A 111,864-nucleotide genomic window follows, 5' to 3' on the forward strand; every position below is an offset into this window, starting at 1 on the left:
CTGCCTGTGCAAGGTCACCAACATCACCAAGGGCGGCACTGTCCACGCCGGCCCGCTGACCAACAGCGAGCGCAAGACCCTGAAGGAACTCGGCAAGCTGTCCGCCGAGGAGGAAGCCAAGATGGACGTGGACGACTTCCCGACCCCGTGGCGCCTGGCCTGCCAGATGATCGTCCGCGACGAGGACGTCACCATCGAGTATCCCAGCGCCTGAACGTCGGCGGCCGATGATGCAGCGCTCCATGTCCGACTCGCATGCTGTAATGGAGCCATCGGCCGCTGACGTCGCCGCCGCCCGGGCCGAGGCCGCCTATCTGGGCCTCGCCTTGGGCGACGCATTGGGCGCCACCGTGGAGTTCATGACGCCACGGGAGATCCAGGCTCAGCATGGCTGCCACCGCACGATCCGCGGCGGCGGCTGGCTGAAGCTCAAGCCCGGCGCGGTCACCGACGACACCACCATGGCGCTGGCCCTCGGCGACGCGATCCTGGCCGCCAACGGCATCGACGCCCGCGCCATCGGCGAGTCCTTCGACGCGTGGATGCGCGCCAAGCCGGTGGACATCGGCAACACCGTTCGGCGTGGCATCATCGAATTCCGCCGCACCGGCCGCCTTGCAGCCCCGCCCAGCGAGCACGACGCAGGCAACGGCGCCTGCATGCGCGTGCTGCCAGTCGCTCTAGCCACCCTCGGTCAGCCGGAAAACGCGGTGCGCACCGCCTGCCGCGTACAGGCCCACCTGACCCACAACAATCCCCTCTCCGATGCCGGCACCGAGACCATCGTGCTGATGGTCCAGGACGCGCTGCACGGCGCCGACCGGGACGTGCTGATCCGCCACCGCCTGCAGCCGCTGGTCGCTGCCTTCCCGCTCTTCGACCCGGCCGGCAAGCGCGAGGAAAACCCCTCCGGTTTCATCAAGGACACGCTGCGTGCGGTCTTCCAGGCCCTGCTCGACACCGACAGCTTCGAGACCTGCCTGATCAACGTAGTCAACCGCGGTGGCGATGCCGACACCACCGGCGCCATCGCCGGCATGCTGGCCGGCGCCCTGTACGGCCCCAGCAGCCTGCCCGAACCCTGGCTGGCCGCCCTCGATCCCGACGCCCGCCGGGCCTGCGCGGTCCAGTCCCACGCTCTTCTCGCACAAGCTTGCAGCAACACCACCGGTCAACTGTAAAATCGCGGCCCGAAAGCCATCTGCGGGACCAACTACCCCGCCATGACCGCCATGCTGCGCATCTCCGAACTCCGCCTGCCCCTCGACCACCCGGAAGAGGCCCTGCCCGCCGCCATCGTCCAGCGCCTCGGCATTTCCGCCGACCAGCTCATCAGCTTCAAGGTCTTCAAGCGCAGCTACGACGCGCGTAAGAACGTGCGCCTGTGCTTCATCTACATCGTCGACCTGGAAGCGACGAACGAGCCCGCACTGCTGCAGAAGTTTGCCGACGACATCCACGTCAAACCGACGCCGGACACCGAATACCACTTCATCGGCAAGGCCCCGCCCAACTTCACGCACCGCCCGATCGTCATCGGCTTCGGCCCCTGCGGCATCTTCGCGGCACTGATCCTGGCCCAGATGGGCTTCAAGCCGATCGTGCTCGAACGCGGCAAAGCGGTGCGCGAGCGTACCCAGGACACCTGGGGCCTGTGGCGCAAGAACACCCTCAACCCGGAGTCGAACGTGCAGTTCGGCGAAGGCGGTGCCGGCACCTTCTCGGACGGCAAGCTGTACAGCCAGATCAAGGACCCCAAGCACTACGGCCGCAAGGTCCTCACTGAGTTCGTCAAGGCCGGCGCACCGGAGGAGATCCTCTACGTCTCCAAGCCCCACATCGGCACCTTCAGGCTGGTCGGTATGGTCGAAACCATGCGCGCCGAGATCACCGAGCTCGGCGGCGAGATCCGCTTCCAGCAGCGCGTCACCGATCTGATCGTCGAGGACGGCCAGGTGCGCGGCGTGCGCACCTCCACCGGCGACGAGCTGCGCAGCGACCACGTGGTGCTGGCCCTCGGCCACAGCGCCCGCGACACCTTCGAGATGCTGCACGCCAAGGGCGTCTTCATGGAAGCCAAGCCCTTCTCGGTGGGCTTCCGCATCGAGCATCCGCAATCACTGATCGACAAGGCCCGCCTCGGACCCCACGCCGGCCATCCGCTGCTCGGCGCCGCCGACTACAAGCTGGTGCATCACGCCTCCAACGGCCGCGCGGTATACAGCTTCTGTATGTGCCCGGGCGGCACGGTGGTGGCCGCCACGTCGGAACCGAACCGCGTCGTCACCAACGGCATGAGCCAGTATTCGCGCAACGAGCGCAACGCCAACGCGGGCATCGTGGTCAGCATCGATCCCGAGAAGGATTACCCCGGCGGCCCGCTGGCCGGCATCGAGTTCCAGCGCAAGCTGGAGAGCCATGCCTTCGTGCTCGGCGGCGGCACCTACGAAGCCCCAGCTCAGCTGGTCGGCGACTTCCTGCGCGGCAAGGCCTCCACCGCGCTGGGCGGCGTCGAGCCGTCCTACAAGCCGGGCGTGCTGCTCGGCGATCTGGCCACGGCGCTGCCCGACTACGCGATCACCGCGATGCGCGAGGCTATCCCGGCCTTCGACCGCCAGATCCGCGGCTTCAACATGTACGACGCGGTGCTCACCGGCGTCGAGACGCGCACCTCGTCACCGCTACGCATCACCCGCGGCGAGGATCTGCAGAGCCTTAACACCAAGGGCCTCTACCCGGCCGGCGAAGGTGCCGGCTACGCGGGCGGCATCCTGTCGGCCGGCGTGGACGGCATCCGGGTCGCGGAAGCCGTCGCCGCCAGCCTGCTCCAGCAGGGCTGAACCCGAACGTAGCGGCGGCCAACCGCTACTGCTGCGCGCGATGATCTCCAACCTGGTGGACAACGCCTTGCGCTACACGCCTGCCGGTGGCGTCATGACGGTGCAGGTGAATGTTCAGGCAGACGATGCCGGCGCGCCGCCGATGGCCCCGCCTGCGCGTGGAGGATGACAGCCCGGGTGCAGCCGACCGGCCGGGGCTGGCCGTCACCGTGCGCCTGCCCCTCACCGCCTCGGCGGACTCAGCGCACGACGAATGAACGGAAGCTGTTTTCCTTGCCGAGGACGAGCCGACCGAACTCGTCCAGCAGCTCAGGGCCGATGGCGTCCGCCGGCACGCGACAGGAGGCAAAGCCGAAGCGCTCCAGGTTGCGCGACTCGATGACTACCTGGCGGTTCTCGAAGTCGGCCCGCCACACCACCTGCACGCTGATCTCGTCGCTCACCGTGAAAGTGCCGAGCTCCAGCTCACGCTGGCGATTGCGCCGCTCGACGCATTCGAAACGCAACCCGAGGTCGAACAGCATCTGGCGCAGGCGTTCGACCGCATGGCCGGCACGCTCGATGATGCGCACACCGCCGCCCTTCAGCGTGTAGCCGAAGGTCACCCTCTCGATGCGGCCGCCATCGCTCTCGGCCTGAGTACGGAAATCTGCGAAACCCTCCAGCCAAGCCAGGTTGCGAAACGCATCGTCGGCATTCAGGAAAATGTAATTGCGCGCCACCTGGGGCTTGAGATAGTTGAGCTGGGTGCTCAGGTCGTGGAAATATTCGAAAGCCGCGCGCAAGCGCCGGTCCAGGCTGGTCTTGGCAGCGTCGACCCGTTCGAACGCATCTTCGACGGCCCGCTGGCGGGTCTCCACCTCACCGCGCAACTGGTCCAGCAGACCGCCGCTCCGCACCGTAGGCAGCGGCTCCTCGTCCTTTTGAACGGCAGCTGCCTGGCCCGCCAGGCGCACCGGCGGGAAGTCGTTGCCCGGGACCTCGTGATAGGTCTCCCTCGAACGGGGCAGGCCGGTGTAGCGGGAGTCGATCTCCTGCACGCGTTTGCGCGCTGCCTCAAGGTCAAAGGAATTGATGTCGGCGAGCAGGGCCTCGGCCTCCGCATCCAGGGCGTCGGCATTCGTGTCCTCGCATCGACTCCGGTCCCTGTCAGAACAAGCGTCAGGAAGAGAAGACGAGGCCATGCCGCGGCCGGGCGGGAAAAAGGGATCGGGTTGCACGGCAGTCAAGACACCACGGGATATTGATCCGCTGGAGGGACCGGGGTTATTACAGATGCAAGTATTCCGCTGCCTGCGGGCTGGGTCAATCCCGGAATGGTGCGGGATTACCCTCCAATCCCTGTGAAAAATTCCCAGTCCCGGAAATTCTATCCCCGAAACGGGCAAAACCCAGCATCGATCCCTGCCTGCCGCCAGGGAAGCTTGCGCGCGTAAAGAACATACAGTTAGACTCCGCGCCGTTACGGGTGCCGACCCCGCGTCTGCGGGAAAGGTGAAACGGGAAGTCCGGTGACGTCGGGAGCATGCTCTCCCCGACCATTCCGGCGCAGCCCCCGCTGCTGTAAGCCTGACGAATCTGCTCTACGCCACTGGGTTTTTCCCGGGAAGGTTGGCAGACGAGAATGAAGGCGAGCCAGAAGACCGGCCTGTGACGATTGGGTGTGGTACCGGCCCCGGGGTGTGGGCAGATCCGACCGATGGGCTTGCCCAGACCCGTTGCCGTCCTGTTCCCTCCGCTGTTTCCCGGAACCGTCGCCGCCACAGGTCCGCACCCGCCTGGTCTGTATGCGTTTGTTCTGCACATCCCCGTTGCCCTGCCGCACTTCGTTCAATCGACACGAAGGAAAGCAAACATGCACATCGAACCGGGGTACGTCGCCAGTGCCAAGATCGTCGCCGCCAACGCCGCCGCCGTGGCGCTGCTCGGCAGCCAGTCCGTCCACCTCCTCAAGCAACCGCAGCTGATCGTCCGCACGCTCATCGCCGGCGTCTTCTTCACGCTGTTCATGCAGGCCTTCCACCTGAAGGTTGGCCCGTCCGAGCTGCACTTCCTCGGCGCCATGCCGATCTACCTGTCCCTCGGCTTCGTACCGGCCTTGTTCGGCTTCGCCATTGGCCTGCTGGCCCAAGGGCTGATCTTCGAGCCGACCGACCTGGTGCACCTGGGCGTCAATACCCTGTCCCTCGCCGTGCCGCTGATGGTCGTGCATGCCACCTTCGGCCAGCGCCTCGCCAAGCTGGATGTACGCAGCATCCTCAAGCTCGACGCCGCCTTCTACAGCGGCGTGACGCTGATGGTCGGCTTCTGGCTCGCCATCGGTGAAGTCGCCACGCCCTTCTCCGCCTGGCTCGCCTTCGCTTCGTCCTACGCCGCCATCGTGATGGTCGAGCCGATCTTCACGCTGCTGGCCCTGCAGGCCATCGGCCGCCGCCAGGACAACCCGGTGGTGCGCTTCTGCTTCGCCGCGAAGGCTGCCTGATGGCCGGCAAGGTCTGGTTCGTGGGCGCCGGTCCGGGCGACCCGGAGCTGCTCACCGTGAAGGGCCGCCGCCTGCTCGAAGAAGCCGGCGCGATCCTCTTCGCCGGCTCGCTGGTCGATCAGGCGGCGACGCTGTTCGCGCCGCCCGGCTGCGAGATCCGCGACTCCAAGGACATGACGCTGGAAGAGATGAGCGCCTGGCTCCTCGACCAGACCGCCCGCCACGCCACCGTGGTGCGCCTGCAGACCGGCGACCCCGGCCTGTACGGAGCGCTGGTGGAGATGACCCGCCCGCTCACCGCCGCCGGTATCGAATGGTCGGTGGTCCCGGGCGTCTCGTCGGCCTTCGCCTCGGCGGCGGCGGCCGGCGAAACCCTCACGTTGCCGGAAGTGACGCAGACGGTGATCCTGACCCGCGTCGCCGGGCGTACGCCGATGCCGGCGGGCGAGGAACTGGAAGCCCTGGCCGCCCACAGGACGACCCTGTGCATTTTCCTGTCGATCACCCTGCTGCATGAGGTGCAGCGCGCGCTGCGCGCCGCCGGCTGGGCCGAGGACGCGCCGATCCTGGTGGTGCAGAAGGCCAGCTGGCCGGGCGAGGAAAAGATCGTCCGCGGCACCCTCGCCGACATCAAGAAACGCTGCCAGGCCGAGAAGATCGCCAGCCAGGCGATGATCATCGCCAGCCCCACGCTGGGCGCCGCCGACTGGCCGACCCTGGCCCGCTCCAAGCTCTACGACCCCGCCTTCGGCCACCGCTTCCGCAAGGCTTCGGCCGCTTCTGAAGAGACTTCCGCATGAACGACACCACCCTGCTCCTCGTCGGCCACGGCTCCCGCAACCGGGACGGCAACAAGGAAATCCTGCATTTCGCCGCCCAGTGGCGCGAACGCCACCCGGCCTGGCGCATCGAGGTGTGCTTCATCGAGCACGCCGACGTGCTGCTCGCCGAAGGCCTCGACCGCGCCGCCCGCGACAGCCGCCGCGTCGTGGTGCTGCCCTTCATCCTCAACGCCGCCGGCCACGTGAAGATGGAGCTGCCGGCCGCCATCGAGGAGGCCCGCGCCCGCCACACCGGCGTGGACTTCGGCTGCACCCGCCACCTGGGCATGGGCCGCGAGATCCTCGCCGTGCTGCAGGGCCAACTCGACCGCCTGATGAAATCCCTGGCGATGCCCGACCCGCAGACCACCGGCGTGGTCCTGCTCGGCCGCGGTTCGTCGGACGCCGGCGCCAACGGCGAACTGGCCCGCATGGCGCGCTGGCTCTTCGAAGACAACGACCACGAGATGGTGGACCTGGCCTTCACCGGCGTCACCTGGCCGCGCCTCGAGACCATCGTCCAGCGCCAGGTTCGCCTGGGCATGACTCAGATCTGCGTGGTGCCGGTGTACCTGTTCACCGGCGTGTTGATCGAGCGCATCCAGGCCCAGCTGGAACGCCTGCGCCAGCAGTACCCGCAGGTTGCCTTCGCGCTGGGCACCCACTTCGGTTTCGACAAGGGCATCTTCGATCTGCTCGACGCCCGCGTGGCCGGCGCCGAACTGCCGGAGGGTGGCCTGCTCGAATGCGACGGCTGCAAGTACCGCCAGGCGGCCGAGGCCGAACACCTGCACGACCACAGCCATACCCACACCGGCCACGCCGGCTGCGGTCATGACCACGGCCACGAGCACGGCCATGGCCACGACCACCCCCATGAACACGCCCACGCCTGAGCCCGCCATGAGCGCCAACACCGTCACCGAACAGCTCACCGCCGCCGGCCGCGCCATCGAGCACGACTCCTTTGCGATCATCGACCGGGAAGCCGGCCCCCACGCCTACAGCACCGAGCAATGGCCGCTGGTGCGGCGGATGATCCACGCCAACGCCGACTTCGAGTTCAACGGCCTCACCGCCTTCCACCCGCAGGCCATGCAGGCCGGGCTGGAGCGCATCCTGGCCGGCAACACGCCGGTCGTGGCCGACGTGGAGATGATCTGCGTCGGCTTGTCGAAACCGCGCCTCGCGCACTTCGGCATGACGACCCACCAGTTCATCTCCGACCCGGACGTGATCACCGCCGCCCAGGCCGAGGACACCACCCGCGCCGTGCAGGCCATGCGCAAGGCCCACCGGCTGGGCTTCCTCGACAGCGCCATCATCGGCATCGGCAACGCGCCCACCGCGCTAATCGAGATCGTCCGCCTGATCCGCGAGGAAGGCGTCCGCCCGGCGCTGGTCGTCGGCATGCCAGTCGGCTTCGTGTCGGCAGCCGAATCCAAGGACCTGCTGATGGAGCTGGGCGACGTGCCGTGGGTCGCCATTCGCGGCCGCAAGGGCGGCTCGACGCTGGTCGTCGCCGCCATCCACGCCATCCTGGGTCTGGCCGAAGAGCGCCAGCGCCAGGCCGCCTGAGGACGCCGATGGCTGCAGGTCACACGCTCTCCGAGAAGGTCCGCAAGGGCGATCCGAAACGGGATCGCGGCAACCGTACGGGCTTCTCCACCGGCGCCAACTCCGCCGCCGCCGCCGCCGCCGCGACCCTCGGGCTGGTGCAGGGCCGCGTACCCGAGGCGATTGAATGCGTGCTGCCCAACACCCAGCGGGTACGCTTTTCCATCACCGACGGCTGGACCGACGGCCTGCACGCGCGCGCGGTCAGCGTCAAGGACGCCGGCGACGATCCGGACGCCACCAATGGCGCCCACCTCACCGCCGAGGTCGAGCGCCTGCCCGGCGCCGCCGGCCAGATCGTGCTGCGCGGTGGGCCCGGCGTGGGCACCGTCACCAAACCCGGCCTCGGCCTCGACGTCGGCGGACCGGCGATCAACCCGGTGCCGCGGCGCAACATCACCGACAACGTGCGCGCCGCCGGCGCCCCGATCCTCGAAGCCGGCGACGGCATCGCGGTGACCATCTCGGTGCCCGGCGGCGAGGAGATGGCCAAGAAGACCCTCAATGCCCGCCTCGGCATCCTCGGCGGCATCTCCATCCTCGGCACCACCGGCATCGTGCGCCCCTACTCCACCGCGGCCTTCCGGGCCAGCGTGGTACAGGCGGTGGACGTGGCCGCCAACCAGGGCCAGACCAGCGTGGTGTTCACCACCGGCGGGCGCACCGAGAAATGCGCGATGCGCAGCTTTCCGGAGCTGGACGAAGCCTGCTTCGTCCAGATGGGCGACTTCGTCAAGGCGGCCTTCCAGACCGCCGTCAAGCAGGGCATGCAGCACATCATCGTCGGCGCGATGGTCGGCAAGCTCACCAAGATCGCCCAGGGCCTGTCCGTTACCCACGCCTGGCGCGAGGAGGTGGACCGGGAACTGATCGCCTCGGCCGCCGCAGAAGTCGGCGCCCCGCCCGATCTGGTCGAGGAAATCCGTGCCGCCGAAACGGCCCGCTTCGCCGCCGAGCGGCTGGCCGAGCTGAACCTCACCGTGGCCTTCCACCGGGCCCTCGCCGAGCGCGCCATCCGCAGCCTGCGCGAGCGCTACCCCGGCCCCCATCGCCTCACCGTGCTCGCCTGCAATTTCGAAGGCGTGCCCATCGTCACCGTCGAAGAACATGAACTCGCCTGAAGTCTGCCGCATCGTCGGCATCCTCGATGACGGCTGGTTCGGCCTGGGCGACCCGGCCCGCACCGTCCTCATCGAATCCGATCTCCTCATCGGCGCCCGCCGCACGCTGGATCTCGTGGCCCCCTACCTCCCTCCCAGGGTGGAACTGCGAGACATGGACGGCCAACTCGGCCGTGTCCCTGAATGGGTCCGTGCGGCGCGCGGCGCCGGCCACACCAGTGCCGTGCTGGCCACCGGCGACCCCCTGTGCCACGGCATCGCCAGCTTCCTGGCCAGCAAGCTCGGCAGCGAGGCCATTGCGGTGCACCCCGCCGTGTCCACGCTGCAGCTGGCCTTCGCCCGTTTCAAGAAGTGCTGGCAGGCCGCCGCCATCTCCTCGGTACATAGCCGCGACGCCGGCGAATGGCAGGTCGGCGCAACACCCGAGCACGGCCTCTACCCCCTCGTCCGCGCCGCCGCCCGGCACGCGCTGATCGGCGCCTTCACCGGCCCGGACAACAACCCGGCGCGCATCGCCCGGGCACTGATCGCCGCCGGCCACAAGGACGATTTCCGCCTGTCGGTCGCCGCCCGCCTGTGCCTGCCGGACGAAACGCTGTTTGCCGATCTGCCGCTGTCCGACGCCGCCGGCATGGACTTCCCCGATCCCAACATCGTCGTGCTGGAGCGCATCACGCCGCCCGACGGCCGCGCCACCTTCGGTTTCGACGACACCGACTTCGTGCAGCGCGCCCCCGAGAAAGGCCTCATCACCAAGCAGGAAGCCCGCGCCCTGTCCCTCGCCAAGCTGGGCCTGCGGCCCGACAGCCGGGTGTGGGACATCGGCGCCGGTTCCGGCTCGGTGGGCCTGGAGGCGGCCCGCCTGGCCCCCGACGGCCACGTGTGGGCCATCGAAAAGAACCCCGGCGATGCCGACAACGCCCGCGAGAACGCCCGCCGCCTGAAGGCCAGCAACTACACGCTGGCCGAGGGCAAGGCGCCGGCCGGGCTGGACCAATGGCCGGACCCGGATGCCGTCTTCATCGGCGGCTCCGGCGGCGAACTGGCCGAGCTGATCCGCCTGGTCCTCGCCCGCCTACGCCCCAATGGGCGCCTGGTGATGAACTTCGTGACGCTGGAAAACCTGGCCACCGCCACCGCCGCGCTCAGCGCCGCCGGTGCGACGTGGGACGTGGTCCAGCTGCAGGCCGCCCGCAGCCAGCCCATCCTCGACATGCACCGCCTCGCCGCGCAGAACCCGGTGTGGATCGTCTCGGCCACCCCGGCCGTGCCCCAACAGCAAGGAACCCCGCAATGACCGCTCCCCGCCTCGGGCGCCTGATCGGCGCCTCCCTCGGCCCCGGCGATCCCGAACTCATCACCCGCCGCGCCTGGGCCGCGCTGCAGTCCGGTGCGCGCTGGCTGTACCCGGTGAAGAAGGCCGAGGAATCCTCCTACGCGCTGGGCATCGTCGAGCGCGGCGGCCTGGCCGTGCCAGAAGATGCCGAAGCCCTGGTCTTCCCGATGACCCGCGATCCGGTGGCCCTCGCCAAGGCCTGGTCCCGTGCCGCCGTCCGCACCGTCGAGCTGCTGCGCGAGGGCCGCGACCTGGTCTTCCTCGTCGAGGGCGACGCCTCCACCTTCGCCACCTTCGGCCACCTGGCCCGCGTCGTGCGCGAGCTGGCGCCGGAGGTCGAGGTCGACACGATCCCCGGCGTCAGCTCCTTCGCCGCTGCCGCGGCCGGCACCGGCCTGTCCCTCGCCGAAGAGGACGAGACCTTCGCGGTGATCCCCGCCGCCTACGGCGTGCCGGTGGTCGAGCGGCTGCTCGACGAGTTCGACACGCTGGTGCTGCTGAAGGTCAAGCCGCTGCTCGACGAGATCCTCGACCTGCTGAGCCGCCGCGGCCTGCTCGCCACCAGCTGCTTCATCGAGAAGGTCGGCTCGCCGGACGAACGCATCGTCCACGACGTGGCCAGCCTGGCCGGGCAGAAGGTCAATTACCTGTCCCTGATGCTGGTGCAGAACCCCAAGCGGGTCCGCGGCGAACTGCGCCGCGGCTGCCGCAAGCACGCGCCGGCCGTGACGGCCTGAACGAGGCCCGGAAAACCAGGGCCAGCTGTTGGGGCAAATTCCTACGCCCCAACAGCTGGCCCATCCAAGCCCTCATCCCCAACACGCCCCCCGACGGAACCCCGAGCATGTCCCAGCACCTGCCCTTCCCCACCAACCGCATCGCGGTCGTCTCCATCACCCGCCACGGCATTGCGCTGGCCGGCCGCGTGGTCGCCGCGCTGCCCGGCGCGCGCCTGTTCGCCCCCGAGAAATTCGCCGCCGAGGCCGAAGCCGCCGCACCGGGCGCCGCCGCCTGCTACGCCGGCAAGACCGGCGAGCAGATCCCCATCCTGTTCTCCAATTTCGACGGCATCGTCGCCATCGTGTCCCTCGGCGCGATGGTGCGGCTGGTCGCGCCCTACCTGGTCAAGAAGGAATCCGACCCCGGCGTGGTGGTCATCGACGAAGCCGGCCGCTTCGTGATCCCGATGCTGTCCGGCCATCTGGGTGGCGCCAACGCGCTGGCCGGCACCATCGCCACCGCCCTCGACGCCACGCCGGTGCTCACCACCGCCTCCGACGCACGCCAGACCCTGGCCGTCGATCTGCTCGGCCGCGAACTGGGCTGGACCTTTGAAGCCAGTCACGACGAAGTCGTGCGGGCCAGCGCCGCGGTGGTCAACGACGAGCTGGTCGCCGTCGTGCAGGAAGCCGGCAGCCCCGACTGGTGGCGCAAGCACGCCAACGGCCGCAGCGGCCCGCTGCCCGGCAACCTCGTTCCCTTCTCGCGCCTGGAGGACGTGGAGCCCGAGCGCTTCGGCGCCGTGCTGTGGATCAGCCATCGGGACGAGCCGGCCGAACTGGCCCCGCGCCTCGCCGGCAAGCGGGTCATCTACCGTCCGCCGGTCGCGCCGTGAACCCGCGCCAGCCCGTCGCCCTCGGCATCGGCTGCGACCGCGGGACGCCGGCGGCAAGCCTGGCCTGGGTCGTCGTCGAGGCGCTGGCCCTGTGCGGCGCCACGCTGCAGGACGTGGCCGCCGTCGCCAGCATCGACCTGAAAGCCGACGAACCCGGACTACAGGCATTTGCCCACTGGCAGGGCTGGCACATCACCTTCTACCCGGCCGCCGCGCTGGCCGGCATCGAAGTCCCCAACCCGTCGGAAACCGTCCGCAAATACACCGGCACGCCGTCCGTCTCGGAGGCCGCCGCGCTGCTGGCGGCCGGTACCGACATGAGCCAGCTGCTCGTCGAAAAACACAAATACCGCGGCCCCGACGGCCGTAACGCCACCGTCTCCATCGCGAGGATTCCCCAATGAACGACATCGCCTCCGCCGCACGCCGCGGCAAGATCATGCTGGTCGGCCTCGGCCCGGGCAGCCACGAGCACCTCACCGCCCGCGCCCGCGCCGCCATCGCCGAAGCCGACACGGTGATCGGCTACGTCACCTACATCCGCCTGGTAGCCGACCTCGTCGAGGGCAAGGAAGTCATCAAGAAGTCGATGACCGAGGAGCTCGACCGGGCCATCGAGGCCCTCGACCGCGCCCGCCAGGGCAAGAAGGTGGCGCTGATCTCGTCCGGCGACGCCGGCGTGTACGGCATGGCCGGGCCGACCTTCGAGGTACTGTTCCAGGCCGGATGGACGCCGGATTCCGACATCGACGTGGAGATCATCCCCGGCGCATCGGCCATCAACACCTGCGCAGCGCTGGTCGGCGCGCCGCTGACCCACGACTTCTGCGCGATCTCCCTGTCCGACCTGCTGACCCCATGGCCGACCATCGCCCGCCGCCTGGAGGCAGTCGCCGCCTCCGACTTCGTGGTGGCACTCTACAACCCCAAGAGTGGACGCCGCACCCGCCAGATCGTCGAAGCCCGCCGCCTGTTCCTGCGCCACCGCCGGCCGGATACGCCGGTGGCCATCGTCAAGTCGGCCTACCGCCCCAAGCAACGCATCGAATTCACCACCCTCGAGAACATGACCGACTGCGACATCGGCATGCTGTCTACCGTGCTGATCGGCAATTCCAACACCTTCGTCAAGCACGGCCTGATGGTCACGCCGCGCGGCTACGCCAACAAGTACGACGTGGACAGCGGCAGCACCCGCGACGGCGAGAAGGCCGGCCGCTCCCTGTCCACCGGCCTCGACGGCTGGCTGGCGGCGATCCACGCCAGCGGCCTGTCCGCCGCCGAACTGGCACAGGAATACAGCCTGCCCGAGGACTACATCGCCGAGCTGCTGGCCGAACCTTTCGAGGCCGCCAGCGCTGCCCCCGCCGAGGAGGCCGAGGCGTGAGCGAACCCATCAAGCCGAAGATCGGCGGCTACCGCCGCCACCTGCTGGTATGCACCGGCCCGCGATGCACCGCCGACGGCCAGTCGCAGGCCCTGTTCGACAGCCTCGGCGCCAAGTTCAAGGCCGTCGGGCTGGACGGCGGCGAGCTGCGCGTCAAGCGCACCCGGGCGGCGTGCTTCGCCGCCTGCAAGGGCGGCCCGATCCTGTGCGTGCAGCCGGACGGCACCTGGTACTACGGCGTCACCGACGCGGTGATGGACCGCATCGTCAGCGAGCACCTGGTCGGCGGCGAGCCGGTGGCCGAGCACGTCTTCCACCAGGCCGGCGAGCCGGACTGACCGTTACGCAACGATGTCCGCGCGCCTCTCCCGCTACCTGCATCTTTTCCACCGCTGGCTCGGCATCAGTGCCGGCCTGCTGGTGCTGGGCTGGTTCGTCTCTGGCCTGGTGATGCTGTATTCGCCCTTTCCGCGCCTGACCACGGAAGAGCGGGTGCAGCAGCTGGAAACCCTGCACGGCGAGGCGCTGCGGATCAGCCCCGCCGAGGCGGCCGCCCAATGCCCCGGCACGCCGCGCGGCGCGCGTCTGGCCATGCTCGCCGGGCGTCCGGTCTACCACTTCAGCGGCGGCAAGACGGCCTGCAGCGTGTGGGCCGACGACGGCCGCTGGGTCGGCCCGGTATCGGCGGAGATGGCCCTTGAGACCGCCCGGCGCTTCCTGCCCAACGTACCGCTGGCGGAACCGGAATCCATCGAGCGCGACCAGTGGAGCGTCTACACGAGCTACAACGCCCACCGCCCGCTGTTCCGCATCGCCGCCGACGACGATGCCGGCACCGTGCTCTACGTATCGTCGAAGAACGGCGAGGTGCTGGCCGACACCCACCGCCGCGAGCGCCTGCTCGGCTGGCTCGGCAGCGTGCCTCACTGGATCTACTTCACCCCGCTGCGCGGCGACGACCTGAGCACCTGGCGCGTGCTGGTGCTGTGGCTGCCGCCAGTTGCGCTGCTGACCGCCGTCGCCGGCCTGGTGCTGGGCATCCAGCGCCTGCGGGTACGGCGACGCTACCCGCGCGGCCAGATCACGCCCTACCACGGCTGGAAACGCTGGCACCATCTGGCCGGGCTGGCCGTCGGCGGCTTCGCCGTCACCTGGCTGCTGTCCGGCTGGCTGTCCAACCATCCCTTCGGTCTGCTGGAGATGAGCAGCCCGCCACCGGGCAGCGCCCAGCGTCTGGCCGGCGGCCCCTTCCGCCCATCCTCCGACGTGGATCTGCTGCGCCGCCAGTTGGCCCAGGTGGCGGATGCCCGCGAGGCCGAGTGGTACCGCTTCGGCGGGCGGGAATACCTCGAAGTACGCACGCCGGCCGGCCCCCAGCGCTTCGACGACCAGGCCCGCGCCGCCGCGCCCGTCGCCGTGGCCACCCTCGCCGCCGCCGTCGCCGCCATCGAGGAGAAGTCGGTGGCCCGTGCCGAACTGATCGACCGCGAAGACCTCTACCACTACGGCCGCAACAGCCCCACGGTGCTGCCAGCAGTGCGCATCCGCCTGGCCGACGCCCAGGACACCACCTGGTACCTGGACCCGGCCACCGGCCGCATCCTGCAGCGCATCGACGATGCCAACCGCTGGCACCGCTGGGTCTTCAACGCCCTGCACCGCCTCGACTTCCCGCCCCTCGCCAGCCTGCCCGGGCTGCGCGAGGGGCTGATCACCTTGCTCTGCCTGCTCGGCGCCAGCCTGGCCGGCAGCGGCTGTGTCATCGGCTGGCGCCGGCTGTTCCGCCGGCGCCGCCGCTCCGCCTAGCCGCCTAGCCGCCTCGAAAGAGCCTCCATGAAAAGACGTTTCGCCCGCCCCTCTGGGGGGCGGCGTCTGCGCCGGCCCGCACATCGGCTTCCGAACCGGCGCAATTCATATGGCGCATCGCGAACCAACTTCCGGCATGGCATAACGGCTTTCATGGCATACCGAATCAAGTTCGCACATGCAAGATAAGACTTCGGCCCACTCCGAATCGTCTTACCCACAGGCCGATATTGAATCCGGGATTTCCGAATTCGACATTGCCAAGTGAAAATTCGATGTGATCGCGTCCACATTGAATGTTTCCCCCGATATGCCGATAAAGCTGGCATGTACAAGCATGCCGCCGTCGCGACATCGTCATCGCACCCTGTTCGTGACGCAACAGACTTGAACGCTTCAAGGCGATGGAGGATCCTTGATCTGTCGCCCGCCAATGGACGGCACATAACAACAACAGCACTACATGAGCTTTCGAGGAGCCGCGATGGGCACTGCCCTGGAGACGCTTCTCCACTACTTCGGACGCTTCGTCCTGCCCTGTCTGATCGCATTCGGCTCAGCCGGCCTGGCCCACGGCGAGGACGCACAGCAAGTCTTCCGCGTCGGCATCACTTCCTTCCGTGACAAGTCGGTCACGCTGCGGGAATGGGGGCCGACGATGGATTACCTGGCGGAGAAGATTCCCGGCAGCCGCTTCGTCGTCGTGCCGATGGGCCTGCAGGAATTCGAGGCCGCCCTCAGCCGCAACGAGATCGACTTCGTCATCACCAACCCTGAGCACTACATCGTGATGGAGGCGCGCCATGGCGTGTCCCGCGTCGCGACGCTGGTGAAGCGCGAGAATGGCCGCCTGGTCAACCAGTTCGGCGGCGTGGTGTTTGCGCGTAGCGACCGCCATGACATCCACGGTCTGGAGAACCTGAAGGGGAAACGGATCGCTTCGGTGGACCGCACGTCCTTCGCCGCCTACCTGCTGCAGTACGATCTGCTGAAGGAGCACGATGTGGACATCGACCGCGACTGCCAGGTGGATTTCCTCGGTTTTCCCCAGGACCTGAGCGTCACCGCGGTGCTGGAAGGACGCGCCGACGTCGGCTTCGTCCGCACCGGTGTGCTGGAGGCGATGGCCCGCGAAGGGCGGATCGACCTGGCACAGATCCAGATCCTGCATGCCGTGCCGAAAGACAACTTCCCCTTCCTGATCTCGACCGGGCTTTACCCTGAATGGCCTTTTGCTGCCGTGCCGCGGGTGCCGATCGACATCCGCAACCAGGTTGCCGCAGCGCTGCTGCTGATGCCGCCAGACACGCCGATGGCGCAGAGCGCACGCTATTACCGCTGGTCCACGCCGGTGGAGTATCTCAGCGTACAAAGCCTGATGCGGCGGCATCACATCTACCCCTTCGACAAGGTCGAGGCGATCACGCCGGCGCAGATCTTCCGGCGCTATACGCCCCATATCCTGCTGGTCGCACTGGCCGTTGTACTGCTGATGGCCACGCTGTACTTGCGCGCGCGCCGTCTGAACCGTGCATTGGTCCAATCCCGCCGGCAGCTCGACCACCTTGCCCATTACGACGCCCTCACCGGCCTGCCCAACCGCAATCTGCTCGACTACGATCTCGAAAGGGCCCTTAGCCAGGCACATCGTGGCGGACAGGAGTTTGCGCTATGCCTGATGGACCTGGACGGGTTCAAGCCGATCAATGACCGCTGGGGCCACAAGGTCGGCGACGAAGTGCTGCGGGAGATCGCCCAGCGCCTGCAGGGCAGCCTGCGTACCGGCGACCGGGTGGCCCGCTGGGGCGGCGATGAATTCGTTCTGCTGCTCAACGGGGTTGCCACCCGGCAGCAGCTGGCTGAGATCATCGAGCGCATCCTGCACGTGGTGGCCAGGCCGCTCGACAGTTGCAGCGGTGCCCACGTCTGCGCCAGCATCGGCGTCAGCCTGTACCCGCGAACGGCGAAGGACGCCGACGGCCTGCTGAAGGCCGCCGACGAGGCCATGTACAAGGCCAAGGGCGCCGGCGGTAACCGCTGGGCCGCCCAGGCATAGGCATGGGCGGCCCAGCGGCACTCAGACGCTGAACTGCTCGACCGAGGCCTTGAGCTGCTGGGCCAGGCTGGCCAGATCCTCGGCGGCAGCCGACACGTCCCGCACGATACCGGAGGTTTCCTCGGACATCTCCACCGTGCGCTGGACGTTGCCCGCAATCAGGTTGCTCGTCGCACTCTGCTCGTGCAACGCGGTCGAGATTTCCGCCACCGACGCCAGCACCTGTTCGATGCTGCCCTGGATCTGTCCCATCGCCGTATCGGCCTGGCCGGCCATCTGGACGCCTTCCTCGACACAGGCTAGACCGCCGTTCATGCCTTCGACGGCGGCCTGGGTGTCGCTCCAGATACGCTCGATCATCCCGGCGATTTCCTGGGTGGACAGCGCCGTCCGTTCGGACAGCTTGCGCACCTCGTCGGCCACCACCGCAAAGCCGCGCCCGTGCTCCCCGGCGCGGGCGGCTTCGATGGCGGCATTCAGCGCGAGCAGATTGGTCTGATCGGCAATCTCCTTGATGACGCTGACGATGCGCGAAATCTGGTTGGAGCTTTCACCGAGGGACGTGACGCGTTCCGACGAGCGCACCACCGCCCCGGAAATCTTCTGCATCTCCCCAACCATCTCCTGCACCGCCTGGGTCCCGCTGCGGGCCAGGGAGCCCGTCTCCGACGCATGGCGGTCCACCTCCGACGCATTGTCGGCGATGTTGCCGATACAGGCCGTCAGTTGCTCTACCGATGCCGCCGATGCGGCGGACGCGTCGTTCTGGCGTTCCGTCGCCTGCAGCATCGCGCTCGACGAGGCGGACAGGCGCTGGGCCGAGGTGGCGAGTTCAGCGGCGCTCCGCACGATGCGCCCGACGATCTCCCGCAGTCCGGCCTGCATCTGCCGGGTCGCAAAGAGCAGGCTGGAGTCATCCCCCGGCCGCGTGACGATCTCCTCCGACAGCTTGCCTTGGGCAATGTGCCGCACGACGTCTATGACGTAGCGTGGCTCACCGCCCAGTTGCCGGAGCAGGCGGCTGACAATCAGCCCGATGAGCAGGAACAGCACGAACTGCAGCAACGCCTGGCCGATCCACAGGCCGCGGTTGAGCGTTCGCAGGGCCGCCATGTCACTTTCGATATCGATGGTCACGCTGGCCCCGCCCAGCACGAAGCCCTCCTCCACACCGTGGCACTTGAGGCATTCGATGCTGCGGAAATTCTTCATCGCCACATAGGGAACGACGACACGCAACTGAGTGCCCCCCGACGGCGGGTGGAACAGACGGATTTCCTCTTTGCCGGATTGCAGTATCCGCTGGTCCAGTTCGTCCACCGGCAACTCCTGCGGTAGCGCCGGCGGAAACTCCTCGTCCAGTTGCTTGGCACGGAAGACACGCAGTTCGCGGATGAATTCAGACTTGCCGATCTTCTCGATATACAGCGTGCGACTCTTCTGATCGCTGATGACCTCGCTGTCACCAGCCTTGGTGATCATCAGCGTATTGAGGCCGTTGATGGCACCATCGGCAACCATCCGCGCCCGGTCGGCGGCGGCGGCCAGGGTCTGCCGCTCGAGGTGCTGCATGAGCCACAACTGCATCAGGACGAAAACCAGCACCAGCGCCCCCTGGATCAGAAGCTGGAGTCTGGCCCGAAGCCCGAGTTGCTGCCACCACGATGAAAGCCAATCCAAAATATCCCCCTGCAAGGCATTGCCCATTATGTCTATAAGGGGATTAGATCACATGGCATCCATCACAGCCATTTGCAGGCACCTGTCCGCCCTGCGAACAAAAGCAAAAACGCCCCGAAAGGGGCGTTTTTACTGGGTATCTGGCGGAAGCGGTGTCCGTCGCACTTTCATTCAATGCTCCTTTAAACTCCCTTACGCTCCCTTAAATTACAACTCAAGTAGTTGTTTTTCATTGATTTATCCATTCACCCTGTACACATACGTTCCCATACGCTACCATCCGTTCGTACTTTTTTTGTTGGGTTACATGTGGGGATGAGGGGTTATGCCAAAGATCGCTAAGGAACTGTCAGCCCTGGAGGTGTCACGCCTCAGAACCCCAGGAATGCACGCCGTTGGCGGCGTTCCGGGCTTACACATTCAAGTCAGCGACGGGGGAACACGCTCATGGATTCTTCGCCTCAGTGTTGGCGGAAAGCGGCGGGATGTGGGGTTGGGTGCGTTTCCAGCCGTCACCTTGGCCGATGCCCGCCGCAAAGCACGCGAGGCACGCGAACAGGCTGCTGTGGGGGTAGATCCTATTCGAGAGCGCCAGGCCGCAAAGGCAGCTCTGATTGCTTCACAAAAAGCTGAAATCACATTTAACCAAGCTGTCGAGCGGTTCCTACAGGCGAAAGAGGCTGATTGGAAAAACCCTAAACATCGCCAACAGTGGAGAAACACCCTCAAGGCATACGCATCCCCTGTTATCGGGGAACTGGCGGTTCAAGACGTGGAACTACAGCACGTAATGGCGATCCTCAGTCCGATTTGGAAAACTAAGGCGGAGACCGCTAGCCGATTGAGAGGGCGTCTTGAGGCCATACTGGACTGGGCGATTGCATCTCAATTCCGAAAAGGCGAAAACCCTGCACGCTGGCAAGGCCTCCTAGACAAACTGCTATCAGCATCTGGGAAAAGAGCAAGAACTAAGCACCATCCCGCAATCAAAATCAATGAGCTGCATGATTTTATTTTGCAGCTCCGAGATCGTCAGGGAACTGCTGCTGAGGCATTAGAATTCCTCATCTTAACCGCCGCGAGGTCTGGCGAGGTCCGTGGAGCCACATGGTCAGAAATTGATCTGAAAAACCGGATCTGGACAATTCCAGCCGACCGCATGAAAGCAGGACGGCAACACCGCGTTCCTTTATCAACCCGATCTGTTGAAATTCTGCAAAACCAACCGCAAGGGGAAGCTACTGAAGCGGTATTCAAACCGCCACGAGCTAAATTCTTCTGTGACATGAGCTTGCTTTCTGTAATGCGTCGCATGGGTCGAAAGGAAGTTCCCCACGGCTTTAGAAGCACATTTCGAGATTGGGCGGCAGAACGGACAAACTACCCCAGGGATGTTTGTGAAATGGCACTAGCCCACACCATTGAAAGTTCGGTTGAAGCGGCTTACAGGCGAGGGGATCTATTAGATAAACGATTTCCGCTCATGGATGACTGGGCTAGGTTTTGCGACACCAAGCCACAGGTGGGGGGATCGGTGGTGCCGATTGGGGTTAAGCGTAGCAATGTTGGTTAATCATTTGAACGGAGAGTTTATGTCTTGCAACACCTTGTTTGATTATGTTTCCTACATGACTGCCCTGGATGTGGTTGAAGTCTCGAAGGCGCTATGCATTCCCCCGGCCATGATTCAGGCTGTGATGTGGCGTGAGGAACAGGGGCTTCCTCCGATAGCGGGTCGGGCGGACTACGTTAGGGGGCTTCTCGAAGAAGCGGCTTTCGGGGTGTTCATGAATCAAAACCTCGATGTGTGGTTCAACGGCACCAATCACAAACGCAGACTCAAGCTTCGTGAAATTCATATCGACATGGCGGACGGGGGATGGGTACAGGCACTGGAAAACGATCTTGACGAGGAATTCAACCGGATCATGAAGGAATATGGGGGAGCCTCAAAGTATTTGACGGCCCTAATTGAAGAGGCGTGCGCCTTGGAAATCGACGAACAGAATGGAGGTATGGCGTGGTTCTGCGGCGGCGCAGAGCTGAATGGAACCGCGTGGTCTTGCCAATAGGCGGCAGCGCTTTTACTCTCGGGGCCGACAGATAACTCTGTCGGCCCTTTTTATTTTCAGGAGGCAAAGAATGTTGAATCTTAACGTCGGTCACTTGTTGCCGCGCCGTGCAGTAGAGGAACTAACGAGCCTAAGCAAGACTTCTATTTACCGATTAATGAAAACAGGGGAATTCCCGCCGAACGTAAAAGTCTCAGAAAATCGAGTTGCTTGGCGCGAGGGGGACGTCAAGCTGTGGATTGAAGCACGCCAACCCAATTGAATCACTTCCCTTCAATTTCGATTTATCAACCCGCAGTTACCACTTTATCAACCGGAGTTTAAAGCATGAAACGATTTACTAAACCGTGGGGATTCCCACACTCAAACGAAAGGAGTGCTTATGAAAAGCACGTTTGTAGCTCTATCGCCGGAGCTGTTGCTGTGCAGTGCGACGGGCAAAGACAACCTTGCTGACATTACCGGGGAGGATTTTGTTCGATTGCTTTCTGGCCCACGTATCGGACCAGACAAACCTCAACCCGTTACGGCAGAACTCTTGATAGCCGGAAAGATAATAGAGGGTTTGCGCAACTCAAGGGGAATAGAAAAAGCTTTGGAAATTGCACCTAATGAGGCGCACTTCCTACTAGGCGTAGCTTACCCGATGCGTATGGACTTGGAGGCTATAGAAGAAAAACTGCGGACGGCGCGTAGCGGCACCGTCCAGCGGAAAAAATCGACTTCGTAAGTAACAGGGAGCCCCGCCGTAGCGGGCGGGGCTCAGAAAGAGGATAGGACGGTTGTGGCAGATTTTCAACAAAAAAGTTCGATAGCGCCAGACATGGCGGCAATCCGGGCGGCTGGGCTGGATGGACTCGCAGAGCGGTGGTGCGTGTGGCGGTTTCAAGCTCGCAAGGGTGGCGGCAAACCCGGCAAAGTTCCCGTGAATGCGGACGGACGCACTCTTCGTGTGAATGAGCCTGAAAGCTGGCTCTCATTCGATGAAGCCTCTGCCGCGGAAGGGTTCGAGGGTGTGGGACTTCTCATGTCATCCGCCCGCGGAGTCGTCGGGCTGGACCTTGATGCTTGCCTAGAGGGCGGCGAGGTCATCCCCGAAAAGTCGGAAATTGTCGCGGAGTTCATGGCGCTCGACGGGTACATCGAAGTCAGCCCCAGCGGGTCGGGCTTGCGTCAGTTTTTGAAGGGGGCGCGCCTGGAGGATTTTGGAAACCGTGGCCGGGCGGGCACGGGACTAGAGATTTACGACTACGACGACGGGCGGTTTCTAACTATCACGGGACACCCCTACCCGCACGGTAGCGAACCAAGGCCGGTACGCCAGAATCAAGAGCCGCTGGAGGCGTTCATCACGCGGTGGTGCGACTCCCGCCAGGCCACAGTGGGGGCTGGGGGTCCGGGGGGCGAGGATCAGGGCCAGGGCCAGCCCCACACCTCAACTCGAACCGCTGACGAGGTGTTGAGGCTTCTTAGAACGCACAATCGGCGCGGACGTGTCATGCGACTGTTGAAGGGGGATCTTTCGGACCATGACGGCGATCACTCGGCGGCGGACTTGGATCTGATGCAGGAGGCCGCCTACTTCTGCCCCCGTCCCGAGGTCTTGGACGCAGTTATGCGCGGGTCGGGGCTGATGCGCGAAAAATGGGATGAAAAGCGCGGCAAGGCGACATACGGGGAGCGGACGATTCAAGCCGCTCTCAAAAAGCAAACGCGTAATTTTGATGACGATCAGGCCGCGAAGGCTCAAGACGCCCAGCGCACGGCAACAGAAGCGGGCCACCTCGAAGGCGGCGGCGACGATCTGCGGACCCGGCGCGGTTGGCGGTCGGATCTGCACTCACTGACTCAGCTACTCGTCCGGGACAAGCGGCTCAAAGACGCGATTTTTTTCGATGACTTCAGCGGCTGGCCGGTTGTGTCGCGTAACTTGCGTGAAGTGCTCGATGATCGTTCGGCGCCGACCACAGCGGGGCGCATTCAAGATGCCCACCTCGCGGCGGTATGCCGATGGTTTGGCAAGTCTTGGGAGCTGCGCGTGCAGGTCAAGGACATTGCGGCGGCGGTTGAGGGCTGGGCGCGTGCTCATCATCGGAACCCGGCAGTGGAGCGCCTCAACGAGCTGGGCGCGGGCTGGGATGGGGTCCGGCGCCTGGACGATTGGTTGATTCACTACTGCAATGCGCACGTGGAAACCGACGATGGGCTTGACGTTCGGAGGTATGTGGAAGCGGTCGGGTCGAGGTGGTTGATTAGCGTCGTCGCGCGGGCCATGCAGCCGGGGGCAAAGGTCGATTCAATGCTGATCCTCGAAGGTCGTCAGGGGGCGCGCAAGTCATCGGCGGCGCGGGTTTTAACGGAGGCTATCGGGCAAGACTACTTCCGCGAGGGTTTCAGTCTCGGCGGTGGAGGTAAAGACGACCTTATCGCACTCCGTGGGCGTCTGGTGATTGAGTGGGGCGAATTGTCTGGCATGGGAAAACGCGACCGGGAACACCTCAAAAACTTTCTGTCGCAACAAACCGATTCATACCGGGCAATTTACGGTGTTACCGAAACGGACTGGCCTAGAACGGCGGTTTTCGTTGGAACAACAAATGAGTCAAGTTATCTGGCCGACTCCACTGGAAACCGCCGGTTTTGGCCCGTCCGGGTCGGGCGGATTGATCTAGAGCGGCTGCACAAGGATGCGCCGCAGCTTTGGGCCGAAGCCGTCCGCCGGCACCAAGAGGGTGATCGGTGGTGGTTCGATGACGCGGACCCCGCTGACGTGGATCTGTTGAGGCTGGCGCAGGGCGAACAATCGCGCCGGGTCGGTGGCACGCTCTGGACCGAAGCCGCTCAGGATCTGGCCGACCAGTTGCTTATGGGTGCGCTGGACGAACGCGACGGCGGGAAGGCAGATGCGGTCGGATCGTTCGGCGTGCCGCAGGTGCGGGACTGGCTAGCGAGAGCGGCCGGGGTCGAGGTTACGGACTCCGTTTGGACTCGTGTGGCGGAGGGGTTGAAGTCTGCGGGCTGGGAATCCGTCAAATCCGGTGGGCGCATGCGCTGGAGGCTGTCATCGGAACGACGGGAACAGGGCGCGGCTGTTCTGGCGTGAGTTTGGGGAGGGGGTGGGGAGGGTTTAAACCCCTACCCTCCCCACGCCGCAAAGCCAAGCGGGGCGCGGGTTTCAGAGGTTTTTACCTCTCATTTCGTGGGGAGGGTCTGAAGGTGGCCCAAAAACCTTTGAAACCCAGTAGTGGCGCGGCTTTCGGGCGGGTGGGGAGGCCCCCCCCGTGGTTAGCTTCAAGAGAGATTGGTAGGGTTGGAGGCGTAGATAGCCGATACCACCCTACCAAACACCTTATAAAGAAAATTGGGTTTTGACCCTCCAGACCCTCCCCACCTGCCCGCAAACCCAGTAACGGCGCGGGTTTGCGGGATTGAAGGTACTTTTCTGGACCCTCCCCACCTTTTTCGCACGAAAACCGCCGCAAACCCAAGCGTGGCGCGGGTTTCAGGGTGGGGAGGGTATGTTCTGGAACCCTCCCCCCTACCCTCCCCAGACTGCACCATCCGAAAACACCCGGCAAACTGCAATGCACGCCGCTATGTCGTTGAAAGTCCAAGACCATTCAACGATGGCGGGGGAACTCAAGCGGAAGTTAGATGATAACAATTCTCATCTACCAAAGTTTCAAAAGTCTGGCGCGATGAAAACGTGGGCAGGTGTGGGCTAGGGCTTGCTCCCGGCCAGAAATGACTACCCCGTCAATGATAATGATTCTCATTTACATCAAGCATGGGCTAGGCTGTCGCCCTCCCCCTGATGCCAACCACTTTCGGGTTTGTGGGGCTGGATGTGGGGTAGAAAGCAAAAACGCCCCGAAAGGGGCGTCTTTACTGGGTATCTGGCGGAAGCGGTGAGATTCGAACTCACGATGGGTTTCCCCACGCCGGTTTTCAAGACCGGTGCATTCAACCACTCTGCCACGCTTCCAATGCATTGCCTGTGCGCATATGCAGGGCGCGCATTCTAACATGAGAGCCCGATTCGCCAAGCCGCATGAAATCGGGCCACGGTTGAAACTTCCTGGAGCCTTCGCTACTCTCAATCCGTGCAGGCTATCCTGCTAATGTCATTCGGAGGATTTACATGCAACTCGACACTTACGGTCAGCAAACGCAGGTCTTGTCGCAAGGCGCCAACCGCGTGCTGCGCAACACCTATCTGCTGCTCGCACTTTCCATGGTGCCGACCGTTGCCGGTGCGCTGATCGGCGTACAGATGCAGTTCTCGTTCCTGGCGGGCAGTCCACTGATGAGCTTCCTGCTCTTCATGGGCATCTCGTTCGCATTCTTCTACGGGATCGAGAAGAACAAGAACAGCGGTCTCGGCGTGGCCCTGCTGCTCGGCTTCACCTTCTTCATGGGCCTGATGCTGTCGCGCATCCTGCAGGTGGCGCTCGGCTTCTCCAACGGCGGCTCGATGATCGCTCTGGCCGGTGGCGGCACCGCGGCCATCTTCGCGACGATGGCCGGCATCGCCAGCGTCTCCAAGCGTGATTTCAGCAGCATGGGCAAGTTCCTGACCGTCGGTCTGGTGGTCGTGCTGATCGCGATGGTGGCCAACATCTTCCTGCAGATGCCGGTGCTGCATCTGGTCATTTCTGCGGTCGTGGTACTGCTGTTCTCGGGCTACATCCTGTACGACATCAGCGCCATCGTGCAGGGCGGCGAGACCAACTACGTGACGGCCACGCTGGCTGTGTATCTGGACATTTACAACGTATTCGTCAGCCTGCTGAACCTGATCATGTCCTTCACCGGCGAACGCGACTGAACGTCGTCGGTCCCGCAGGAATCAGCAAAAACCCCGCTTCGGCGGTAATGCCGTTCAGTTAACACTGAACGGCATTTTCTTTTCTTGCCAAGTTGTTGTACACAATAAACAAGGCTATGAACCTCGGACTGAATGCTATCGAGTCCGCTTCATGGTTTGTCAGAAGTTCTGCCGCTGGCCGGGATAGACCGGTTGACGGAGCATTTGCCGCAAACGTGGATCGAGGAGGCACTTGAAGCCACGGGCAGCGCGAGCATCCGCCGAAGACGCTTGCCCGCAGAGCAGGTGGTCTGGCTGGTGATCGCACTAGCGCTGTATCGACACCAAATCGATGCCCGAGGTGTTGGCGACGCTGGATCTGGCGCAGCCAGCTGCCTCAAGGAGTCGAGCAAGAAATCTGGGGCGCACTGATCGCTTGCAACCTGATGCGCCTGGAGATGGCCAAAGCGGCAATCGTGGCAAAGGTCGAGCCGACCGATCTGAGCTTCGTGCGCGCGCTGCATACTCTGTAACACGAGATGATTTGGGCCGTCGGCATGGCCCCGAGAAAGCTGCCTGCCCACCTGATACGACTGCGCACCCAGATGCAGTTTGCGGTCGTCGAAAAACGACAGGGGCGTCAAAGCCCCCGTGTCGTCAAAGCACGCCCGGCTCGTTACACCGTCCGGCTTCTGAAGAAAAGACCCTAACTGAACGGTATTACCGGCTTGCCGGGGGTTTTTGTTTGCAGTCTGGTCCTGAACGCTCAGTCCCGCTCGAACAATGCGATGGACTCCACGTGGGAAGTCTGCGGGAACATGTTGGCAATGCCCGCGCCCTTCAGCTTGTAGCCCTTCTCCTTGGTGAGCACCGCGGTGTCGCGGGCCAGCGTGGCCGGGTTGCAGGACACATAGACGATGCGTTTCGGCGCCCGTTCGCCGAGAGCCTTGACCACCGCGATGGCGCCCTCCCGCGGCGGGTCGATGAGCATCTTGTCCAGATGACCAAGGGCCGCGAGGCTGTCCTCGGTGGCCTCGAAGAGGTTGGCGGCGTAAAACTCGCAACGCTCCGCGAGGCCGTTCGCTGCGGCGTTCTCGCCGGCACGGCGGACCAGCGCCTCGCTGCCCTCCACACCAACCACGTGGGCGCCCAGCGCGGCGATCGGCAGGCTGAAGTTGCCGAGGCCGCAGAACAGATCGGCAATGCGTTCACCGGGCTGCGGATCGAGCAATTGCATCGAGCGCCGCATCAGCACGCGGTTGATCCACATATTGACCTGTGTGAAGTCAGTCGGCCGGAATGCCATCGACACGCCGAACTCCGGCAGCGTATAGGCCAGACCGGGTGCCTCGGCAGGATGCAGGCGATGGGCGGAGTCCGGCCCGCCGGGCTGCAGCCACACCTGCACCTGCTCGGCGTCGGAAAAGGCCTTCAGGCGTGCGGTATCGGCCTTGCTGAGCGGCACGATGTGGCGGAACACCAGCACCGTGAGCCCTTCGCCGACGGCGATCTCGATCTGCGGCAGCCGATCGGGCGCAGACAGGCCGGCCACCAGCTCACGCAGGCGCGGCACCATGTCCGAGACATGCGGCGGCAAAATCGCGCAGCTCTCCATCGGCGCCACATAGCTGCTGCGCCGCTCGTGGAAGCCGATCAGTACGCCGCCTTTGCTGGGCACATCGCGTACGGTGAGACGGGCGCGATAACGGTAGCCCCAATCCGGCCCGACGATGGGCGGGTATAGCACGTCGGGCTTGGCGCGGCCGATGTGCCACAGGGCATTCTCCAGCACGCGCTGCTTGGCGGCCACCTGGGCACCCGATTCCAGGTGCTGCATGCTGCAGCCACCGCAGACACCGAAATGCGGGCAGAGCGGTTCGACGCGCTGGGAGCTGGATTTCAGGACACGGTCCGCATCCGCCAGTTCGTAGTTAGGCTTGACCTTGTGGGATGTGAACGTCACCCGCTCCCCAGGCAGGGCACCTTCGATGAAGATCGTCTTTCCATCGAGATGGGTGACGCCGCGCCCCTCGTGGTCGAGGGATTCGATGACCGCTTCGCGCATGGCCGGGAGTCCAGAAATGAAGGGCGCCATTTTAGCGGCGGGGCCGGTCTTTGCAAGGCGAACGGCTATAATCGCGCGATGACGAATACACTTCTGGGCGGCCTGACGGCGGAGGAATTCCTCGCCGAATACTGGCAAAAAAAACCACTGCTGATCCGCCAGGCAGTTCCCGGCTTCACCGGTGTCGCGACCAAGGACGAACTCTTTGAACTGGCCCGCGACCCTGACGTGGAATCCCGCTACGTCACCCATGACAACAAATCCTGGGAGGTCATCCGCGGCCCACAGAAGGCCTCTGACCTGCGCCGCAAGAAGCACCCGTGGACGGTGCTGGTGCAGGGCCTCAATCTGTTCTGCCCGGATGGCGACGACCTGCTGCATCGTTTCGACTTCATTCCCCAGGCACGCCTGGACGACCTGATGGTCAGCTACGCGATCGATGGTGGCGGCGTCGGCCCGCATTTCGACAACTACGACGTGTTCCTGCTGCAGGGCATCGGCCAGCGCCGCTGGCTGATCAGCAACCAGGACGACCGCAGCCTCGTCGAGGATGCGCCGCTGAAGATCCTGCAGAACTTCCAGCCCGTCCACGACTGGGTGCTGGAATCCGGCGACATGCTCTATCTGCCGCCGCACTGGGCTCACAACGGCATTGCGATCGGGGAATGCACAACCTATTCGATCGGCTTCCGTTCACCCACATCCCAGGAACTCGCCCAGCAGTTCATGGGCCATCTGCAGGAAACGATTCAAATCGACGGTATCTACGCCGACCCGGATCTGAAGCTCCAAGCCCATTCGGCCGAGATCAGTGATGCGATGATCGACCGCGTGGCTGACACCCTCAAGCGCATCACCTGGACCCGCGAGGACGTACGTGACTTCCTCGGCGCCTATCTCACCGAGCCCAAACCCCACGTCTTCTTCGACTGTCCCGACGAGCCGCTGGAACATGAAGAATTCACCGCCGCTTGTCTGGCCGACGGCTATCGGCTTGATGCGCGCAGCCTGTTGCTGTTCTCCGACGGCCGCTTCTTCATGAACGGCGAACCGGTTCCCGTCGAAAAGGAAGACCTCGCAGTCCTGCAGAACCTAGCCGATCAGCGCCGGCTCGACTCCGTCGTCGGCTTGTCCGAGGAAGGCTTGGCACTGCTCTATGACTGGTACTGCTGCGGCTTCGCACACCCATCAAAATCGCTGATGGAATGAGGCAGACGTTTGATCAAAGCGCTTGACAATTGCTTATCCCTGTTGCGGCAACGCAACAATGTCTTTATTCAAGCACTTCGTCCGTGATAGCATTCGAAGCAGATCGGGTCCCCCACCTGATTGCTCCTACATTTAGGTTGTTGTACTTCATTTATCGATAAGGGAAATCAACAATGAAACAATCTCTCCTGGTTGCTGCTCTCGTTGCACTCGCTGTTTCCGCTTGCGGCAAGAAGGAAGAGCCGAAGCCCGTTGAAGCTCCGGCCCCCGCTCCCGCTGCTGCTCCCGCTCCGGAAGCCAAGCCCGCTGAAGCTGCTCCCGCCGCTGCTCCGGCTGCTGACGCTGCCAAGCCCGCTGATGCCGCCGCTGCTCCGGCTGCTGACGCTGCCAAGCCGGCTGACGCCGCTGCCGCTCCCGCCGAGAAGAAGTAATCAGGTTTTCTCCGGAAGCAAAAAAAGCCAACCTGCGGGTTGGCTTTTTTGTTGCCGTTTGCTGACCGTGTGCTGCTCAGGCGTTCCGTCATTGCAGATGTCACGCAAAAAAAAATGCCGGGGCATGCCCGGCATTTTTGTAACAACAAGCAACAAACAGTCTTACTTGAGCTGGTCGAACAACAGCCCCAGGATCTTTCGAGCTGAGTCGGACGTGTCCGTGCCGCCCTCGCGGGTCAGCACCTGCACCGACGAACCACCGTCGCTGTTCTTCACGTAGATGCGATACTGGTTGCCGGTCTGAATCGACTGTTTGGAATCGCTGCTGCGCCAGAAAGCCAGCTTGGACAGCAGGCCTTCGTCGCCCTTCTTCTTGACGTCGACTTCCGGATCCACGTAACGCACGTAGTAGATGCCCTGGGAGCGATCCCGGTCTTCCACAGTAAAGCCAACGCGGTCAAGGGCCAGCCCCACACGCCGCCATGCACGATCGAAGCCTTCCTGCACCTGCAGCACGGAAGCACCACCAGACGCGCTCTGCAATTTGGCCTTGTCGGCGACCGGCGCCGCAGCGATCTGCGCCTTGGCGCGCGTCTCGTCAGCGCCGAGACGGATCATCAGACGTTGCAGGAACTCAGCTTCCAGTTCGGGATCCGCCGGGCGCGGTTGCCAGATCGTGCGGTCCTTGGCTTCGTTCGGATAGATCTCCACCATGCCGCGATGGCTGATGTAGATCTCGACCGAGCCAGACTCGTTCCCGGTTTCGAGGCGGGTACGGAACTTGTCGCGCTCGGGCGTCGAGTACAGACCATCGATCACCTTGCCGAGTGTACGGCGAATGATGTCGCTATCGATCTTGGCACGATTCTCGGCCCAGTCGGTCTCCATCACGCCGATCTCGGGACGATCAACATTCAACAGAAAACCGTTTTCCTGCCAGAACTCACGGACTTGCGGCCACAGCTTCTCAGCCGTACCCGGCACAACCAACCAGCGCTGGCTGCCAGCGCGCTCAATGCGCATCTTGTCGATGGCTTGGGGAGCAACGACGTTCGCGGCCGGCTTGGCTGCCGTGGCCGCACTGCCGACCTGCTGCCCGCTACGTTCCGCGTTGTAGGCGGAGAACGTGGCAGAACCCTTGGGGTTCAAGTCCGGGACGGCATAGCGATCATCCGCAGCAGGCGTGGTGAGATCGGGCGGAACCTCCAGCGAAGGCAGCGTAGCGGCAGTCGCCGCACTCTTGTAATCGATTTTCTTCGATTCCAGCAAGGAACCGGAGCAACCGGTCAACGCAATCGTCGCTACAACGATTGCTGAACCGGAAGCCAGCTTTCGGCTTTGCATGCGTAACCCTCGGGATGGGAAATACAAACTCAAACTTCGAGGCCGGCCTGACGCATCGCGTCACGCACGCGCTCGTGAAACCCCTCGGACAAGCGCGTCAGTGGCAGGCGGATGCCGGACCCGATGAGACCCATCTGTTCGACAGCCCACTTGACCGGGATGGGGTTGGCTTCGCAGAACAGGTGGCGGTGCAGACCGACCAGCTTGGCGTTGATCTCACGGGCCTTCACGCCATCACCGGCAGAAGCGGCGACGCACAGCTCATGCATCAGGCGCGGCGCCACGTTGGCGGTGACCGAGATGGTGCCATGGCCGCCGAGCAGGATGAAGGCCAGTGCGGTCATATCGTCGCCCGTGTACAGCGCGAAATCCTTGGGGGCACGGGCGATCAGGTCGCAGGCGCGATCGATGTTGCCGGTGGCGTCCTTGATGCCGATGATGTTGGGGATCTCTGCCAGGCGCAGCGCGGTGTCGTTGGACATGTCCGCCACCGTGCGCCCAGGCACGTTGTAGAGAATCGTCGGCAGCGGGCTCGCCTCGGCGATGGCACGGAAGTGCTGGTACAGGCCTTCCTGCGTCGGGCGGTTGTAGTAGGGCACGACCGACAGACCGGCGATCGCACCGGCCTCACGCGCGAACTCGCTCAGCTCGATGGCTTCGCGGGTGGAGTTTGCGCCCGTGCCGGCGATGATGGGAATACGTCCAGCGGCGTGCTCGACGGCAACGCGGATCAGTTCGCAGTGCTCCTCGACGTCCACCGTGGGCGATTCGCCAGTAGTGCCGACGACGACGATGCCATCGGTGCCTTCCTTGACGTGGAAGTCGATGAGGCTGCGAAAACGGGAAATATCCAGGCTGCCATCTTCGAGCATCGGGGTAACGATGGCGACAATCGAACCGGTAATCATGAGCTAGTGCTGGAGAGGGAAAGTTGGGTATTGTACCCAATCACTTCGAGAAGCATAGACGGGTGCAAACAGCGGTTACCAAAAGGCAGCTACGACCGTGACGAAGTCACGCCAGCCATGAAACGAAAAACCCGCCGAAGCGGGTCTGCAATGAGCGACAGCGATCGGCTTACAGGTCTGCCAGACTCTTAACGTGGGCAACCACGCTGCGGGCCAGCGAGGACAGGGAGTATCCACCCTCCAGCAGGGACACGATGCGGCGCCCCGCGCATTCGGCCGCAACGGTCTTGAGTTGTTCGGTGACCCACACGTAGTCGGCCTCGACCAAGCCCATGGACCCCATGTCGTCCTCGTAATGCGCATCAAAGCCCGCCGAGATGAAGATCATCTCGGGTGCGTGGTTGCGCAGGGCCGGCATCCAGATGTTGGTGACGACTTCGCGGAACACGTCCCCCCGACTGCCCGCCTTCATCGGCACATTGACCATGTTCGGGGCCGGGTTGTCGGCACCGCTGTATGGGTAGAACGGGTGCTGAAAGATGCTGACCATCAGCACGCGGGGATCGTCCTTGAAAATGTCTTCCGTCCCGTTGCCGTGGTGCACATCGAAGTCCACGATTGCAACTCGCTTCAGGCCGTGCTCCTCAAGCGCATGCCGGGCAGCCACCGCCACGTTGTTGAAGAAGCAGAAGCCCATCGCCTTGCCGGCCTCGGCATGGTGGCCGGGTGGGCGGATTGCACAGAAGGCATTCTCTGCCTGGCCGGACAACACCAGATCGGTGGCGTAAACACCTGCGCCCGCAGACCTCAGCGCAGCCTTCATGGTGTTGGGGCACAGGGCGGTATCCGGATCCAGGTGACGGATGCCGTGCTCGGGCACGCTGGCGAGCAATTCCTCGACGTGCTCGCGGGGGTGCGCGCGGGAAAGCTGCTCTATCGTGGCCTGCGGCGCATCGTGGAAGGCCAGGTACATGTCGAGCCCCGCTGCGATCAGACGGTCGTTGATCGCACCGAGACGCTCCGGGGATTCCGGGTGATGTTCACCCATGTTATGCAACCAGCAATCCCGGTGCGTGATGAATGCGGTACTCGTCATAAACTCTCCCCTGCCTCTCACAGTGTTTTGTTATACGTCGCGAATGCTGGCACTCTCCGGCGCACGCCTTGTCCGGCGCGAACTCCACGACTTTGCGCCGGTCTGTGGAGCACGGCGCCGAGAGCGCTGTTGTGGAATCATTATCCCCTTAACTCCAGCCTGAAAAAAGCCCGCCCCATGCCGCATCAGATTGCCAATCGACTTGCCGAAGCCACATGCCGGGTCATTCTTGGCAAGGAACATGCCGTCCGTCTCGCCCTTGCCTGCCTCTTGGCCCGCGGCCACCTGTTGATCGAGGACATCCCGGGCGTCGGCAAGACGACCTTGGCCCATGTCCTCGCCCGCGTGCTGGGTCTGCAGTTCCAGCGCATCCAATTCACCAGCGACATGCTGCCTGCCGACATCGTCGGCGTGTCGGTCTTCGACCAGCGGGAAGGCGCCTTCCGCTTCCATCCGGGCCCAGTGTTCTCCCAATTGGTGCTGGCCGACGAGATCAACCGCGCAACACCAAAGGCCCAGAGCGCCCTGCTCGAAGCCATGGAGGAACGCCAGATCAGCGCTGAAGGCCGCACCTGGCCGCTGCCCGAGCCCTTCTTCGTCATCGCCACGCAGAATCCGGCCGAACAGATCGGTACCTTTCCGTTGCCGGAGAGCCAGCTCGATCGCTTCCTGATGCGCATCTCCATGGGCTATCCGGACCCCGTCGCGGAACGCGCGCTGCTTGCCGGGGAAGATCGTCGGGATATGCTGGCGCGCCTGCAACCCGAACTCCAGGCCGACGAACTGGCCGGCCTGTTTGCCGCCGTACGCCAGGTTCACGCCGCCCCCCGTCTGCTCGATTACGTGCAGGTGCTCCTTGCCCACAGCCGCCAGGGCTCGGGCTTTGCCATCGGATTGTCGCCCCGGGCCGGCCTGGCCCTGCTGGCGGCCGCCCGGGCGTGGGCCCTGCTGGCCGGACGTGATCATGTACAGCCCGAAGATGTGCAGGCCGTCCTGCCAGCTGTTGCCGGCCACCGCCTGCGCGCAGCCGACGATGCTCCGCTGATGCCGGACCAACTGGCACGTCGCCTGATCGAAGCGGTGCCGCTGCCCGGATGAAGCTCGCCCCCCTGTACACAGCCTTCCAGCGCTGGCTGTTCCGCGTCAGCACCCCGGAGGCACCGCCTATATTGTTGGGCCAACGGCGCATCTTCGTGCTGCCCACACGCTTCGGACTCGCTCTCGGCGGCACCCTCGCGGTGATGCTGCTGACGTCGATCAACTATTCCCTGAGCCTGGGCTATGCCCTGACTTTCCTGATCGGCGGCGTCGCCTGGATGAGCATCCACCACGCCTTCCGCAATCTGGTCGATCTGAGCGTTACCTCCGGCCGCGTCGAACCGGTTTTTTGCGGCGCCCCTGCACACTTCGGCGTCCTGCTGAACAACCCGACAACACGTCCCCGTGTAAGTCTGCAACTGAGACCAACACGCATCAAGCCTGCCACGACACCAGAACACTTCGATTTGCCAGCAGCCGGCCAGGCCCTGCAGCACGTCGCGATCGCCACTACGCGTCGCGGGTGGCTCCAACTCCCCCGCCTGACCCTGGAAACCCAGCATCCACTCGGCCTGATCCGCGCCTGGAGCCTATTCCAGCCCGACCTGCGCGGACTGGTCTATCCCACACCGGCCCCCCATGCCCCCGGCCTTCCTTACGGCCTGGACGACCTCCCCGGCGACAGCCCCCGCAGCCACGGACAGGACGACTTCGCCGGTCTGCGCCACCACCAGCTGGCCGACTCGCCACGCCACGTGGCCTGGAAAGCCGTGGCCCGGGGCGGCCCGTGGCGCACCAAGACTTTCGATGGCGGCGGACGCAGCACGATCTGGCTCGACTGGCAGGCCCTGCCCGCCGGCCTGGACATCGAGGCCCGCCTGTCCCGCCTGACTCGCTGGGTGATCGACGCCGAGCAGGCCGGCCTCGAATATGGTCTGCGGATTCCCGGTACGACGCTTCGTCCGGCCCACGGCGCGCCCCACAGGCACGCCTGCCTTGTCGCTCTGGCGCTATTTGGCCCAAACCATGACTGAAACCCGCCTGCGCCCCGACCAGGCCGGCTGGCTGATCGCCAGTGCAGCCATCAGCCTGGCACCCCATGTCGAGCACCTGCCACCCGCCCTGGCGAGCATCTGCTCGCTGCTGCTGGCATGGCGCGGCGTCATCGCTGCCGGCAAGGGCCGCTTGCCACACCGTTTCGTATTGCTGAGTCTGGGTACTGTGGTTGTGGGCCTGGTCTTGCTGGAGTACCGGCATCTGTTCGGCAAAGACCCCGGCATTACCTTCCTCGCGGGGCTACTGAGCCTCAAACTACTCGAAACCAACAGCCGTCGTGACGGCCGGGTCGTTCTACTGCTGTGCTTCTTCATGCAGACCGGCCAGTTCCTTTACCAACAGGGCATGCTCATCGCCGCCCTTGCCCTGCTCGGGACTACGACGGCCATCGGTAGTCTGCTGGCGCTGGAGGGGCCGCCCCTCGCACCACGGGTACGCCTCGCCGCCGCCGCGCGGCTGGCGCTGCAGGGCGTTCCGCTGATGCTGGTGCTGTTCGTCCTGTTTCCCCGCGTACAAGGCCCCCTATGGGGATTGCCGGCAGACGCCTACAACCGGGTCAGCGGACTGTCGGACAACATGACACCGGGTGACGTGGCACGCTTGAGCGAATCCAGCGAGATCGCCTTCAGAGCGTCTTTCGCCGGCGAACTGCCGCCACCCTCGGAACGCTACTGGCGTGGCCCTGTTCTCAGCCTCTTCGACGGCCACAGCTGGCGCGCCGGCCGAAACGACATGGCCTTGCGCCCGAGCTATGCTCCCCAGGGCGTCGCCTACCCTTACACACTGACGCTGGAAGCCCACAACCAACGCTGGCTGCTAGCCCTCGATTTCCCGGGCGATGCCGCCGGACTGCGCTACGGCACCGACTTCCAGCTGATGTCAACCGAACCTGTGCGCAGCCGGATCCGGCTCTCACTGGTGTCCTATCCCCACACTCCCGTTGGTCTCAACGCCACGCCTCGCGAACTGCGCGAAGCCATGGTACTGCCCGCCGGCAGCAACCCGCGCACCCAGGCGCTCGGCGCCCGCATCAGGCAGGAGGCCCGGGATGCCGGAGATATCCTCCAGCGGGTCATAACCGATTTCCGTCGGCGCAGCCTGAGCTACACCCTCGACCCACAACCGCTGGGCCGCGACGACGCGGACAACTTCCTGTTCGACACGAAACAGGGTTTCTGCGAACACTTTGCCTCCGCCTTCGTCATCACCATGCGCGCGGCGGGCATCCCGGCTCGGGTCGTCACCGGCTACCAGGGCGGTGAGATCAACCCGGTGGACGGTACGCTGGTGATCCGCCAATCCGACGCCCATGCCTGGGCTGAAGTCTGGCTGGCGGGACAGGGCTGGAAACGTATCGATCCGACCGCGGCCAGTGCCCCTCGCCGAATCGACGGCGGCCTTGCCGCAGCCCTGCCCGACGACGGCCACTTGCCGCTCCTGGCTCGCAGCGATCTCGCGTGGCTGCGGACACTGCGCAATCAGTTGGATGCCCTGGACAACCGCTGGAACCAATGGGTTCTCGGGTACAATCCGGCCCGCCAGAAAGCGCTGCTCTCCGGAATAGGCGTGGCCGATGCCGACTGGCAGACGATCACCGCGCTGATGGGGGGCGCCTGCGCCGTCGTCATGGCTCTGCTGACGGCATGGGCGCTGCGTCACCGCAACGCAGCGGATGCCCTGGACCGCAGCTGGTCGATGTTCTGCAAACGCCTCGCCGCTGTGGGCCTCCCGCGGGCCACTTGGGAAGGTCCGCAGGATTACGCCAGCAGGATCGCCGGCTTGCGGCCGGATCTCGCCGACACAGTGAATCGCATCGCAACTGAATACGCCCACCTGCGTTATGGCCGCACCGGTATCGGCCCCGCCGCCTTCCAACGCCTGCAGCACGTCATCAAGAATTTCCACCCCCGATGAAAAACGCTCTCCTCCACCGGCACCTACTGCTATCCATCCTGGCCGGCCTCCTCATGTCCTCCGTCCAGGCTTCGGAACGCTATGCCGACCGCCCTGAAGCCCAGCAATTCATCGCCGAGATGCAGCAACGCCATGGTTTCGATAAAGACGCGCTGACTTACATTTTCCGCCGTGCCCAGTATCTGCCGTCAGTGATCAAGGCCATCTCGCCGCCGAAGGATCCCGGCGTACGTTCCTGGCAGCGCTACCGGAGCCGTTTCATCGAGCCGGTGCGCATCAAGGCTGGCGTGGTCTTCTGGGATCGTTACCAGGACGCCATCAAGGCGGCGAGCGAAAAGTACGGCGTGCCGGAAGAGATCATCGTCGGCATCATCGGCGTGGAGACCATCTACGGCCGCAACACCGGCAACTATCAAGCGGTGTCGGCCCTGTCCACGCTGGCCTTCGACTACCCTCGGCGGGCCGAGCTGTTCCGCGGCGAACTGGAAAACCTGCTGCTGATGGCGCGCGAACAGCACCGCGACCCGCTCGACTACCAAGGCTCCTACGCCGGAGCGATTGGCCTGCCCCAGTTCCTGCCAAGCAGCGTGCGCAACTATGCGGTGGACTTCGACGGCGACGGCCAGATCGACCTGCTCAACAGCCCCAAGGACGCCATCGGCAGCGTCGCCCGCTACATGCAGATGCACGGCTGGGAGAGCGGCGCGCCGATCGCCATTCGCGCCAGCGTTGCGCCGGGCGCCGACCTCGCTGAACTGATCGCCAACGACGTGGATCCGACCTTTGGTCCGACCACTCTGGCCAGCCATGGCGTCAAGGCAGCCAGCGGCGAAATGCCCGCCAATAGGGCAGCCTTCGTCGAACTCGTCACTCCTGGCGAAAGCAGTGAATACTGGCTCGGCTACCAGAACTTCTACGTGATCACCCGCTACAATCGCAGCAGCTTCTACGCGATGTCAGTCTTCCAGCTCGGCGAAGCGGTCAAGGCAGCCCGCGACACAGCGCTCGCGAACAAGCGCTGACGCCCGGGACGACCATGGGGGCGAATGAGTGCGCCGCGCCCCCAGCTTTCATACTAGAGGAGTTCCAGCACCTTCTCCGGCGGCCGGCCGACCACGGCCCGCTCGCCGCGCACGACGATCGGCCGTTCGATGAGGATAGGATGCGCCGCCAGCGCATCCAGCCATTCGTCCTCGCTGAGCGAACGCCCCTTGTAGTCGGACTTGTAGATGTCCTCTCCAGTACGCACGATGCTCTCGGCCGGCACACCCAGCTTCCTGACCACTTCGGCCAACTCGGCCCGGCTCGGTGGGGTCTTGAGGTATTCGACGATTTCCAGCGCGACACCCTTTTCCTGCAGCAGGGAGCAGGCGGAACGGCTCTTGGAACAACGGGTGTTGTGATAGACGCGAACGGTTTCGCTCATGGGTTCAATCCTGACGGGAGATGGGTTAACAGAACGCCGCGGCGGCTGGCCGGCATTCCGCCCACCGCTCCGGACTAGAGAAGCACATCCTTCGAGACGCCCCGCCGCTTGATGATGCGGCGCAACTGGCCAAGCGCCTCAAGCTGGATCTGGCGCACCCGCTCGCGGGTCAACTCCAGGCTGTCGGCCAGTTCCTCCAGCGTCTGCACCTCACACTCGTCGATGCCGTAGCGGTGGCGAATCACCATGCGCTGCTTTTCGCTGAGCTGGCCGATCCATTCCCGCACGAGGGTCTCGACTTCGAGATCCTGGATCTGCACGTCCGGCGTCTCGGCATCGTCGTCCGCCAGCGATTCGCCGATGGACAGAGTCGGATCGATGTCCAGCGGCGCATCCAGCGAGGCTGTGTGCTCGTTGAGGGCCAGGATCGCCCGCACATCCTCCACCGGTCGCCCCAACTGCCGGGCAACGTCTTCGATCGTGGTATCGCCGTTGCTGGCCGCCTCAAGCTGACGTTGGCAACGCAACACCTGGTTGAGCTCCTTCACAACGTGCACCGGCAAGCGGATCGTGCGCGACTGGTTCATGATCGCCCGCTCGATGTTCTGGCGGATCCACCACGTCGCATAGGTGGAGAAGCGGAAGCCCCGCTCGGGATCGAACTTCTCGAGGGCGTGGATGAGGCCCAGATTGCCCTCCTCCACCAGATCGAGCAACGGGATGCCCCGGTTGAGATAATGCTTGGCGATATTGACGACCAGGCGCAGGTTGCGCTCGATCATCGTCTGCCGGGCGAGGAAGTCGCCCTGGCGGACCCGGCGCGACAGGGACAGCTCCTCGTCCGCGGTCAGCAGCGGATTGGCGCCGATTTCGTTGAGATACAGCTGGGTGACATCACCCAGGAATTCTGTGTCGGGGGACTGCGCCGGGACTTCGAGGAAGGCCTCAACCTCCGGGGGCAGGTCCTGCTCGGGACTTTCGAGTTCCTCAGGAACGGCCGGATCGTACATGGAGTCCTCTCTGAACCGTGGGGAGACACTCGGGGAGACAACATTTCATGCAGCGCCTCCTGCCAGTACTCACCCAAAGTTCGGCAAGGGTGATGCCCGGCGACTATAGTCATTCATATCAGCGCACCGTTCGACCCAGCCATCCCCTTGCGGTACTCAGCGAGAGGGCAGGAATTTGCCTGGATCGACCGGCTTGCCCTGCTTCCGGATCTCGAAGTGCAGTTTCGGGCGATCACTGTCGGTGTCACCCAGTTCAGCAATCTTCTGTCCTTTACTCACCGCCTGCCCTTCCTTGACCAGCAGATTCTGGTTGTGGGCGTATGCGCTCAGGAAGTTATTGTCATGCTTAACGATAACGAGTTTGCCGTAACCGCGCAAACCCGTGCCCGCATAAACGACGCGGCCGTTGGCTGCCGCAAGGACGGGGTCACCGGTCTTGCCGGCCAGATCAACCCCCTTGCTCGAGGTTTCGTTGAAACCGGCGATGACCTTGCCCGCGGTGGGCCAAGCCCAGTCTATTTTGCCATCGTCACTGCCTGTAGCCGGCGCCGGCGGCTTGGCCTGCTCAGGTTTTTTCTCTTCCTTGGGCTCGGGCTTGTGTTCCGACTTGACCACTGCCTCCGACTTCGCGGCTTCAGGCTTACCCACATCCGGTCGCGGTTCGATCTTGGCCACAACGATCGGCGCTTCCGGCTTCTGGGCCTGGGCCCAGGCCTGCTCGGAATACGGGACCTTGCCACCCTTTGGTTCCCGGCGCACGCCATCGCTGCTCACTGCAGCCACGGAGGCTCCTGCCCCGTTGGTGCCAACCGGACGCACGTCGACACCGGACAACGTCACCGGACGCGTCACGGCGCCGGACTCTGGCGGACGCACACGCAGTTCCTGCCCGACCTCAATGAGGTTGGCGTTCTCGAGCCCGTTCCAGGCAGCAATGTCCCGGTAGTTCTGGCCATTGTCGAGGGCGATGCGGATCAGAGTGTCACCCGGCTTGACGATGTAGTACCCCGGCCGTGCCACCCTGGGTTGCGGAGGCGCTGCCGGGGTTTCGGTCTTTTCCGGCAATGAGCCCGCTGGACGCGTGGTGCGTTCCGCAACCGGTGCAGGCGACTTGGTGGCGCACCCGGTCAGCAGCAGGGTGAGCAGGAGGCTACTGGTACAAACGCGGGACAACATCATTCGTTAAGCATCAATCATTCTGTGCCGGGCAGCAGGGGTACAAAGCGCACCGCGCTGAGGCGTGTTTCTCGGATGCCGCGAGCGCTACGCTCAATCAGCACCAGGACCTGCTCCGCCGCACCGACCGGAAGAATCAGGCGACCACCGTCGGCGAGTTGCTCGACGAGCGCTGGCGGCACCTTCGGCGCAGCCGCCGCAACGATGATCGTGTCGTAGGGTGCAGCTTCCTTCAGGCCCACGCTACCATCGGCATGTTTCAGGCGCAGGTTGGGTCGACGCAGGTGGCGCAGGTTGTTGCGTGCCCGGTCGAGCAGCGGCAGCAGGCGCTCCACAGAGTAGACCTCGGTTGCCAGATGGGACAACACCGCCGCCTGGTAGCCACACCCCGTTCCGACCTCCAGGGTCTTGCCGAGTTCGCGGCCGGCCATCAATAGTTCGATCATGCGCGCCACAACGAAGGGCTGCGAGATGGTCTGCTGCAGGCCGAGGGGTAGCGCCGTGTCCTCGTAGGCCCGCGATGCCAGCGCCTCTTCGACGAAGAGATGACGCGGCACGGCCATCATGGCGGTCAGGACACGCTCGTCGCGCACGCCTTGCTCCCTGATACGCTCGACCATGCGCGTCCGCGCCCTCAAGGCGGATTGCAACGCGGCGCGCAGCACTTCGCTGCTCATTTGCCCAGCCAGTCGCGCACGGTGGCGATCTGGCCCTGATGGGTCAGATCGATCTGCAGCGGCGTGACGGACACAAAGCCGTTGGCCACTGCGTGGAAATCGGTCCCTTCACCGGCGTCCTGAGCCGCGCCGACGGCACCGACCCAATAAACGGTTTCATTGCGCGGCGTCACCGACTTCACGGTGGGCTCGGCTTTGTGACGCTTGCCAAGGCGCGTGACCTGAATTCCCTTGATCTGCTCATAAGGCAGATCAGGTACGTTCACATTCAGCAAGGTTGGCACGCCGACGGGCTCGTGCAGGAAACGCTCGACCAGTTCGCGGGCCACCCGCGCCGCGCCGGAGAAATCCGAGGCCCCCTTGGCCACCAGGGAAATGGCAATCGATGGAACCCCTAGCAGGAAGCCTTCAGTTGCCGCCGCAACGGTTCCCGAATAGATCGTGTCATCACCCATGTTAGCGCCGTGGTTGATGCCTGACACGACCATGTCTGGCAGTTCGTCCAACATGCCGGTGACCGCCAGATGCACGCAGTCGGTAGGCGTACCATTGACGTAGTGGAAGCCACTGGCCGCCTTGCGCAGGGACAGGGGCCGATCGAGAGTCAAGGAATTGCTCGCGCCGCTGCGGTCCCGCTCCGGAGCAACCACGGTGACCTTCCCGACTTCAGACAGGGCAGCCGCGAGGGCGTGCAGGCCAGGAGCGAAATAACCGTCGTCGTTGCTCAACAGGATGCGCATTGGAATCCGGAATCAGGCTTTCAAAACAGGTGGGATGAAGGCTCGCCTGACGCTCTCCCGGAGGGCTGTACCCAGCCGGGCGCGACATGCAAGAACCTTGAACAGGCGGCGAGTTTAGCAGAGTCGGCTTCGCCGCTGCTAGGCGGAAACGCCCCAAGAGCCAACCATGGCACCCATGGCGGGGAAAGACGAATTTGTTTTCGCCGTCGTGGAATAAAGTGGGTATGGGCGCTGTTTAGACAGTACCCAGCCACCCCAAAAGGAGACAACGACCATGAACAAGCTCTTTCTCGCGATGAGTCTTTCCACCGCCCTCGGCGCCTGTGCCAGCATGCACGACGCGCCACCGGCACAGAGCAACTACGGCATGCTCACCAACGCCCAGGGCATGACCCTCTACGTCTTTGACAAGGACGCAGCCGGCAGCGGCAAAAGCGTCTGCAACGGCCCCTGCGCCACCAACTGGCCGCCGCTGCTCGCAGGCGAAAAAGACCAGGCCCGCGGCGACTGGAGCATGGTCAACCGTGACGACGGACGCCGCCAGTGGGCCTACAAGGGCCGCCCGCTGTACAACTGGAGCAAGGACCAGAAGCCCGGCGACACCAGCGGCGACGGATTCCTGAACAACCAGTGGCACGTCGCCCGCCCCTGAGGCGCCTTCGTCCCCGCGCCAATACCTGGTCCAATGCGCACCGAGCACGCCATCCTCGCCGAGATCCCGCGCCTGCGCCGCTATGCGCGGGCGCTGACCGGCAACGACGCGGATGCCGATGACCTGCTGCAGGACACCCTGGAACGGGCGCTGGGCAAATGGACACTGTGGCGCCCGGGCAATCTGCGGGCCTGGCTGCTGACCATGATGCACCACGTCTTCCTGAACCAGCTACGTACCCGGCCCCCCATCGTCGCGCTGGACGAGGACACACCCTCGATTCCGGTCCGCCCCCAGCAACAGGATGAACTGGATGTGCGCGACCTGGACCGCGCGCTGGCCCAACTGCCGCCCGACCAGCGGGAGGTCCTGCTGCTGGTCGGACTGGAAGAACTCAGTTACGCCGACACCGCCCGCATCCTCGGCATCCCCCAGGGAACCGTCATGTCGCGCCTGTCCCGCGCCCGCGAACGGCTGCGCGCCATCCTGGCCGGTGAGGACCGGCCCGTGCATCTGAAGGTCGTGAAATGAACAAGGAGCGCATCGGCAAGGAGCAACTGCACGCCTACGTGGACGGGCAGCTATCCGCTGCGGAGTCAGCGCAGATCTCCACCCACCTCGTCGACCACGCGGACGACCGGGTCAGCGTCGAAATCTGGCGCAACCAGAAGACGCTGCTGCATGCAGCCTACGATCGCCAGCTCGACGCGCCGATCCCCCACGCCATCGCCGCCCAGCTAAACTCCCGACCCAACAAACACTTCCGTCAGGCGGCCATTGCCGCGGCCTGGCTCGCAATGGGCATCGGGATCGGCTTCGTCGCCGACCACCAGTTCAGCCCTACACCGACCGCCCCCACGCTCGCACTGGCCAGCCTGCCGCAGAGGGCCGCCGTCGCCCATGCGGTATTCACCCCGGAAGTCCGCCACCCCGTGGAGGTCGGTGCCGATCAGGAGGCGCACCTGACGGCCTGGCTGTCGAAGCGCCTGGGCCATACGCTGCGCGCCCCCAAGCTGGCGGCAGAGGGCTTCCACCTGGTCGGCGGACGCCTGATCGCTGCGGACAGCGGCCCCGGCGCCCTGCTGATGTACGAGGATGGCGGCGGCCAGCGCCTGACCCTGTATGTCTGCGCCGACTATCAGGATAGCGGCGCCACCGCTTTCCGCTTCGCCCACCAGGATGGCGTCTCCACCTTCTACTGGATAGACGGTCGCCAGGCCTATGCCCTGTCCGGCAAGCTGCCGCGCGAGAACCTGCTGCCGATCGCCAACGCGGTTTATCGGCAACTCAACGGGGAAGGCTAGGTCGAAGACCTGGCTGACGGATCGGGCGAACGAATTCGCCTCCAAGCGGATCAGTCGGGAACACGTCACCCCGTTCGTCCATCCCTGTAATTTTCGCTGCCCTTCTCCGTCTACATCATCACGAATAGTCACAATGGACACGCTGCCATGCTGATCCGCCGCCCCACCGATATCCTGCCGTCCGAAATCACCGCCCCCGAGCTGTACCACGACCGGCGCCGTTTCCTGGCCCAGTCCACCGCCCTCGCACTAGCGGCGACCCTTCCAGTAGGCGTGGCCCGCGCCGCCGGCCAGAGCCTCGGCCCGCTGGCCAGGAGCCCCTACAGCGTCAGCGAGACGCCGACGTCCTACAAGGCCGTCACCACCTACAACAACTTCTACGAACTGGGCACCGACAAGACCGATCCGGCCGAGAACACCACCCGCCTCAGGCCGGCCCCCTGGACGCTGCGCGTCGAGGGCCTGGTGAACAAGCCACGCACCTTCAGCATCGAGGAGCTGCTGAAGCTCGCCCCGCTGGAGGAGCGCATCTACCGCATGCGCTGCGTGGAAGGCTGGTCGATGGTCATCCCGTGGGTCGGCTTTCCGCTGGCCAGCCTGCTCAAGCTGGTGGAGCCCCAGGGCAGCGCCAAGTACGTGGAGTTCGTCTCCCACTACGACAAGAGCACCATGACCCGTGGCGTGCTCGACTGGCCCTACAACGAGGGCCTGCGCATCGACGAGGCCCGCCATCCGCTGACCCTGCTGTCAGTCGGGTTGTATGGCGAGGTACTGCCGGTCCAGAATGGCGCGCCGATCCGCCTGGTAGTGCCCTGGAAGTACGGCTTCAAGGGTGCCAAGTCCCTGGTGACGCTGCGCCTCACCGAGAAACAGCCGATCACCGCCTGGATGAAAGCCGGACCGAGCGAGTACGGCTTCTACTCCAACGTGAATCCGGAAGTGGACCACCCGCGCTGGAGCCAGGCCACCGAGAGGCGCATCGGCGAGTTCTCCAAGCGCAAGACGCTGATGTTCAACGGCTATGCTGACCAAGTCGCATCAATGTACACCGGCATGGACCTGCGCCGCTTCTTCTGAACACAACAAGAAAACGACAATGACCCCGACCAACCAACAACTCGGCGCCATCAAGACGGTCCTGTTCGTCCTCTGCCTGCTGCCCGCCTTCCTGCAGTGGCGCGGGCTGGAGATGGACGCCCTGGGCGCTAACCCGATCGAGGCGCTGACCCGCGCCACAGGCGAGTGGACGCTGCGCTTCCTGCTGATCACGCTGACTGTGACGCCGCTGCGCAAGTACACCGGCTGGCACTGGCTGGTGCGCCTGCGCCGCATGCTCGGGCTGTTCGCCTTCGCCTACGGCGTGACCCACCTGCTCACCTACGTGTGGCTGGACCAGTTCTTCGACTGGCAGGCCATCGCCAAGGACATCCTCAAGCGCCCCTTCATCACCGTCGGCTTTGCCGCGCTGGTGCTGATGACGCCGCTGGCCGCCACGTCCTTCAACGCCGCCATCCGGCGCCTCGGCGGACGCCGCTGGCAAGCCCTGCACCGCGCAATCTACCCGATTGCGGTGCTCGGCTGCGTGCACTTCTGGTGGCTGGTGAAGAAGGACATCACCCAGCCGCTGATCTACGCCGCCATCACCGCCACCCTCCTCGGCCTGCGCGCCTGGTGGCGCGAACAGGAACGTCGCAAGCAGCTGGCCGGCGGCTACCTGCCTGCACACGGCCCCACGGGCAAGATCATCCGGATCTTCCAGTCCCACTGAGACGAACCCAGCCGCCCCCCTGCAAGCACGAAAAAACTCCAGCGCAGGCCTGCAGCAAATTCAGGCAAACATCACAAACCCAGACAGGATATTGGGCGATAATCCAGCGCGATCAAGCACACGTACCGTAGCTGGCATATCGCCCATCGAAAACGGGGGCCCGTAGAGCAATCTCTCCGGTTGAACCCCGCGGTGGAATCCCCCCAACGACCTCGTTCCGGTTTGCCCCCACTCAAGACTTCATGAGCGTCCGCCAAGCAGTACGATTCACGACCCTCGCTACCGTGGCGAGCTTCATCCTTTCGTTGATCAGCGTGGTCGTCGTATCGCGTATCCTCACTCCCGAGGAAATCGGCGTCTTCTCAGTGGCCGTGTCCGTCATTTCCTACACGCACATCCTGCGCGACTTCGGTGTGGGACAGTATTTCGTGCAGCTCAAGGAGATCACCCGCGATCACCTGCGAGCGGGCTTCACGGTGATGCTCCTGATCTCGTGGTCGATGGCCCTGATTCTATTTTCACTGCGCGTTCCCCTGGCCGCCTTCTTCAAGCACCACGGCCTGGAAACCGTCTTTGCAACGCTGGCCATCAATTTCCTCATCCTGCCTTTCGGCTCCCCCATCATGTCGATGCTCAAGCGGGAGATGCGCTTCGACCGACTGGCCATCATCAGCGTAGTGAATTCGGTAGTTCAGGTCGGGGTGACCGTAGGCACTGCCTTGGCCGGCGAAAGCTACATGAGCATGGCGTGGGGATCCATTGCGGGCAACGCCGCAAACGTCGTCCTGATGTCCTGCATGAAACCCGAAATAGCTCTGCTTACACCGACACGCCGGGGTCTCTCCACGGTGCTTTCATTCGGGAGCAAATCGAGTGCCGGTTCTCTGGTCGGTGAGCTGGGTGTCAGCGGCCCCGATCTGATTCTCGGCAAGACCCTCGGCTTCACCTCAGTCGCCATTTTCAGCCGTGCATCGAGCCTCAACAACATGTTGCTGGGCAAGGTCAACGACATCGTCCGACAGATCTTTCTTCCCGCGTTTGCCCAGGGCATTCGGGAGGGCAAGCGTCCGGCGGACATGTATGCCGACGCAATGCGCCTCATTACCGGCATCACCGTACCCTTGCTGAGTGCCCTGGCAATACTCGCACAGCCGATGATTCTCTTCTTCTTCGGTCAGCAGTGGCAGGACGCCGGGGCTCTGGCCTTATATCTCTGCCTCTATCAAATAGTCCGAGCCCCCACTGAATTTGCGTCCAATGCACTTATCGCCGGCGGTCATGCCAGCACGGTGCTCCGCAGCGAAGCCATCAGCCAAACCAGCATCCTGGCCATTCTGTGCCTATCAGTCCGGCTGGATCTGCACACCGTTGTTTGTCTGCTGCCGATTGCCTCGTGCATTCACTTCCTGTCCTTCGGATATGCCCTTCGCTCGCACTACGGCCTTTCACACCAAGCACTGATTGTCGCCGTTCTGCCCAGCTACAAATTGATTCCGGGAACTCTCGCCGCAACGGGCATCCTGGAGATTGCGATTCGCACCGGCTACTGGCAGCCCTCCGCTTTCCTGCATCTGGCAAGCGCGTCCTCGCTGATCGCCTGTGGTTACATCTGGACGCTGCGCCGGTCCGGCCATCCGGTCCGAGAAGAACTCGTGCGCCTGGTTCCCCCTCTCTCAAGGCTACTTGGGGAACCACAAACCGACGCCCGCTGACGCACCAGCGCGCTCCGAGGCAGTTCAGCCGGAACGAAGGGCCTCTCACGGGCCTTTCTTCCCGCCTCTTCAATACTTCACTTCGGGCGGATCGCCGATTTTGGACGGAAGGCTTTGACGACGGCGTCGTCTGTCTCGATGTAGGGGCCGCCGATCAGATCGATGCAGTAGGGCACGGCGGCGAAGATGCCATGCACCTTCTGTTGCCCATCGGCATCCTTGAGGCCTTCGAGGGTTTCGGCGATGGCCTTCGGCTGGCCCGGCAGGTTGATGATCAGGCTCTGGCCGCGGATCACCGCTACCTGGCGGGACAGGATCGCCGTCGGCACGAAGGCCAGGCTGACCTGGCGCATCTGCTCGCCGAAGCCCGGCATCACCTTGTGGGCGACGGCCAGCGTGGCTTCCGGGGTCACGTCGCGCAGTGCCGGCCCGGTACCACCTGTTGTCAGAACCAGCGCGCAACCGGCCTCGTCACACAGTTCGACCAGGGTCTTCTCGATGGACGGCTGGTCGTCCGGGATCAGGCGGGTCACCGCCTCCCACGGCGTGGTCAGCGCCTTGTCCAGCCAGTCCCGCAGCGCTGGGATGCCTTTGTCTTCATAGACGCCGCCCGAGGCCCGGTCACTGATGGACACCAGGCCGATCTTCACGCGCTCGCTCATTTCTCGTCTCCTGCCTCGTCGTCTTCATGATCATGATCGGAAGCCTCGCCGGCCGTCCCGTCCTCCAGCTCGCGCAGGACCCGGAACAACTCCCGGTAGGCGCGCGGCGGCTTGTTCTGTTCCTTCTCCTTGATCGCATTGCGACGCAGCACGCGGAGCTGCTGCAGATCGGCGCCCGGGTGAGCGACGGCGATGTCGTGGAGCGTCTTTTCGTCTTCGATCAGCTTGGTGCGCAGATTCTCGAGGCGATGCATCTTGGCCGTCTCGACCGCCGACACGCCCTTGAAGGCGTCCAGCGCGGCGCGGATCGGCGCCGGGTCCACATTGCGCATCAGCTTGCCGATGTATTGCAGCTGGCGCCGCTTGGCTTCGTGGGACGGGAAGCGCTGGTAGTCCTTCACCGCGTCGCGCAGGTCCTCGTCCATCGGCACCTTGGCCAGGCGCTCCTTGCCGAGGGCGACCAGTTCCTGGCCAAGATCCTGCAAGGCATGGCTGGCGCGCTTGAGCTCCGACTTGCTGGGGCCGGTGTCTTCTTCGTCTTGATGATATTTGTAGTGGGCCATCTGGGGGCAGGAAGTGCTCGGGAAGGGTAAGATTATAGCCTTTAGCCCCTCTTCAACCGGATCGCCATGGCCGACAACCGTTTCAGCTTCACCCAGGACCAGCTCAAGACCATTGCCGAAGACATCCTCAAGTTCGCCCGCAAGCGCGGCGCAACAGCCTGCGAGGTCGATGTCTCGGAGGGCTTCGGCCAGTCCGTCACGGTCCGCCGCGACGAGGTGGACACCATCGAATACAACCGGGACAAGGGTGTCGGCATCACCATCTACGACGGCCAGAAGCGCGGTTACGCCAGCACCTCCGACTTCTCGAAAGAGGCCCTCAAGTCCACCGTGGACGCCGCCGTCTCGATCGCCCGCTTCACGGCCCCCGACCCGGCCGCAGGCCTTCCCGACGAAGCTCTGCTGGCCAGGGAATTCCCCGATTTCGACCTCTACCACCCGTGGAAGCTGTCCACAGAGGACGCCATCGAGCTGGCCCGCAAGTGTGAGCGCGCGGCCTTCGCGGTGAGCCCGGAGATCCGCAACTCCGACGGCGCCAGCGTGTCGATGCAGGAGGCCCACTTCATCTCCGCCAACAGTCTCGGCTTCCTCGGCGGCTACGCAAGCTCCCGCCACTACCTGTCCTGCTCGGTGATCGCCGGCGAGGGCGACGACATGCAGCGGGACGACTGGTATTCCACCAAGCGCGATCCGTCCGAGCTGGCTGACGCCGACGAGATCGGCACCTTCGCCGCCCGCCGTTCGCTGGCGCGCCTCGGCGCCCGCCAGATCCCGACCTGTGAGGTGCCGGTGCTGTTCGAGGCCCCGCTGGCCGCCGGTCTGATCGGCGCCTTCGTGCACGCGGTGAGCGGCGGTGCGCTGTACCGCAAGTCGTCCTTCCTGCTGGACAGCCTGGGCAAACAGGTCTTCCCGTCCCACATCCAGATCTCCGAGCGCCCGCACCTGGCCAAGGCCTTCGCCAGCAGCCCCTTCGACGACGACGGCGTGGCCACGCAGGATCGCGAAATCATCATCGACGGCGTGCTGCAGGGCTACTTCCTCAGCACCTACTCGGCGCGCAAGCTGGGCATGCAGACCACCGGCAACGCAGGCGGCAGCCACAACCTGCTGGTCAAGCCCGGCCAGTACGACCTGGAGGGCCTCATCAAGCAGATGGACCGCGGCCTGCTCGTCACCGAACTGCTCGGTCACGGCGTCAATTACGTGACCGGCGACTACTCCCGCGGCGCAGCGGGCTTCTGGGTGGAGAACGGCAAGATCCAGTACCCGGTGCATGAGATCACCATCGCCGGCAACCTCAAGAACATGCTGATGGGCATCCAGGAAATCGGCTCCGACGTGCTGGTACGCGGCTCCAAGCACTGCGGCTCCATCCTGGTGGACCGCATGACCGTCGCCGGAGCCTGATCCACCGAGCAGCCCCGAACAAGGAGACGCGAGCATGGAAAGACGTTCCTTCCTGAAGCACGCCGGTGCCGGCATGGCCGGCGCCGCCATTGCGGCCCCGGCTTCCTCAGCCGAACTGCCGACCATCAAGTGGCGCCTCGCCTCCAGCTTTCCCAGGACCCTCGACACCATCTTCGGCGCCACCGAATCGGTGGCCAAACATGTGGCGGCGGCCACCGGCGGCAAGTTCCAGATCCAGCTCTTTGCCGCCAACGAGATCGTACCCGGCCCCGGCGTGCTCGACGCGGTCAAGGACGGCACCGTCGAGATCGGCCACACGGCGTCCTACTACTACGTTGGCAAGGACCCCACCTTCGCCTTCGACACCTGCCTGCCCTTCGGCCTCAACAGCCGCCAGCAAACCGCCTGGATGCTCAGCGGCGGCGGGCTGGAGCTGATGCGTGAGTTCTTCCGCGACTACAACATCCACCTGATCCCCTGCGGCAACACCGGCACCCAGATGGGCGGCTGGTTCCGCAAGGAGATCAAGACCCTCGACGACCTCAAGGGCCTCAAGTTCCGCATCAGCGGCATCACCGGCCAGGTGCTGGCCAAGCTCGGAGTGGTGCCGCAGCAGATCCCCGGCGGGGACATCTACCCTGCCCTCGAAAAAGGCACCATCGATGCCGCCGAGTGGGTCGGCCCCTATGACGACCTCAAGCTTGGCTTCAACCGGGTCGCCAAGTATTACTATTACCCGGGCTGGTGGGAAGGCGGACCGCAGCTCTCCATCTACGTGAACATGAAGCACTGGGCATCGCTACCCAAGGAATACCAGGCCATCCTCGAAGACGCCTGTCTGCGCGCCCATTCCGAGATGCAGGCCAGCTACGACGCCAAGAGCCCCAACGCCCTCAAGCAGCTGGTCGGTTCGGGCACCCAGCTGCGGCCCTTCCCCAACGAGGTGATGGCAGCGGCCTTCAAGACGGCGCTCGACCTCTACGATGAAATCGCCGCCAAGAACGCCAAGTTCCGCAGAATCTACGAGGTCTGGAAGAAATTCCGCGATGACCAGCTGCAGTGGTTCGCCGTGGCCGAAAACCGCTACGATAATTTCATGCAGGCAACCCGCGTTGCCACCCGGGCCCGCAACAACAAATAGGCAGACGATGGACTTGCCCCGCGGGGGGGCGAATGAATCCGTCCCCACTGCGGCTGCCCTCACAAGATCGGCTCCCACGTCACGAAGCCCGCACAGCCCCTCGCCTTATCTCACGATGTACCCTGTATCCCTGAAACAATCCCTTCGCTTGTCCGGAGGACTCCACCCATGATCGCCGCCTTTGCCCTTCTGCTGGTTTTCCAGCTCGCCGGTGAAGCCCTGCGCGTCGCATTGCACCTACCGGTTCCCGGCCCGGTAATCGGGATGGGGCTGTTGCTGGTCTATCTGATCGCCCGCCGTGGCCCGTCCGAATCCCTGCGGACCACCTCCGGCACGCTGCTACAGAACCTGTCGCTGATGTTCATCCCCGCCGGCACCGGCGTCATGCTTCATGGCGCCCGCCTGTTCGATGAAGCGGGGCCGATTCTCGTTGCGCTGGTCGCCAGCACCGTGCTGGGCCTGGCCGCTACTGGGCTGACGCTGCACTTCCTGACCCGCAAGAACAAGCAGGAGGGCCAGCGATGAACACCGAAAGCATGACCGAGATCTGGGTCTACCTGTCGGCTCAACCGCTGCTGTGGCTGACCCTGACGCTGGCCGTATATCTGCTGGCGCTAGCGCTGCACCGCAGGGCCAAGGGGCACCCGGTGGTCAACCCGGTGCTGGTGTCGGTGAGCATCCTGGTCATCCTGCTGCTGGTCACCGGCACGCCCTATCAACGCTACTTCGACGGCGCCCAGTTCGTGCATTTCCTGCTCGGCCCGACCACCGTCGCGCTGGCGGTGCCCCTCCACGCCCAGCTCAAGCGCCTGCTCGCGATGGGTGGGCCGCTGCTGATCGCGCTGGTCGTCGGCTCGCTGACCGCCGGCCTGTCGGCCTACGCCATCGGCGCCCTGCTGGGTGCCAGCACACCGACGGTGATCTCCCTGGCGCCCAAGTCCGTCACCACGCCGATTGCGATGGGCGTCGCCGAGCGCCTCGGCGGACTGGCCTCGCTGACCGCGGTATTCGTGATCCTGACCGGCATCTTCGGGGCGATCTTCGCTGACGGCATCCTGCGCCGCCTCGGCGTGAAGGACGACGCCAGCATCGGCTTCGCCCTCGGCCTGGCCTCCCACGGCATCGGCACCGCGCGGGCCTTCCAGCTCAGCGAGCAAACGGGTGCCTTCGCCGCACTCGCGATGGGCCTCAACGGCCTGTTCACGGCCATCACCCTCCCCTGGCTGCTGCCGCTGCTGACACCGCTGCTCAAGTAGCGCTGCGTGAACTAGGGTTGCCATCAATTTGCCCACGGCGTATGCGGCCCCGATAATCGGGGCCGTTGACATTTTTGCTGCACTGCATCCATGGACTTGCTGATCGATGTGATCCTGCGCGCCGGCCGCTCGGCGGTCGAGCTGTCGTTTTTCGTGCTGCTGCCGGTGATGATCGTCATGCTGTCCCTGATGCGTCTGCTGGAAGCCAAAGGCGTGCTCGACTGGGTCGTCGCCCGGCTGGCCCCGTTGCTGCGCCCCGTCGGCCTGACCGGCCTGGGCGTCTTCGCCGCGCTGCAGATCAACTTCGTCAGCTTCGCCGCCCCTGTTGCCACGCTCACCATGATGGACCAGCGCGGAGCCTCCAGCCGTCACCTGGCCGCCACGCTGGCGATGGTGATGGCGATGGCTCAGGCCAATGTCTCGATGCCGATGGCGGCGATGGGCCTGCATTTCGGCATCGTGCTCGGCTGGTCGCTGGTCGGCGGGCTGGCGGCCGCGGCGGCCACCTACTATGGCTTCGGGCGCGGGCTCAGCAACGCCGAACACACCGTCGATGAAACCCTGCACCACCCTGTTGCCGAAAGCGCCAAAGGCATCCTCGACGTGATCAACCGGGCCGGAGCGGAAGCCTTCAAGATCGCCGTCGGCTCGATCCCGATGCTGGTGCTGTCCCTCACCGTTGTCCTCGCCCTGCGCCGCCTGGGTGCGCTGGATGCCCTTACCGGCCTTCTGTCGCCGCTGCTGCTGGCAGTTGGCGCCGACCCGACGCTGATCCTGCCAACCCTCACCAAATACCTGGCCGGCGGCACCGCGATGATGGGTGTCATGGACGAGATGCTGCGTGCCGGCACGGCCAACGCCGCCACCCTCAACGGGGCCAGCGCCGGCCTGCTGATCCACCCGCTCGACGTCCCCGGCGTGGCAGTACTGATTTCCGCCGGACGGCGCGTTGCCGACGTTTGGAAGCCCGCCACCCTCGGCGCGCTGGTCGGCATCGCGGTGCGCATGGCAGGACACATGGTCGCCGGCTGAGTCCGTTGCCGTCGGCGTGCTGCGGTGCCACACTGGCAGACATCCCGAGGCCCCTCGACAAGGGAAGCGGGCCCGCCCATCCCCTGGAGAGCCCCATGTCAACTGCGTCGCATCTGCATTCCCCAGCCCCACGCCAATACAAGTATTACGAATTCGTGATGGCGGCCTTCGTCGCTGTCTATCTGTGCTCCAACCTGATCGGCCCGGCCAAGGCTGCGCAGGTCGTCGTCCCGGGCCTGGGGCCAGTGACCTTCGGCGCCGGGGTGCTGTTCTTCCCGATCTCCTACATCTTCGGCGACGTGCTCACCGAGGTATACGGCTACGCCCACGCCCGCCGCGTGATCTGGGCCGGCTTCGGCGCAATGGTCTTCGCCTCGGTGATGGCAGCAGTGGTGGTCGCTCTGCCGCCGGCCCCGACCTGGACCAATCAGCCAGCCTACGAGATCGCCTTCGGCTCCACCTGGCGCATCGTCGCCGCCTCGCTGACGGCCTTCTTCTGCGGCGAATTCGTCAATTCCTACGTGCTCGCCCGCATGAAGATCCGCAGCCGCGGCCGCCACCTGTGGCAGCGCACCATCGGCTCGACGATCTTCGGCGAGGGCGTGGACTCCCTGCTGTTCTATCCCCTCGCCTTCTGGAACTCCGGCCTGATCCCCAACGACCTGCTGCCGGGCATCATGCTCGCCCAGTTCATCACCAAGGTTGGCGTGGAGACGCTGTTCACCCCGCTCACCTACAAGATCGTCGCATTTCTGAAAGAAGCCGAGCGGGAGGATCACTACGATGTGGACACCGATTTCTCACCCTTTTCGATAAAGGTGTGACGGGTCTTGCGGCGGCGCGGCATTTCACTAGGCGAAATCGGCACACCTGAGATACCATTCCGCGTCCTTGAATCAGAGGCAGGAAATCCGTTGTCCACGCCAGAAACCGCGAAAAGCCCCATCCAGGTCATCGAGCGCATGATGAAGCTGCTCGACGTTCTCGCCGAGCACCCCGATCCGGTTGCGCTCAAGCAACTCGCTGCGGAAACCGGGCTTCATCCCTCTACAGCCCATCGCATCCTCGGCGCGATGAGCAGCAGCGGCTTCGTCGAACGCAGCGACGGCGGCGCCTACCGTCTGGGCATCCGCCTGCTCGAACTGGGCAGCCTGGTGAAGTCGCGCATCTCCCTGCGGGAAACCGCCATGGCCGCCATGGTGCGCCTGCACGGCACCACCGGCGAGAGCGTCAACCTCGGTATCCGAGCCGGCGACGAGATCGTCTATGTGGAGCGGACCTCCAGCGGCAAGTCTGCGGTGCGTGTCGTCCACATCGTCGGAGCCCGCGCCCCGCTGCACACCACCGCCACCGGCAAGCTGTTCCTCGTCGAGGACGGCCCCCAGAAGGTCAAGGAGTACGCCCGCCGCACCGGTCTGCCATCATCCACGCCAACCTCCATAACCACGCTGCAGGGCCTGGAGAAGGAGCTCGACAAGGTCCGCCGCCATGGTGTCGCCTATGACCTGGACGAGGTCGAAACCGGCGTGCGCTGCATCGCCGCCGGCATCCGTGACGACAGCGGCGACCTGATCGCAGGCCTGTCCCTGTCCACGCCGTCCGAGCGTTTCAACCCGGACTGGGCCCCGCTGATCCGCCAGACCGCCGACGAGATCTCCAGCGCCCTCGGCTACGTAGCTCCGGCGACACGCCAGACCTGAGCCAGATCACTACTCTGCGGACGGAAGCACCACGTATCCGGCAACAGGCTCAAGGGGAGTGCCCCGGCACCCAAAGCGGGGGGCAGAACCAACGATGTAAAAAGGCGCCTCCCGGCGCCTTTCTCTTATCCCCTCACAACAAGATCAGGTCGCCGGGCCGTGGCGACCGGCGGCAGCGAGCTTCTGCTGCATCGCGGCGCTCTCCAGCCAACGCTTGACCCGCTGCGCATCAGCGACGCGCGTGAAGCGGCCGAAGGAGTCCAGCAACACGATGATCATCGGCTTGTTGAGCATCCAGGCCTGCATCACCAGGCACTTGCCGGACTCGTTGATGTAACCGGTCTTGGACACACCGATCTGCCAACTCGGACTACCGACCAACGAGTTGGTGTTGTTGAACTGCCGTTGGCGGCCGTTGAGCGATACCACGTAGTTGGCGGTAGTGGTGAATTCACGGATCAGCGGATAACGGGAGGCGGCCGACACCATCTTGACCAGGTCGCGGGCGCTCGACACATTGGCGGAATTCAGCCCCGTGCTGTCGGAGAAGCGCGTGTCGTGCAAGCCCAGCGATGCGGCCTTGCGGTTCATGGCGGTGACGAAAGCCGGCAGGCCGCCTGGGTAATTCCGGCCGAGGGAAGCCGCAGCGCGGTTCTCGGAGGACATCAGCGCCAGGCGCAGCATGTCGTCCCGCTGCAGCTCGGTGCCCACCGGCACGTGGGAACTGCTGTTGCGCAGGGTGTCCACATCGTCCTGGGTAATCGTCAGCGTCTCATTGAGAGACAGACGGGCATCCAGCACGACCATCGCGGTCATCAACTTGGTGATGGACGCAATCGGCACCACGGTATCGGAGTTCTTTTCGAGCAGCACATTGCCGGTAGCCTGATCCGTCACCATGAAGGCGGCAGACTGGAGCAGCGGGTTGCCCTCATGGTCGATGTCATGGCTGGCGACAGCGGCGACCGCATGCTGAGCATGACGCGACGCATGTGCAACCTTGCGCCCCTGCGGTTTGTCCTCGGCCGCCCTGGCGACCTTGCTTCCCCTGGCCTTGCCTGACTTGGACGACTTGGCCACCTTCTCGGCCTTTTCAACCTTGGGTGCAGCCTTGGCGGTGTGGGCTTTCTTCGACGCCGCATGATGCGCCGCAGCGAACGCATCGCCGGGCACTGCGGTGTTGAGTGCAAAGACGCTCAGCAGGGTGAGTACAGTAGTACGGATCTTCATCGTCTTTCAAACTGGTTCATGGCAGGAAGAAACCCTTCTTCCCTATGAAAAATCTTCGCGACGGACAGGCCTCGCGGGTGGAATTCGGTGCGCTCCGGCGAATGCCCATTGAATGAGCACCGCAACATGGCCGGGCGGCACAAACGCAAACAACATACTTCTTATTCAAAATAAGGGGTTATTTTAAATTTTTGAAGTTTTTTGTGAATGATTTTTTTGCACATTTCGAGCAGACGACTCTCATTGGCGCGCATGGGCACCCACCGCTATCCATCGATCCTCAAAAAGCGGGCCAGTTCCGCACGCCGGCTGATCGCATCCCGATATCCGAGTTCCATCAAGGAGCGGGTGTAACCCTGCTCGAAAAGCAGGTACGAGAGCAGCACTGAGCCGTCTTTCCGCATTGCACCAATACTGCTCAGGACCATGCTCAACGCCCGTGGCAAAGTCTGGCGGTGCCGCGCGGCCAGGTAGTCGAGACGCTGGGACGGGGCGATCACCAGCGTTTCGATGGGGCGCAGCGGAATGCCCGCAACGGCGCGCTGGTCCGGCGTCAGCACCGAGAGGGTGGCATTGATGCGCTCCAGGCGCTCCAGGTCCATCGCCAGCCCATCCAGGAAGATGCTCGACATGGCATGGCCGGCCACCTGGGCCGGCGAAGGGTAGCAGTCGGTACGCTGCCGCGCCTCCTCCGAACGCCGCCCGCCAGCAATCACGAGGATACGCTGTGCGCCGAGATGGATGGCCGGACTGATCGGCGCGAGCTGGCGCATCGAGCCGTCACCGAAATACTCCCGGTTGATGCGCACCGCAGGGAAAACGAAGGGAATCGCGCTGGAGGCAAGCAGGTGATCCACCTCCAGCTCGGTGCGCATGCCGATGCGTTTCTCCCGGCGCCACGGCTGCAGATCGTCGCAGGCCTGGAAGAAGGCCAGGTTGTCTCCCGAGGTGTAACCCGACGCGCTGACCGAGACTGCCCGCAAATGACCCGCATCGATCGCCCGGCCGATGGCGGAAAAATCGAGCTGTGCCTCCAGCAGTTCGCGCAGCGGCGTGTTGTCGAGCAGGGAACGGGGCGACTGGCGCACCAACGCGCCAAACAGGATCGCTGAAGTCCAGCGCACCACCGACTGGGTGATTGCCGCCGTATCGGCCCTGTAGACATGATGGACGTGGAAATTGCGCCAGATATAGGCGAGCTTGCGCACCGCCTCGTTGAAATTGGCGGAAAAAACCGCCAGCGCCGCCGCATTGACGGCACCGGCGGATGTCCCGCACAGGATCGGGAATGGATTTTCGCGGCGCCGCCCCCAGACCTCCCGGATGGCGATCAGCGCACCGACCTGATAGGCCGCCCGCGCCCCGCCACCGGTCAGGACCAGCGCCGCCGTGCCCACCTCCGCCATCCCGCCCCCTCCGTGATCGATATCACGCAGTTTAACGGCCGCAGACGACGGAGGCATTAGAGCAAGATCAACGACCCGCTTCGACCACCGTCAGCGCAGTCATGTTGACGATCCGCCGCACTGTCGCCGTCGGGGTCAGGATGTGCACCGGCTTGGCCGAACCGAGCAAGATCGGGCCGATGGTCATGCCTTCGCCGGCGGCGGTCTTGAGCAGGTTGAAGGCGATGTTGGCGGCGTCTAGCGTCGGGAAGATCAACAGGTTGGCGTCCTCACTCATCTTGGCGTTGGGGAAGACCTGCTTGCGGATGTCCGCATCCAGCGCTGCGTCGCCATGCATCTCACCTTCCACCTCCAGGTCGGGGTGCTCGTTGTGCAGCAGCACCAGCGCCTTGCGCATCTTCTCGGCGGTCGGCGAGTTGTCGGTGCCGAAGCTGGAATGGGACAGCAGCGCAATACGCGGCTGGATGCCGAAGCGACGCACCTCGTCGGCGGCCAGGCGGGTCATCTCGACGATCTGCTCGGGGGTCGGATCGTAGTTGACGTAGGTGTCGCACAGGAACACGGTCCGGTCCGGCAGCGCCAGCAGGTTCATCGTGTAGAAGTTGCGCACGCCCTTCTGGCGACCCAGCACCGTCTCGATGAACTTGAGGTGCAGGTGATGCATGCCATAGGTGCCGCAGATCATCCCGTCGGCGTAGCCGAAGTGCAGCAGCAGCGCGCCGATCAGCGTGGTGCGGCGGCGCACCTCGCGCTTGGCGTAATCCACCGACACGCCCTTGCGCTCCATCAGCGAGTGGTAGTGAGACCACAGCTGGTTGAAGCGCGGATCGGAGTCCGGGTTCACCATCTCGAAGTCCAATTCGGGCCGCAGACGCAGGCCGAAGCGCTCGATGTTGTGCAGCACGACCTCGGGACGGCCGATCAGCACCGGACGGCAGGTGCCCTCGTCCACCGCGGTCTGCACCGCGCGCAGCACGCGCTCCGCTTCGCCTTCCGCGAAGATGATGCGCTTCGGCGCCTGCTTGGCGGCCTGGAACACCGGCTTCATCACCAGGCCGGACTGCCACACGAAGTTGTTGAGTTGCTGACGATAGGCGTCGAAATCGGTGATCGGGCGCGTCGCCACGCCGGACTCGATGGCCGCGCGGGCCACTTCCGGAGCGATCTTGACGATCAGGCGCGGGTCGAAGGGCTTCGGAATGATGTACTCGGGACCGAAACCGGACAGTTTCTCGCCGTAGGCCGCCGCCACGATGTCGGAGGCCTCGGCACGGGCCAGCTCGGCGATGGCACGCACGGCAGCCAGCTTCATCTCGTCGGTGATCGTCGTCGCGCCGACATCCAGCGCGCCGCGGAAGATGAAGGGGAAGCACAGCACGTTGTTCACCTGGTTCGGGTAATCCGAACGGCCGGTGGCAATCAGCGCGTCGTCGCGGACCCTCTTGACCTCTTCCGGCAGGATCTCTGGCGTCGGATTGGCCAGCGCCATGATCATCGGGCGCGACGCCATCTTGGCGACCATCTCCGGCTTCAGCACACCGCCGGCGGAGAGGCCGAGGAACACATCGGCGCCCTCAATGATCTCGCCCAGCTTGCGCGCGTCGGTCTTCTTCGCGTAGCGGGCCTTGATCGGATCCATCAGCGTCGTACGGCCTTCGTACACCACGCCTTCAATGTCGCTCACCCAGATGTTCTCGACCGGCACACCGAGCATCACCAGCAGGTCCAGGCAAGCCAGCGCCGCCGCGCCGGCGCCGGAGGTAACCAGCTTGATCTTGGACAGGTCTTTGCCGAGCAGGTGCATGCCGTTGAGCAGCGCCGCGCCGACGACGATAGCGGTGCCGTGCTGGTCGTCGTGAAAGACCGGGATCTTCATCCGCTCGCGCAGCTTGCTCTCGATGTAGAAGCACTCCGGCGCCTTGATGTCTTCCAGGTTGATGCCACCGAAGGTCGGCTCCAGCGCCGCGATCATGTCGATCAGCTTGTCCGCATCGGGCTCATCGATTTCCAGGTCGAACACGTCGATGCCGGCGAACTTCTTGAACAGCACGCCCTTGCCTTCCATCACCGGCTTGGCGGCCAGCGGGCCGATGTTGCCGAGGCCCAGCACCGCAGTGCCGTTGGTGACGACGCCAATCAGGTTGCTGCGGGACGTCAGCGACGCGGCCTCGGCCGGATCCTCGACGATCGCATCGCAGGCCGCCGCCACGCCAGGCGAGTAGGCCAGCGACAAATCCTGCTGGTTGGTCAGCGCCTTGGTCGGCGCGATGGCGATCTTCCCCGGCTTGGGCAGACGGTGGTATTCAAGTGCGGCCAGACGAATTTGCTCATCCATTCAGGTATCCCTCTCCATTGTTGATGTGTGTGTTTGTGTACTGCCATCATCCGACCAAATTACCGTTACGGCAATTCGTGACTTCCACAGCACAAAATGCCATTCGAGTAGATTTCTCTACGCGACGAACCATGGCATAATGTAAGGCTAAGTCAGTCGGGTTAATCCCGATTGACACCAATAATACGCGCCGAGCCCTGGTGGCCCAACAAGACGCGATTGCCCAGCCGGAAGCCTCCCGAACCGGCAACTTGAAACAACGCATCCGTAACGTCCTGGAGAATCGTCAGATGTCTCAAAGCATTGCCGAAGCCGCCATCGCCGCCGCACCCGATTACGTCAAGCACGAAAAACTGAAGCAGTGGGTTGCCGAAATCGCCGCCCTCACCGAACCCGACCGCGTGGTGTGGTGTGACGGTTCCGAAGAAGAATACGACCGCCTGTGCGCCGAGATGGTCGAAGCCGGGATGCTGATCAAGCTGAACCCGGAAAAGCGCAAGAATTCCTACCTCGCCTGGTCCGATCCGTCCGACGTGGCTCGCGTCGAAGACCGCACCTTCATCTGCTCCGCCAACAAGGACGACGCCGGCCCCACCAACAACTGGGAAGACCCGGCCAAAATGCGCAAGACCCTGAACGAACTGTTCAAGGGCAGCATGCACGGTCGCACCCTGTACGTGGTTCCGTTCTCCATGGGCCCGCTCGGCTCTCCCATCGCCCACATCGGCGTGGAGATCTCCGACAGCCCCTACGTGGTCACCAACATGCGCACCATGACGCGCATGGGCAAGGCCGTTTTCGACGTGCTCGGCACCGATGGCGAGTTCGTGCCCTGCGTGCACAGCGTCGGCGCTCCGCTGGCCCACGGCGAAAAAGACTCCCGCTGGCCCTGCAACCCGACCGTCAAGTACATCGTCCATTACCCCGAGACCCGCGAGATCTGGTCCTACGGTTCCGGCTACGGCGGCAACGCCCTGCTCGGCAAGAAGTGCTTCGCGCTGCGCATTGCCTCCAACATGGCCCGCGACGAAGGCTGGCTGGCCGAACACATGCTGATCCTCGGCGTGGAAAGCCCCGAAGGCGAGAAGACCTACGTCGCCGCCGCCTTCCCGTCCGCCTGCGGCAAGACCAACTTCGCGATGCTGATCCCGCCCAAGTCCTTCGACGGCTGGAAGATCTCCACCGTCGGCGACGACATCGCCTGGATCAAGCCGCGCAAGGAAGCCGACGGCAGCACCCGCTTCTACGCGATCAACCCGGAAGCGGGCTTCTTCGGCGTCGCCCCCGGCACCTCCGAGAAGACCAACTACAACGCGCTGGCCACCCTGCGCGAGAACATCATCTTCACCAACGTCGCGCTGACCGACGACGGCGACGTATGGTGGGAAGGCATGACCAAGGAAGCCCCGGCTCACCTGGTCGACTGGCAAGGCAAGGACTGGACCCCGGAAATCGCCAAGGAAACCGGCCGTAAGGCTGCTCACCCGAACTCCCGCTTTACCGCTCCGGCCAGCCAGTGCCCGTCCATCGACCCGAAGTGGGAAGATCCCGCCGGCGTGCCCATCTCCGCCTTCATCTTCGGCGGCCGTCGCGCCACCACCGTGCCGCTGGTGTACCAGGCCTTCAACTGGAACTTCGGCGTCTACATGGCCGCCACCCTCGGCTCCGAAACCACCGCCGCGGCCTTCGGCGCCCAGGGCGTGGTGCGCCGCGACCCGTTCGCGATGCTGCCCTTCTGCGGCTACCACATGGGTGACTACTTCAACCACTGGCTGAAGATGGGCCACACCGTCGATCAGGCCCCGGGCATCTTCTGCGTCAACTGGTTCCGCATGAACGAGAAGGGCGAATTCATGTGGCCCGGCTTCGGCGAGAACATGCGCGTCCTGAAGTGGATCGTCGACCGCGTTCGCGGCCGCGTACACGCCACCGAGAACGCCCTCGGCTGGATGCCCCAGTACGAAGACATCGACTGGACCGGTTCCGACGTGACCAAGGCCGAGTTCGACGCGCTGGTCAAGATCGACGCCGACGCCTGGAAGACCGAGCTGGCCGGCCACCAGGAATGGTTCGACAAGCTGCAGGACCGCCTGCCCAAGCAGTTCACGCTCAAGCGCGAACTGTTCGAACTGGCCCTGTCGGTGTAAGTTCGCAGCAGCCAGCCGGCTGCTCAGGTAACGCAAAAAAGCGCCGAGCAATTGGCGCTTTTTTGTTGCCCCGCCCATTCACCAAGAACGACACCTATGACCCGCAGTGCCCGCCGCATGGCCGACATCCAGCCCTTCCACGTGATGGAGATCCTCAAGCGCGCGCACGAACTCGCCGCCAGCGGACGCGACATCATCCACCTGGAAGTCGGCGAGCCGGATTTCGCCAGCCCTCAACCCATCGTCGAAGCAGCCCAGCGCTTCCTGGCAGGCGGCCACGTGCATTACACGCCAGCCCTCGGCCTTACCGCACTACGGGAAGCCATCGCCCGCTTCTACCACGACCGTTTCGGCGCCGACGTCCCGCCCGAGCGCATCATCGTCACTCCCGGCGCCTCCGGCGCACTGATGCTGGCCCTCGCGGTGCTGACCGATCCGGGCGACGAATGGCTGCTGCCCGACCCCGGCTACCCGTCGAACCGCCACCTGGTGCGCAGCTTCGAGGGCATCCCACGCGCCCTGCCAGTGGACGCCAGCACCCGCTTCCAGCCCACACCCACTCAAGTCGAGGCCGCGTGGACCGCGCAGACCCGGGGCCTGATGGTCGCCAGCCCGGCCAACCCGACCGGCACACTGCTCGCGCTCGACGAAATCGTTGCACTGCAGGAAACCGTGAGCCAGCACAAGGGCGTGCTGATCGTCGACGAGATCTACCAGGGCCTCAACTACGGCGTGGATGCCTGCACCGCCCTCAGCCGCCTCGACGACGTCTTCGTGGTGAACAGCTTCTCGAAGTACTTCGGCATGACCGGCTGGCGCCTTGGCTGGCTTGTTGCCCCCGAGGCCTATGTGCGCGACATCGAGAAGCTAGCCCAGCACTTCTTCATCTCGCCCTCCACGCCAGCCCAGCACGCTGCGCTGGCCGCCTTCGAGCCAGCCACCATCGCCATCCTCGAAGAGCGCCGCCACGAGTTCGCCAAACGCCGCAACGCGCTGCTCCCCGCCCTGCGCGACATCGGCTTCCGCTTCGCCACCGAACCCCAGGGCGCCTTCTACCTGTACGCCGACATCTCCGGCATCGCCAAGGACAGCCAGTCGCTGGCACGCCTCCTCATCGAGGAAGCCGGTGTCGCCACGACGCCCGGCATCGACTTCGGCGACAACGGGCCGGAACTCCATCTGCGCATTGCGTACACGACGGGCGCAGGACGCCTGCTCGAAGCCGCGGAACGCATCGCCCGCGTCCTCTAGAAACGGATTCCCGCCCTCTCGGCAGGATCGGGGCCCCAGAAAACAGAAAACCCGCCTCTCGGCGGGTTTCTCTTCCCCAGACCCGGGCGCGCGTCAGGCGCCGACGAGCCTTCCTCCACTGCGGGCCACCTGGCTCAGCATGGCCTTCACGGCCATCACCTTGCTGGCGTAGGGGGCCGACGGATCGCCGACACCACCATACTGCTGCAGGGCCCGCTCAACGGAACCGGTACTCTGAATGTACTCCTTGAGCACCAGCGCGCCGACACGGATATTGGTTTCAGGGTCGAACAGCGCACTCTTGTCCGACTTCACATCCACCTTGTCGGGGTGGAACTTGGGGATCACCTGCATCAAGCCCTGCGCACCCAACGGGCTCTCGGCAAAGGGATTGAAGCGGGACTCGATAGCCATCACGGCCACCAGCAGCAGCGGGTCCACGCCCACGCTGCGCCCGGTCTGCTGAGCGGACGCCAGCAGCGGCTCAAGGGCCACTGCCGACACCTGATAGCGCTTGGCCACATAGGTCTTTACGCGCTGCAGATCAGGGCTGAGCTTGACCGGCGACACGCTTTCTGCCGCCTGGATGATGTCAGCCTCCGGCTCCGCAGCCGCTTCGGCAACAGCAGAGACAGGTACTTCGGTACTACCGGTCAAACTATCAAGGGACAAACCCTGCACACCGTGATTGGCAATCCGGGATGCCACGAACAGCGTGAGGACGAGACCCGCGACAAGAAGACCGCCGTGGGCGAAGTGAAGCATGAGTGAAGCCGCGTGACGTGCGAACTTCGCGATACGAGTTGCGAACATGGGCTCTCCTTTCTGTGGCCACAGTCCAGCAAACGCGCGCGCACAACCGCCCCCAGGACAGCAGGGACAGAAAATCCGTTTGTATCACCCGACAGCCCTCGAAAAAACAGGGCCGGGTTCAACTCGTCAGCCAACCAAACCGGCCGACGGCGCTCGAAGGACTAGGTCGCCAGGGGTTGATCCAAACACGCTGATGCAACCAGACAGCGTGCCAAAAAAAGTACCGAGCCAGACCTCGGACAGGTCAGTAACCGGGGGGAAGAAGGCCGGTTATGCGGCAGCTCAGGCACCGACTTGTAACAAGAGTTTTGCGCCAAAAAATGCAGACGAAACGCATTCTATTGATTCGACTGGGTTTTGTCAATCTAACCCGAGTTCACCCTGCGCAAACTAATCCACAAAGCATTATAAAAAATACCTTGCAGGCTGACGCCCCCGGACAGCGCCCACGGCAAATCAAGCATTGCCGGGCCACACGCTTGTACATGGCTAGACGCGGCGGTATGCACTGACAAAGGGAACATCTACGCCTGCCCGGCCCTCACCAAGCCTCCTGAGCCATAGCAAAAAACAACGTTCAACATTGCTTTCAGGCCTTAATTTTTTTTGCGGATGGCCACAAGTGATCTACACCTTGCATCCCGGCCTGACCGATCAAAATCAAGGCCAGTCTGAGTCACTCTGGGAGCGGGCGTCCACGCCGGATGAATGAAACTGGAAGCTAAGGCGTCTCCCGTAAGCTGGACATCACCTAATTCAAGCATCGACGCAAAAACGGATGTCGTCGACAACCGAGCATGGCGCCTGCTTTGGGCGAGTTCAACTTTATGCGGAAATGTCTGGGCGAACCGCTCGGAGTACCAAAACAAGGCGGGCACCCGGAAATCATGCTCGGTCTGATGACCGTGGCCGCTCTCGTCGCACTCACCGTCAAACAGATTCTCCCCATGATCGGCCACATAGAACAACGTGGCCGTGGCCCCCGTCCTCTCCAGTCGTGCGATGACTTCAGCAAGAAAATGGTCTGTGTAGCGAACCGAATTATCGTAGGCATTTCCCATCTCAATACGCTGGCTGCGGTCATGCAGGTCAGCGCGTGACAGATCATTAAGAGATGGTCGGAAATAATCGAAAGCGGCAGGGTAACGGTGGCTGTAGTTGAAATGGCTACCGAGCGTGTGCAGAACAATCAACTGCAAGGACTCACCGGAACCTAGAATCTCATCAAGAGGCGCGAGCAGATCACTATCCATTCCACCTCTCAACTTGTAATTGGCAAGATTATAGAAACGCGTGACGTCCGCTTCTGCTGCATGCAAAGCGATGGAGCTGTCATGGACGCCCAACGGGCTTTGGGTGGAAAGCCAATAGGTCTTGAAACCTGCTTCCCGGTACGCGGAGATCAGCGATCGCTCAGGAAAGAAGGCGCTTCGGTTCGTTGCAGGCTTGCGGGTCAGAATCACCGGTACAGCCATTCGTGTCCACGCCCAAGGTGATATGAAATCGCTGAAGCTCACCAGATTGGATTGGTGCATCAAGCGCGGCGTGGTTTCTCTTGGATAGCCATTGAGCTGCCAACGATCCGGCCTCCCTGTCTCGCCGATTACGAGCACGTGAATACGCCGCTCCTTTGCCGGACTGGCGAGGCTTGCACCAAAACGAAACCGTTCGATCCGGGCCTGATAACTTTGACGCGTACTTCGTTCGCGCCAATATGAATAGAAACGTAATGGCACTCCCAAAGGATATAGATTTGCCAGCCTTGTGAGTGACGGGCTAAGACCTGCTTCGCTTAGACTCTCGTTTGGATCTTCTCGCTCATTACCATGAATGGAAGCATCCATGGGATCAAAAACGATGGCAGCAACAGGCATAGCCAGCAAGCTGATGCTAATGAATACCGCCCAAGAACGGATACGCAACGGCCATTTCCAATCCTGCTCACGCGCCCGATTAATTACCACGAACAGAAGGGTTGCGACAGCCAGAAAACTGGCCCCAAAGAGAAACAACTTCGGCCCCAGATAGCCAAGCACCTCCTCCGGATTGGTCTCCGACAGGATTCCCAGCACATGGACATCACTCGGTTTACCGTAGTTCAGGATATAGAAGCACTCAAAGGGTGCCAGCAACACCCATGGAGCCAACATCACGCCCCCCAACCACAGACGACGCGGCAGGGTCAGCAACAGCACACAACTCGCCAACGCAATCAGCAGGGTGTCGATACGCCAATCAGACTGCATGGCGTCAACACCTCCTGCGGTGCACAACGTCAGGATGGTGGGACTCAAACTGAGCGTACAAATGGCAAAAAAGAAAGCCCGTTTGTTCAGCATGCGATCAGCTGGCAGGCCTTCCAGCCAAGGGGAAAGGCCATCGATCGATCCATTCCGCTTCATGCTCATCCTGCGGCTCGACCAGCTCGGCGGCGCGATGCGCACCCGCCGACTCCAGGGCGTCACGCAGCCGCTGCCAGGAAAAATGCGGACCAGGATCAGTCTTACGCCCCGGCGCAATATGTTGGTGCCCGGTAACCCCCTGAATAGGGAACCGTTGGCATAAATCGGCGATCACATCGGCCAACGCCGAGTACTGCACGACCTCAAAAGGAATTTCGTCGCCCCCTTCAAGCTCTATCCCGATCGAGAAATCGTTACAACGCGACATTCCCCGCCAACTGGACACGCCCGCATGCCATGCCCTGAGTTCGGGGGGGACGAACACAATCACCTCTCCCGTGCGACGAATGAAGTAGTGGGCGGACACCCTCAAATCCTTGATCGTCTCAAAAAAAGGGTGTTCGGCCTGATCAAGAGTGTTTGTAAAGAGTTGCTCGACACATCGACCGCCATGCCGTCCAGGGGGCAAGCTGATTGCGTGGATGACGATCAGCCTGACAAGCATTTTAGGACGGAGATCGTGATTAGGAGACAACACCACTTGCACAGAATAGGATAGCCAGAAAGAGCGTACACACGGAGAGCTATGGGTGAGACCTAGCCGAAACCGATGCACACTGCAGAAAAAAGCCCGAGAGAATTTTCTCTCGGGCCTGCATGGAGAAATAATCAGCCACTAACTAATCAAATAATTAACTAGCAGCTGCTGCCGTCTTGTTGTTCTTCAACAGAGCTTGCTTCACCGCTTCATTAGTCACGTCAGTAGTTACGGTCCACACGATAGTATTGGCATCAGTCGTGTTATCCGGCGTCAAGGTCACGGTCTGTCCATCAACACCTGTACCAATGCCGCTTTGGAAGGTAACAGTGATTTTGCCACCGGCAGCGACTGTTGCGGACTTGATTTCCTTGGTCGAAGTAAAAGTCTTGATGGGATCTACGCCATCCTTGCAATTCGAAGCAACACCGCCTTGCTCTTGGATACAAAGGGCAACTGCTGCCTTCAACCCATCAATCGAAGTCATCATATTTGACGCCTTCGCCTTCGCCGTGTAGTCCTGATACTGCGGAATCGCCACAGCAGCCAGAATGCCAATAATCGCCACGACGATCATCAGTTCGATCAGCGTAAAACCGCTTTGCTTTTTCATGATGTGATCTCCACTCGTTGAAATTTGGTTGGTGCGGGCTGTTGCCTCGTACGTGCTGATATAGGCAACCAGCGTGCCAAATTTTACCAATTTCAATTTTTTCATTTTGAAACAAGCCATTGCTAGTTTCCAAGCGGCCTGACCGGCTCCTGCCTCCCCAGGGAACCCATCTTTCATGTGACGCTTTTCGTCACCCCCTGCCAGAATTCGTCAGTCCTGGACGTGGCGAAGTACCAAAAGGGCAACGGGTTCAGCTCCAAGGGAACCCGTTCAGGTTCGAGTTGAACCGTTTCAAGTCCAACCTGAACCCACTCCCTTACAGGTAGGCCAGCGGCGTCCGGCCACCCCATCTCCCCTTGGCCACCCCAATGGCGTATTCATGCCCACGCCAAAATGGCATGGACACCTGCCATAGCACGAGCGAGGGAAACATCCCTGTGGCGAATTCCTCTGCCCCCAGACGGTCGAATCGGCGATGAGCGATTGAATTCTCCCCACAGACCTGAAAAGGAGAGACTCGATGGACGCCCCCAACGAGAAGTACCTTCCGGCACGCATCCTGTGGCTGCACCGCTGGAGCCCGCGGCTGCTGTCCTTCCGGATCAGCCGGGAGGCGGGTTTCCGCTTCGTGCCGGGGCAGTTCGCGCGCCTCGGCTTGCACCAGGCCAACGGGGTGCCGGTTTGGCGGGCGTACTCCATGGCGTCGGCAACCTGGGACGACCACCTGGAGTTCTACTCGATCATCGTGCCGGACGGCGCCTTTACGTCCCGCCTGGAGCAGTTGCAGGTCGGCGACGAGTTGATGATGGAGCGCCAGCCCTTCGGCTTCTTCACCACCAACCGTTTTGCCGATGGACGTGACCTGTGGATGCTCGGCACCGGTACGGGTCTGGCGCCTTACCTGGCGATCCTGCAGGATGAGAGCACCTGGACGCGCTTCGAACGCCTCATCCTGGTGCATTGCGCGCGCAATGCCGACGACCTCGCCTACCAAACGGAAATAGCCGCCCTGCAGGACCATCCCCTGTGGGCCGAGCATGGCCACAAGCTGATCTACCAGCCGGTCGCCACCCGCGACGACACCGTTGCCGGTGCGCTCCACGCGCGCATTCCGGCGCTGCTGCAGAGCGGCGAGCTGGAAGCGCACCTGGACATTCCGCTGACCCTGGCCGACTCCCGCATCATGATCTGCGGCAGCCCGAACATGGTCCACGACACTCACAAGGCCTTGCTCGGGCGGGGCTTTCGTCTCAGTAGACTGGCGGCGCCGGCACAGATTGCGGTGGAGAACGCCTGGTAAACAGCCGCCTCAAAAGCAGGCCGCACCAAGACGGTGAAAAGCCTCTTCCCCCAATCAGTCGGGAATCAAAAATCGAAAGATTTGCGCATTAATTTGGTGCGCACATTTCAAATTCGCACGATCATGGTGCCACGCCACACCATACCCTGATAGCAAGCCCTTAATTCATCAGGTTTTTTCACCAAAATTGAGCTGGCACAGCACCTGCTTGGTGCCTCGCTTCATTTTCGGAGCCCAAAATGGAGCAAATCAGTAACACCAGCAACGTTGTCTTCGTGCTGCTAGGCGCCATCATGGTGCTTGCCATGCACGCCGGCTTCGCCTTCCTGGAAGTCGGTACGGTACGCAAGAAGAACCAGGTCAATGCCCTGGTCAAGATCCTCACCGACTTCGGCGTGTCGGCCATCGCCTACTTCTTCATCGGCTATACCGTGGCCTACGGCGTCAACTTCTTCTCCAGCGCCGAAGTGCTGGCCCAGAAGAGCGGCTACGAGATGGTCAAGTTCTTCTTCCTGCTGACCTTCGCCGCCGCCATCCCGGCCATCATCTCCGGCGGCATTGCCGAGCGCGCCAAGTTCCATCCCCAGAGCGTGGCCACTTTCCTGCTGGTCGGCTTCGTCTATCCCTTCTTCGAGGGCATCGCGTGGAATGACAACTTCGGCATTCAGCCCTGGCTGGAAGCGGCTTTCGGGGCCAAGTTCCATGACTTCGCCGGCTCGGTGGTGGTGCACGCGGTCGGCGGCTGGATTGCGCTGCCCGCCGTGCTGCTGCTCGGCGCCCGCCGCGGCCGCTACACCAAGGACGGCAACGTGGCCGCCCACCCGCCTTCCAACATCCCCTTCCTGGCCCTTGGCGCGTGGATCCTCACCGTCGGCTGGTTCGGCTTCAACGTGATGTCCGCCCAGACCCTCGACAAGGTCAGCGGCCTGGTGGCCCTCAACTCCCTGATGGCGATGGTCGGCGGCACGCTGGCAGCAATGGTCCTCGGCAAGAACGACCCGGGCTTCATCCACAACGGCCCGCTGGCCGGCCTGGTGGCCGTGTGTGCCGGCTCCGACCTGATGCATCCGATCGGGGCGCTGGTCACCGGCCTGATCGCTGGCGTGCTGTTCGTTCAGCTGTTCACCATCACCCAGAACCGCTGGAAGATCGACGACGTGCTCGGCGTGTGGCCGCTGCACGGCCTGTGCGGCGCCTGGGGCGGCATCGCGGCGGGCATCTTCGGGGCCAAGGCGCTGGGCGGCATCGGCGGCATCAGCATCGTGTCGCAGCTGATCGGCACCGCCGGCGGCATCGTCGTCGCCGCAGCGGGCGGCACCATCGTCTATGGCGCGCTGAAGTCCATCGTCGGCATCCGCCTGGATGCAGAAGAAGAATTCGACGGCGCCGACCTGACTATCCACAAGATCACCGCCACGCCGGACCGGGAAACGCACTGGTAAACGGTAGTACAAATGTCACGAAAAGCCGGCCCTGCCGGCTTTTCTTTTTCATGGTCGCCGGCCGCCTTGCCTCTCCCCATCCCAGCACCGTAACCTCTGCCTGCTATCGACACCCTTGCCGGAAGCCCGGCCCAGGCGCATGCAGACACGTTCCCGCATCGACCGGCCCCTGCGGGCCGCCCGGCGCATCGCGCTGAGCCATTACGCGGCCAGCGGTCTGGTGGCGGCGCTCGGCATGCTGCTGATCTCGGGCAGCATGCACTTCTACTTCGGCGCCTTCGCCGCGGCAGCCGCGTCGGTGGGCGTGGCCATCGTGATTCCGCCGGACCAGCCTGCGCCCCAGCGCGGCAAGTTCTGGCAACTGCTGCCAGCGGCGCTGATCGGCCTGCCGCTATTCCTCGCCGTCCAAGCCCTGCACAACTCGCCGGTGCTGCTGGGCCTGCTGCTGGTACCGGCCAGCTTCATCGCCTTCCTCGCGGGCGCGTGGGGCAAGCGTGGGCTGCCGATCTCCATCTCGATCATGTTCGCCGTGGTCCTGTCGATGGCCGTGCCGGTGCACGAGGGCACCGGCAGCATCGCGACGACCGGCCTGTACTGCGCCATCGGCTGCGGGGGCTACCTGGTGTTCGCCAGCCTGGCCAACTCGGCCCTCAATGCCCGCTATCGGATCCAGATGCTGGCCGACGTGCTGTTTGCGCTGGCCGGACTGATGCGCTGCCAGGCACGGCAGTTCAGCGCCCTGACCCAAGCGTCCGATGCCGCCCCGCTGATCGGCGAGCTGCTGCGGCGCCAGGCCGCGCTGGCCGACCAACTGCAGGCGGCCCGCAACATCCTGCTCGAATCCCCACGCACTCCACGCCGCCAGCGTCTGGCCGGCATGCTGCTGCAGGTGCTTGAGATGCGCGACCACCTGCTGGCCAGCGAGCTGGACGTGGACACGCTACGCACGCACCCCGGCCACCCGCCGCTGCTCAACGCCCTCGGCGAGATCCTCTGCGCTCTGGCCGACGAACTGGACGGCCTCGCCGACGCCCTGCTCATCGGTCGCCCGCCCGAGCCCTTCGCCAGCCACCGGCCCCAACTCGCCCGCCTGGAACTGCCCAATGAAGAAAGCCAGGTCGACGGCAGCGCCCCGTCGACGGCAATGCTGGCTCGCGGCCTCAGCAACCGCCTCGGCCATATCAACGACGAAACCTTGCGCCTGATCTCCCTCGCCCGCGGCGAGGAACTGCCCGACCTGAGCCTGGTACGCACAGCCTGGCAAGCCTTCGTCAGCCCCACGACCTGGTCCTGGCACCCCCTCGCCGAGCTGTGGCACTGGAACGCACCGCCGCTGCGCCACGCGATCCGCGCCGCCCTTGCCATCGGCAGCGCCTACGCCCTGTCCCTCGCCGTGCCCTGGGGCACCCACGACTACTGGATCCTGCTGACGATCGTCGTTGTGCTGCGCGGCAGCCTGGCCCAGACCGTCGAACGCCGGAACCATCGCGTACTGGGCACGCTGCTCGGCTGCGTGCTGACCGGCGCATTGCTGGCAGCCCATCCACCGGTGCTCCTCTTGCTGCTGGTCGTCATGCTGGCCCAGGGCGTCGCCCATGCCTTCGCGGTCCGGCGCTACGTCGTCGCCGCAGTGGCCGCGACGGTCATGGGCCTGGTGCAGAGCCACATGCTGAACGCCGGCAGCGCCACCTTCGAAGTCATCGAGCGCATCGCCGACACGCTGGCTGGCGTCGCCATCGCCTGGGCCTTCGCCTACGTGCTACCCAGCTGGGAACGTGGCCGCATCCCGGCCCTCGTGACCCGCAGCCTCGCCGCCCAGGCCCACCACGCCCGCATCGCGCTGGGCCTGGGGCAGTTGCAGGCGGTGGACAACGAACCCGAACTGGCCTGGCGGCTGGCCCGCCGCGAAGCCTACGACAGCCTGTCGGCGCTGGTGCAAGCCACCCAGCAATCCCTCGCCGAGCCCCGCGCGGTACGGCCGCCGCTGGAAGCCCTGGGGCGCCTGCTGGCCCACAACTACCAGCTGCTCGCCCAGCTCACCGCGGTAAAGACGATGCTGATGTCACGCCGCGGCCGCCTCGACGCGGCACGCATCCAGCTTCCGCTGCAACAGGCCACCGTAGCCATCGACCGGGCCCTGACTGCACCCGAGGCAACATTGGCGCCAGCACCCTGCGCTGCAATGGAGAACCTCGCCCTGCCCGACCCTTTCGAGCAGGACCTGAGTCCTTGGTTGCTGCGCCGCCTCGGCCTGGCCAGCGAGCTCGCGGCGCAGGTCAGGGAGGATGCGGAGCAGGTATTGCACCCGACGCCGGCCGAACCCGGCGGCGGCATGCAGGAAAGCCCTGGGCAGACGGTTACGGGCAAGTAAATTCGCCTCCATGGGCGTTCAGCCAACGCCTTCCTGCTCGTTACGCGCCCCCTTTCCAGACCCCGAGCACGCAAAAAAATCCCGCCGAAGCGCAATGCTCGGCGGGATGCGAAAGACCGGCGGGTAGTTTGGGAGGGAGAGGTGCCCGCCGGGTGGGAAAAGTCAGTACAAGTTCAGTGCCGCAGGTCACTCTCCAGCCGCCCACGATGGGAAAAAAGAAAGCCGAGGCAGACGAACAACAGCACGCCCTCGATCCACAAGGCCGCCTGCACGCCCCACCAGGCAGCAAGCAGGCCGGCGGCCAGCCCGCCAATGGCGTCGAAGCCGAAGCGCGTCGCCATGAAGAAGGACACCACGCGGCCGCGCATGGTCTCCGGCGTGCTCGACTGCAGCAGCATGTTGATGCCGGCATTGCAGACGGTGATGCCGAAGCCCAGCAACACCAGCCCGGCAAAGGCCAGTGCCGGAAGGTGGCTGGCGCCGATCCCGACCAGCGCCACCGCGCTGATCGCCACCGCGGCGACCACGCCCTGGCTCAGCCGCGCCAACGAACGCACGCGGGTCAGCATGACGGTCCCCAGGAAGGCGCCACCGCCCGCCCCGCCCCACAGCCACCCGAGGGTCTTGGCATCGCCGAGGAACACGTCCTTGGCCAGGATCGGCAGCAGCGTCGCATAGCTCGATGCGGTCAGGTTCACCCCGATCACCACGCCGATCAGCACCCGCACATACCAGGTGTCCCACACATAGCACGCGCCCTCCTTGAAGACCCGCCCGACCGGACCGCGCACCGGCTCCGGCATCCGTCCATCGGCGCGTAGCACCGCAAAGATCAGCGCCATGAAGGACAGCGCGTTGAGGCCGAAACACACCGCCTCCGAACTCAACCCCAGTAGCAGCCCGGCTATCGGCGGCCCGAAGAAACGGCCGCCATTGACCAGCATCGAGTTGAGCGCCAGCGCATTGGGCAGATCCTCGCGGCTTTCCACGAAAGCATTGATCAGCGAATGGCGCAGCGGCGCATCAAAGCTGCCCAGCACGCCGAGCAGCAGGGACATCGCAACGATCAGCGTCGGCCCGATCCAGCCCAGCGCGGTCAGCACCGCCAGCGTCAGCGCCTGGGTGGCTAGCAGGGACTGCACGATGATCAGGCAGCGCCGCTTGTCCTGCTTGTCGATCCACGCGCCGGCCAGCGGCCCGATCAGCAGCTGCGGGGCCAGTGACGCAAAGGTGGTCACGCCGAGCAGCGCCGCCGATCCGGTCAGCCGGTACACCAGCCACACCAGCGCCACCTGCTGGATCCACGAGCCCAGCAGCGACACCGCCTGGCCAAAGAAGTACAGCCGGAAATTGGCCGACCGCAACGCACGTATCGACTCGGGAACCCTTCTCTCACTCACCCCTGCACACTCCGCAAACCGTCTGGCCCTCAGCTCCTCCTCGCCTGGGCCGACATGCGGACCGGCGCATTGGAAGCCCCGAAGCCGGCATAGCCGTCACGGCGCTGGACGATTTCGAAGAAAAAGCGGTCCACGAACATCTGGGTGTAGAAGTGGAAGAATTCCCCCTCCTCGTTGCGGTCGTAGAGAACCCCGAGGCGGCGCATGCGTTCGAGCTGCGCGTCGTCCAGCTCGAAACGGGCCGGCAGGTCTTCATAATAATTGTCGGGCACGTCAAGCAGGGCGATGCCGTGCTTCCTCAGGTACTCGGCGGTCGCAAAGATGTCATCGCTGGCCAGCGCGATGTGGTGCACGCCCCCGCCCTGCAGCGCCTCCATGCTGCGCCCGGTCACGGTGGCGCGGCTGTGGGACACGTTCAGCGCGATGCGCAGGGATTGGCTCGCATCGACCATCGCACAGCTGCGCACCAGCCCGTTGGGGTCAGCCAGCTCCATGCTTTCCTGCGGATGCAGGCCCAGCACCACGCGGTTGAACAACACGCCGGTATCGAACTGCTCGAAAGGGAAGCCCTCGGCCAGGTGATCCACCTTGTAGATGCCGGCCTTGCTGCGCCCCTGCCTGGCCGGATCGATGGCGAAATCGGTCTCCAGGAAGCCCTTGTCCTCCAGCGCCTGGGACACGAAGTAGATGATGCTGTCGTCCACCGCGCGCAGCGCCGGAATCAGCGCCTCGTTGGGGCCCACGCGACCGGCGTGGCTGGGCACGTGGAAGGCCACCCCGCGGTTCACTGCCCGCTGGCCGTCGTCGGTGGCCAGGCCCAGCGCGCAGATCGACGGCCCGCGGCGCTGGAAGTAGTCGCTGGCGAAGGAGCCCGGCTCGTTGTTGAGCACCAGGCGCACATCGCCCTGCTGGTAGAGCTCGACGTTCTTGGTGCGGTGGGTGCCGGAATGGTCGAAGCCCAGCCCCTGCAACGCCTTGCCGAGAGCCTTGCCGGACGCGTCGTCCACCGCGAACTCGATGAAGGACAGGCCGCGCAGCTTGGGCGGCGCCGGCGGGTTGAACAGCTCGATGCGCTCGGTCAGCGCGCGGGCGGCCGGATCACCGACGGCCTGGGCTTCCAGGCGGGCGCGGATCTGCTCCTCGAGGTAAAGCAGCGACGAAAACGCGTCGAGGGTCGTGCGACGGTTCGGCGCAGCACGGAACACATCGTTGAAGATCTCCAGCGACAGCGGCCCCGGATAGCCGGCTTTGAGCACATGCTCCATGAAGCCGACCAGGTCGAAGGTGCCCTGGCCCGGGAAACAGCGGTAATGGCGGCTCCACTGCAGCACGTCCATCACCATGCGCGGCGCGTCGGCCAGTTGCAGGAAGAACAGCTTGTCGGCCGGGATCTGCTCGATGCCGGCCGGATCGTCGCCACGCGACAGGGTATGGAAACTGTCCAGACAGATCCCCAGATGCGGGTGGTCGGCCTTCTTGACGATGTCCCAGGAATGGCCGTAGCGATTGACGTGATGGCCCCAGGCCAGTGCCTCGTAGGCGATGCGCAGTCCGCGCTCAGCGGCCTTCTCGGCCATCGCGTGGAGTTGCGAGGCCATCAGCTCGTCGTCGCAGATGGTGTTGGCCTGCACGTTGGAGCACACCAGCAGCATCGGCGCACCCAGCTCGACCATCAGGTCGAACTTGCGCTGGGCGCGGTCCAGGTTGCGCTTGAAGCGGGCGTCGTCCACGCCGTCCATGTCGCGGAAGGGCTGGTACAGGTCGATGCCCAGGCCCAGGTCGGCGCAGCGCTGGCGGATCTCGCGCGGCGACATGCGGCTGTAGATGAGGTCGTTCTCGAAGATCTCCACCGCGTCGAAACGCGCGCGGGCAATGGACTCCAGCTTCTCTTCGAGGGTTCCACTGATGCAGACAGTGGCAATGGCTCGGCGCATCAAGGGTCTCCGCCTGTTGTGCTTGTTTATGGACAGAATCTTAGGCAGGCCGCTTCGGGCGGGCCATTGCCCCAGGGGGCTTACGGCGCGACAATCGCGCACCCAACACCAACAATCGCGCGCTTTGCACCTGCCCCTTCAAACGGTCGGAGCCCGACAACGGAGACACGGAAATGGCCGAAGAAGAACTGGAACTCGACCGACGAGACTGGATTGCCGGCCTCGAAAAGGGCCTGCGGATCATCGAGGCGTTCAACGACGCCCACCCGCGTCTGACCCCGTCGACGGCCGCGCGACGCACCGGCATCACCCGCACCGCGGCACGACGCTACCTGCTGACGCTGCAGCATCTGGGCTACGTGGACAGCGACGGCACCCATTTCTGGCTGACGCCGCGCATCCTGCGCCTGGGCTGGTCCTATTTCGATTCCGCCAAGGTACCTCGGGCCGTACAGCCTTTCCTGCAGCGGATCAGCATCGAACTGGGCGGCTCGGCCTTCTTCGCGGTGCTCGACGAAGATGAAGTGGTCTTCGTCGCCCGCAACGGCGTGGGCCGCGTGCAGAGCTTGGGGTTCGTGCTGGGCGCTCGGATCGCCGCCAACCTGGCTTCGGCCGGCATCGTGCTATTGGCCTGCAAGCCGCCCGAAGAAGTGGAGCGCTGGCTGACGGGGCGCAAATTCATACCCTACACGCCGCACAGCTATACCAGCGTGGAAGACGTTCGCGCCGTCATCGACAAGGCGCGGACCAACGGCTACAGCATCCTGGAACAGCAACTGGAGCAGGACCGCCGCGGCATCGCGGTACCGGTGCGGACCCGTGCCGGCGTGGTCGTCGGCTCGATCAGCGTCAGCCTGCCGATCGGCAACGAGACCTCCCAGCAGGCGCTGACTCGCGCCCTGCCGGTATTGCGCGAAGCCGAACACGCCCTGCTGTCCCTGCTGTAAGCCCCCTCAGCGGATCGCCGACACCGCCGCGCGCAGGGCCAGCAGATAGCTGTCCACGCCGAAACCACAGATCTGCCCCTTCACGATGTCGGCAAACACCGACACGTGGCGGAAGGGTTCGCGGGCATGGATGTTGGACATGTGCAGCTCGACGATCGGACAGGTCAGGATCGCCAGCGCGTCGCGGATGCCGTAGCTGTAGTGGGTCCAGGCGCCGGCGTTGATCAGCACCGCGTCCACGCCGTCGGTGAAGGCCTGGTGAATGCGCAGGCACATGTCGCCTTCCTGGTTGGTCTGGTAGCTGTCCACCTCGACACCCAGTTCGCGGCCCAGCGCCTGCAGCTGGCCGTCGATCTCCTCCAGCGTGATGGTGCCGTACTGCACCGGGTCGCGCTTGCCGAACATGTTGTGGTTGATACCGTGCAGCATCAGGATCTTCTTCATTGTGCTCATCCTCCTCAGTACTTGATCTGCGCCACGGCGCGCAGCTCGTCCGGCGTGGCGGTACCGAAGCCGAAGAACTCCAGGTAGGCCGGGATCATCTCGAACAGCATGTCGGTGCCGACCTGGAACGGGCAGCCCCTGGCCTGGGCGGCGGCAAGCAGCGGCGTGATCGCCTGCTTCATCACCACTTCGCCGACGAAGGTGGTCGGCGCCACGCGGTCCATGTCGAAGGGCAGCGGATCGTCTTCCTTCATGCCCAGCGGCGTGGCGTTGACGATCAGGTCGAAGCCAGCCGGATCGTTCGAACCGGTGCTGACCTCGAGTTCAGGGTAGTGGGCGACGAGGCGCTCGGCGAGGCTCTTCGACGACGCTTCGAAGTTGTCGAACAAGGCCATCTCGGCGACGCCAGCGGCCGCCAGCGACGCGGCGATCGCGCAGCCCACACCGCCGTTGCCGGAGACCAGCACGCGCTTGCCCTTCAGCTCGAAGCCCTTGCGCAGCACGCCGCGCACGAAGCCGGCACCGTCGAACTGGTCGCCGAGCAGCGTGCCGTCGGGACGCAGCAGGATCGCGTTGCAGGCGCCGGCGATACGCGCGGTGGGGGTCACCTCATCCACCAGCGACATGGTGGTGACCTTGTGCGGCATGGTCACCAGCGCACCGCGCAGGTTGGTCATCTTGCGCAGGGACTGGATCGCCGCCGGGTAATCCTCAGGTTTGACGCCCATCGGCATCACCACCGCGTCGATACCCTTCGACTCGAACCATGGGTTGTAGATCATCGGAGCCTTGAAGGCTTCGGTCGGGTAGCCAAGGTGAGCGATGACGGTCGTTTTGCCACTGATCATGGGTGTCTCCTTTTTATCCGGGGGAAGGCGGCGACGTCCGTTGGCCCTCTCTGGGCGGAAAGCTGGCGGTACGTCGCGGCGTTGCGGCCAGGCCCGGGACATCCCGGGCGACGCAACATGGAGCGCAGCTTAGCGACGCGGACACACCGGCAGAATCCGCCAGATGCCGGTCTCGGGCGATTAACGCACAGAGCTGCGCGACAATCGCCCAGCTTGGATGCGGCGTCGCAGCCCCCCCTCAGCGCAGGGGAACCGTCAGTTCCCGAATCACGGCCGTGGTGTCCGGACGAACACCACGCCACCAGACGAAGGCCTCGGCCGCCTGTTCGACGAGCATCCCGACGCCGTCGGCCAACCGCCCCACGCCGGCCTGCGCTGCCAGCCTGAGAAAGGGCGTGAGGCCTTTGCCATACGCCAGCTCGTAGGCCAGCCCGGCCGGCGCGAACACCGTCGGCGGCACGGGCGGCAGCTCGCCACGCAGGCTCGCCGACGTCGCATTGACGACCAGATCGAAGACCTCGCCCGCAAGCTCGTCGTAGCCCACGGCCCGCAACGGCCCCTGCCCTGCCAGGCTGGCGACGAGAGCGATCGCTTTGTCACGACAGCGGTTGGCGATCACCAGCTCCCGTGGCCCGGCCGCCAGGAAAGGCAGCAAGGCCCCACGCACCGCGCCACCGGCGCCAAGCAGTAGCACCCGCTTGCCGGCCAGCTGAAGGCCCAGGTTGCGCTGGATGTCGTTCACCAGGCCGACGCCATCGAAGTTCTCGGCGAGAATCCGCCCGTCCTCGAACTTGAGGGCATTCACCGCGCCGGCCAGCCGGGCCCGCTCGCTCGGCACGTCCGCCAGCGCGAAGGCCTGCAGCTTGAAGGGGGCCGTCACGTTCATGCCGCGCCCGCCCGCCGCGCGGAAGGCCAGCACGTCGTCGGCGAAGGCGTCGAGGCGGCCCTCGATGGCGCAGTACTCAAGCACCTGCCCGGTGGCCTGCGCAAAGCTGCGGTGGATCAGCGGCGACTTGGTATGGCCGATGGGATTGCCGATGACGGCATAGCGGTCGATCATCACGCGGCCTCCCCAGCATCCAGCCCCATCACCGCCTCTTCGGCGCACAGCACGCCATCCCGGAACAAGGCATTGATCTCATCCTCTGCATAGCCCAGCCCGGCGGCGATCTGGCGGTTATGCTGGCCTAGCAGCGGCGCCGGCACGCTCTGGGTGGTATCGCAGCCGGAGAAGCGGTACGGCAGGCCGGGCAGCTGCACCTTGCCGAGCACCGGGTGGTCCTGTTCCACCAGCATCCTGCGGGCGAGCACCTGTGGGTCGGCCAGCACCTCGTCGATGCGCTGCACCTTGGCGCAGGGCACGTCGATGGCATCCAGCTGGGCGAGGCAGCCGGCCACGTTTCGGGCTGCCACCCAGGCCCGCACCACCGGCAGGATCTCCAGGCGGTGTTCGTTGCGGCCGGCAGCGCTGTGGAAGCGCGGATCAGCGGCCAGGCCAACCGGCCCGCCCTGCCCTTCGATCAGCCCGGCCAGGCGCTTCCAGGCCTCATCCACCTGGGCGGCGATGACCAGGTTGCCGTCGCGGGCGGCGAAGACCCCGTACAGCGTCGAGTTGGGCAGATCGTGGCCGCTCTGCTCCGGCACCTCCTGGCCGCCGGACAGGGTATAGGCCTGCACCGCGTATTCGTGCATCGACACCAGGCAGTCGTACAGGGCCAGATCGATGTGCTGGCCGCGGCCGGACTTCACCCGCCCGAGCAGCGCCGCGCATACGGCGGCGACGCCGGTGGTGCCGGTGTACATGTCGCCCAGCGCGATGCGCAGCAGCGGCGGCGCCTCGCCGGGCGTACCGACCATCTGCATGATGCCGCTCTTGGCCTCGGCGATGAGGCCGAAGCCAGCCCGGTGGGAGTCCGGCCCAGTGTGGCCATACGCGGACACCGAGCAGTACACCAGCCCCGGATTGCGCGCCGACAGTTCAGCGTAGCCCAGCCCCAGCTTGTCCAGCGCGCCCGGCCGGTAGTTCTCGACGAACACGTCGGCACCATCCACCAGCTTGTGAAGCAGCTCCAGGCCACGCGGGTCCTTCAGGTTGATGCACAAGCCCTGCTTGCCCATGTTCTGCTGCAGGAAGTAGCCACTCTGGCCGCCGACGAAATAGGCGTGCTGGCGCCCGGCGTCGCCGCCACCGGGACGCTCGACCTTGATCACCTCCGCACCCAGCGCGGCCAGACTGCGGGACAAGTGCGGACCAGCCAGGAAGTGGCTGTAGTCGATGACGCGGATCCCTTCGAGGGGAAGATTCTGGCTCATCACCGAACCTCCTCCTGCGCTGACTCCCAGCCCGGACGGCGCGGGATCATCAAGCGATGCTCGCCCTTCTGGACGACCTCGCCGCGCTGGTTGATCAGCTCGGACGGCAGGATCACGATGCCCCAGCCGGGTTTGCTGTTCGACAGGCGCGCCGCGCCGACGCGGAACTCCACATGCACGCTGTCGCCAAGCTTGATCGGCGCGACGAAGCCCCACTCCCAGCCGAGGGACATGCCCGGCACGAAGCGGTAGTCGGAGATCGTCTTCAGGCCGTCGGCGATGGACAGGCCGAACAGCCCGTGGGCCACGCGGGTGCCGAAGGGCGTAGTGCGGGCATAATCCTCGTCGGTATGCACCGGCGTGTGGTCACCGGTCAGGTCGGCGTAGGCCATCACGCGGGCCTCGGTGACTTCGTAGCTGGGGCTGATGCACGCGTCGCCAACACAGGCGTCGTCCCAGTAAAGCTCCTGGATTTCGTTGCTCATGAGGGTCTCCTCGGGGCGACTCGTCGGCGTCCCCGGGTTTGTCGGTATGGAACGGGAAAAGACGGCGGCGGATCAGGCGCGGGGCTGGACTGCCAGCGCCTGGCCGACGCTGCCCGGCGCGGCCTGGATCAGCTCGACGGCCAGGCCGTCGGGCAGGCGCAGCCAGTTGCGCCCCTGGGGCATCTCGCTGACGCCGAAGGCACGGGCCGCCGCCAGCGCCGCCTCCAGGTCGTCGCACATCACGCCGATGTGGCCGAGGCGGCCTTCGGGGCCGTCAAAGTCCGGGCGCGCCATGAACTGCATGCCACCGAGCGTCCAGTACTGGGCCGGCGCCTCGACGGGGCCCTGGACCTCGCGCAGGCCCATGCCGAGCACGTCGTGGAAGAAGCGGATGTGCCAGTGGATGTCGCGCACCCACACCGCCACGTGCTCCACGTAGGCCAGCGTCGCCCCGGCCGCCTTACGCAGCGCCGGCGGCTTGCCGGCGAGCGCCCGTTCGATGCCCTTGATGCAGCCCACCAGCGCCGCATTCACCGGTGTCGGCACGCCGTGGCGCTGGCCCCAGCGCAGCACCGAACCGTTGATGAAGTCGATCTCGGTCGGCGAGCCGGCCTCCAGGCTTTGCAGCATCGACGCCTTGAAGCTCGCCGGCAGGCCTTCGGCGGCCTTGTCCCAGGCCTGTTCCGGCGTGGTGAAACCGAGTTCGACGCCGGCCGCGCGGGCCACCGCGATGGCTTCGGCGACGGCGGCCAGCGCCGTGGCCTTCACCTCCGGCACCGCGTAAAGCTCGCCGTAGGGCAGCCGGCTGATGCCCGACAGGGCACCGGTGGCGACGTTGACCAGCAGCTTGTCCCACAGGGTGCCGACGATGTGGGTGCTCACCGTGGTAGCCAGGCCGGCGCGTTCGAACTCGGCAGCGATGGCCTGCACCCGCTCGCTCGGCGTACCGTCCAGCTCGCCGATGTAGGTGTGCTTGCCGGCCGTGCCGGCGATGATGCGCGCCGCGCCGAGCATCACGCCGCCGACGTAGGTCTTGCCGGCCAGCACCCGCTCCCGGCCGACCACCTCGGCGAGGATGTCTTCATGGCCAAGCCCGTTCTGCAGGGACAGCACCACCGTCTGCGGGCCGATCAGCGCCGTGGCTCCGGTGATCGCGGCACGGGTGTCGAAGGATTTGACGAGGACCACCACCAGGTCCACCGGTCCGACGTCGGCGGCACAGGTGGCCGCCTTCACCGCCACCTGGCGCTCACCGTCGGCGCCCACCACGGTCAGGCCGCTGGCGTTCATCACGTCCACGTCGGCCTGGGAACGCTTGATGAGCCACACGTCGGACCCTGCTTCGGTCAGGGCGGCCCCGATGGTGCAACCCAGTGCCCCGGCGCCCAGAATGCAGATCTTCACGCTTCCTCCTTGTTTGTTGAGCTGTGCTGGACGGCACGATAGGCCGCACCCCAGCTAGCGACAATGCAATGGAGGAAATGTGTATATTGCGAAATGCAATGAGTGAAACGCCCGCCGACCTGCCCGATCCGAAGCTGCTGCAGCTCTTCGACGTGCTGTACTCCACCCGCAGCGTGACCCGCTCGGCCGACCAGCTCGGCCTGGCGCAGCCCACCGTGAGCATCTGGCTGCGCCATCTGCGGGAGCGCTTCCGAGATCCACTGTTCGTCCGCACCCCATCGGGCATGCAGCCGACGCCTGCGGCCGACGCGCTGATCGGCCCGGCGCGGGCGGTACTCGACTCCCTGCGCCGCCTGTCGAACTGGGAAGCCGAGTTCGTACCGGCCAGCGCCGAACGCCATTTCCGCATCTGCATGACCGACGCGAGCCACATCACGCTGCTGCCGCAGGTGCTCGCCCACGTGCGCGCGGTGGCACCCCAGGTGCGCCTGGCGGCAACCCGCATCGACGGCAATACGGCACAGGCGCTGGAATCCGGCGAGGCTGATCTGGCCGTGGGCTACGCCCCGTGGCTGGAGTCCGGGATCTATCAGCAGACGCTGTTTCCCCAGGACTGGGTGTGCCTGGCGAACCGCAGCCACCCGCATCTGGAAGGCACGCTGTCGCTGGCCCAATACGTGGCCGAAGGCCATGTGGCGATCGTTGCCGGCACCGGCTACCAGTTGCTGGAAGGCGCCCTCGAACGCCATGCCGTGCGCCGGCGCATCATCCTGGAGCTGCCGGGCTTCCTCGGCCTGGGGGCGATCATCTCCACCACCGACCTGCTGGTCACGCTGCCGCGCCAGATCGGCGAAACCCTGGCCGGGCTGAGCGGCCTGGCGTTATACGCCTGCCCGATCCCGGTGCCGTCCTTCGAGGTGAAGCAGCACTGGCACGCCCGCTATCACCACGATGCCGGCAACCGCTGGCTGCGCGGTCTGATGGCCGAACTATTCATGGGCAACAAGCGCCACAGCTAGCCCATTCCGGCAGGCATTGCCGGCTTTTTCCGTCTCGAATCGGCGTTTTGGCACCCATTTTTAGGTGCGCCGCAGCAATTTGCGGCCTGTTTCATTCCACCTCGAAGCTGCGCGTCAATCGCGCAAGCGCAATCAACAATCGCGCAAAGCGTGCGTTGAGCCGGGTTTTTCGCGGGAACCTCCTCTGTAAGCTCGGCGCCGTGCTGACCCAATGAGGTCTGCAACGCCACACAAGCCCGCTCCCTCGAGCTGGCACAACAAAGACAGAGGAGACATCCATGATCCGACCAAAGACCCTGCCCGCCCTGCTGGTGCTCGCCAGCATCACCACCTTCGCCGGCCCCCGCGTCGCGCTCGCCGGTGAGCTCGAAGACCTCAAGGCCCAGCTGCAGGCCCTGCAGTCCCGCATCGAGAAGATGGAGGACAACCAGAAGCAGGCCGCCACCGTGAAGGCGGTCGTCCCGGCCAGCGTGCCGGCGGGCAGCCCGGCCGCCTCCAACGTGACCGTCGGCACCGCGCAAAGCCCGCTGAGCCTCGCCGTGGGCGGCGGTGTCGTCACGCTGTACGGCAACCTCGACGAATACCTCAACTACATGAAGAGCAGTTCGGGCGGCCGCATCTTCTCCGCCCAGGACGGCGCCGCCCTGCGCAGCCGCATCGGCTTCAAGGGCGAGCGGGCGATCAACGCCGACTACGTCGCCAAGTTCCAGCTCGAACAAGGCTTCAACCTCACCAACGGCAGTGCCGCCGACACCGCCAACGCCAGCAGCACCGGCCTGACCACCACCGGCCGCCTGTTCGACCGCCAGGCCTGGGCCGGCGTGCAGACGCCCTACGGCGACTTCCGCCTCGGCCGCCAGAACACCGCGATCTTCGGCCGCGGCGACTACTTCGACCTCACCTCCCGCACCCTGGGTTCGATGGTCAATAACTTCGGTGTGCCGTCCCGCTACGATGGCGACCTGTCGTGGATCTCGCCGCGCTGGAACGGCCTGCTGGCCGAGGCCCACTACGCCTTCGCCGGTGCCAACCCGGTGGCCGGCACCGCCACCTCCAGCAGCACCGTCAGCCCCAGCAATATGGCGGTCTACCAGTTCGCCCTCGACTACCTCTACGGGCCGTTCCGCATCGGCTACGCCGGCATCGAGGGCCGCCCCGACTACAAGGGCACGGAGAAGAAGAACGCCGAGTACCACAGCTTCTACGCCAACTACGACTATGGCCGCGGCAAGCTCTACGCCGCCTTCGTGCGCTCCAACAACGGCGGCGCCAACGCCAACGGCAGCGGCGCGCTGAGCAACGTCGGCGGCAACATCGTCGGCAACAACCCGACCGGCAGCACCAGCGGTTCCCTCAACGCGGGCCTGCCCGGCACCGGCCTGGACATCTTCTACGAGATCTACCAGCTCTCCGCCGACTACCGCGTCACGCCCCAGTGGCGCGTCGGTGGCCTGTGGGGCACCATCAAGGACACCACCGGCCAATCCAAGGGCGCCAAGGGCTGGGCCCTCGCCAGCTACTACGATCTCAACAGCAACGTGATGCTCTACGCCCTGCTCGACTCCGTCGACAACCAGCAGAACGGCAACTGGGGCCCGGCAGGCTCGGCCGGCCTGACCAAGACCTTCTCCGGCACCGACCGCACAGGACAGCGCATCGACGGCATCCAGACCGGCTTCGTCTTCAAGTTCTGAGCCTCATCCCAGCCTGCCCCGACTCGGGGTGGGCTGCTTCTTGCAGGCGTCCCGCACCCGGCATGAGAGCCGGGCGGTGCTTCCAGCCGAATTCATCCTGAAGCTGCAGCATCTCCGGCATTGGCCGGCGATAGCTCACCAGGAGCGCGGGACCTGCATATCGATTTCGTTCTCCTCGTATTGATCGGGCACCCTCGCGGTGCCCGCGTTTTTTGACGGGAGAAGACCGGATGCGGGCGTGAAGATGGATTTAACGTGGGGGCGAACTCATTCGCCCCCGCGGACAAAAGCAGCCCGTCTCAGCAGCCGTTCTGCTGGGCGTGATGGACAAGTTCGAACTGTGTGCCGCCGACCAGTGTACGGGTCAACGCGCCCAGTTCCCGGTTGCCCAGCAAGGATGCATCGACAAAATGGATGCCCCGCGACTCCAGTTCCGCCACCGCCTTCTCCACATCGGGCACGCCGAGGCCAATGCGATTGAAGCCTTCCTGCCAGTGGGCGTCCTCGGCGCCGGCAGGCGGCTCGATGAACTGCAGGAAGAAGCAGCCGCAAGCGCTGCGCATGATCGTGCCGCGCGGCAGCACGCCGAAGCGCATGCCTTCGGGCAGCGGCGTGAAACCCAGTACCCGCTCGTAGAAATTGCACCAGCGCGCCGTGTCGCCGGCCAGGATGTACTGCACGATGCCGAAGAAGTGCATGCCGGCCAGCGCCGGCACGTCGAAGCGGGCCTCGGGCAGGGGCAGGAAATCCACCTCGTAGAAGGACACGCCGGCACGCCGGTCGAGCAGGAACAGCACCGCGCCGCCCGGCCCATGCACGCCGGGAATGTTGAGCTCCATCGGCCCGGCCTGGCTGCTCACCGGCTGGGCACCGCAAGCCAGCGCGTGGCGGTAGGCCACGCCGGCATCCGGCACGCGGATCGCCAGCGCCTTCAGCACCACCTCGGCCTCCGCGTCGGCCTCGCCTTCCAGCGCCCGCTCGTCGGCATTGACGATCACATTCACGTCACCCTGCCGGTACAGCAACACATTGCGCGAACGATGCTTTGCCACCGGCTGAAAACCCATGGCCAGCAGCGCCGCGCCGAACTCCTTCGGCCGGCTGGTGGCGTACTCGACGAACTCGATACCTTCGATTTCCGGTTCGCCGCCCAGTGCTTCAAATCCCATGCTCGTTCCTCTCTGCCGGGCCCATGCCCAAGGACTAAACTGACTTCAATTCTGACACGAAAGCCGGCCCCGTCTGCGCGCGGGCTCGCCTTTCTCCAAGCACGAAAGGCGTCCGCGGCCCCTTCCGGGAACCGCGGACGCCCGCGTGCCTTCCTGCAAGCCGCCGCCCCTCGCCGGAGCGGCGGCCATCCATCACTCCACATTCTCGAACAGCATCAGGCCGGCGGCCGTGTTGGAGATGGGAATGTGGTAGTTCGAATGCAGCTTCTTCACCTGATCCACGCTGCCCAGCGCGGCGCGTGCGGCAATCCACATCAGCAGCTCGATACCCTGGGTGCCGGTGAAGTCCACCAGGTCTTCCACCGAATACTGAGTCGCCCAGGCCGGGTCGGTGACCAGGCTGTCCATGAACTTCAGGTCGAAGTCCTTGTTGATAAAACCGGCCCGCTCGCCGTCCAGCTGGTGGGACAGGCCGCCGGTGCCGATGATCACCACCCGGGCGTCATCGTCCCAGCCGCGCACCGCCTCGCCGATGGCCTGGCCGAGCTTGAAGCAGCGTTTGGCGCTCGGCAGCGGGTGCTGCACGGTGTTGATGCACACTGGCACGGTACGCACCGGCCAGGCTTCACCGGCGTTCGGCCACAGCAGCTTCATTGGCAGCGTGAAGGCGTGGTCCACCAGCATTTCCTGGCAGGTGGTGATGTCGAATTCCTTGTCCACCAGCGACTCGATGAGGTGCCAGGACAGGTCCAGGCTGCCCGGGAAGGCCGGCAGCGTCGGGATGCCCCAGCCTTCGTCGGCGTTGCTGTAGCTCTCGGCTGCCCCCACCGAGAAGGTCGGCATCTTGTCGAGGAAGAAATTGAGGCCGTGGTCGTTGTAGATCACCACCGCCACATCGGGCTTCACTTCTTCGAGCCACTTCTGCACCGGCGGGAAACCGTCGAAGAAGGGCTTCCAGTACGCGTCTTCCTGCAGGCCACCGGCGATGGCGCGGCCGATCGCCGGAACGTGGGAGGTCACAATGCCGCCAACAATCTTTGCCATGTCTTATTTCCCCGCTTCCAGCAGTTTCGCCTTGAAGGCTTCCTTGGTCATTCCGGTCTGTTGCGCGCCGATGTCCTGCATGTCCAGCCCGAAGATGCCGGCGAACTTGGCCAGGTAGTAGGCGTTGCCGCCGGCCGCGATGAGGTCCAGCACATTGCGCTTGGCGATGGCCGCCGACTGCTCGGCGTTCAGGCCATACTTGCGGCAATAGGCGTCCTCGTCCTGCACGAACTCGGCGCGGTTGGCCGCCGAGTTGAAGGAGAAGCACATCTTGTTGAGGGCATAACCCTTGCGGGCGGCCTCGCCGTCGAAAATCGGGGTGCCGGGAATCACCCGGCGCTGCTTCACATCAGCCATGCGTGTCTCCGTTGTAGGAATGTGATGACGTGACGGAGTTTGACCCTACGAGCACAATGGATAAATGCAAAGACGCCGAATCGTCCCATGAGTAATTTCGATCATTTGAGCCTCGATGGTCGCCTGCTACAGCTGCTGGTGACGGTCATCGACGAGGGCTCCATCACCCGCGCTGCCGAGCGCCTCGGCGTCACCCAGTCGGCGGTCAGCCACCTCCTCGACAAGCTACGCGGCATCGTCGGCGACCCGCTGTTCGTCAAGTCCGGGCGCGGCATCGTCGCCACCGCGCGGGCCGAGGAACTGGCCGTACACGCCCGCGTACTGCTCGACGAGCTGCGCCGCTTCGCCACCGCCGCCGAGTTCGACCCGGCCCAGCTCGCCACCACCTTTACCATCGCCGCCAACGACTTCCAGCGCGATCTGCTGCTGCCGCTGCTGCTCGACCGCCTGCACGCAGCGGCGCCGGGCGTCACGCTGCGGGTGATCCCGTCCGACGTACCGACGCCAGAGATGCTGCGCGACGCACACTGCCAGCTGGCCATCTCGCCACGCCCGCCGGAGGCTGGCGACATCCTGCAGAAGCGCCTCTTTGAAGATAGCTACCGGGTCTTCTACGATGCCGCCTGCCGCGAAGCTCCGAGCAGCCTCGACGACTACCTGGCCGCCGAACACGTCACCGTGCTGTATGAGCCGCAGCGCTGCCTGGACATCGACAATCTGCTCGCCGCCCAGGGCATCCAGCGCCGCTTCGTCGCCAGCGTGCCGGGCTTCGCCGGCATCCCATCCTTCCTGCGCGGCAGCCGGCGCCTCGCCACGCTGCCGGGCCTGCTCGGCGGCGGCCTGCTGCACGGGCTGGCCAGCGTCGCCCCGCCGCTACCCTGCCCACCGATGCCGATGTACATGATCTGGCACCTGCGCCACCGCCACGACCCGGCCCACAGCTGGCTGCGCAACCAGCTGGAAGCCGTCGTGCCCCTCGTGCTGGGCCACAGCGCCGGCGCTCCGGAGCACGCCTGAAAACGGCCTTCGACAGTGACCTGATCAACAGCACCTCGAGGCTGTTCCGCTGGCACACACGGCAAGGCCGCCATACTCATGCGGGCGCGGCGGGGATTGACAGGTAATATCCAGCCTTGACCATCCCAGCAAAGCCTTTACCGCATGCCCATTGAAGCCAAAGAAAAGCCCCGCTACGCCGTCGTCGCCGCCGTCCAGCTCCCCCAGGTCAACGACGTCGAGTTCGAGGCCTCCCTCAACGAATTACGCGAGCTGGCAAAAACCCTTGGCTTCACGGTCGTCCACACCTTCATCCAGAAGCGCGCCGGCTTTGATCCGATGGCCTACCTGGGGGTCGGCAAGCGGCAGGAGATCCACGACTACGTCAACAGCAATCCCGCCCCCGACAGCGGGGACGCGCCCATCGACGCCATCCTGGTGGACCACGAAATCTCCCCGTCGCAGGCCCGCAACCTCGAACTCGAAGTCGGCTGCGAGGTGATGGACCGCACCATGGTCATCCTCGAAATATTCCACCGCAACGCGCGCTCCCGCGCCGCCCGTGCCCAGGTGGAAATCGCCCGCCTCGGCTACATGGCCCCGCGCCTGCGCGAAATGGCCAAGCTGGCCGGGCCGCAGGGCCGCCAGCGCAGCGGCGTCGGCGGCCGCGGCGCCGGCGAATCCGCCACCGAGCTGGACCGCCGCAAGATCCGCGACCGCATCGCCGAACTGCAGCAGGAAATCATCGCCATGGACGTCGAGCGCAAGACCCAGCGCGCCCGCCGCCAGGAGCGCCAGGGCCTCGCCTGCGTCACCCTCGTCGGCTACACCAACGCCGGCAAGTCCACGCTGATGCGGGCCCTCACCGGCAGCGAGGTGCTGGTCGCCAACAAGCTTTTCGCCACGCTCGACACCACCGTCCGCGTGCTCCACCCGGAGAGCGTCCCGCGCGTGCTGGTCAGCGACACCGTCGGCTTCATCAAGAACCTGCCCCACGGCCTCGTCGCCTCGTTCAAGTCCACCCTCGATGAGGCGCTCGACGCGTCCCTGCTGCTGCACGTCATCGACGCCAGCGACCCGGGCTTCCAGCGCCAGCTCGAAGTCACCGACGAGGTGCTCGCCGAGATCGGCGCCGAAGAAGTACCGCGCATCCGCGTCTTCAACAAGATCGACCACGTCGGTGACGCAGAAGCCCAGGCCGCGTGCGAAGCCGCGCTGCACGCCCAGTACCCCGGCTGCATCGTGATGAGCGCCCGGCGCCCCGCCGACGTCTCGCGCCTGCGCGACGACATCGTCGCCTTCTTCCAGAAGGATCTGGTCGAGGCCGAACTCTTCCTGCCCTGGTCGGCCCAACAACTACGCGGCGACATCTACGCGCGCTGCCAGGTGCTGGGCGAACGCGCCGATGAAGAAGGGGCCTTCTTCCATGTGCGCGGCGAGGCCGACACCCTGACGGCCCTCAGCGAGCAGCTCGCCCAGGTGCGCTGAAGCGGAGCCGCCCTTCTTTCTTACCCTCATCTGCATCATGAAAAAGACCTTACTGATCAGCCTCGCCGCGACATCCGCCATTTTGAGCGGCTGTATTGTGGCCCCGGCACCGGCCAGCCGCCCGTATTACCGGGAACCCGTCATGGTCGCCCCCCCACCCCCGCGCGTGGAATACGTCGGCCCACCGCCGGCAGCCGGCTACATCTGGATCGGCGGCTACTGGAACTGGGTTGGCAGTCGTCACGAGTGGTCGCCCGGCCACTGGGAAGCCCCGCGCCCCGGCTATCGCTGGGCACCCCACCAATGGGAACGTGAAGGCGACCACTGGCGCCAGTCGGGCGGCCGCTGGGAGGAAGACCGCGGACACCGGGACAACGACCGCGACCGTGGCCGTGATCACGATCGCGGCCACGACCGGGATCGGCGCGACTGAGGCGACAGGAGAACCCATGAAACTCGGCTACACCATCATCTACGTGCCCGACGTCGCGGCATCGATCGCCTTCTTCGAAAAGGCCTTCGGCCTGGCGCGCCGCTTCGTGCACGAATCCGGCACCTACGGCGAACTCGACACCGGCGAGACCACCCTCGCCTTCGCCGCCCTCGAGCTGGGCCACATGCACTTCCCGGCCGGCTTCGTCGCCGCCAGCGAATCGCCGCAGCCCCTCGGCTTCGAGGTCGCCTTCGTCACCCCCTCAGTGCCCGAAGCCCACGCCCGCGCACTGGCCGCCGGCGCCACCGAACTGCTGGCGCCGGAAGCCAAACCCTGGGGCCAGACCGTCTCCTACGTACGCTGCCCAGACGGCACGCTGGTCGAGCTATGCACGCCGGTGGGCGCGTGAGCCCTACTGGGCTACCGCGGCTATCGACGCCCCTCGAGATCGACACGCCACGCCTGCGCCTGCGTCAGTGGCGGGCCGCCGACCGGGCGCCGTTTGCTGCCATCAATGCGGATCCGCGGGTCATGGAGTACTTCCCAAGCACCCTTGATCGTGCAGCCAGCGACGCAATCGCCGAGCGCTGCGAAGCACACATCACCGAACGGGGCTGGGGCTTCTGGGCGGTGGAACGGCGGGATTCGGGAGATTTCATCGGTTTCGTCGGGCTCAACGTGCCGACTGCCGCACTGCCGTTCGCGCCCTGTGTGGAGATCGGCTGGCGTCTTGCCCACGCAGCCTGGGGCCAGGGCCTGGCCAGCGAGGCGGCACGGGCGGCCTTGGCGGCCGGCTTCGAAACGCTGGCGCTGGCGGAAATCGTGTCCTTCACGGCCCTGTCGAACCGCCGCTCCCAGGCCGTCATGGAGCGGCTGGGCATGCGGAGGACGGCCGAAGACTTCGACCACCCGGTGCTGCCGGAAGGGCATCCGCTTAGCCACCACTGCCTTTACCGGCTGGACGCCGACGCCTGGCACTCAGCCGGATTCAAGGCATGAGGCCGAAGCCCGGCACGTGGTGGAGCAGCCAGATCGCCGCGGCGATGGTCACGAAGGACGCCACCGTGGCCACCAGCAAGGTGGCCGCGCAGAAGCCCTCGCGGCCGTGCTTCTGGCCGAAGATGGGATAGATGCTGAGCATCGGTGCGCTGGCCAGCAGCACGGCGCCGGCCGCGAGCAGCGGGTCCACCGGCCCGAACAGGTAGAGCCCGAGGGCCACCGCCAGCGGATGCAGGATCAACTTGGCGAAGCTGACCACCCCCACATCCACCAGCACGTCCTTCAGCGGCAGGCCGACCAGGCTGCCACCGATGAAGAACAGGGCCACCGGCGCGGACGCCGCGGCGACCATCTCCACCGCCTTGGCGAGCTCCGGCGGCTGGCTGACGCCGAAGAAGGAAAACGCGAAGGCGACGAAGATCATCACCACCAGCGGACTCTTGCGCAGACCGAGCAAGGCCCGCCCAAAGACGCGGAAGAAGGGCTCGTGATGAGCCTTGCCGGCATCGCCGAGGGCCAGGCACAGGGGCAGCATCAGCATGTTCTCGATGATCATCGACAGCGCCAGGGCCATCGACGCGGTCGGGCCGATCACCTGCAGCGCGATCGGGTAGCCCACGTAGGCGCTGTTGGCGGAGCCCATGCCCATGCCGATCAGGCTGGCATGTTCGAGACTCTGCCCGCGCACCAGGCGCGCCCAGGCGACGCCGATACCCACCATCGCCACCGAACCGAACAGGTAGGCGCCCAGGTAGGGCAGGTTCAAAACCTCGGCGAAGGAGCGCTGGGAGATCGACTTGAAGACCAGCATCGGCAGCGCGATGCGGATCACGAATGCACCCAGCGCGGTCAGCCCCGCCTTCGGGAAGATCTCGGTCCGCACGGCCAGATATCCCATGCCGATGAGCACGAAGATCGGGGTGGTAATGGCGAGGATGGCCAACATGAGGAAATGGGGTCCAATAAATGCACAAGGGGCGAACGAATTCGCCCCCGCTATGTGTCGTCAGAAACCCGCCTGGATCACCCGGGCAGGAACTCCTCGGTATCGATCTCAGTCTGGGTGGCCGCATTGTAGCGTGTGCCGATGACCGTTCCTTGATTGATCAAAGCTTCGAGGCGGGCAATCAATTCGGGTTTCAGCGTGACCTTCGCCGCGGCGAGGTCTTCCTGCAGATGGGCTACCGAGGTGGTGCCGGGGATCGGCACGATGTCCTCGCCCTTGGCCAGCAGCCAGGCCAGCGCGAGCTGGGCCGGCGTGCAGCCGGCTTCCTGCGCCAGCGCCGCGTAAGCTTCGTAGAGGCGCAGGTTGACGGCGTAGTTGTCGGGGGCGAAGCGCGGCATGGCGCGGCGGATGTCCTTGGCGTCGAAGGCCGCCACGTCCAGCGGGCCACCCAGGAAGCCGCGGGCCAGCGGGCTGAAGGCCACGAAGGCGACGCCCAGCTCGCGGCAGGCGTCGAGCACGGCGATCTCCGGGTTGCGGGTCCACAGGGAATACTCGGTCTGCAGTGCGGCGATGGGATGCACCGCGTAGGCCTTGCGCAACGTCGCCGCCGACACTTCCGACAGGCCCAGCGCGCGCACCTTGCCGGCCTGCACCAGCTCGGCCATCGCACCGACGCTGTCCTCGATGGGTACGTTCTTGTCCCAGCGGTGCAGGTAGAGCAGATCGATCACCTCCGTCTGCAGGCGGTCGAGGCTGGCCTCGACGCTGGCGCGGATGCTCTCCGGGCGGCCGTCGATGACGCGCTTGCCGTCCACACCGTGCATGCCGCACTTGCTGGCCAGCACGAAGCACGAACGATGGGGCGACAGCACCCGGCCGAGCAGGCTCTCGTTGGCGCCAAAACCGTACAGCGCGGCGGTATCGAAGAAATCGACGCCGGCATCGAGGGCCTTCAGCAGCACTTCCGCCCCCTGCTCCGGCGCCGGCGGTACGCCGTAGGCGTGGCTGAGGTTCATGCAGCCGAGGCCGATGGGGGACACGGCAAACGGACCGATCTTGCGCTTCAATGTGAACTCCTGATGTTTGCGAGAGCTTCCAGAAAAAGCTCCGTCCGTGCCTGGGCAGGCACAGAAGGCGTAGCGAGCGCCCCGAGGTCGCGACGAAGAACGGAGACGTACAAACGTACGTCGAGTACCGGAATCGCGGGATCGGGGCGCGCAGCAGCCTTACGCGTCGGCGTTGAGCTGTTGTTCCAGCTGGTGAAGCACCTTGTAGCAGGGCAGCACGCTGGCCACGCTGGAGTTGGGCTGGCGGCCTTCGCGGATGGCGGCGAAGAACTCGCGGTCCTGCAGCTCGATGCCGTTCATCGACACATCGACCTTGGACACGTCGATCTTCTCTTCCTTGCCGTTCACCAGATCGTCGTAGCGGGCGATGTAGGTGGCGGTGTCGCCGATGTAGCGGAAGAAGGTGCCGAGCGGTCCGTCGTTGTTGAAGGACAGGGACAGCGTGCAGATCGCGCCGTTGGCGGCCTTCAGCTGGATGGACATGTCCATCGCGATGCCGAGGGTCGGGTGGATCGGGCCCTGGATGGCGTTGGCCTGCACAATGGGGCTGCCGGCCTGGTAGGCGAACAGGTCCACTGTGTGGGCGGCGTGGTGCCACAGCAGGTGGTCCGTCCAGCTGCGCGGCTGGCCCAGCGCGTTCATGTTGGTGCGGCGGAAGAAGTAGGTCTGCACATCCATCTGCTGGATGTTGAACTCGCCGCCCTCGATCTTCTTGTGCACGTACTGGTGGCTGGGGTTGAAGCGGCGGGTGTGGCCACACATGGCGACGAGGCCGCTCTTCTCGGCCAGCGCCACCACTTCCTCGCCATCCTTCAGCACGTCGCACAGGGGGATTTCCACCTGCACGTGCTTGCCAGCCTTCAGGCAGGCCAGGGTCTGGGAGGCGTGCATCTGGGTCGGGGTGCACAGGATCACCGCATCCACCTCGGGCAGCGCCAGGGCTTCGTCCAGCTCGGTGGTGACGTGGGGGATGCCGTACTTCTCGGCGACCGCCTTGGTGGCTTCCAGGTCGCGGCTGATCAGCGACACGACTTCCACGCCGTCGATGTTCTTGATGCCGTCCAGGTGCTTGATGCCGAAGGCGCCGGCGCCGGCCAGCGCGACCTTGATCGTCTTGCTCATTTATTGGTTCTCCAGAATCAGATGGCCCACGCCGGTGTTGGAGGCGGGGACGTGATAGAAACGGTGGGCGACCTTGGGCGCCGGGCCGCCGGCCACGTCGTCCATGGCGCCGCGGGCGATCAGCCACATGACCAGCTCGATGCCTTCGGAGCCGGCTTCGCGCACGTAGTCGATGTGCGGCACGGCGGCGGCGGCCTCGGGATCGGCGATCAGCTTGTCGAGCCAGGCGTTGTCCCACTCGCGGTTGATGAGGCCGGCGCGCGGGCCCTGCAGCTGGTGGCTCATGCCACCGGTGCCCCAGATCTGCACCTTCAGCGGCTTGTCGAAGGATTCGATGGCCTTGCGTATGGCCTTGCCCAGGTTGTAGCAACGGCGGCCGGACGGCACCGGGTACTGGACCACGTTGACCGCGAAGGGGATCACCGGGCACGGCCATTCCTGCGGGCTGCCGCACAAGAGGTTGAGGGGCACGGTGAGGCCGTGGTCCACGTCCATCCTGTTGACGATGGTCAGGTCGAAGTCGTCCTGGATCACGCTCTGGGCGATGTGCGAGGCCAGCTCCGGATGGCCCTTCACCACCGGCACCGGGCGCGGGCCCCAGCCTTCGTCGGCGGGCTGGAACTCGGCGGCACAGCCGATCGCGAAGGTCGGGATCATCTCCAGGCTGAAGGCCGTGGCGTGGTCGTTATAGACCAGGAAGATGACGTCCGGCTTGTTGGCCTCCATCCACTCCTTGGACGGCTCGTAGCCCTTGAAGAGCGGCACCCAGTACGGGTCGGTGGTCTTGCCGGTGTCGATGGCGGCGCCGATGGCCGGCACGTGGGAGGTATAAACGGATGCGGTGATCTTGGCCATGCTCAGTCCTTCTTGCGGCCAGCCTGGCCTTGCGGTTGGTGCTGGGGCTGGGCGTCGCCGTCCTCGCCGATGTAGCGGTTGCCCTCAGCGGAGCGGCCGCCCTTGATCATCATGTCGCGGTATTCCTCTTCGCTCATGCCGGTCATGCTGCCGGCCATCTGCTGGAAGCTCTTGCCGTCGGTGGCGCCGATCTTGGCGAGGAAGTAGATATTGCCGCCCAGCGCGATGCAGCGGTTCAGGTCGCGGGCCAGCACGGCCTGCTTCTGGTCTTCGGTCATCGGCCACTCGTTCAGGTAGGCCCGCTCGTCGGCCTTGAAGCGCTCGCGGTTGGCGGCCTTCATCAGCGACATGCAGAACTGGTTGAGGTGGTAGCCGAGACGGGACTGCTCGGCATCGAAGATCGTCGTGCCGGGAATGTCCTTGTAGGGTTTGTCGAGTGCCATCGTGGTGTCTCCTGCCGTCCCCGCGAGCCCTGCATGGGGCTCGCGGTGGAACAGTCATTGTGCTTCTTCGGGCCAGTAGAGTCGCTTGGGGTTATCCACCAGCAGCTTCTGCTGCAGCTCAGCGGTCGGGGCGATGTGGGGGATGAAATCCACCAGCAGGCCGTCATCAGGCATGTGGTCCTTGAGGTTGGGGTGCGGCCAGTCGGTGCCCCACAGCACGCGGTCGGGGAATTTCTCGACGACGCGGCGGGCGAAGGGCACCACATCCCGGTAGGCGGCCTGTTCGCCGTCCAGCGCCTTGGGGCCGCTGACGGACAAGCGCTCGGGGCAGCTGACCTTGGACCACACGTTCTTGTGCTCACGCATGAACTTGAGGAACAGCTCGAACTCTGGGCCGTCGATGGGCTTGCTCACGTCCGGGCGGCCCATGTGGTCGACGACCACGGTGGTCGGCAGCGCGGTGAAGAAGTCCCATAGCTCGGGCAAGTCCACCGCCTCGAAGTAGATCACCACATGCCAGCCCAGCGGGGCGATGCGGGCGGCAATCTCCAGCAGCTCTTCCTTCGGCGTGAAGTCCACCAGCCGCTTGACGAAGTTGAAGCGCACACCGCGCACGCCGGCGGCGTGGAGGTCCTGCAGTTCCTGGTCGGTGATGCTGCGCTTTACGGTGGCGACTCCACGGGCCTTGCCATCGGAATGGACCAGTGCGTCCACCAGCGCCCGGTTGTCGGCGCCGTGGCAGGTGGCCTGCACGATGACGTTGCGCTCGAAGCCGAGGTGGTCGCGCAGTGCGAAGAGCTGCGCCTTGGAGGCGTCGCAGGGGGTGTACTTGCGCTCGGGGGCGTAAGGAAACTCTGCGCCCGGCCCGAACACGTGGCAGTGGGCATCGACGCTGCCGGCCGGCAGCTGGAAGCGGGGCTTGGACGGACCGGCGTACCAGTCGAGCCAGCCGGGAGTCTTGGTGAATTCCATCTTATTCCTTTCGAAAAAGTGCGAAGAAATCGTTGCGAGCAGGCCCGAGGTCGTGATGACTCAGTTGGCAAAATCGGGAGCTGTACTGGAGTACAGCGAGCACCGGAGTCACGAGATCGGGACGCGCAGTAGATTTATTCGCGCTTTTCAGTCGATGTACTTCAGGCCGGCCTTGGCGAGCGGCTCGCGCAGGCTGTACATGTCCAGGCCCAGCTCGCCGGCGGCGAAGCGGGCGCGCTTGGCGGTCTCGTTGTTCTCGCGGGCTTCGGCGGCGTCGGCCACCTGCTGGGCGATGGCGGCGGGCACCACCACCACGCCGTCGTCGTCGGCGATCACCACGTCACCCGGATTGACCACCGCGCCGGCGCACACCACCGGCACATTCACCGAGCCGAGGGTGGCGCGGGTGCAGCCCTTGGCGTGGATGGCGCGGCTGAAGACCGGGAAGTTCATCTCGGTGAGGTCCTTCACGTCGCGCACACCGCCGTCGATGATCAATCCCTTTGCGCCGCGGGACTTGTAGGAGGTGGCCAGCAGGTCGCCGAAGAAGCCGTCGGTACTGTCGGCAGTGCAGCCGGCAACGACCACGTCGCCCGGCTTGATCTGCTCGGCGCCCACGTGGAGCATCCAGTTGTCACCCGGCTGCAGCAGCACGGTGACGGCGGTGCCGCACAGGCGGGCGCCGGCGAAGATCGGGCGGATGGTCGGCTTCATCAGGCCGACGCGGCCCATCGCTTCGTGGATGGTCGCGACACCGTAGCGGGACAGTTTTTCGACGGCGGCGGGGTCGGCGCGGTCGATGTTGCGCTTGACGATACCGAGGGTGTTCATGGGCAGGCTCATGGTGGATTCCTTTTTATCTTGTCTCTCGTGTCGGGTCAGGGGTGCTTACAACCCTTTGGCCTTCAGCGCGCTGTCGAGGCGCGGATAGACGCGGCGGGCGTTGCCCTCGTAGACCTTGTAACGGTCCTCGACGGACAGGTTCAGGGTGCCCTCGATGTAGCGCTTGGTGTCGTCGTAGTAGTGGCCGGTCTCCGGGTCGATGCCGCGCACTGCGCCGATCATTTCGGAGGCGAACAGGATGTTGTCCACCGGGATCACCTTGGTCAGCAGGTCGATGCCCGGCTGGTGATAGACGCAGGTGTCGAAGAAGATGTTGTTGAGCAGATGGTCCTTCAGCAGCGGCTTCTTCAGCTCCTGGGCCAGGCCGCGGAAACGGCCCCAGTGGTAGGGCACCGCGCCGCCGCCGTGGGGGATCACGAACTTCAGGGTCGGGAAGTCCTTGAACAGGTCGGAGGTCAGGCACTGCATGAAGGCCGTGGTGTCGGCGTTCAGGTAGTGGGCGCCGGTAGTGTGGAAGGCGCAGTTGCAACTGGTGGACACGTGCACCATCGCCGGGATGTCGTACTCGACCATCTTTTCGTAGATCGGGTACCAGTGGCGGTCATGCAGCGGGGGGCTGGTCCAGTGGCCGCCGGACGGGTCCGGGTTGAGGTTGATGCCGACGTTGCCGTACTGCTCGACGCACTTCACCAGCTCAGGGATGCAGGTGGCCGGATCGACGCCGGGGCTCTGCGGCAGCATGGCGGCGCCGATGAAGTTGTCGGGGAACAGCTGGCTGACGCGGTAGCACAGCTCGTTGCAGATGGCTGCCCAAGTGGAGCTGATGTTGAAGTCGCCGATGTGGTGAGCCATGAAGCTGGCGCGCGGCGAGAAGATCGTCAGGTCGGAACCGCGCTCCTTCATCAGGCGCAGCTGGTTGGTCTCGATGGTCTCGCGCAGTTCGTCGTCGCTGATCTTCAGCTCGGACACCTTGGGCATGGCGGACGGATCCTTGATGCCGGCGACCTGGCGGTTGCGCCACTCTTCGAGGGCCTTCGGGGCGGTGGTGTAGTGACCGTGGATGTCGATGATCATCGTGTGTTCCTTGTGGGTTCTTGCTTGTATGGCTGCATTGTTCCAAGGCTGCTGACCGCGCATAAGCGGTCTAACGCTCTAGCAGCTATATCGCTTCGCTATATCTTTTTCACGGGAGAGCTCAGTGGCCAGGTGCACCGGCCAGCCTGGGCTTGGCGCCGTTCGCCTCCGGATGCACGAACTCCTTGACCAGCAGAGCCGCGCCGGCGATCAGGCCGGGCACCGCGACCACCGCAAAGATGCTGCCGAAGTCCAGATGACGGGCGCTCAGCTCGGCCACCAGGAAGGAGCCGGCGATGCCGCCGAAACGCCCGATGCCGAGCATCCAGGCCACGCCAGTGGCACGGCCGCGGGTCGGGTAGAAGGCCGCCGCGAGGGCCGGCATCGACGACTGGGCGGTGTTCATGATGGCGCCGGCACCGAACACCACCGCCACCAGCAGGCCGATGCTGCCGGCCGCGTGGCCGATCGCGAAGATTGCTGCGGCAGTCAGGAAGTAGCCCACCGCGATGACCCGGTTGGCATTGAAGCGGTCCATCAGCCAGCCGAACAAGATCGCGCCGACGCCGCCGAGGGGGAACAGCGCCGAGATCAGCGTTGCCGTCTTGGGATCGAGGCCACCGTCCTTGAACAGCACCGGCATCCAGTTGATCAGCGCATAGAAGATCACCAGTCCCATGAAGTAGGCGACCCACAGGGCCACCGAACCGACCACGTAGCTGCGCGACAGCACCACGCCGATGCCGCTGCCTTCGGTCGGGGTGTGGGCCTTCTCGGTCATCACGAAAGCGGCGGCCTTGTCGGCGGCGCTGGAGATGCGGCGCAGCACGCCACGGATGTGCTCGACGGAGAAGCCCTTGGCCACCATGTAGCGTACCGACTCGGGCAGGAACAGCAGCAGCAGGAGCACCAACGCCAGCGGCGCCAGGCCGCCGAGGCCCAGCACGCTGCGCCAGCCCCACTGGGGAATCATCCACGCGGCGAGGAAGCCGCCGAGGGAGGCGCCCAGCGGAAAGCCGCAGAACATCGCGTTGGTGAGGGTCGCCCGGCGCGCGTCGGGGCAGTACTCGCTCATCAGCGTCACCGCGTTGGGCATCGCCGCGCCGAGGCCGAGGCCGGTGACGAAGCGCAGCACCGACAGCTCGGTGAGGCCACCGGCGAAGGACGAGGCCAGGCAGGCCACGCCGAAGATCAGCACCGACGCCACCAGCAGGCGCTTGCGACCGAAGCGGTCGGCCAGCGGCCCGGCGGAGATGGCTCCTGCCGCCAGCCCAAACAATGCGGCGCTGAGCACCGGTGCCAGCGCCGGCTTGGTGACGCCCCACTCCTGGATCAGCGACGGGGCGATGTAGCCGATGGCGGCGGTGTCGAAACCGTCCAGCAGCACGATGCAGAAACACAGGCCGAAGACCAGCCACTGGAAACCGGAAAACGGGTGCTCGTTGAGGAACGTCTGCACATTGACGTTCTGGGTCTGGCTCATTTCGACTTCTCCTCCAGGTGCCGCCGGTGGCGGCTATTTTGGTTTGCTGAGACTCTTGTGTTTTCTTGTACGGCCAGGCCTTCTTGCAGACGATGGCCTTGCAGGGGCGGATTCATCCCCCGCGGCCTCTTTGGCGAAGCTCGCGGGCGGATGAATTCGCCCCTACGGATTTGCCCCGACGGATCGGGAAGAGCCGGCTCAGCCCTGCCGGCCGTCCCACACGGCGGCGGGCACCATCACCTCGCCGCGCATGATCAGGCGCGCGGTGCGCAGCAGCGCGGCGCGGGTGACGTTCTGCGGGTTGGCCGGATCGAGCTCGAGCTCCACCGAGAACTCGCCGGTCGGGTGCTCCACCGACACCGCCTTGACGTTGCCGTCCGGCACCTTGGCGATGCCCTCGGTCACCGACCCTTCCAGCACGCAGGCGGTGGCCACGGTGACCGCCGCCAGCACGCCGATGGCGTCGTGGCAGACGTGGGGAATGAAGCTGCGGGTGGTCAGGCTGCCGCCGTCGCGGGCCGGCGCCACCAGAGTCATCTTCGGGTAGTTCCTGGCGCTCACGTCGCCGAGCCCCATTGCATGGCCGCAGGCGATGCGCAGCCGTTCGATGCGGTCCTTCAGCTCGGTGTCGGCGTTCATCTCGGCGACGCTCTCGTAGCCGCTGCGGCCCACGTCGGCGGCGCGGAAGATCACCAGCGGCATGCCGTTGTCGATGCAGGTCACCTCGATGCCATCGATCACGTCCTTCACCTGGCCGGTGGGCAGCAGGCCGGAACACACCGAGCCGGCGGTATCCAGGAAGTTGATGGTGATCGGCGCCGAGCTGCCCGGCGCACCGTCGATGCGTGCGTCGCCGGCGTATTCCACCTGGCCGCCCGGCGTCTGCACGGTGATGTCGCACTGCATGTCGGTGTTGAGGGTCAGCACGCGGAAGGTGCTGGTTTCGCCCCGGGCCTGCAGCATGCCGGCCTCCAGCGCGAAGGGCACCACGGCGGCGAGCATGTTGCCGCAGTTGGGGGTGGTGTCCACGGTGTCCTTGTCGGGCTGGAGCTGGGCGAACAGGAAGTCCAGATCGACCCCCGGCACCGTACTCTTCGAGACGATTCCCACCTTGCTGGTCAGCGGATGGGCGCCGCCGAGGCCGTCGATCTGGCGGCGGTCGGGGGAACCCATCACCGCGAGCAGCACCCGGTCGCGGGTGGCGATGTCGGCGGGAAGGTCCGCAGCGTTGAAGAACGGCCCCTTGGAGGTGCCGCCACGCATGAAACAGGTTTTGATTGGCGTTTGCATGCGACGCATTCTTCGCCTGCGTTCGCCCCTGCAATAGCGGTCTGACGCTCTAGCAGCTATAACAATTCGTGATACCTTTCGGCGCTACCGCCGCCGCCCCGAAAGCCCCGTCCATGGACCTGAAACAGCTCGAATACTTCGTGCGGGTTGCCGAACTCGGCAGCTTCACGCGCGCCTCCATCGTGCTCGACATCGCCCAGCCGGCCCTCAGCCGGCAGATCCGCCTGCTCGAGGTGGAGCTGCGCCAGAACATGCTGGTGCGCAACGGCCGCGGCGTGACGCTGACCGAGGCTGGCCAGGTCCTGCTCGAACATGCCCGCGGCATCCTCCACCAGGTGGAGCGCGCGAAGGAGGAACTCGGCCGGGTGCGCGGCGCCCTCACCGGCCGCGTCGCCGTGGGCCTGCCGCCGAGCCTCGCGCGGGTGCTGACGGTGCCGCTGACCCGCGCCTTCCGCGAACGCCTGCCGGAAGCCTCACTATGCATCCGCGAGGGCCTGTCGGTGACGATGCAGGAATCCCTGATCTCCGGCCGCCTCGACGTCGCGCTGGTCTACAGCACGATGCCGTCCACCGACATCGAGACGCGCCCGCTGCTCGACGAGGAGCTGTTCCTGATCCGCCCCGACAAGGGCCAGCCGCCGCGCCCGGTGACGCTGGAAGAAGTGGCCCAGATGCCGCTGATCATCCCCAGCCGGCCCAACGCCATCCGCATGCTCATCGAAGCCGCGCTGGCCGACGCCGGACTGCGCCCCAACATCGCCATCGAAATCGACGGCGTCAGCGCCCTCCTCGACCTGGTGGCCGACGACGCCGGCGTGGCGGTCCTGTCCAAGACCGCCCTGCAGACCTCCGGCAAGGCCGACCAGCTCCTGCCCCACCCGATCACCCCACCGTTGCACAGCCGCCTGTCCCTGGCCGTCAGCGCCCTGCGCCCGGCCACGCTGACCCAGCAGGCGATGGTCGAACTGATCCGCGAGACGGTGGGCAAGACCCTCAGCGGCTAGAGGTATCGCGCCCCCTGAATTCAGTGCCCCTCGGGGAGCGCCTGGAAGACATGTTCGACCGCGCGCAGGCCCTCATCCCCAAAACCCGCTTCATAGAAGACGTCCCGCCAGCACTCCAGGGTCTGCCGCTGAATCTCGTGGATGACCGTCAGTGCCTCGTCCCGGTCAAGCGTGAAGGCTTCGGCCACGCTGACAAGATTGGCGATGGTGCCGGCGCCCGACTCCCCGACCAGCATGGCGTGGTGGTGAACGGCGTGACGTTTCAAGCTGGGCACGATGTCGTAGGCCGGCGCCAGTTCAAAGGTGTCGCCCTGCACGTGCAGAAGACCGTGGTTCAGCTCATGGTCGTCCACATTCTTCACGACGCAGTTGAACACCATGCGCCGGAATAGCGCCTTGCGATGTGCCTCCGTGCAGCCGTATCTCGGCATCCAGCGGGATAGGCGGGCATAGGAAGGCGTGGCCACCGCAACGTAGGCCGGGTCGGCATGAAAAACACTGCGGGCACTCAGAAACCCGCGCCGATGGATCTGGGCGTCCACCACTTCCCGGTCGAATCGCCGCACCAGGCAGACGTCCCGTCCGTTCACTTCCCGAATGAGGGTTTCTGCCGTCGAAACTCCGCAGAGCCGGCCCAGTTGCATCGTCGCGTGCTCCAGACGGGGAATGCTGATGCGGGGCTCGTCGTCGATGCTGGGAAACTTGGCGATCCAGACCGCGTCGTTCTCGACGATATTGCACTTCGGGCGGGCGCCGCCGGTCCCCGGGTGCAAGGCCTTCAACAATTCACTATCCACGGGGCGATCAGCCTCCAAGTCTTTCGCCGCGGCGAGTAGCTGCGCCAAGGAGAATTCGCGGCTCGATTGTTCCTGCGGGGCTTCTTTCGCGCCGCGCGAGAAGGCGAGCGCACCGGCGCGGCCGGGATCGTTTCTCAGGATGTAGCCACGTGGATAGTCCTGCTGGCCGACCAGCCGATCGATCACCTTGACACCCCAGCGGTCCGGACAGCTGTCGAGGATCGCGCCGGGAAAACCACTCAGAGCAGTGAAGGTGAACTCGCCTTTTTTTAACGGCAGAGCGACCGGGTCGATGGGAATGGCCTCCGGGCGCTCCAGATAGGAGCGCCCGTAAGTGAAATGTCCAACCTTCCCGGCGGCTGTTTGCGACACGCTGAGACGCCCGGCCACAACCGGAGCCTGGTGGCCCGGCAGATAGACCCAGATGAACAGATCCTTAGAAGTCGTCATCGATCTTCCGTTGGACGTGTACGCGCTTCTTAGCCGCATCCAGAGCCAGCGACAGCCCCTCCCTATCCAATCCCGGATCCGCGATCAGCTCGACCTCGTTGGCCAAACCGAGCAGCCAAAGGACTTGCAGCACGCTGCCGATGGCGACCGTCTCCTCCCCCCGTTCAATCGCCTGGACGGTCGAGCGGGAAAGGCCGGTGCGTGCAGCCAGATCCTCCTGGCGCCAGTTTCGGAAAACTCGGGCCGCACGGATACGCCCGCCGAGACGTAAGGCGATCTGGATGATCTCTTCTTGGTAAGAGAACGATTTCTTGCTTGCCATGGCAATCATTATTGGAAACAACGACGGCCATAGCAAGCTTATCTTTCAGAGAGGCCGACGAGACTGATTGGGCGATTCAGTCCTTCAGCCCCCCGGACTGGCCGCCTGCCGCGGCGGCAGCGCGCACAGCACGGCGCCGGCCGACACCACCAGGATGCCGACGATCACGCGCAGGCCGATGGCTTCGTCGAGCAGCAGCCAGGCGCCCACCGCCGAGACGCCCGGCACCAGGGCCAGCATCATCGAGGCCTGGCAGGCACCGATCTTGTGGTTGGCGTAGCTGTACATGCTGCCCGCCACCAGCGCCGCGACGATGCCCTGGTATACGCACTGCAGCGCGATCTCCCCGGTCGGTGCCAGCAGCACCGTCTTCGGCAACCACAGCAGGTACACCGGCAGGTAGGCCACGCAGGAAAAGCTCGCCACGCCGGTTATCGCCAGCCACGGGCGGACCTGCCAGCGGCGCATCAGCAGGCCGAAGATGGCCCAGGTCAGCGCAGCGGCGAAGAACAGCAGGTCGCCGATCCACTGGGCCCCGCCGCGGCCAGCCACCACGCTGTCGTAGCCGATCAGCACCAGCCCGCAGGACGACAGCAGCAACGCCAGCGCGATGTGGCGGGCGAGCCGGAAGCCGGCCAGTACGGCGACGATGACGATGGTCCAGAACGGGATGCCGCCGTTCACGAAGACGCCGGCGTGAGCGGTCGGCGCGAAGGCGAAGCCGGAATACACCAGCAGCCCGTAGCCCAGCCCGCCGAACAGGGCCAGCGCCATGTAACGCGGCCAGTCGGCCGGCTTCACGCGGACCAGGAAGAAAGGCATCGCGATCAGGCCGGACACGCCGAAGCGCATCGCTGCGATGTCGAAAGGCGTCAGCACACCCTTGCTGCCGAGGCGGGACACGATGTTGAAGCCCGACCAGCACAGCACCACCACGCAAGCAGCGAGCAGGCCCTTGGTGTGGTCGGACAGGCCTGGATGGTCGGAAACGAGGTGATCGGCAGAATTCATCGGCAGGCCTTCGGCAATGTGGCCGGGGCGGCACCCCGGCTCAGTTTTCACTCAACGCTCTCATTGTGGCGCAAGCCTCCGCTTTCCCCGCGTCCGCCCAGCGGCGCCCAGGAATAATCCGCGAAGGCTGTCCGGGCCTCGTCCACCGCCTGGTCGGTGCGCAGCGCGAAGGCATCGAAGCCGCAGCGATGCAGGAAGTACAGCTGATCCCGCAACACATCGCCGACCGCCCGCAGCTCGCCGCGGTAGCCGTGTCGGCTACGCAGCAGGCGGGCCAGGGAGTAGCCGCGCCCGTCGGTGAACACCGGAAAGTGGATCGCGATCAGCGGAATGTCGTCCAGCCACGGCAGCACCGCGTCGAGGCCATCTTCCGCCACCAGCAGCACGCCGGCCCGCTGCGGTTCGAGCTCCGCCCGATGGCTCAGCCACAAGGGCAAGGGCAGCAGCAGCGGACCGCCCGCCGCCATGCATTCGGCGATGTGCGCCGCACTGGCATCGGCGGCAATAGGCTGCCAGCGATCGGCGATGATCTCGCCGTGCTTGAGGATCGCGGCGCTCATGCTCCACCTCCGTACACGCGGGTCTTGAAGGGTTCCAGGCCGAGGCGCTCGACCGCGTCGATGAAGATCTCCCCTTCCTGGCGCAAGGCCAGGTACACCTCCAGCAGGCGCTGGATCACGTAAGGAATCTGCTGGGCCGCAAAGGCCGGGCCGATCACCTTGCCAATGGCCGCCCGCGTGCCTTCCCGGCCGCCTATCGTCACCTGGTAATACTCCTCGTTGTTCTTGTCCACGCCGAGGATGCCGATGTGCCCGATGTGGTGGTGGCCGCAGGCATTCACGCAGCCGGACATGTTCAGCTCCAGCGGCCCGATGTCGAACTGGTAGTCCAGATCCTCAAAGCGCTGCTGGACCGCCGCCGCCACCGGGATCGAACGGGCATTGGCGAGGGAGCAGAAGTCCCCGCCCGGGCAGCACACCACGTCGGTCAAGAGGCCGATGTTGGGCGTCGCCAGGCCCAGCGCCCGCGCGCCTTCCCACAGGGCCGGCAGATCGCGGCGGGCGACGTGGGGCAGCACCAGGTTCTGCTCGTGGCTGACGCGGATCTCGCCGGCGCCGAAGCGCTCGGCCAGTTCGGCCACGCCGTCCATCTGCTCGGCGGTGGCGTCCCCCGGTGGCGAACCGGATTTCTTCAGGGACAGGGTGACGATGGCGCGGCCGGGATCCCGGTGGGCTGCCACGTTGCGCTCGACCCAGCGAGCGAAGGCCCGGTTGCCGGCCAGCGCTGCCGTGTAGGCCGGGTCGTCCGCAGCGGTGGGCGGCAGGTCGGCGCGGGCGAAGAAGGCCTCCATGTCGCGGAAGGTCTGCTCGGCGATCACACCTTCCCCACCGCGGCTCCACGCCCATTCGTCCTCCACCTCGCGACCGAAGCCTTCCAGTGTCAGATCCTTGACGAGGATCTTGATGCGCGCCTTGTACTTGTTGTCACGGCGGCCGTAGCGGTTATAGACCCGCAGGATGGCCTCGAAGTAATTGAGCAGTTCCTCCCGCGGCAGGAAGTCCTTGAGGCACTGGCCGACCATCGGCGTACGGCCGAGCCCGCCACCGACGAAGACCTGGAAGCCGATCCGCCCATCGTCGGCCACCCGCGCGCGGGCGCCGATGTCGTGGAAGCGCACCGCCGCCCGATCCTCCTCGCCGCCGGCGATGGCGATCTTGAACTTGCGCGGCAGGAACAGGAATTCCGGCGCCAGCGTGGACCACTGGCGGACGATCTCGCAGTAGGGGCGCGGGTCGAACAGCTCATCGGCGGCCACCCCAGCGAACTGGTCGGTGGTGATGTTGCGGATGCAGTTGCCGGAGGTCTGGATCGCGTGCATCTGCACGGCAGCCAGTTCGGCCAGGATGTCCGGCGTCTCTTCCAGGCGCACCCAGTTGTACTGGATATTGCTGCGCGTCGTGAAGTGGCCGTAGCCCCGGTCGTAGCGGCGCGCGATGTCGGCCAGCTTGCGCAGCTGGTAGGCCGCCAGCGTGCCATAGGGGATGGCGACCCGCAGCATCGGCGCATGGCGCTGGATGTAGAGGCCGTTCTGCAAACGCAGCGGGCGGAACTCGTCCTCCGCCAGGCGTCCGTCGAGGAAGCGCGTCATCTGGTCGCGGAACTGGACGACCCGGTCGTCCACCAGGCGCTGGTCGGTTTCGTTGTAGCGGTACATGGTCTCGGTTCTCGGGCGGTGGCTCAGGGCAGCACGAAGGTGCTCTTCTCGCTGACCTGGGTGTCGGGATCCTGGCGGGCCTTGATCAGGAAGGCGATCGGGCTGGCGCCGGGCTTGGCGGCGTCGGGCGGCGCGGCGACGGTCACATGGACTTCGCGGATGCCGCCGGCCTCGCCGCTGAAGTGGCTCGCGCCGACCAGCTGGATGCCGGGCAGGCCGCTCACCGCCACGTCGAAGTCGCGGTCTTCCTCGGCCAGGTTCATCAGCTTGAGGGTGTAGGCGTTCTCGATGAGACCGTCGGCGGTTTCCCGCGACAGGCTGCCCCGGTCGCGCAGCACATCCACCAGCAGCAGCGAGCGCTCGCTGAGGGTCCACGCGCCGAGGGCCACGAAGACCCCGATCAGCCCGCCATACACCGCCAGCCGCGGCCGCGCGCTGCGGGTTGGCTGGCCGGCCAGTTCCTGCTCCGACGCGAAGCGGATCAAGCCAATGGGCTTGGCGACCTTGGTCATCACCTCGTCGCAGGCATCCACGCACAGACCACAGTTGATGCACTGGTATTGCAGGCCGTCGCGGATGTCGATGCCGGTCGGGCAGACCTGCACGCAGATGCCGCAGTCGATGCAGTCGCCCTTGCCTTGCGCTGTACCTTGCGTGGCGCCCTGCCCCGCCACCTTCGCCACGGCCGCACCCTTGCGCGGCTCCCCGCGGGCCACGTCGTAGCTGACGGTGCGGGTGGTGCTGTCGAACATCACGCCCTGGAAACGGGAGTACGGACACATGTGCTGGCACACCGCCTCGCGGGCGAAGCCGGCCTGCACATAGGTGAACAAGCCGTAGAAGATCAGCCAGAAGCCTTCCCACGGGCCGACGTTCCAGCCCGCAACCGCCGGCAGCAGCTCGCGGATCGGCGTGAAGTAGCCGACGAAGCTGATCGCCGTCCACGCCGCCACCAGGGCCCACAGCGCGTACTTGGTGCCGCGCCGGGCCAGCTTGCCGAGACTCGGCGGGGCCTGATCGAGCTTCAGGCGGGCCAGGTGGTCGCCCTCCACCTTCGCCTCGATCCACATGAAGATTTCCGTATAGACCGTCTGCGGACAGGCGAAGCCGCAGAACAGCCGCCCCGCCATGGCGGTGACGAGGAACAGGCCAGTGGCCGCGAGGATCAGCATGATGGCCAAGAGCAGCGCATCCTGCGGCCACAGCACCAGGCCGAAGAGGTAGAACTTCTCGTGGGGAATGTCGAACAGCACAGCCTGGCGGCCGCCCCACTGGAGCCAGCAGGCCCCGTAGAAAACGAGCTGGGTGAACCACACCATGGCCCAGCGGATCGTGTTGAATCGGCCGCGCACCTCGCGGGCGTGGATCTTTCCCTTCTTGCGGTACAACTCCAGTTTGGCTTCGCGGACCTTGCTGACAGGCTTGTTCATCTGGGTATTCCTCCTGGACCGGGAGTAGATCACCGGGGGCCGGATGGAAACAGATTCAGCCTGTCGTGTTTTTCATAGGCACAGAATGTACGGCAGCAGATGGCCGCTTGGGGGCCGGTCCCCGTAGGATCGACTCAATGGTCCGTGAAGCCTGCGCCCGAGGAACCCGCCCACCCCATCGCGGGTGGCGGGCTCCGCCTACAGGAGCGCCCCCAGCGTGGCGACGGCGGCCCGCCCCCGCTGGCCGAGAGGATGACCGAAGTTGAGGCGGATGCAGTGGCCGAACTCGCGCTTTGCCGAGAAGATCGGGCCCGGCGCGATGCTGATGCCCTGCTCCAGCGCATGCCGGTGCAGCGCGAGGGCATCGGTGCCGCGCGGCAGCTCCAGCCACAGGAAGTAGCCCCCCTGGGGCCGCGCCAGCCGCGTGGCGGCCGGGAAATGGGTTTCGACGGCGGCCACCAGCGCCGCCTCCTGGGCCGCCAGTGTGCCGCGCAGCTGGCGCAGGTGCTTCTCGTAGCCGCCGTGCTTCAGATAGTCGGCCAGCGCGATCTGCACCGGCACCGTCGTTGCCAGGCTCAGGGACAACTTCTGGCGCTGGATCGCTGCCGCGTAGCGCCCCGCCGCCACCCAGCCGATGCGGTAGCCCGGCGCCAGGCACTTGGAGAAGGACGACACGTGCATGACCCGCCCGTTCGGGTCCACCGCCTTGGTACACAGCGGCGCCTCGGCACCGAAGTGCAGCTCGGCATACACGTCGTCCTCGATCAGCGGCACGTCGTGGCGGTCGAGCAGCTCCACCAGCGCCTGCCGCCGCTCGTCCGGCACCCGCGCGCCAGTGGGGTTGGCGTAGTTGAGCATGAACAGACAGGCCTTCACCGGATGGTGGCGCAGCGCGTCCTCCAGCGCCGGCAGGCTCACGCCCTCGCGCGGATGGCTGGGGATCTCGATGACCTTCAGGCCCAGGCGCTCGGCGGCCTGCAGCCCGGCGTAGAAGGTCGGCGACTCGATGGCGATCAGGTCGCCCGGCCGGGTCACCGCCTGCAGGCACAGGTTCAGCCCTTCCATCGCGCCGGAGGTGATGACGATCTCCTGCGGCGCCACCGACGCGCCGTGGGCCAGGTAGCGCAGGGCCAGCTGACGGCGCAGCTCGTCGTTGCCCGGCGGCAGGTCGGTGACGGTGGCCAGCGGGTCGAGGTGGCGCGCGGCGGCGGCCAAGCAGCGCCCCAGCTTGTCGAGGGGATACAGATAGGGGCTGGGGAAACTGGAGCCGAGGGGCACCACCGCCGGATCCTTGACGCTGTCGAGGATCTGGAAGATGAAGTCGCTGACCTCCAGCGCCGTCGAATGGCCGACCGGGTGGGTCATCTCCGGCTCCGCCAGGCGCTGGCCCAGCCGCGCCCGCACGAAGTAACCCGACTTGGGGCGCGCCTCGACGAGGCCGCGACTTTCCAGCAGCGCATAGGCCTGGGTCACCGTCACCGGCGCGATGCCGTTGCTTTTGCAGGCCTGGCGCACCGACGGCAGGCGGTCGCCGGGGCGCAGCACGCCGTCGGCGATCAGACGGGCGGTCTGTTCAGCAAGATCCTGATAGAGACTCATGGGCCGGATGGTAGCAGGCCCGCCCGAGCTTGCAGCACCAACAAAGCTGTATACAATTACAGCCAAAGAGAGACCATCATGCCCCTTCGTCCGATCCCCGCCCAGCACCGCAGCCCCCTCCGCTCGTCCGCCAGCGTGGCCTTCCAGGCTGCCTCATTGAGAGCATCCCAGTGAGCGGCACCGCCGACATCGCCGTGCCCGCCTACCTGGACAGCCTCAACGATGTACAGCGCCTGGCCGCCACCCACGGCGTCGGCACACCGGATGGCGACGGGCCCCTACTGGTCATCGCCGGCGCCGGGTCGGGCAAGACCAACACCCTCGCCCACCGGGTCGCCCACCTGCTGGCCCACGGCGCCGATCCGGGCCGCATCCTGCTGCTCACCTTCTCCCGCCGCGCCGCCGACGAGCTGGCCCGGCGCGTGCAGCGCATCGCCGCCAAGGTCTCGCCGCGCCACGCCCAGCTGGCCGCCACCGGCTTTCCGTGGGCCGGCACCTTCCACAGCGTCGGTGCGCGGCTGCTGCGCGAATACGCCGGCGCCATCGGCCTCGACGCAGCGTTCACGATCCACGACCGGGAAGACTCGGCCGACCTGATGAACCTGGTCCGCCACGAATTGGGCCTGTCGGCCAAGGGCAAGCGCTTCCCGCTGAAGGGCACCTGCCTGTCCATCTACTCGGCGGTGGTCAATACCCGCGCGCCGCTGACCGACGTGCTGCTGTCCACCTTCCCCTGGTGTGCCGAATGGGCCACCGAGCTGAAGGCCCTGTTCCGCGCCTACGTGGCCGCCAAGCAGGCCCAGCAGGTGCTCGACTACGACGACCTGCTGCTCTACTGGGCGCAGATGGTCGGCGTGCCGGAACTGGCCGCCGACGTGGGCGGGCGCTTCAGCCACGTACTGGTGGACGAATACCAGGACACCAACCGCCTGCAGGCCGAGATCCTGCTCGCCCTCAAGCCCGACGGCCGCGGCCTCACGGTGGTGGGTGACGACGCCCAGTCCATCTACAGCTTCCGCGGCGCGACGATCCGCAACATCCTCGACTTCCCCGGCCACTTCGATCCGCCGGCCCGCCAGCTGACGCTGGACCGCAACTACCGCTCCACGCAGCCGATCCTGGCCGCCGCCAACGGCGTCATCGGCCAGGCCAAGGAGCGTTTCTGCAAGGACCTGTGGAGCGAGCGCGCCTC

Annotated in this window: 106 protein-coding genes, 1 tRNA gene and 1 riboswitch (2 of these 108 only partly in view); of the genes, 58 read left to right on the forward strand and 49 right to left on the reverse strand. The window is 65.0% G+C overall.

Going from position 1 to position 111,864, the window contains the following annotated elements:
* The 4 genes in view from AC1PPK_RS22140 to AC1PPK_RS22155 are tightly spaced (at most 51 nt apart) and all read left to right on the forward strand, a layout consistent with a single transcriptional unit that may run on beyond the window.
* Positions 1-214 carry the 3' portion of a 2Fe-2S iron-sulfur cluster-binding protein gene (locus AC1PPK_RS22140; RefSeq protein ID WP_481115158.1) on the forward strand. 146 nt of this gene lie to the left of the window's left edge, so the window shows 214 of its 360 coding nt (coding positions 147-360); its start codon lies off the left edge, out of view; the stop codon is at positions 212-214.
* Between the two features lie 28 nt (positions 215-242).
* Positions 243-1,181, forward strand: a complete 939-nt coding sequence (draG, locus tag AC1PPK_RS22145) for an ADP-ribosyl-[dinitrogen reductase] hydrolase (protein ID WP_481115159.1) — start codon at positions 243-245, stop codon at positions 1,179-1,181.
* A gap of 51 nt (positions 1,182-1,232) precedes the next feature.
* Complete coding sequence (locus tag AC1PPK_RS22150) at positions 1,233-2,840, forward strand: NAD(P)/FAD-dependent oxidoreductase (RefSeq protein ID WP_481118252.1); 1,608 nt, start codon at positions 1,233-1,235, stop codon at positions 2,838-2,840.
* A 40-nt stretch (positions 2,841-2,880) separates the two neighbouring features.
* On the forward strand, positions 2,881-3,009 hold the full coding sequence (locus AC1PPK_RS22155; protein WP_481115160.1) for a hypothetical protein: 129 nt from the start codon (positions 2,881-2,883) through the stop codon (positions 3,007-3,009).
* Between the two features lie 70 nt (positions 3,010-3,079).
* Here the strand turns inward: AC1PPK_RS22155 and AC1PPK_RS22160 are convergent, their stop codons facing one another.
* Positions 3,080-4,024 (reverse strand): hypothetical protein, encoded by a 945-nt coding sequence (locus tag AC1PPK_RS22160; protein WP_481115161.1) that lies wholly within the window; start codon positions 4,022-4,024, stop codon positions 3,080-3,082.
* A gap of 265 nt (positions 4,025-4,289) precedes the next feature.
* A riboswitch (cobalamin riboswitch) is annotated at positions 4,290-4,506 on the forward strand.
* Between the two features lie 189 nt (positions 4,507-4,695).
* On the opposite strand from AC1PPK_RS22160, the gene AC1PPK_RS22165 reads away from it, so the two are divergent.
* The 13 genes from AC1PPK_RS22165 (at position 4,696) to AC1PPK_RS22225 (ending at position 17,081) form a co-directional block, all read left to right on the forward strand.
* Complete coding sequence (locus AC1PPK_RS22165; RefSeq protein ID WP_481115162.1) at positions 4,696-5,322, forward strand: energy-coupling factor ABC transporter permease; 627 nt, start codon at positions 4,696-4,698, stop codon at positions 5,320-5,322.
* Positions 5,322-6,122, forward strand: a complete 801-nt coding sequence (cobM, locus tag AC1PPK_RS22170) for a precorrin-4 C(11)-methyltransferase (protein WP_481115163.1) — start codon at positions 5,322-5,324, stop codon at positions 6,120-6,122. The genes AC1PPK_RS22165 and cobM overlap by 1 nt, the downstream gene beginning before the upstream one ends.
* The gene (locus AC1PPK_RS22175) at positions 6,119-7,039 is read left to right on the forward strand and encodes a sirohydrochlorin chelatase (protein ID WP_481115164.1); all 921 of its coding nucleotides are present in this window, start codon (positions 6,119-6,121) and stop codon (positions 7,037-7,039) included. The genes cobM and AC1PPK_RS22175 overlap by 4 nt, the downstream gene beginning before the upstream one ends.
* Before the next feature lie 7 nt (positions 7,040-7,046).
* On the forward strand, positions 7,047-7,721 hold the full coding sequence (locus AC1PPK_RS22180; RefSeq protein ID WP_481115165.1) for a precorrin-8X methylmutase: 675 nt from the start codon (positions 7,047-7,049) through the stop codon (positions 7,719-7,721).
* 8 nt (positions 7,722-7,729) lie between these two features.
* Positions 7,730-8,881, forward strand: a complete 1,152-nt coding sequence (locus AC1PPK_RS22185) for a cobalt-precorrin-5B (C(1))-methyltransferase (protein ID WP_481115166.1) — start codon at positions 7,730-7,732, stop codon at positions 8,879-8,881.
* On the forward strand, positions 8,868-10,178 hold the full coding sequence (gene cbiE / locus AC1PPK_RS22190; RefSeq protein WP_481115167.1) for a precorrin-6y C5,15-methyltransferase (decarboxylating) subunit CbiE: 1,311 nt from the start codon (positions 8,868-8,870) through the stop codon (positions 10,176-10,178). Before AC1PPK_RS22185 ends, cbiE begins: the two co-directional genes overlap by 14 nt.
* Positions 10,175-10,954: a precorrin-2 C(20)-methyltransferase gene (cobI, locus tag AC1PPK_RS22195; RefSeq protein WP_481115168.1), complete on the forward strand. Its 780-nt coding sequence runs from the start codon at positions 10,175-10,177 to the stop codon at positions 10,952-10,954. The genes cbiE and cobI overlap by 4 nt, the downstream gene beginning before the upstream one ends.
* Positions 10,955-11,061: 107 nt before the next feature.
* Positions 11,062-11,832, forward strand: a complete 771-nt coding sequence (locus tag AC1PPK_RS22200) for a cobalamin biosynthesis central domain-containing protein (RefSeq protein WP_481115169.1) — start codon at positions 11,062-11,064, stop codon at positions 11,830-11,832.
* A complete protein-coding gene (locus AC1PPK_RS22205) occupies positions 11,829-12,236 on the forward strand; it encodes a cobalamin biosynthesis protein (protein ID WP_481115170.1) in 408 nt (135 codons plus the stop codon). The genes AC1PPK_RS22200 and AC1PPK_RS22205 overlap by 4 nt, the downstream gene beginning before the upstream one ends.
* Positions 12,233-13,219, forward strand: coding sequence for a precorrin-3B C(17)-methyltransferase (gene cobJ / locus AC1PPK_RS22210; RefSeq protein WP_481115171.1), 987 nt, complete (start codon positions 12,233-12,235; stop codon positions 13,217-13,219). Before AC1PPK_RS22205 ends, cobJ begins: the two co-directional genes overlap by 4 nt.
* The gene (locus tag AC1PPK_RS22215) at positions 13,216-13,557 is read left to right on the forward strand and encodes a (2Fe-2S) ferredoxin domain-containing protein (RefSeq protein ID WP_481115172.1); all 342 of its coding nucleotides are present in this window, start codon (positions 13,216-13,218) and stop codon (positions 13,555-13,557) included. Before cobJ ends, AC1PPK_RS22215 begins: the two co-directional genes overlap by 4 nt.
* 13 nt (positions 13,558-13,570) lie before the next feature.
* A complete protein-coding gene (locus tag AC1PPK_RS22220; RefSeq protein ID WP_481115173.1) occupies positions 13,571-15,025 on the forward strand; it encodes a PepSY domain-containing protein in 1,455 nt (484 codons plus the stop codon).
* Positions 15,026-15,509: 484 nt separating this feature from the next.
* A complete protein-coding gene (locus AC1PPK_RS22225; RefSeq protein ID WP_481115174.1) occupies positions 15,510-17,081 on the forward strand; it encodes a diguanylate cyclase domain-containing protein in 1,572 nt (523 codons plus the stop codon).
* 21 nt (positions 17,082-17,102) lie between these two features.
* Here AC1PPK_RS22225 and AC1PPK_RS22230 read toward each other — a convergent pair whose 3' ends face one another.
* Complete coding sequence (locus tag AC1PPK_RS22230; RefSeq protein WP_481115175.1) at positions 17,103-18,686, reverse strand: methyl-accepting chemotaxis protein; 1,584 nt, start codon at positions 18,684-18,686, stop codon at positions 17,103-17,105.
* A 400-nt stretch (positions 18,687-19,086) separates the two neighbouring features.
* On the opposite strand from AC1PPK_RS22230, the gene AC1PPK_RS22235 reads away from it, so the two are divergent.
* The 5 genes from AC1PPK_RS22235 to AC1PPK_RS22255 all read left to right on the forward strand — a co-directional run bounded on the left by AC1PPK_RS22235 (position 19,087) and on the right by AC1PPK_RS22255 (position 23,936).
* Positions 19,087-20,334 carry a tyrosine-type recombinase/integrase gene (locus tag AC1PPK_RS22235; protein WP_481115176.1) on the forward strand — a complete coding sequence of 416 codons (1,248 nt, stop codon included), beginning with the start codon at positions 19,087-19,089 and terminating at the stop codon, positions 20,332-20,334.
* Positions 20,335-20,353: 19 nt separating this feature from the next.
* A complete protein-coding gene (locus tag AC1PPK_RS22240) occupies positions 20,354-20,833 on the forward strand; it encodes a hypothetical protein (RefSeq protein WP_481115177.1) in 480 nt (159 codons plus the stop codon).
* Positions 20,834-20,903: 70 nt separating this feature from the next.
* Positions 20,904-21,095: a helix-turn-helix transcriptional regulator gene (locus AC1PPK_RS22245; RefSeq protein WP_481115178.1), complete on the forward strand. Its 192-nt coding sequence runs from the start codon at positions 20,904-20,906 to the stop codon at positions 21,093-21,095.
* Between the two features lie 120 nt (positions 21,096-21,215).
* The gene (locus AC1PPK_RS22250; RefSeq protein WP_481115179.1) at positions 21,216-21,563 is read left to right on the forward strand and encodes a hypothetical protein; all 348 of its coding nucleotides are present in this window, start codon (positions 21,216-21,218) and stop codon (positions 21,561-21,563) included.
* A 54-nt stretch (positions 21,564-21,617) separates the two neighbouring features.
* Entirely contained in the window at positions 21,618-23,936 is a 2,319-nt protein-coding gene (locus AC1PPK_RS22255) for a phage NrS-1 polymerase family protein (RefSeq protein ID WP_481115180.1), read from the forward strand.
* A gap of 794 nt (positions 23,937-24,730) precedes the next feature.
* Here the strand turns inward: AC1PPK_RS22255 and AC1PPK_RS22260 are convergent.
* A tRNA-Ser gene (locus AC1PPK_RS22260) sits at positions 24,731-24,818 on the reverse strand.
* 156 nt (positions 24,819-24,974) lie between these two features.
* Between AC1PPK_RS22260 and AC1PPK_RS22265 the strand changes: the two genes are divergently transcribed.
* Positions 24,975-25,661, forward strand: a complete 687-nt coding sequence (locus AC1PPK_RS22265) for a Bax inhibitor-1/YccA family protein (RefSeq protein ID WP_481115181.1) — start codon at positions 24,975-24,977, stop codon at positions 25,659-25,661.
* A gap of 132 nt (positions 25,662-25,793) precedes the next feature.
* Positions 25,794-26,072, forward strand: a complete 279-nt coding sequence (locus AC1PPK_RS22270; protein ID WP_481115182.1) for a transposase domain-containing protein — start codon at positions 25,794-25,796, stop codon at positions 26,070-26,072.
* Positions 26,073-26,406: 334 nt separating this feature from the next.
* On the opposite strand, the gene rlmD is transcribed toward AC1PPK_RS22270, so the two are convergent.
* Positions 26,407-27,705: a 23S rRNA (uracil(1939)-C(5))-methyltransferase RlmD gene (gene rlmD, locus AC1PPK_RS22275; protein WP_481115183.1), complete on the reverse strand. Its 1,299-nt coding sequence runs from the start codon at positions 27,703-27,705 to the stop codon at positions 26,407-26,409.
* Positions 27,706-27,783: 78 nt separating this feature from the next.
* Here rlmD and AC1PPK_RS22280 point away from each other — a divergent pair, with 78 nt between their 5' ends.
* Complete coding sequence (locus AC1PPK_RS22280; RefSeq protein ID WP_481115184.1) at positions 27,784-28,914, forward strand: JmjC domain-containing protein; 1,131 nt, start codon at positions 27,784-27,786, stop codon at positions 28,912-28,914.
* 173 nt (positions 28,915-29,087) lie between these two features.
* Complete coding sequence (locus AC1PPK_RS22285; RefSeq protein WP_481115185.1) at positions 29,088-29,345, forward strand: hypothetical protein; 258 nt, start codon at positions 29,088-29,090, stop codon at positions 29,343-29,345.
* Between the two features lie 162 nt (positions 29,346-29,507).
* On the opposite strand, the gene bamC is transcribed toward AC1PPK_RS22285, so the two are convergent.
* From bamC to AC1PPK_RS22300, 3 genes are all read right to left on the reverse strand, one after another.
* On the reverse strand, positions 29,508-30,689 hold the full coding sequence (gene bamC, locus AC1PPK_RS22290; protein WP_481118253.1) for an outer membrane protein assembly factor BamC: 1,182 nt from the start codon (positions 30,687-30,689) through the stop codon (positions 29,508-29,510).
* A 29-nt stretch (positions 30,690-30,718) separates the two neighbouring features.
* The gene (gene dapA, locus AC1PPK_RS22295; protein ID WP_481115186.1) at positions 30,719-31,597 is read right to left on the reverse strand and encodes a 4-hydroxy-tetrahydrodipicolinate synthase; all 879 of its coding nucleotides are present in this window, start codon (positions 31,595-31,597) and stop codon (positions 30,719-30,721) included.
* A 169-nt stretch (positions 31,598-31,766) separates the two neighbouring features.
* Positions 31,767-32,693 carry a histone deacetylase family protein gene (locus AC1PPK_RS22300; RefSeq protein WP_481115187.1) on the reverse strand — a complete coding sequence of 309 codons (927 nt, stop codon included), beginning with the start codon at positions 32,691-32,693 and terminating at the stop codon, positions 31,767-31,769.
* Positions 32,694-32,870: 177 nt separating this feature from the next.
* On the opposite strand from AC1PPK_RS22300, the gene AC1PPK_RS22305 reads away from it, so the two are divergent.
* From AC1PPK_RS22305 to mltB, 4 genes are read left to right on the forward strand one after another with little or no spacing between them, the layout of a single operon-like run.
* On the forward strand, positions 32,871-33,791 hold the full coding sequence (locus AC1PPK_RS22305) for an AAA family ATPase (RefSeq protein WP_481115188.1): 921 nt from the start codon (positions 32,871-32,873) through the stop codon (positions 33,789-33,791).
* Positions 33,788-34,765: a DUF58 domain-containing protein gene (locus AC1PPK_RS22310; RefSeq protein WP_481115189.1), complete on the forward strand. Its 978-nt coding sequence runs from the start codon at positions 33,788-33,790 to the stop codon at positions 34,763-34,765. The genes AC1PPK_RS22305 and AC1PPK_RS22310 overlap by 4 nt, the downstream gene beginning before the upstream one ends.
* A complete protein-coding gene (locus AC1PPK_RS22315; protein ID WP_481115190.1) occupies positions 34,758-36,701 on the forward strand; it encodes a transglutaminase TgpA family protein in 1,944 nt (647 codons plus the stop codon). Before AC1PPK_RS22310 ends, AC1PPK_RS22315 begins: the two co-directional genes overlap by 8 nt.
* Positions 36,698-37,723 (forward strand): lytic murein transglycosylase B, encoded by a 1,026-nt coding sequence (gene mltB, locus AC1PPK_RS22320; protein ID WP_481115191.1) that lies wholly within the window; start codon positions 36,698-36,700, stop codon positions 37,721-37,723. Before AC1PPK_RS22315 ends, mltB begins: the two co-directional genes overlap by 4 nt.
* A 53-nt stretch (positions 37,724-37,776) precedes the next feature.
* On the opposite strand, the gene arsC is transcribed toward mltB, so the two are convergent.
* The 5 genes from arsC to surE all read right to left on the reverse strand — a co-directional run bounded on the left by arsC (position 37,777) and on the right by surE (position 41,730).
* Entirely contained in the window at positions 37,777-38,127 is a 351-nt protein-coding gene (gene arsC / locus AC1PPK_RS22325; protein ID WP_481115192.1) for an arsenate reductase (glutaredoxin), read from the reverse strand.
* A 74-nt stretch (positions 38,128-38,201) separates the two neighbouring features.
* The gene (gene rpoS, locus AC1PPK_RS22330; RefSeq protein ID WP_481115193.1) at positions 38,202-39,137 is read right to left on the reverse strand and encodes an RNA polymerase sigma factor RpoS; all 936 of its coding nucleotides are present in this window, start codon (positions 39,135-39,137) and stop codon (positions 38,202-38,204) included.
* 156 nt (positions 39,138-39,293) lie between these two features.
* Positions 39,294-40,316, reverse strand: coding sequence for a peptidoglycan DD-metalloendopeptidase family protein (locus AC1PPK_RS22335; RefSeq protein WP_481115194.1), 1,023 nt, complete (start codon positions 40,314-40,316; stop codon positions 39,294-39,296).
* Between the two features lie 14 nt (positions 40,317-40,330).
* Positions 40,331-40,990, reverse strand: a complete 660-nt coding sequence (locus tag AC1PPK_RS22340) for a protein-L-isoaspartate(D-aspartate) O-methyltransferase (RefSeq protein WP_481115195.1) — start codon at positions 40,988-40,990, stop codon at positions 40,331-40,333.
* Entirely contained in the window at positions 40,987-41,730 is a 744-nt protein-coding gene (gene surE / locus AC1PPK_RS22345; protein ID WP_481115196.1) for a 5'/3'-nucleotidase SurE, read from the reverse strand. The genes AC1PPK_RS22340 and surE overlap by 4 nt, the downstream gene beginning before the upstream one ends.
* 274 nt (positions 41,731-42,004) lie before the next feature.
* On the opposite strand from surE, the gene AC1PPK_RS22350 reads away from it, so the two are divergent.
* The 6 genes from AC1PPK_RS22350 to AC1PPK_RS22375 all read left to right on the forward strand — a co-directional run bounded on the left by AC1PPK_RS22350 (position 42,005) and on the right by AC1PPK_RS22375 (position 47,166).
* Positions 42,005-42,382, forward strand: a complete 378-nt coding sequence (locus tag AC1PPK_RS22350) for a COG4315 family predicted lipoprotein (RefSeq protein WP_481115197.1) — start codon at positions 42,005-42,007, stop codon at positions 42,380-42,382.
* A 33-nt stretch (positions 42,383-42,415) separates the two neighbouring features.
* The gene (locus AC1PPK_RS22355; protein ID WP_481115198.1) at positions 42,416-42,913 is read left to right on the forward strand and encodes a sigma-70 family RNA polymerase sigma factor; all 498 of its coding nucleotides are present in this window, start codon (positions 42,416-42,418) and stop codon (positions 42,911-42,913) included.
* Entirely contained in the window at positions 42,910-43,686 is a 777-nt protein-coding gene (locus AC1PPK_RS22360) for an anti-sigma factor family protein (RefSeq protein ID WP_481115199.1), read from the forward strand. The genes AC1PPK_RS22355 and AC1PPK_RS22360 overlap by 4 nt, the downstream gene beginning before the upstream one ends.
* Before the next feature lie 147 nt (positions 43,687-43,833).
* Positions 43,834-44,763: a protein-methionine-sulfoxide reductase catalytic subunit MsrP gene (gene msrP, locus AC1PPK_RS22365; protein WP_481115200.1), complete on the forward strand. Its 930-nt coding sequence runs from the start codon at positions 43,834-43,836 to the stop codon at positions 44,761-44,763.
* Positions 44,764-44,782: 19 nt separating this feature from the next.
* Entirely contained in the window at positions 44,783-45,454 is a 672-nt protein-coding gene (locus tag AC1PPK_RS22370) for a protein-methionine-sulfoxide reductase heme-binding subunit MsrQ (protein ID WP_481115201.1), read from the forward strand.
* 242 nt (positions 45,455-45,696) lie between these two features.
* Positions 45,697-47,166 (forward strand): oligosaccharide flippase family protein, encoded by a 1,470-nt coding sequence (locus tag AC1PPK_RS22375; protein WP_481115202.1) that lies wholly within the window; start codon positions 45,697-45,699, stop codon positions 47,164-47,166.
* Between the two features lie 77 nt (positions 47,167-47,243).
* Here AC1PPK_RS22375 and mog read toward each other — a convergent pair whose 3' ends face one another.
* On the reverse strand, positions 47,244-47,828 hold the full coding sequence (gene mog, locus AC1PPK_RS22380) for a molybdopterin adenylyltransferase (protein WP_481115203.1): 585 nt from the start codon (positions 47,826-47,828) through the stop codon (positions 47,244-47,246).
* Positions 47,825-48,391: a ribosome biogenesis factor YjgA gene (yjgA, locus tag AC1PPK_RS22385; RefSeq protein ID WP_481115204.1), complete on the reverse strand. Its 567-nt coding sequence runs from the start codon at positions 48,389-48,391 to the stop codon at positions 47,825-47,827. The genes mog and yjgA overlap by 4 nt, the downstream gene beginning before the upstream one ends.
* A gap of 66 nt (positions 48,392-48,457) precedes the next feature.
* On the opposite strand from yjgA, the gene pmbA reads away from it, so the two are divergent.
* The 7 genes from pmbA (at position 48,458) to AC1PPK_RS22420 (ending at position 54,927) form a co-directional block, all read left to right on the forward strand.
* Entirely contained in the window at positions 48,458-49,798 is a 1,341-nt protein-coding gene (gene pmbA / locus AC1PPK_RS22390) for a metalloprotease PmbA (protein ID WP_481115205.1), read from the forward strand.
* A gap of 34 nt (positions 49,799-49,832) precedes the next feature.
* Positions 49,833-50,939: a TRAP transporter substrate-binding protein gene (locus tag AC1PPK_RS22395; RefSeq protein WP_481115206.1), complete on the forward strand. Its 1,107-nt coding sequence runs from the start codon at positions 49,833-49,835 to the stop codon at positions 50,937-50,939.
* Between the two features lie 168 nt (positions 50,940-51,107).
* Positions 51,108-51,464 carry a CidA/LrgA family protein gene (locus AC1PPK_RS22400; protein ID WP_481115207.1) on the forward strand — a complete coding sequence of 119 codons (357 nt, stop codon included), beginning with the start codon at positions 51,108-51,110 and terminating at the stop codon, positions 51,462-51,464.
* On the forward strand, positions 51,461-52,195 hold the full coding sequence (locus AC1PPK_RS22405) for an LrgB family protein (RefSeq protein WP_481115208.1): 735 nt from the start codon (positions 51,461-51,463) through the stop codon (positions 52,193-52,195). The genes AC1PPK_RS22400 and AC1PPK_RS22405 overlap by 4 nt, the downstream gene beginning before the upstream one ends.
* A gap of 90 nt (positions 52,196-52,285) precedes the next feature.
* Positions 52,286-53,227, forward strand: coding sequence for a nucleoside recognition domain-containing protein (locus AC1PPK_RS22410; protein WP_481115209.1), 942 nt, complete (start codon positions 52,286-52,288; stop codon positions 53,225-53,227).
* Positions 53,228-53,322: 95 nt separating this feature from the next.
* Entirely contained in the window at positions 53,323-54,051 is a 729-nt protein-coding gene (locus AC1PPK_RS22415; protein ID WP_481115210.1) for a queuosine precursor transporter, read from the forward strand.
* 138 nt (positions 54,052-54,189) lie between these two features.
* Positions 54,190-54,927, forward strand: coding sequence for an IclR family transcriptional regulator (locus AC1PPK_RS22420; protein ID WP_481118254.1), 738 nt, complete (start codon positions 54,190-54,192; stop codon positions 54,925-54,927).
* A gap of 144 nt (positions 54,928-55,071) precedes the next feature.
* Here the strand turns inward: AC1PPK_RS22420 and pbpG are convergent, their stop codons facing one another.
* The 3 genes from pbpG to AC1PPK_RS22435 form a co-directional block, all read right to left on the reverse strand.
* Positions 55,072-56,157 carry a D-alanyl-D-alanine endopeptidase gene (pbpG, locus tag AC1PPK_RS22425; RefSeq protein WP_481115211.1) on the reverse strand — a complete coding sequence of 362 codons (1,086 nt, stop codon included), beginning with the start codon at positions 56,155-56,157 and terminating at the stop codon, positions 55,072-55,074.
* A 266-nt stretch (positions 56,158-56,423) separates the two neighbouring features.
* The gene (locus AC1PPK_RS22430; RefSeq protein WP_481115212.1) at positions 56,424-57,563 is read right to left on the reverse strand and encodes a patatin-like phospholipase family protein; all 1,140 of its coding nucleotides are present in this window, start codon (positions 57,561-57,563) and stop codon (positions 56,424-56,426) included.
* Positions 57,564-57,630: 67 nt separating this feature from the next.
* Positions 57,631-59,898, reverse strand: coding sequence for an NADP-dependent malic enzyme (locus AC1PPK_RS22435; RefSeq protein ID WP_481115213.1), 2,268 nt, complete (start codon positions 59,896-59,898; stop codon positions 57,631-57,633).
* Between the two features lie 290 nt (positions 59,899-60,188).
* On the opposite strand from AC1PPK_RS22435, the gene AC1PPK_RS22440 reads away from it, so the two are divergent.
* Positions 60,189-62,045, forward strand: a complete 1,857-nt coding sequence (locus AC1PPK_RS22440) for a phosphoenolpyruvate carboxykinase (GTP) (protein ID WP_481115214.1) — start codon at positions 60,189-60,191, stop codon at positions 62,043-62,045.
* 96 nt (positions 62,046-62,141) lie between these two features.
* Complete coding sequence (locus tag AC1PPK_RS22445) at positions 62,142-63,296, forward strand: pyridoxal phosphate-dependent aminotransferase (RefSeq protein WP_481115215.1); 1,155 nt, start codon at positions 62,142-62,144, stop codon at positions 63,294-63,296.
* 93 nt (positions 63,297-63,389) lie between these two features.
* Here the strand turns inward: AC1PPK_RS22445 and AC1PPK_RS22450 are convergent, their stop codons facing one another.
* The 4 genes from AC1PPK_RS22450 to AC1PPK_RS22465 form a co-directional block, all read right to left on the reverse strand.
* The gene (locus AC1PPK_RS22450; RefSeq protein WP_481115216.1) at positions 63,390-64,109 is read right to left on the reverse strand and encodes a lytic transglycosylase domain-containing protein; all 720 of its coding nucleotides are present in this window, start codon (positions 64,107-64,109) and stop codon (positions 63,390-63,392) included.
* 596 nt (positions 64,110-64,705) lie between these two features.
* Positions 64,706-66,511 (reverse strand): phosphoethanolamine transferase, encoded by a 1,806-nt coding sequence (locus AC1PPK_RS22455; protein WP_481115217.1) that lies wholly within the window; start codon positions 66,509-66,511, stop codon positions 64,706-64,708.
* Positions 66,453-67,058 carry a 1,6-anhydro-N-acetylmuramyl-L-alanine amidase AmpD gene (ampD, locus tag AC1PPK_RS22460; RefSeq protein WP_481115218.1) on the reverse strand — a complete coding sequence of 202 codons (606 nt, stop codon included), beginning with the start codon at positions 67,056-67,058 and terminating at the stop codon, positions 66,453-66,455. The genes AC1PPK_RS22455 and ampD overlap by 59 nt, the downstream gene beginning before the upstream one ends.
* A gap of 145 nt (positions 67,059-67,203) precedes the next feature.
* Positions 67,204-67,662 carry a pilin gene (locus tag AC1PPK_RS22465; protein WP_481118255.1) on the reverse strand — a complete coding sequence of 153 codons (459 nt, stop codon included), beginning with the start codon at positions 67,660-67,662 and terminating at the stop codon, positions 67,204-67,206.
* 520 nt (positions 67,663-68,182) lie between these two features.
* Between AC1PPK_RS22465 and AC1PPK_RS22470 the strand changes: the two genes are divergently transcribed.
* The 3 genes from AC1PPK_RS22470 to AC1PPK_RS22480 all read left to right on the forward strand — a co-directional run bounded on the left by AC1PPK_RS22470 (position 68,183) and on the right by AC1PPK_RS22480 (position 72,775).
* Positions 68,183-68,962, forward strand: a complete 780-nt coding sequence (locus tag AC1PPK_RS22470; RefSeq protein WP_481115219.1) for a ferredoxin--NADP reductase — start codon at positions 68,183-68,185, stop codon at positions 68,960-68,962.
* A gap of 239 nt (positions 68,963-69,201) precedes the next feature.
* On the forward strand, positions 69,202-70,404 hold the full coding sequence (locus AC1PPK_RS22475; RefSeq protein WP_481115220.1) for an ammonium transporter: 1,203 nt from the start codon (positions 69,202-69,204) through the stop codon (positions 70,402-70,404).
* A 139-nt stretch (positions 70,405-70,543) separates the two neighbouring features.
* Complete coding sequence (locus AC1PPK_RS22480) at positions 70,544-72,775, forward strand: FUSC family protein (RefSeq protein ID WP_481115221.1); 2,232 nt, start codon at positions 70,544-70,546, stop codon at positions 72,773-72,775.
* Positions 72,776-72,948: 173 nt separating this feature from the next.
* Here the strand turns inward: AC1PPK_RS22480 and AC1PPK_RS22485 are convergent, their stop codons facing one another.
* Both AC1PPK_RS22485 and AC1PPK_RS22490 read right to left on the reverse strand, forming a co-directional pair.
* Positions 72,949-74,175 (reverse strand): MFS transporter, encoded by a 1,227-nt coding sequence (locus tag AC1PPK_RS22485; protein WP_481115222.1) that lies wholly within the window; start codon positions 74,173-74,175, stop codon positions 72,949-72,951.
* A gap of 29 nt (positions 74,176-74,204) precedes the next feature.
* A complete protein-coding gene (locus tag AC1PPK_RS22490) occupies positions 74,205-76,109 on the reverse strand; it encodes a bifunctional sugar phosphate isomerase/epimerase/4-hydroxyphenylpyruvate dioxygenase family protein (protein ID WP_481115223.1) in 1,905 nt (634 codons plus the stop codon).
* Between the two features lie 173 nt (positions 76,110-76,282).
* Between AC1PPK_RS22490 and AC1PPK_RS22495 the strand changes: the two genes are divergently transcribed.
* The gene (locus AC1PPK_RS22495; RefSeq protein WP_481115224.1) at positions 76,283-77,056 is read left to right on the forward strand and encodes an IclR family transcriptional regulator domain-containing protein; all 774 of its coding nucleotides are present in this window, start codon (positions 76,283-76,285) and stop codon (positions 77,054-77,056) included.
* A 6-nt stretch (positions 77,057-77,062) separates the two neighbouring features.
* On the opposite strand, the gene aroQ is transcribed toward AC1PPK_RS22495, so the two are convergent.
* The 6 genes from aroQ to AC1PPK_RS22525 form a co-directional block, all read right to left on the reverse strand.
* Positions 77,063-77,500 carry a type II 3-dehydroquinate dehydratase gene (aroQ, locus tag AC1PPK_RS22500; RefSeq protein WP_481115225.1) on the reverse strand — a complete coding sequence of 146 codons (438 nt, stop codon included), beginning with the start codon at positions 77,498-77,500 and terminating at the stop codon, positions 77,063-77,065.
* 14 nt (positions 77,501-77,514) lie between these two features.
* The gene (locus AC1PPK_RS22505) at positions 77,515-78,348 is read right to left on the reverse strand and encodes a shikimate dehydrogenase family protein (RefSeq protein WP_481115226.1); all 834 of its coding nucleotides are present in this window, start codon (positions 78,346-78,348) and stop codon (positions 77,515-77,517) included.
* Between the two features lie 238 nt (positions 78,349-78,586).
* Positions 78,587-79,405, reverse strand: a complete 819-nt coding sequence (gene aroE / locus AC1PPK_RS22510) for a shikimate dehydrogenase (RefSeq protein ID WP_481118256.1) — start codon at positions 79,403-79,405, stop codon at positions 78,587-78,589.
* A gap of 2 nt (positions 79,406-79,407) precedes the next feature.
* Entirely contained in the window at positions 79,408-80,661 is a 1,254-nt protein-coding gene (locus AC1PPK_RS22515) for a CaiB/BaiF CoA transferase family protein (RefSeq protein ID WP_481115227.1), read from the reverse strand.
* Positions 80,661-81,146, reverse strand: a complete 486-nt coding sequence (locus AC1PPK_RS22520) for a MaoC family dehydratase (protein ID WP_481115228.1) — start codon at positions 81,144-81,146, stop codon at positions 80,661-80,663. Before AC1PPK_RS22520 ends, AC1PPK_RS22515 begins: the two co-directional genes overlap by 1 nt.
* Before the next feature lie 72 nt (positions 81,147-81,218).
* Positions 81,219-82,550 carry a 2-dehydropantoate 2-reductase gene (locus AC1PPK_RS22525; protein WP_481115229.1) on the reverse strand — a complete coding sequence of 444 codons (1,332 nt, stop codon included), beginning with the start codon at positions 82,548-82,550 and terminating at the stop codon, positions 81,219-81,221.
* Between the two features lie 98 nt (positions 82,551-82,648).
* On the opposite strand from AC1PPK_RS22525, the gene AC1PPK_RS22530 reads away from it, so the two are divergent.
* The gene (locus tag AC1PPK_RS22530) at positions 82,649-83,569 is read left to right on the forward strand and encodes a LysR family transcriptional regulator (RefSeq protein WP_481115230.1); all 921 of its coding nucleotides are present in this window, start codon (positions 82,649-82,651) and stop codon (positions 83,567-83,569) included.
* A gap of 278 nt (positions 83,570-83,847) precedes the next feature.
* Complete coding sequence (locus tag AC1PPK_RS22535) at positions 83,848-85,263, forward strand: porin (RefSeq protein WP_481115231.1); 1,416 nt, start codon at positions 83,848-83,850, stop codon at positions 85,261-85,263.
* A gap of 299 nt (positions 85,264-85,562) precedes the next feature.
* Here AC1PPK_RS22535 and AC1PPK_RS22540 read toward each other — a convergent pair whose 3' ends face one another.
* The 3 genes from AC1PPK_RS22540 to AC1PPK_RS22550 all read right to left on the reverse strand — a co-directional run bounded on the left by AC1PPK_RS22540 (position 85,563) and on the right by AC1PPK_RS22550 (position 87,833).
* A complete protein-coding gene (locus AC1PPK_RS22540) occupies positions 85,563-86,432 on the reverse strand; it encodes a VOC family protein (protein WP_481115232.1) in 870 nt (289 codons plus the stop codon).
* 192 nt (positions 86,433-86,624) lie between these two features.
* A complete protein-coding gene (locus AC1PPK_RS22545) occupies positions 86,625-87,476 on the reverse strand; it encodes a class III extradiol dioxygenase family protein (RefSeq protein WP_481115233.1) in 852 nt (283 codons plus the stop codon).
* Between the two features lie 3 nt (positions 87,477-87,479).
* The gene (locus AC1PPK_RS22550; RefSeq protein WP_481115234.1) at positions 87,480-87,833 is read right to left on the reverse strand and encodes a protocatechuate 4,5-dioxygenase subunit alpha; all 354 of its coding nucleotides are present in this window, start codon (positions 87,831-87,833) and stop codon (positions 87,480-87,482) included.
* An 87-nt stretch (positions 87,834-87,920) separates the two neighbouring features.
* On the opposite strand from AC1PPK_RS22550, the gene AC1PPK_RS22555 reads away from it, so the two are divergent.
* From AC1PPK_RS22555 to AC1PPK_RS22575, 5 genes are all read left to right on the forward strand, one after another.
* The gene (locus AC1PPK_RS22555; protein WP_481115235.1) at positions 87,921-88,850 is read left to right on the forward strand and encodes a LysR family transcriptional regulator; all 930 of its coding nucleotides are present in this window, start codon (positions 87,921-87,923) and stop codon (positions 88,848-88,850) included.
* Between the two features lie 144 nt (positions 88,851-88,994).
* Positions 88,995-90,317, forward strand: a complete 1,323-nt coding sequence (hflX, locus tag AC1PPK_RS22560) for a GTPase HflX (protein ID WP_481115236.1) — start codon at positions 88,995-88,997, stop codon at positions 90,315-90,317.
* 37 nt (positions 90,318-90,354) lie between these two features.
* Positions 90,355-90,750: a YXWGXW repeat-containing protein gene (locus AC1PPK_RS22565; protein ID WP_481115237.1), complete on the forward strand. Its 396-nt coding sequence runs from the start codon at positions 90,355-90,357 to the stop codon at positions 90,748-90,750.
* Between the two features lie 16 nt (positions 90,751-90,766).
* Complete coding sequence (locus tag AC1PPK_RS22570) at positions 90,767-91,159, forward strand: VOC family protein (protein ID WP_481115238.1); 393 nt, start codon at positions 90,767-90,769, stop codon at positions 91,157-91,159.
* The gene (locus AC1PPK_RS22575) at positions 91,156-91,749 is read left to right on the forward strand and encodes a GNAT family N-acetyltransferase (protein WP_481115239.1); all 594 of its coding nucleotides are present in this window, start codon (positions 91,156-91,158) and stop codon (positions 91,747-91,749) included. The genes AC1PPK_RS22570 and AC1PPK_RS22575 overlap by 4 nt, the downstream gene beginning before the upstream one ends.
* Here AC1PPK_RS22575 and AC1PPK_RS22580 read toward each other — a convergent pair.
* From AC1PPK_RS22580 to AC1PPK_RS22625, 10 genes are all read right to left on the reverse strand, one after another.
* Positions 91,739-92,695, reverse strand: coding sequence for an AEC family transporter (locus AC1PPK_RS22580; protein WP_481115240.1), 957 nt, complete (start codon positions 92,693-92,695; stop codon positions 91,739-91,741). The genes AC1PPK_RS22575 and AC1PPK_RS22580 overlap by 11 nt on opposite strands.
* Before the next feature lie 77 nt (positions 92,696-92,772).
* Positions 92,773-93,762, reverse strand: a complete 990-nt coding sequence (locus AC1PPK_RS22585; protein WP_481115241.1) for an aldo/keto reductase — start codon at positions 93,760-93,762, stop codon at positions 92,773-92,775.
* A 159-nt stretch (positions 93,763-93,921) separates the two neighbouring features.
* Positions 93,922-94,884, reverse strand: a complete 963-nt coding sequence (locus AC1PPK_RS22590; protein WP_481115242.1) for a Gfo/Idh/MocA family oxidoreductase — start codon at positions 94,882-94,884, stop codon at positions 93,922-93,924.
* Positions 94,885-95,739, reverse strand: coding sequence for a class III extradiol dioxygenase subunit beta (locus tag AC1PPK_RS22595; protein ID WP_481115243.1), 855 nt, complete (start codon positions 95,737-95,739; stop codon positions 94,885-94,887).
* 2 nt (positions 95,740-95,741) lie between these two features.
* Positions 95,742-96,182: a protocatechuate 4,5-dioxygenase subunit alpha gene (gene ligA / locus AC1PPK_RS22600; RefSeq protein ID WP_481115244.1), complete on the reverse strand. Its 441-nt coding sequence runs from the start codon at positions 96,180-96,182 to the stop codon at positions 95,742-95,744.
* A gap of 54 nt (positions 96,183-96,236) precedes the next feature.
* Positions 96,237-97,154: an amidohydrolase family protein gene (locus AC1PPK_RS22605; protein ID WP_481115245.1), complete on the reverse strand. Its 918-nt coding sequence runs from the start codon at positions 97,152-97,154 to the stop codon at positions 96,237-96,239.
* 147 nt (positions 97,155-97,301) lie between these two features.
* A complete protein-coding gene (gene ligK / locus AC1PPK_RS22610; RefSeq protein WP_481115246.1) occupies positions 97,302-97,997 on the reverse strand; it encodes a 4-carboxy-4-hydroxy-2-oxoadipate aldolase/oxaloacetate decarboxylase in 696 nt (231 codons plus the stop codon).
* A 45-nt stretch (positions 97,998-98,042) separates the two neighbouring features.
* Positions 98,043-99,071: an amidohydrolase family protein gene (locus AC1PPK_RS22615; protein WP_481115247.1), complete on the reverse strand. Its 1,029-nt coding sequence runs from the start codon at positions 99,069-99,071 to the stop codon at positions 98,043-98,045.
* Between the two features lie 121 nt (positions 99,072-99,192).
* Positions 99,193-100,554 carry an MFS transporter gene (locus AC1PPK_RS22620; RefSeq protein WP_481115248.1) on the reverse strand — a complete coding sequence of 454 codons (1,362 nt, stop codon included), beginning with the start codon at positions 100,552-100,554 and terminating at the stop codon, positions 99,193-99,195.
* Between the two features lie 198 nt (positions 100,555-100,752).
* A complete protein-coding gene (locus AC1PPK_RS22625) occupies positions 100,753-101,844 on the reverse strand; it encodes a 4-oxalomesaconate tautomerase (protein ID WP_481115249.1) in 1,092 nt (363 codons plus the stop codon).
* 113 nt (positions 101,845-101,957) lie between these two features.
* Between AC1PPK_RS22625 and AC1PPK_RS22630 the strand changes: the two genes are divergently transcribed.
* On the forward strand, positions 101,958-102,848 hold the full coding sequence (locus AC1PPK_RS22630) for a LysR substrate-binding domain-containing protein (protein ID WP_481115250.1): 891 nt from the start codon (positions 101,958-101,960) through the stop codon (positions 102,846-102,848).
* A 20-nt stretch (positions 102,849-102,868) separates the two neighbouring features.
* Here the strand turns inward: AC1PPK_RS22630 and AC1PPK_RS22635 are convergent, their stop codons facing one another.
* The 7 genes from AC1PPK_RS22635 to AC1PPK_RS22665 form a co-directional block, all read right to left on the reverse strand.
* Positions 102,869-104,095, reverse strand: coding sequence for a type II toxin-antitoxin system HipA family toxin (locus AC1PPK_RS22635; RefSeq protein WP_481115251.1), 1,227 nt, complete (start codon positions 104,093-104,095; stop codon positions 102,869-102,871).
* Entirely contained in the window at positions 104,082-104,417 is a 336-nt protein-coding gene (locus AC1PPK_RS22640; RefSeq protein WP_481115252.1) for a helix-turn-helix domain-containing protein, read from the reverse strand. The genes AC1PPK_RS22635 and AC1PPK_RS22640 overlap by 14 nt, the downstream gene beginning before the upstream one ends.
* 84 nt (positions 104,418-104,501) lie before the next feature.
* Positions 104,502-105,479, reverse strand: coding sequence for a DMT family transporter (locus AC1PPK_RS22645; RefSeq protein WP_481115253.1), 978 nt, complete (start codon positions 105,477-105,479; stop codon positions 104,502-104,504).
* Positions 105,476-105,988 carry a DUF934 domain-containing protein gene (locus AC1PPK_RS22650; RefSeq protein ID WP_481115254.1) on the reverse strand — a complete coding sequence of 171 codons (513 nt, stop codon included), beginning with the start codon at positions 105,986-105,988 and terminating at the stop codon, positions 105,476-105,478. The genes AC1PPK_RS22645 and AC1PPK_RS22650 overlap by 4 nt, the downstream gene beginning before the upstream one ends.
* Positions 105,985-107,643, reverse strand: coding sequence for a nitrite/sulfite reductase (locus AC1PPK_RS22655; RefSeq protein ID WP_481115255.1), 1,659 nt, complete (start codon positions 107,641-107,643; stop codon positions 105,985-105,987). The genes AC1PPK_RS22650 and AC1PPK_RS22655 overlap by 4 nt, the downstream gene beginning before the upstream one ends.
* Before the next feature lie 23 nt (positions 107,644-107,666).
* Complete coding sequence (ccoG, locus tag AC1PPK_RS22660) at positions 107,667-109,073, reverse strand: cytochrome c oxidase accessory protein CcoG (protein ID WP_481115256.1); 1,407 nt, start codon at positions 109,071-109,073, stop codon at positions 107,667-107,669.
* Positions 109,074-109,271: 198 nt separating this feature from the next.
* Complete coding sequence (locus AC1PPK_RS22665) at positions 109,272-110,672, reverse strand: aminotransferase-like domain-containing protein (RefSeq protein ID WP_481115257.1); 1,401 nt, start codon at positions 110,670-110,672, stop codon at positions 109,272-109,274.
* Positions 110,673-110,842: 170 nt separating this feature from the next.
* Between AC1PPK_RS22665 and AC1PPK_RS22670 the strand changes: the two genes are divergently transcribed.
* Positions 110,843-111,864, forward strand: partial view of an ATP-dependent helicase gene (locus tag AC1PPK_RS22670; protein WP_481115258.1) — the start only. The gene runs 1,060 nt beyond the window's last position; the window shows 1,022 of its 2,082 coding nt (coding positions 1-1,022); it begins with the start codon at positions 110,843-110,845; its stop codon lies off the right edge, out of view.

The organism is Zoogloea sp. JDB1 (assembly GCF_056724025.1).

Bases quoted from the DNA above. Each gene is read 5' to 3' on its own strand.
- AC1PPK_RS22625 (WP_481115249.1), bottom strand. From the start codon at position 101,844: ATGCAAACGCCAATCAAAACCTGTTTCATGCGTGGCGGCACCTCCAAG.
- AC1PPK_RS22420 (WP_481118254.1), top strand. From the start codon at position 54,190: ATGATGAAGCTGCTCGACGTTCTCGCCGAGCACCCCGATCCGGTTGCG.
- AC1PPK_RS22655 (WP_481115255.1), bottom strand. From the start codon at position 107,643: ATGTACCGCTACAACGAAACCGACCAGCGCCTGGTGGACGACCGGGTC.
- cobI (WP_481115168.1), top strand. From the start codon at position 10,175: ATGACCGCTCCCCGCCTCGGGCGCCTGATCGGCGCCTCCCTCGGCCCC.
- AC1PPK_RS22340 (WP_481115195.1), bottom strand. From the start codon at position 40,990: ATGAGCAGCGAAGTGCTGCGCGCCGCGTTGCAATCCGCCTTGAGGGCG.
- mltB (WP_481115191.1), top strand. From the start codon at position 36,698: ATGAAAAACGCTCTCCTCCACCGGCACCTACTGCTATCCATCCTGGCC.
- AC1PPK_RS22580 (WP_481115240.1), bottom strand. From the start codon at position 92,695: ATGTTGGCCATCCTCGCCATTACCACCCCGATCTTCGTGCTCATCGGC.
- AC1PPK_RS22470 (WP_481115219.1), top strand. From the start codon at position 68,183: ATGGACGCCCCCAACGAGAAGTACCTTCCGGCACGCATCCTGTGGCTG.
- arsC (WP_481115192.1), bottom strand. From the start codon at position 38,127: ATGAGCGAAACCGTTCGCGTCTATCACAACACCCGTTGTTCCAAGAGC.
- AC1PPK_RS22300 (WP_481115187.1), bottom strand. From the start codon at position 32,693: ATGACGAGTACCGCATTCATCACGCACCGGGATTGCTGGTTGCATAAC.
- AC1PPK_RS22555 (WP_481115235.1), top strand. From the start codon at position 87,921: ATGAGTAATTTCGATCATTTGAGCCTCGATGGTCGCCTGCTACAGCTG.
- AC1PPK_RS22480 (WP_481115221.1), top strand. From the start codon at position 70,544: ATGCAGACACGTTCCCGCATCGACCGGCCCCTGCGGGCCGCCCGGCGC.
- AC1PPK_RS22305 (WP_481115188.1), top strand. From the start codon at position 32,871: ATGCCGCATCAGATTGCCAATCGACTTGCCGAAGCCACATGCCGGGTC.
- ligA (WP_481115244.1), bottom strand. From the start codon at position 96,182: ATGGCACTCGACAAACCCTACAAGGACATTCCCGGCACGACGATCTTC.
- cobM (WP_481115163.1), top strand. From the start codon at position 5,322: ATGGCCGGCAAGGTCTGGTTCGTGGGCGCCGGTCCGGGCGACCCGGAG.
- AC1PPK_RS22570 (WP_481115238.1), top strand. From the start codon at position 90,767: ATGAAACTCGGCTACACCATCATCTACGTGCCCGACGTCGCGGCATCG.
- AC1PPK_RS22495 (WP_481115224.1), top strand. From the start codon at position 76,283: ATGGCCGAAGAAGAACTGGAACTCGACCGACGAGACTGGATTGCCGGC.
- AC1PPK_RS22370 (WP_481115201.1), top strand. From the start codon at position 44,783: ATGACCCCGACCAACCAACAACTCGGCGCCATCAAGACGGTCCTGTTC.
- AC1PPK_RS22395 (WP_481115206.1), top strand. From the start codon at position 49,833: ATGGAAAGACGTTCCTTCCTGAAGCACGCCGGTGCCGGCATGGCCGGC.
- msrP (WP_481115200.1), top strand. From the start codon at position 43,834: ATGCTGATCCGCCGCCCCACCGATATCCTGCCGTCCGAAATCACCGCC.
- bamC (WP_481118253.1), bottom strand. From the start codon at position 30,689: ATGCAAAGCCGAAAGCTGGCTTCCGGTTCAGCAATCGTTGTAGCGACG.
- AC1PPK_RS22540 (WP_481115232.1), bottom strand. From the start codon at position 86,432: ATGGGATTTGAAGCACTGGGCGGCGAACCGGAAATCGAAGGTATCGAG.
- AC1PPK_RS22520 (WP_481115228.1), bottom strand. From the start codon at position 81,146: ATGAGCAACGAAATCCAGGAGCTTTACTGGGACGACGCCTGTGTTGGC.
- AC1PPK_RS22405 (WP_481115208.1), top strand. From the start codon at position 51,461: ATGAACACCGAAAGCATGACCGAGATCTGGGTCTACCTGTCGGCTCAA.
- AC1PPK_RS22240 (WP_481115177.1), top strand. From the start codon at position 20,354: ATGTCTTGCAACACCTTGTTTGATTATGTTTCCTACATGACTGCCCTG.
- pbpG (WP_481115211.1), bottom strand. From the start codon at position 56,157: ATGAAGATCCGTACTACTGTACTCACCCTGCTGAGCGTCTTTGCACTC.
- AC1PPK_RS22165 (WP_481115162.1), top strand. From the start codon at position 4,696: ATGCACATCGAACCGGGGTACGTCGCCAGTGCCAAGATCGTCGCCGCC.
- AC1PPK_RS22315 (WP_481115190.1), top strand. From the start codon at position 34,758: ATGACTGAAACCCGCCTGCGCCCCGACCAGGCCGGCTGGCTGATCGCC.
- AC1PPK_RS22605 (WP_481115245.1), bottom strand. From the start codon at position 97,154: ATGGAATTCACCAAGACTCCCGGCTGGCTCGACTGGTACGCCGGTCCG.
- AC1PPK_RS22440 (WP_481115214.1), top strand. From the start codon at position 60,189: ATGTCTCAAAGCATTGCCGAAGCCGCCATCGCCGCCGCACCCGATTAC.
- AC1PPK_RS22245 (WP_481115178.1), top strand. From the start codon at position 20,904: ATGTTGAATCTTAACGTCGGTCACTTGTTGCCGCGCCGTGCAGTAGAG.
- mog (WP_481115203.1), bottom strand. From the start codon at position 47,828: ATGAGCGAGCGCGTGAAGATCGGCCTGGTGTCCATCAGTGACCGGGCC.
- AC1PPK_RS22235 (WP_481115176.1), top strand. From the start codon at position 19,087: ATGCCAAAGATCGCTAAGGAACTGTCAGCCCTGGAGGTGTCACGCCTC.
- AC1PPK_RS22400 (WP_481115207.1), top strand. From the start codon at position 51,108: ATGATCGCCGCCTTTGCCCTTCTGCTGGTTTTCCAGCTCGCCGGTGAA.
- AC1PPK_RS22620 (WP_481115248.1), bottom strand. From the start codon at position 100,554: ATGAGCCAGACCCAGAACGTCAATGTGCAGACGTTCCTCAACGAGCAC.
- dapA (WP_481115186.1), bottom strand. From the start codon at position 31,597: ATGATTACCGGTTCGATTGTCGCCATCGTTACCCCGATGCTCGAAGAT.
- AC1PPK_RS22155 (WP_481115160.1), top strand. From the start codon at position 2,881: ATGATCTCCAACCTGGTGGACAACGCCTTGCGCTACACGCCTGCCGGT.
- AC1PPK_RS22565 (WP_481115237.1), top strand. From the start codon at position 90,355: ATGAAAAAGACCTTACTGATCAGCCTCGCCGCGACATCCGCCATTTTG.
- cbiE (WP_481115167.1), top strand. From the start codon at position 8,868: ATGAACTCGCCTGAAGTCTGCCGCATCGTCGGCATCCTCGATGACGGC.
- AC1PPK_RS22375 (WP_481115202.1), top strand. From the start codon at position 45,697: ATGAGCGTCCGCCAAGCAGTACGATTCACGACCCTCGCTACCGTGGCG.
- AC1PPK_RS22220 (WP_481115173.1), top strand. From the start codon at position 13,571: ATGTCCGCGCGCCTCTCCCGCTACCTGCATCTTTTCCACCGCTGGCTC.
- ligK (WP_481115246.1), bottom strand. From the start codon at position 97,997: ATGAGCCTGCCCATGAACACCCTCGGTATCGTCAAGCGCAACATCGAC.
- AC1PPK_RS22180 (WP_481115165.1), top strand. From the start codon at position 7,047: ATGAGCGCCAACACCGTCACCGAACAGCTCACCGCCGCCGGCCGCGCC.
- AC1PPK_RS22445 (WP_481115215.1), top strand. From the start codon at position 62,142: ATGACCCGCAGTGCCCGCCGCATGGCCGACATCCAGCCCTTCCACGTG.
- AC1PPK_RS22545 (WP_481115233.1), bottom strand. From the start codon at position 87,476: ATGGCAAAGATTGTTGGCGGCATTGTGACCTCCCACGTTCCGGCGATC.
- AC1PPK_RS22435 (WP_481115213.1), bottom strand. From the start codon at position 59,898: ATGGATGAGCAAATTCGTCTGGCCGCACTTGAATACCACCGTCTGCCC.
- AC1PPK_RS22640 (WP_481115252.1), bottom strand. From the start codon at position 104,417: ATGGCAAGCAAGAAATCGTTCTCTTACCAAGAAGAGATCATCCAGATC.
- AC1PPK_RS22550 (WP_481115234.1), bottom strand. From the start codon at position 87,833: ATGGCTGATGTGAAGCAGCGCCGGGTGATTCCCGGCACCCCGATTTTC.
- AC1PPK_RS22280 (WP_481115184.1), top strand. From the start codon at position 27,784: ATGACGAATACACTTCTGGGCGGCCTGACGGCGGAGGAATTCCTCGCC.
- AC1PPK_RS22355 (WP_481115198.1), top strand. From the start codon at position 42,416: ATGCGCACCGAGCACGCCATCCTCGCCGAGATCCCGCGCCTGCGCCGC.
- AC1PPK_RS22285 (WP_481115185.1), top strand. From the start codon at position 29,088: ATGAAACAATCTCTCCTGGTTGCTGCTCTCGTTGCACTCGCTGTTTCC.
- AC1PPK_RS22535 (WP_481115231.1), top strand. From the start codon at position 83,848: ATGATCCGACCAAAGACCCTGCCCGCCCTGCTGGTGCTCGCCAGCATC.
- AC1PPK_RS22635 (WP_481115251.1), bottom strand. From the start codon at position 104,095: ATGACGACTTCTAAGGATCTGTTCATCTGGGTCTATCTGCCGGGCCAC.
- draG (WP_481115159.1), top strand. From the start codon at position 243: ATGTCCGACTCGCATGCTGTAATGGAGCCATCGGCCGCTGACGTCGCC.
- AC1PPK_RS22160 (WP_481115161.1), bottom strand. From the start codon at position 4,024: ATGGCCTCGTCTTCTCTTCCTGACGCTTGTTCTGACAGGGACCGGAGT.
- AC1PPK_RS22415 (WP_481115210.1), top strand. From the start codon at position 53,323: ATGTCAACTGCGTCGCATCTGCATTCCCCAGCCCCACGCCAATACAAG.
- AC1PPK_RS22475 (WP_481115220.1), top strand. From the start codon at position 69,202: ATGGAGCAAATCAGTAACACCAGCAACGTTGTCTTCGTGCTGCTAGGC.
- AC1PPK_RS22185 (WP_481115166.1), top strand. From the start codon at position 7,730: ATGGCTGCAGGTCACACGCTCTCCGAGAAGGTCCGCAAGGGCGATCCG.
- AC1PPK_RS22595 (WP_481115243.1), bottom strand. From the start codon at position 95,739: ATGGCCAAGATCACCGCATCCGTTTATACCTCCCACGTGCCGGCCATC.
- AC1PPK_RS22465 (WP_481118255.1), bottom strand. From the start codon at position 67,662: ATGAAAAAGCAAAGCGGTTTTACGCTGATCGAACTGATGATCGTCGTG.
- AC1PPK_RS22150 (WP_481118252.1), top strand. From the start codon at position 1,233: ATGCTGCGCATCTCCGAACTCCGCCTGCCCCTCGACCACCCGGAAGAG.
- AC1PPK_RS22350 (WP_481115197.1), top strand. From the start codon at position 42,005: ATGAACAAGCTCTTTCTCGCGATGAGTCTTTCCACCGCCCTCGGCGCC.
- AC1PPK_RS22590 (WP_481115242.1), bottom strand. From the start codon at position 94,884: ATGAGCAAGACGATCAAGGTCGCGCTGGCCGGCGCCGGCGCCTTCGGC.
- AC1PPK_RS22515 (WP_481115227.1), bottom strand. From the start codon at position 80,661: ATGAGCCAGAATCTTCCCCTCGAAGGGATCCGCGTCATCGACTACAGC.
- AC1PPK_RS22225 (WP_481115174.1), top strand. From the start codon at position 15,510: ATGGGCACTGCCCTGGAGACGCTTCTCCACTACTTCGGACGCTTCGTC.
- rlmD (WP_481115183.1), bottom strand. From the start codon at position 27,705: ATGCGCGAAGCGGTCATCGAATCCCTCGACCACGAGGGGCGCGGCGTC.
- yjgA (WP_481115204.1), bottom strand. From the start codon at position 48,391: ATGGCCCACTACAAATATCATCAAGACGAAGAAGACACCGGCCCCAGC.
- cobJ (WP_481115171.1), top strand. From the start codon at position 12,233: ATGAACGACATCGCCTCCGCCGCACGCCGCGGCAAGATCATGCTGGTC.
- ccoG (WP_481115256.1), bottom strand. From the start codon at position 109,073: ATGAACAAGCCTGTCAGCAAGGTCCGCGAAGCCAAACTGGAGTTGTAC.
- AC1PPK_RS22450 (WP_481115216.1), bottom strand. From the start codon at position 64,109: ATGTTCGCAACTCGTATCGCGAAGTTCGCACGTCACGCGGCTTCACTC.
- AC1PPK_RS22360 (WP_481115199.1), top strand. From the start codon at position 42,910: ATGAACAAGGAGCGCATCGGCAAGGAGCAACTGCACGCCTACGTGGAC.
- surE (WP_481115196.1), bottom strand. From the start codon at position 41,730: ATGCGCATCCTGTTGAGCAACGACGACGGTTATTTCGCTCCTGGCCTG.
- AC1PPK_RS22455 (WP_481115217.1), bottom strand. From the start codon at position 66,511: ATGAAGCGGAATGGATCGATCGATGGCCTTTCCCCTTGGCTGGAAGGC.
- AC1PPK_RS22530 (WP_481115230.1), top strand. From the start codon at position 82,649: ATGAGTGAAACGCCCGCCGACCTGCCCGATCCGAAGCTGCTGCAGCTC.
- AC1PPK_RS22270 (WP_481115182.1), top strand. From the start codon at position 25,794: ATGCTATCGAGTCCGCTTCATGGTTTGTCAGAAGTTCTGCCGCTGGCC.
- AC1PPK_RS22265 (WP_481115181.1), top strand. From the start codon at position 24,975: ATGCAACTCGACACTTACGGTCAGCAAACGCAGGTCTTGTCGCAAGGC.
- hflX (WP_481115236.1), top strand. From the start codon at position 88,995: ATGCCCATTGAAGCCAAAGAAAAGCCCCGCTACGCCGTCGTCGCCGCC.
- rpoS (WP_481115193.1), bottom strand. From the start codon at position 39,137: ATGTACGATCCGGCCGTTCCTGAGGAACTCGAAAGTCCCGAGCAGGAC.
- AC1PPK_RS22250 (WP_481115179.1), top strand. From the start codon at position 21,216: ATGAAAAGCACGTTTGTAGCTCTATCGCCGGAGCTGTTGCTGTGCAGT.
- AC1PPK_RS22335 (WP_481115194.1), bottom strand. From the start codon at position 40,316: ATGATGTTGTCCCGCGTTTGTACCAGTAGCCTCCTGCTCACCCTGCTG.
- AC1PPK_RS22505 (WP_481115226.1), bottom strand. From the start codon at position 78,348: ATGATCAGTGGCAAAACGACCGTCATCGCTCACCTTGGCTACCCGACC.
- AC1PPK_RS22630 (WP_481115250.1), top strand. From the start codon at position 101,958: ATGGACCTGAAACAGCTCGAATACTTCGTGCGGGTTGCCGAACTCGGC.
- AC1PPK_RS22200 (WP_481115169.1), top strand. From the start codon at position 11,062: ATGTCCCAGCACCTGCCCTTCCCCACCAACCGCATCGCGGTCGTCTCC.
- AC1PPK_RS22490 (WP_481115223.1), bottom strand. From the start codon at position 76,109: ATGCGCCGAGCCATTGCCACTGTCTGCATCAGTGGAACCCTCGAAGAG.
- AC1PPK_RS22650 (WP_481115254.1), bottom strand. From the start codon at position 105,988: ATGAGCGCCGCGATCCTCAAGCACGGCGAGATCATCGCCGATCGCTGG.
- AC1PPK_RS22665 (WP_481115257.1), bottom strand. From the start codon at position 110,672: ATGAGTCTCTATCAGGATCTTGCTGAACAGACCGCCCGTCTGATCGCC.
- AC1PPK_RS22310 (WP_481115189.1), top strand. From the start codon at position 33,788: ATGAAGCTCGCCCCCCTGTACACAGCCTTCCAGCGCTGGCTGTTCCGC.
- aroQ (WP_481115225.1), bottom strand. From the start codon at position 77,500: ATGAAGAAGATCCTGATGCTGCACGGTATCAACCACAACATGTTCGGC.
- pmbA (WP_481115205.1), top strand. From the start codon at position 48,458: ATGGCCGACAACCGTTTCAGCTTCACCCAGGACCAGCTCAAGACCATT.
- AC1PPK_RS22410 (WP_481115209.1), top strand. From the start codon at position 52,286: ATGGACTTGCTGATCGATGTGATCCTGCGCGCCGGCCGCTCGGCGGTC.
- AC1PPK_RS22615 (WP_481115247.1), bottom strand. From the start codon at position 99,071: ATGATCATCGACATCCACGGTCACTACACCACCGCCCCGAAGGCCCTC.
- AC1PPK_RS22175 (WP_481115164.1), top strand. From the start codon at position 6,119: ATGAACGACACCACCCTGCTCCTCGTCGGCCACGGCTCCCGCAACCGG.
- AC1PPK_RS22430 (WP_481115212.1), bottom strand. From the start codon at position 57,563: ATGGCGGAGGTGGGCACGGCGGCGCTGGTCCTGACCGGTGGCGGGGCG.